The organism is Cupriavidus basilensis (assembly GCF_000876015.1).
GTDB lineage: Bacteria > Pseudomonadota > Gammaproteobacteria > Burkholderiales > Burkholderiaceae > Cupriavidus > Cupriavidus basilensis_B.
This window is the reverse complement of the sequence record NZ_BBQM01000004.1, coordinates 165254-254375: the sequence shown is the minus strand read 5'-3', so window position 1 is coordinate 254375 and position 89122 is coordinate 165254. Positions and strand designations below refer to the sequence as shown.

At 71.0% G+C, this 89122-nt stretch carries 72 protein-coding genes and 1 pseudogene (1 of these 73 only partly in view); 47 read left to right on the top strand and 26 right to left on the bottom strand.

What is annotated here, in order from left to right:
- Nucleotides 1-84: 84 nt before the first annotated feature.
- Nucleotides 85-423: a P-II family nitrogen regulator gene (gene glnK, locus KF708C_RS03360; protein WP_006162803.1), complete on the bottom strand. Its 339-nt coding sequence runs from the start codon at nt 421-423 to the stop codon at nt 85-87.
- A 211-nt stretch (nt 424-634) separates the two neighbouring features.
- Between glnK and KF708C_RS03355 the strand changes: the two genes are divergently transcribed.
- On the top strand, nt 635-1909 hold the full coding sequence (locus KF708C_RS03355) for a GNAT family N-acetyltransferase (RefSeq protein WP_029043932.1): 1275 nt from the start codon (nt 635-637) through the stop codon (nt 1907-1909).
- 50 nt (nt 1910-1959) lie between these two features.
- Here the strand turns inward: KF708C_RS03355 and KF708C_RS03350 are convergent, their stop codons facing one another.
- Both KF708C_RS03350 and ppa read right to left on the bottom strand, forming a co-directional pair.
- Nucleotides 1960-2538: a cytochrome b gene (locus KF708C_RS03350; protein ID WP_059410738.1), complete on the bottom strand. Its 579-nt coding sequence runs from the start codon at nt 2536-2538 to the stop codon at nt 1960-1962.
- Between the two features lie 166 nt (nt 2539-2704).
- Nucleotides 2705-3232, bottom strand: coding sequence for an inorganic diphosphatase (gene ppa, locus KF708C_RS03345; RefSeq protein ID WP_017228479.1), 528 nt, complete (start codon nt 3230-3232; stop codon nt 2705-2707).
- 236 nt (nt 3233-3468) lie between these two features.
- On the opposite strand from ppa, the gene KF708C_RS03340 reads away from it, so the two are divergent.
- From KF708C_RS03340 to KF708C_RS03330, 3 genes are all read left to right on the top strand, one after another.
- Nucleotides 3469-4905 carry an aldehyde dehydrogenase family protein gene (locus KF708C_RS03340; RefSeq protein ID WP_059410737.1) on the top strand — a complete coding sequence of 479 codons (1437 nt, stop codon included), beginning with the start codon at nt 3469-3471 and terminating at the stop codon, nt 4903-4905.
- Nucleotides 4898-5140 carry a hypothetical protein gene (locus tag KF708C_RS03335; protein ID WP_020204546.1) on the top strand — a complete coding sequence of 81 codons (243 nt, stop codon included), beginning with the start codon at nt 4898-4900 and terminating at the stop codon, nt 5138-5140. The genes KF708C_RS03340 and KF708C_RS03335 overlap by 8 nt, the downstream gene beginning before the upstream one ends.
- Before the next feature lie 95 nt (nt 5141-5235).
- Nucleotides 5236-6540: an MFS transporter gene (locus KF708C_RS03330; protein ID WP_020204545.1), complete on the top strand. Its 1305-nt coding sequence runs from the start codon at nt 5236-5238 to the stop codon at nt 6538-6540.
- Nucleotides 6541-6637: 97 nt separating this feature from the next.
- Here KF708C_RS03330 and KF708C_RS03325 read toward each other — a convergent pair whose 3' ends face one another.
- From KF708C_RS03325 to KF708C_RS03300, 6 genes are all read right to left on the bottom strand, one after another.
- Complete coding sequence (locus tag KF708C_RS03325) at nt 6638-12883, bottom strand: hybrid sensor histidine kinase/response regulator (RefSeq protein ID WP_059410736.1); 6246 nt, start codon at nt 12881-12883, stop codon at nt 6638-6640.
- Nucleotides 12884-12954: 71 nt separating this feature from the next.
- On the bottom strand, nt 12955-15120 hold the full coding sequence (locus KF708C_RS03320; RefSeq protein WP_059410735.1) for a methyl-accepting chemotaxis protein: 2166 nt from the start codon (nt 15118-15120) through the stop codon (nt 12955-12957).
- Nucleotides 15121-15268: 148 nt separating this feature from the next.
- Nucleotides 15269-15841, bottom strand: a complete 573-nt coding sequence (locus KF708C_RS03315) for a chemotaxis protein CheW (RefSeq protein ID WP_020204542.1) — start codon at nt 15839-15841, stop codon at nt 15269-15271.
- Nucleotides 15842-15899: 58 nt separating this feature from the next.
- Nucleotides 15900-16268 carry a response regulator gene (locus KF708C_RS03310; RefSeq protein WP_020204541.1) on the bottom strand — a complete coding sequence of 123 codons (369 nt, stop codon included), beginning with the start codon at nt 16266-16268 and terminating at the stop codon, nt 15900-15902.
- A 20-nt stretch (nt 16269-16288) separates the two neighbouring features.
- Nucleotides 16289-16807: a response regulator gene (locus KF708C_RS03305; protein WP_059410734.1), complete on the bottom strand. Its 519-nt coding sequence runs from the start codon at nt 16805-16807 to the stop codon at nt 16289-16291.
- Nucleotides 16808-17219: 412 nt separating this feature from the next.
- Nucleotides 17220-17390: a rubredoxin gene (locus KF708C_RS03300; protein WP_017225880.1), complete on the bottom strand. Its 171-nt coding sequence runs from the start codon at nt 17388-17390 to the stop codon at nt 17220-17222.
- A gap of 214 nt (nt 17391-17604) precedes the next feature.
- On the opposite strand from KF708C_RS03300, the gene hemL reads away from it, so the two are divergent.
- Nucleotides 17605-18897 carry a glutamate-1-semialdehyde 2,1-aminomutase gene (gene hemL, locus KF708C_RS03295; protein WP_059410733.1) on the top strand — a complete coding sequence of 431 codons (1293 nt, stop codon included), beginning with the start codon at nt 17605-17607 and terminating at the stop codon, nt 18895-18897.
- 36 nt (nt 18898-18933) lie between these two features.
- On the opposite strand, the gene dapA is transcribed toward hemL, so the two are convergent.
- Entirely contained in the window at nt 18934-19866 is a 933-nt protein-coding gene (dapA, locus tag KF708C_RS03290; RefSeq protein ID WP_059410732.1) for a 4-hydroxy-tetrahydrodipicolinate synthase, read from the bottom strand.
- Between the two features lie 454 nt (nt 19867-20320).
- On the opposite strand from dapA, the gene KF708C_RS03285 reads away from it, so the two are divergent.
- The 3 genes from KF708C_RS03285 (at nt 20321) to KF708C_RS03275 (ending at nt 22423) form a co-directional block, all read left to right on the top strand.
- On the top strand, nt 20321-20953 hold the full coding sequence (locus KF708C_RS03285; protein WP_059410731.1) for a LemA family protein: 633 nt from the start codon (nt 20321-20323) through the stop codon (nt 20951-20953).
- 72 nt (nt 20954-21025) lie between these two features.
- Entirely contained in the window at nt 21026-21910 is an 885-nt protein-coding gene (locus tag KF708C_RS03280; protein ID WP_059410730.1) for a TPM domain-containing protein, read from the top strand.
- 6 nt (nt 21911-21916) lie between these two features.
- Nucleotides 21917-22423: a TPM domain-containing protein gene (locus KF708C_RS03275; protein ID WP_059410729.1), complete on the top strand. Its 507-nt coding sequence runs from the start codon at nt 21917-21919 to the stop codon at nt 22421-22423.
- Between the two features lie 48 nt (nt 22424-22471).
- Here KF708C_RS03275 and KF708C_RS03270 read toward each other — a convergent pair whose 3' ends face one another.
- On the bottom strand, nt 22472-23788 hold the full coding sequence (locus tag KF708C_RS03270) for an MFS transporter (protein WP_082079415.1): 1317 nt from the start codon (nt 23786-23788) through the stop codon (nt 22472-22474).
- 77 nt (nt 23789-23865) lie between these two features.
- On the opposite strand from KF708C_RS03270, the gene KF708C_RS03265 reads away from it, so the two are divergent.
- Entirely contained in the window at nt 23866-24906 is a 1041-nt protein-coding gene (locus KF708C_RS03265) for a LysR substrate-binding domain-containing protein (RefSeq protein WP_231586368.1), read from the top strand.
- Here the strand turns inward: KF708C_RS03265 and KF708C_RS03260 are convergent.
- Both KF708C_RS03260 and KF708C_RS03255 read right to left on the bottom strand, forming a co-directional pair.
- Nucleotides 24903-26051 carry a M48 family metallopeptidase gene (locus KF708C_RS03260; protein WP_059410728.1) on the bottom strand — a complete coding sequence of 383 codons (1149 nt, stop codon included), beginning with the start codon at nt 26049-26051 and terminating at the stop codon, nt 24903-24905. The two genes, KF708C_RS03265 and KF708C_RS03260, sit on opposite strands and share 4 nt — an antisense overlap.
- 36 nt (nt 26052-26087) lie before the next feature.
- Nucleotides 26088-27161: a YjgN family protein gene (locus tag KF708C_RS03255; protein ID WP_059410727.1), complete on the bottom strand. Its 1074-nt coding sequence runs from the start codon at nt 27159-27161 to the stop codon at nt 26088-26090.
- A 1259-nt stretch (nt 27162-28420) separates the two neighbouring features.
- Between KF708C_RS03255 and KF708C_RS03250 the strand changes: the two genes are divergently transcribed.
- The 14 genes from KF708C_RS03250 to KF708C_RS03185 all read left to right on the top strand — a co-directional run bounded on the left by KF708C_RS03250 (nt 28421) and on the right by KF708C_RS03185 (nt 41604).
- Nucleotides 28421-28606 (top strand): Flp family type IVb pilin, encoded by a 186-nt coding sequence (locus KF708C_RS03250; protein WP_020204530.1) that lies wholly within the window; start codon nt 28421-28423, stop codon nt 28604-28606.
- A 110-nt stretch (nt 28607-28716) separates the two neighbouring features.
- Nucleotides 28717-29244, top strand: a complete 528-nt coding sequence (locus KF708C_RS03245; RefSeq protein WP_059410726.1) for an A24 family peptidase — start codon at nt 28717-28719, stop codon at nt 29242-29244.
- A gap of 148 nt (nt 29245-29392) precedes the next feature.
- Nucleotides 29393-30244: a Flp pilus assembly protein CpaB gene (gene cpaB / locus KF708C_RS03240; protein ID WP_059410725.1), complete on the top strand. Its 852-nt coding sequence runs from the start codon at nt 29393-29395 to the stop codon at nt 30242-30244.
- 68 nt (nt 30245-30312) lie between these two features.
- Nucleotides 30313-32220 carry a type II and III secretion system protein family protein gene (locus tag KF708C_RS03235; protein ID WP_059410724.1) on the top strand — a complete coding sequence of 636 codons (1908 nt, stop codon included), beginning with the start codon at nt 30313-30315 and terminating at the stop codon, nt 32218-32220.
- A 14-nt stretch (nt 32221-32234) separates the two neighbouring features.
- Nucleotides 32235-32555 carry a hypothetical protein gene (locus KF708C_RS03230; RefSeq protein WP_020204526.1) on the top strand — a complete coding sequence of 107 codons (321 nt, stop codon included), beginning with the start codon at nt 32235-32237 and terminating at the stop codon, nt 32553-32555.
- Between the two features lie 87 nt (nt 32556-32642).
- Entirely contained in the window at nt 32643-33854 is a 1212-nt protein-coding gene (locus tag KF708C_RS03225; RefSeq protein WP_059410723.1) for an AAA family ATPase, read from the top strand.
- A gap of 67 nt (nt 33855-33921) precedes the next feature.
- Nucleotides 33922-35277 carry a CpaF family protein gene (locus KF708C_RS03220; protein WP_020204524.1) on the top strand — a complete coding sequence of 452 codons (1356 nt, stop codon included), beginning with the start codon at nt 33922-33924 and terminating at the stop codon, nt 35275-35277.
- Between the two features lie 31 nt (nt 35278-35308).
- Nucleotides 35309-36283 carry a type II secretion system F family protein gene (locus KF708C_RS03215; protein ID WP_020204523.1) on the top strand — a complete coding sequence of 325 codons (975 nt, stop codon included), beginning with the start codon at nt 35309-35311 and terminating at the stop codon, nt 36281-36283.
- Between the two features lie 31 nt (nt 36284-36314).
- Nucleotides 36315-37271 (top strand): type II secretion system F family protein, encoded by a 957-nt coding sequence (locus KF708C_RS03210; RefSeq protein WP_020204522.1) that lies wholly within the window; start codon nt 36315-36317, stop codon nt 37269-37271.
- 69 nt (nt 37272-37340) lie between these two features.
- A complete protein-coding gene (locus tag KF708C_RS03205) occupies nt 37341-37820 on the top strand; it encodes a TadE/TadG family type IV pilus assembly protein (RefSeq protein ID WP_020204521.1) in 480 nt (159 codons plus the stop codon).
- Entirely contained in the window at nt 37820-38458 is a 639-nt protein-coding gene (locus tag KF708C_RS03200) for a TadE family protein (protein ID WP_020204520.1), read from the top strand. Before KF708C_RS03205 ends, KF708C_RS03200 begins: the two co-directional genes overlap by 1 nt.
- Before the next feature lie 34 nt (nt 38459-38492).
- Nucleotides 38493-39956, top strand: coding sequence for a vWA domain-containing protein (locus tag KF708C_RS03195; RefSeq protein ID WP_020204519.1), 1464 nt, complete (start codon nt 38493-38495; stop codon nt 39954-39956).
- A 57-nt stretch (nt 39957-40013) separates the two neighbouring features.
- Nucleotides 40014-40694, top strand: coding sequence for a methyltransferase family protein (locus KF708C_RS03190; RefSeq protein ID WP_059410722.1), 681 nt, complete (start codon nt 40014-40016; stop codon nt 40692-40694).
- Nucleotides 40695-40815: 121 nt separating this feature from the next.
- Nucleotides 40816-41604, top strand: a complete 789-nt coding sequence (locus KF708C_RS03185; RefSeq protein WP_059410721.1) for a metallophosphoesterase — start codon at nt 40816-40818, stop codon at nt 41602-41604.
- 140 nt (nt 41605-41744) lie between these two features.
- Here KF708C_RS03185 and groL read toward each other — a convergent pair whose 3' ends face one another.
- Both groL and groES read right to left on the bottom strand, forming a co-directional pair.
- A complete protein-coding gene (groL, locus tag KF708C_RS03180; protein ID WP_059410720.1) occupies nt 41745-43388 on the bottom strand; it encodes a chaperonin GroEL in 1644 nt (547 codons plus the stop codon).
- A gap of 38 nt (nt 43389-43426) precedes the next feature.
- Complete coding sequence (groES, locus tag KF708C_RS03175; protein WP_017225479.1) at nt 43427-43717, bottom strand: co-chaperone GroES; 291 nt, start codon at nt 43715-43717, stop codon at nt 43427-43429.
- A gap of 337 nt (nt 43718-44054) precedes the next feature.
- Here groES and KF708C_RS03170 point away from each other — a divergent pair, with 337 nt between their 5' ends.
- The 3 genes from KF708C_RS03170 to KF708C_RS03160 all read left to right on the top strand — a co-directional run bounded on the left by KF708C_RS03170 (nt 44055) and on the right by KF708C_RS03160 (nt 47438).
- Nucleotides 44055-45059, top strand: coding sequence for a zinc-dependent alcohol dehydrogenase family protein (locus KF708C_RS03170; RefSeq protein ID WP_059410719.1), 1005 nt, complete (start codon nt 44055-44057; stop codon nt 45057-45059).
- A gap of 682 nt (nt 45060-45741) precedes the next feature.
- Nucleotides 45742-46449: a hypothetical protein gene (locus KF708C_RS03165; RefSeq protein WP_156173715.1), complete on the top strand. Its 708-nt coding sequence runs from the start codon at nt 45742-45744 to the stop codon at nt 46447-46449.
- A 47-nt stretch (nt 46450-46496) separates the two neighbouring features.
- On the top strand, nt 46497-47438 hold the full coding sequence (locus KF708C_RS03160) for a GGDEF domain-containing protein (protein WP_020206764.1): 942 nt from the start codon (nt 46497-46499) through the stop codon (nt 47436-47438).
- Here the strand turns inward: KF708C_RS03160 and KF708C_RS03155 are convergent.
- The 3 genes from KF708C_RS03155 to KF708C_RS03145 form a co-directional block, all read right to left on the bottom strand.
- Nucleotides 47435-48367 carry a LysR family transcriptional regulator gene (locus KF708C_RS03155; protein ID WP_059410717.1) on the bottom strand — a complete coding sequence of 311 codons (933 nt, stop codon included), beginning with the start codon at nt 48365-48367 and terminating at the stop codon, nt 47435-47437. The two genes, KF708C_RS03160 and KF708C_RS03155, sit on opposite strands and share 4 nt — an antisense overlap.
- Before the next feature lie 82 nt (nt 48368-48449).
- The gene (locus KF708C_RS03150; protein WP_059410716.1) at nt 48450-49130 is read right to left on the bottom strand and encodes a 2OG-Fe(II) oxygenase; all 681 of its coding nucleotides are present in this window, start codon (nt 49128-49130) and stop codon (nt 48450-48452) included.
- A gap of 141 nt (nt 49131-49271) precedes the next feature.
- Nucleotides 49272-49556, bottom strand: coding sequence for a winged helix-turn-helix domain-containing protein (locus KF708C_RS03145; RefSeq protein WP_020206761.1), 285 nt, complete (start codon nt 49554-49556; stop codon nt 49272-49274).
- Nucleotides 49557-50176: 620 nt separating this feature from the next.
- Between KF708C_RS03145 and KF708C_RS03140 the strand changes: the two genes are divergently transcribed.
- Genes KF708C_RS03140 through KF708C_RS03130 form a run of 3 tightly spaced genes read left to right on the top strand, consistent with a single transcriptional unit; the run spans nt 50177 to nt 56143 of the window.
- Nucleotides 50177-51682, top strand: coding sequence for an efflux transporter outer membrane subunit (locus KF708C_RS03140; protein WP_059410715.1), 1506 nt, complete (start codon nt 50177-50179; stop codon nt 51680-51682).
- Nucleotides 51683-51716: 34 nt separating this feature from the next.
- Entirely contained in the window at nt 51717-52949 is a 1233-nt protein-coding gene (locus KF708C_RS03135) for an efflux RND transporter periplasmic adaptor subunit (protein WP_059410714.1), read from the top strand.
- On the top strand, nt 52946-56143 hold the full coding sequence (locus tag KF708C_RS03130) for an efflux RND transporter permease subunit (RefSeq protein WP_059410713.1): 3198 nt from the start codon (nt 52946-52948) through the stop codon (nt 56141-56143). Before KF708C_RS03135 ends, KF708C_RS03130 begins: the two co-directional genes overlap by 4 nt.
- A gap of 843 nt (nt 56144-56986) precedes the next feature.
- On the opposite strand, the gene KF708C_RS03125 is transcribed toward KF708C_RS03130, so the two are convergent.
- Nucleotides 56987-57358: a cupredoxin domain-containing protein gene (locus KF708C_RS03125; protein ID WP_059410712.1), complete on the bottom strand. Its 372-nt coding sequence runs from the start codon at nt 57356-57358 to the stop codon at nt 56987-56989.
- A 43-nt stretch (nt 57359-57401) separates the two neighbouring features.
- On the bottom strand, nt 57402-58286 hold the full coding sequence (locus KF708C_RS03120; RefSeq protein WP_059410711.1) for a metallophosphoesterase family protein: 885 nt from the start codon (nt 58284-58286) through the stop codon (nt 57402-57404).
- 191 nt (nt 58287-58477) lie between these two features.
- Here KF708C_RS03120 and KF708C_RS03115 point away from each other — a divergent pair, with 191 nt between their 5' ends.
- The gene (locus KF708C_RS03115) at nt 58478-59131 is read left to right on the top strand and encodes an RNA polymerase sigma factor (protein WP_059410710.1); all 654 of its coding nucleotides are present in this window, start codon (nt 58478-58480) and stop codon (nt 59129-59131) included.
- Complete coding sequence (locus KF708C_RS03110) at nt 59128-59988, top strand: anti-sigma factor family protein (protein ID WP_059410709.1); 861 nt, start codon at nt 59128-59130, stop codon at nt 59986-59988. The genes KF708C_RS03115 and KF708C_RS03110 overlap by 4 nt, the downstream gene beginning before the upstream one ends.
- Before the next feature lie 18 nt (nt 59989-60006).
- Here KF708C_RS03110 and KF708C_RS03105 read toward each other — a convergent pair whose 3' ends face one another.
- A complete protein-coding gene (locus tag KF708C_RS03105; protein ID WP_059410743.1) occupies nt 60007-62280 on the bottom strand; it encodes a xanthine dehydrogenase family protein molybdopterin-binding subunit in 2274 nt (757 codons plus the stop codon).
- A gap of 10 nt (nt 62281-62290) precedes the next feature.
- Nucleotides 62291-62749: a (2Fe-2S)-binding protein gene (locus tag KF708C_RS03100; protein ID WP_020206023.1), complete on the bottom strand. Its 459-nt coding sequence runs from the start codon at nt 62747-62749 to the stop codon at nt 62291-62293.
- Nucleotides 62750-63100: 351 nt separating this feature from the next.
- On the opposite strand from KF708C_RS03100, the gene KF708C_RS03095 reads away from it, so the two are divergent.
- The 9 genes from KF708C_RS03095 to KF708C_RS03055 all read left to right on the top strand — a co-directional run bounded on the left by KF708C_RS03095 (nt 63101) and on the right by KF708C_RS03055 (nt 72172).
- The gene (locus KF708C_RS03095; RefSeq protein ID WP_059410708.1) at nt 63101-65086 is read left to right on the top strand and encodes a TonB-dependent receptor plug domain-containing protein; all 1986 of its coding nucleotides are present in this window, start codon (nt 63101-63103) and stop codon (nt 65084-65086) included.
- Between the two features lie 27 nt (nt 65087-65113).
- Nucleotides 65114-66454, top strand: coding sequence for an HmuY family protein (locus KF708C_RS03090; protein WP_059410707.1), 1341 nt, complete (start codon nt 65114-65116; stop codon nt 66452-66454).
- Between the two features lie 22 nt (nt 66455-66476).
- Nucleotides 66477-67511, top strand: coding sequence for a hemin-degrading factor (locus tag KF708C_RS03085; RefSeq protein ID WP_370552786.1), 1035 nt, complete (start codon nt 66477-66479; stop codon nt 67509-67511).
- Nucleotides 67512-67531: 20 nt separating this feature from the next.
- Entirely contained in the window at nt 67532-68371 is an 840-nt protein-coding gene (locus KF708C_RS03080) for a heme/hemin ABC transporter substrate-binding protein (RefSeq protein ID WP_020206019.1), read from the top strand.
- Complete coding sequence (locus tag KF708C_RS03075; RefSeq protein ID WP_059410705.1) at nt 68371-69360, top strand: FecCD family ABC transporter permease; 990 nt, start codon at nt 68371-68373, stop codon at nt 69358-69360. The genes KF708C_RS03080 and KF708C_RS03075 overlap by 1 nt, the downstream gene beginning before the upstream one ends.
- A 1-nt stretch (nt 69361) precedes the next feature.
- Nucleotides 69362-70147, top strand: a complete 786-nt coding sequence (locus tag KF708C_RS03070; RefSeq protein WP_059410704.1) for a heme ABC transporter ATP-binding protein — start codon at nt 69362-69364, stop codon at nt 70145-70147.
- Nucleotides 70148-70213: 66 nt separating this feature from the next.
- Nucleotides 70214-70804 (top strand): A24 family peptidase, encoded by a 591-nt coding sequence (locus tag KF708C_RS03065; RefSeq protein ID WP_059410703.1) that lies wholly within the window; start codon nt 70214-70216, stop codon nt 70802-70804.
- A 145-nt stretch (nt 70805-70949) separates the two neighbouring features.
- A complete protein-coding gene (locus tag KF708C_RS03060) occupies nt 70950-71375 on the top strand; it encodes a hypothetical protein (protein ID WP_231586367.1) in 426 nt (141 codons plus the stop codon).
- A gap of 206 nt (nt 71376-71581) precedes the next feature.
- The gene (locus tag KF708C_RS03055; RefSeq protein WP_059410701.1) at nt 71582-72172 is read left to right on the top strand and encodes a biliverdin-producing heme oxygenase; all 591 of its coding nucleotides are present in this window, start codon (nt 71582-71584) and stop codon (nt 72170-72172) included.
- 155 nt (nt 72173-72327) lie between these two features.
- Here KF708C_RS03055 and KF708C_RS03050 read toward each other — a convergent pair whose 3' ends face one another.
- Nucleotides 72328-73776 (bottom strand): sensor histidine kinase, encoded by a 1449-nt coding sequence (locus tag KF708C_RS03050; RefSeq protein ID WP_059410700.1) that lies wholly within the window; start codon nt 73774-73776, stop codon nt 72328-72330.
- Nucleotides 73763-74431, bottom strand: coding sequence for a response regulator transcription factor (locus KF708C_RS03045; protein WP_029044243.1), 669 nt, complete (start codon nt 74429-74431; stop codon nt 73763-73765). The genes KF708C_RS03050 and KF708C_RS03045 overlap by 14 nt, the downstream gene beginning before the upstream one ends.
- Before the next feature lie 942 nt (nt 74432-75373).
- Between KF708C_RS03045 and KF708C_RS03040 the strand changes: the two are divergent.
- The 7 genes and pseudogenes from KF708C_RS03040 to KF708C_RS03010 all read left to right on the top strand — a co-directional run bounded on the left by KF708C_RS03040 (nt 75374) and on the right by KF708C_RS03010 (nt 87133).
- Nucleotides 75374-78763 (top strand): annotated as a pseudogene (locus KF708C_RS03040) (diguanylate cyclase).
- A gap of 497 nt (nt 78764-79260) precedes the next feature.
- Entirely contained in the window at nt 79261-80571 is a 1311-nt protein-coding gene (locus tag KF708C_RS03035; RefSeq protein ID WP_020206009.1) for a dicarboxylate/amino acid:cation symporter, read from the top strand.
- A 207-nt stretch (nt 80572-80778) separates the two neighbouring features.
- A complete protein-coding gene (locus KF708C_RS03030; protein WP_059410699.1) occupies nt 80779-82740 on the top strand; it encodes a sensor histidine kinase in 1962 nt (653 codons plus the stop codon).
- Entirely contained in the window at nt 82730-84052 is a 1323-nt protein-coding gene (locus tag KF708C_RS03025) for a sigma-54-dependent transcriptional regulator (protein WP_020205649.1), read from the top strand. The genes KF708C_RS03030 and KF708C_RS03025 overlap by 11 nt, the downstream gene beginning before the upstream one ends.
- A 309-nt stretch (nt 84053-84361) precedes the next feature.
- Nucleotides 84362-84928 carry an acetyltransferase gene (locus tag KF708C_RS03020; RefSeq protein WP_059410698.1) on the top strand — a complete coding sequence of 189 codons (567 nt, stop codon included), beginning with the start codon at nt 84362-84364 and terminating at the stop codon, nt 84926-84928.
- Nucleotides 84909-85964, top strand: coding sequence for a glycosyltransferase family 2 protein (locus KF708C_RS03015; RefSeq protein ID WP_231586366.1), 1056 nt, complete (start codon nt 84909-84911; stop codon nt 85962-85964). Before KF708C_RS03020 ends, KF708C_RS03015 begins: the two co-directional genes overlap by 20 nt.
- A gap of 566 nt (nt 85965-86530) precedes the next feature.
- A complete protein-coding gene (locus tag KF708C_RS03010) occupies nt 86531-87133 on the top strand; it encodes a helix-turn-helix domain-containing protein (RefSeq protein ID WP_020205646.1) in 603 nt (200 codons plus the stop codon).
- 46 nt (nt 87134-87179) lie between these two features.
- Here the strand turns inward: KF708C_RS03010 and KF708C_RS03005 are convergent, their stop codons facing one another.
- Both KF708C_RS03005 and KF708C_RS03000 read right to left on the bottom strand, forming a co-directional pair.
- Nucleotides 87180-88256 carry an ornithine cyclodeaminase gene (locus KF708C_RS03005; protein WP_059410696.1) on the bottom strand — a complete coding sequence of 359 codons (1077 nt, stop codon included), beginning with the start codon at nt 88254-88256 and terminating at the stop codon, nt 87180-87182.
- A gap of 40 nt (nt 88257-88296) precedes the next feature.
- A protein-coding gene (locus KF708C_RS03000) for a dimethylarginine dimethylaminohydrolase family protein (protein WP_059410695.1) crosses the window boundary here: on the bottom strand, nt 88297-89122 show its 3' portion. It continues 74 nt past the right edge of the window; 826 of the gene's 900 nt are visible here — the last part of the coding sequence; its start codon lies beyond the right edge, outside the window; the stop codon is at nt 88297-88299.

The following is an 89122-nucleotide window of genomic DNA, read 5'->3' as shown; positions in this document are numbered from 1 at the left end:
CAGGTCGCTCCGGGGGAGCGAAAGCCTTTGACTTTGAAGCCAAAGCGCAAAAACCAAAAGCCGCCCAACCCAACTCACTCCCTCTCAAACCGCCGCCTCATCCTGCTCCCCGGTCCGAATCCGAATCACCCTCTCGATCTCGGTCACGAAAATCTTCCCGTCGCCGATCTTGCCGGTGTGGGCGGCCTTGACGATGGCGTCCAGCACGGTGTCGAGCTGGTTCTCGGCCACCACCACCTCGATCTTGATCTTGGGCAGGAAATCGACCACGTACTCGGCGCCGCGGTAGAGCTCGGTATGCCCCTTCTGGCGGCCAAAGCCCTTCACCTCTGTCACCGTCAGCCCGGTGACGCCCACATCTGCCAGCGCCTCGCGCACTTCGTCCAGCTTGAACGGTTTGATGATGGCGGTAATCTGCTTCATGTCGGCCCCTTGTCTTCTCATTGGTTGGTGAAAGATTCTAGCCCTGCGGCATGGCGGCGGGATGTGGGTTGCCGCACCGCGGCAAACCCGGTTTCCGCCGGACCCTCGCCGGCGCCTCGCCAGGCAGCGGCCAGCCCGGTCTGCCGCGCTGCAGCACCGCGGCGTTTCCGGTAGACTCGGCCGGCAGCCAACGGTGAGTGAATCAAGCGCAATGCAGTCGGAATCTTGCAAGCCCGGTCCGGACCGTCCCGCCGAAAACGCGCCAGGGGCGGCTTCGGCACAAGACGGACAGAAACCCGGGCGGACGGGGGATTATCGCACGCAGATCGTTTCGGATCTGTCGGAGATCCCGGCGGACCGCTGGGATGCCCTGGTGGACGCCCAGCCCGGCGCCACGCCGTTCCTGCGCCATGCCTTCCTGCACGCCCTGCACGCCAGCGGCAGCGCCTGCGACGACACGGGCTGGAGCCCGCGCTACCTGACCCTGTGGGCGCGCGAGGACGGCGACGACCGCCTCGCCGCGGCCATGCCGCTGTACGCCAAGTCACATTCCTACGGGGAATACGTGTTCGACTGGGCCTGGGCCGACGCCTACGCCCAGCACCACCTGCCCTACTACCCCAAGCTGCTGTGCGCGATCCCGTTCACCCCGGTGCAGGGCGCGCGCCTGCTGGCGCGCGGCGAGGACGAGCGCCGGCTGCTGCTGCGGGCGGCGCTGGCGGTGGCCGGGCAGAGCGGGTTGTCCTCGCTGCACATATTGTTCCCGGACGAGCACGAAGCCGCGCTGATGGACGATGCCGGCCTGCTGATGCGGCATGGCGTGCAGTTCCACTGGACCAACCCCGGCTACGAGAGCTTCGAGGCCTTCCTGGCCACGCTGTCGCAGAAAAAGCGCAAGAACATCCGCGCCGAGCGGCGCCGGGTGGCGGAGGCAGGCATCGGCTTTCGCCAGTTGCGCGGGCCGCAGATCGACGAGGAAGCGTGGCGCTTCTTCCACCGCTGCTACCGCCAGACCTACCGCGAACATCACTCCACGCCCTACCTGAACCTGGACTTCTTCCTGCGCATCGGCGCGGCGATGCCCGAAAACCTGCTGCTGGTGGTGGCCGAGCGCGAAGGCAGGCCGATCGCCGCCTCGCTGGTGGTGTACGACGCCGACCCGGCCCGCAGCACGCTGTTCGGGCGCTACTGGGGCGCGCTGGAACACCATCCCTGCCTGCATTTCGAGACCGCCTACTACCAGCCGCTGGCATTCTGCATCGCCGAGGGCATCCGCACCTTCGAGGGCGGCGCCCAGGGCGAGCACAAGATGGCGCGCGGCTTCCTGCCGGTGGCGACGCGCTCGGCCCACTGGCTGGCGCACCCGGACTTCGCCGACGCGGTGGAGCGCTTCCTGGAGCGCGAGCGTCAGGGCATCGACGCCTACCTCGACGAGCTCAACGACCGCACGCCGTTCGCGCGCACCGCCGGCAACGGCGGCGCCTGACCGGCCGGGACCAGCCGCAGAACCAACCGGAACCGGCCGACTGCCGAAGCCTAGCCGGCCATGCGGCTGCGCCGGCGCCGCCACATGCTGCGCAGGGTATCGTCGCCGAGCATGTAGTGATGGAACAGCGCCGCCAGCGCGTGCAGCCCGATCACCGTATAGAACGCCGTGCCCAGGGTTTCGTGGATGGACTTGAGCGTGTCCTTGAGGGCCGGGTCCGGGGCGACCAGCGCCGGCACTTCCAGGCCCGGCACCGGCAGCGCCAGCAGGTGGCCGGCCGCGTTGACGGTGAGCAGGCCCAGCAGCGGCTGCGCCAGGATGAACAGGTACAGCGCCACGTGCGCGGCGGCGCCGGCCAGCCGCATCCAGCGCGGGCCGGGCTCGGGCGCCGGCGCGCCGCCCAGCAGCCGCCACAGCAGGCGCGGGACGGCCAGCGCCAGCACCAGCATGCCGGCCCATTCGTGCGCCGTCATGGCGGCCATGCGGGCCGCGCCGCCGCGCGCGGTGAACCCCTTGAGCTCGATCGCCGCGTAGGCCACCGCGACCAGCAGGAACACCGCCCAGTGGAAAAACACGGCCGCGCCCGAATAGCGCCGGTCGAACGAATACGCGGGGGAGATCGCGCTCATGGGGATGAGGCTCCTTGTGCTATGTGCCTGGAGCTTAACCCCGCGCGGCGGCGCCGGCATTGGTCTCGGTCAATCCGGCGGCAACAAAAAACCCGCCGCGGCGGGTCGGGGTCCGGCGGCGCGCCCCGCTTCGGGGGGCGCGCCGCCGGCGACAGGCGGGTTCGGCTTACTTCTTGTAGTTCGCCACGCCGTCGGTGATTTCCTTGTGGGCTTCCTCGATGCCGGCCCAGCCTTCGACCTTGACCCACTTGCCGGCTTCGAGCGCCTTGTAGTTCTCGAAGAAGTGCTTGATCTGGTCCAGCAGGTTCTGCGGCACGTCCGACAGGCCCTTCATGAAGGCGGTGGCCGGCGACAGCTTGTCCAGGGGCACGGCCACCAGCTTGGCATCCACGCCGGATTCGTCGGTCATCTTCAGCATGCCCAGCGCGCGGCAGCGCACCACCGCGCCGGCCAGGATCGGGAACGGCGACAGCACCAGCACGTCGACGGGGTCGCCGTCGCCCGACAGGGTCTGGGGAATGAAGCCGTAGTTGGCCGGATAGCGCATGCCGGTGCCGATGAAGCGGTCGACGAAGAGCAGGCCGGTTTCCTTGTCGGCTTCGTACTTCACCGGATCGCTCTGGGCCGAGATCTCGATGATGACGTTGAAATCGTTGGGGATGTCCTTGCCCGGGGAGACGAGGTTGAAGCTCATGCGAGTTCTCCAGATGCCTGTGTTTGTGGATGGCGGGCATTATAGCGGTTCGAAGCTGACCCGGCCCTGACGATTGCCGGCCGGGGACCGCCTTCGGGACCGCATGGCGGCCGGCCCGGGCCGCGTGCCTTGCGGGCCGCGCGCGCTGGGTGATAATGCTGAATTGTCCGAACCACGCATCGACAGGCGCACCGCCAGCCGCGCGGCGGCGGTCGCATCCAGCCGGAGCCCCATCAATGCATGCCCAGCATTTCGTTGCCAACCGCCTGATCGCGCCGGATTCCGGCATGCGCATCAAGGTCTTCGACCCCTCCAGCGGCGAGCCCTTCGCCGAGATCGCGCGCGGCAACGCCGTCGACATCAACGTGGCCGTCCACGCCGCCCGCCAGGCCGCCGAAGGCGCCTGGGGCGCGATGGCGCCGGCCGAGCGCGCGCGCCTGCTCAACCGCGTGGCGCTGGTGCTGATCGAGCACGAGGCCGAGCTCGCCGCGCTGGAAGCGCGCGACACCGGCAAGCCGCTGCGCCAGGCCGCCGCCGACGCGCGCGCGGTGGCGCGCTACTTCGAGTTCTACGCCGGCGCGGCCGACAAGCTGCACGGCCAGACCATTCCCTACCAGCCCGGCTACACCGTGCTGACGGTGCGCGAGCCGCACGGCGTGACCGGCCACATCATCCCGTGGAACTACCCGCTGCAGATCTTCGGGCGCAGCGTGGGCGCGGCGCTGGCCGCCGGCAACGCCTGCGTGGTCAAGCCGGCCGAGGACGCCTGCCTGTCGCTGCTGCGCGTGGCCGAGCTGGCCGCCGGGGCCGGCCTGCCCGAAGGCGCGCTCAACATCGTCACCGGCTATGGCCACGAGGCCGGCGCCGCGCTGGCGCGCCACCCCGGCATCAACCACATCTCGTTTACCGGCTCGCCCCAGACCGGCAGGCAGGTCGCGCAGATGGCGGCCGAGAACCATGTGCCGGTGACGCTGGAGCTGGGCGGCAAGTCGCCCCAGGTCGTGTTTGCCGACGCCGACCTCGACGCGCTGGTGCCGGTCATCGTCAACGGCATCGTGCAGAATGCCGGCCAGACCTGCTCGGCCGGCAGCCGCGTGCTGGTCGAGCGCGCGCTCTACGACACCGTGCTGGACCGCCTGGCCACGGTGTTCGAAGCGCTGCGCGTGGGGCCGTCCGGGCTCGACCTGGAATGCGGCCCGCTGATCAGCCGCAAGCAGCAGCAGCGCGTGTGGGACTTCGTCTCCGACGCGCAGCACGCCGGCATCGTCGCGATGGCGCAGGGCCAGATCGTGGCCGAGGCGCCCGAGGCCGGCTACTACCAGGTGCCGATGCTGTTCCGCGACGTGCCGCCCTCGCACCGGCTGGCGCAGGAAGAGGTGTTCGGCCCGCTGCTGGCCGCCACGCCGTTCGACACCGAGGCCGAGGCCGTCGCGCTGGCCAACGGCACGCCCTACGGGCTGGTGGCCGGCATCTGGACGCGCGACGGCGCGCGCCAGCTGCGCCTCGCGCGCAAGCTGCGCGCGGGCCAGGTCTTCATCAACAACTATGGCGCCGGCGGCGGCGTCGAGCTGCCGTTCGGCGGCACCGGCCAGTCGGGCCACGGCCGCGAGAAGGGCTTCGAGGCCCTGTACGGATTCACCACACTGAAAACCATCGCCATACAACATGGGTAATATCAATTTCCTGTCGGTCGCCTTCGCCATCTTCTTTTTCTGGATGGCGTGGCACGTCAGAAACAAGCGCGCCACCAATCCCTCCGGCATGCCGCGCCTGCAGGTCTTCAAGCGCAAGTGGGGCGAGGCCGTGGGCGACCGCGTGCACTGGTGCCTCTACGTGGCGCTGCCCTTCCTGCTGGCGCTGATGATGACGGCCAACGCGCTGCGCGGGCGCGGCCCGTTCGCCCACTAGGAGAAGACACGGAACAGTTTCCCGGCGCCGCGCCGAGCGGCGCCACATCCAGCGGTATCGTGCAACCAGAGAGAGCAAATCCCAGAGGAGACAGCATGACTACGACCGCAGTACACCCCGGTGCCTCCGGCACCGCCTTCGAGGACGCCACCTACCGCAAGGTGAGCTGGCGCCTCGTGCCCTTCCTGCTGCTGTGCTACGTGGTGGCCTACCTGGACCGCGTCAACGTCGGCTTCGCCAAGCTGCAGATGCTCAGCGACCTCAAGTTCAGCGAGACCATCTACGGGCTGGGCGCGGGCATCTTCTTCATCGGCTACTTCCTGTTCGAGGTGCCGAGCAACGTGATCCTGCACAAGGTGGGCGCGCGCATCTGGATCGCGCGCATCATGATCACCTGGGGCCTGATCTCGGCGGCGATGATGTTCGTCACCACGCCGACCATGTTCTACGTGCTGCGCTTCCTGCTCGGCATCGCCGAGGCCGGCTTCTTCCCCGGCATCATCCTCTACCTGACCTACTGGTACCCGGCGCACCGGCGCGGGCGCACCACCACCTTCTTCATGACCGCCATCGCGCTCTCGGGCGTGATCGGCGGCCCGCTCTCGGGCTGGGTGATGCAGTCCTTCGACGGCCACAACGGCTGGTCCGGCTGGCAGTGGATGTTCCTGATCGAAGGCGTGCCGTCGGTGGTGGTGGGGCTGATCGTGCTGGCCTACCTGGACGACCGCATCGCCCACGCCAAATGGCTCGGCGAGGACGAGAAGGCGCTGCTCCAGCGCAACATCGCCAGCGAGGACATGCACAAGGAAGACGCGCCGGTGAGGCAGGTGCTGACCAGCCCGCGCGTGTGGCTGATGAGCGCGATCTACTTCTCGTTCGTGATGGGCCTGTACGGCGTCAGCTTCTGGCTGCCGACCATCATCAAGCAGACCGGCGTCAAGAGCACGCTCGACATCGGCCTGCTCACCGCCATCCCCTACGGCTGCGCGGTCATCGGCATGATCCTGGTGGCCTACAGCGCCGACCGCAACCGCGAGCGCCGCTGGCACATCGCCATCCCCGCGCTGGTGGGCGCGGCGGGGCTGCTGCTGTCGGTGCACTGGCACGGCAACACCGCGCTGGCGCTGTTCGGGCTCACGCTCGGCACCATCGGCATCCTGACCACGCTGCCGCTGTTCTGGAGCCTGCCCACGGCGTTCCTCGCCGGCACCGGCGCGGCCGCCGGCATCGCGCTGATCAATTCGCTGGGCAACCTGGCCGGCTTCATCAGCCCCTACGCGGTGGGCTGGCTCAAGGACCTGACGCAGAGCACGGATTCGGGCATGTACCTGCTAGCCGCGTGCCTGGTGGCCGGCGCGGCGCTGACCTTGTCGGTGCCGGCGAAGATGGTGAACAAGTAGGCAAGTGGAAAAACCGGGCCGCCGGCGAATGCAGTTTCCGCCGGTGTGCTCCCCTCTCCCGCTCGCGGGAGAGGGCCGGAGCTAGCCCGCCTCCGCCTCAATTCCCCGCATCGTCTCCCAGCATCTGCGCCACCGAGCCCGCGGTGCCCGCGGCGCGTTCGCCCAGCAGATGGTGCAGCGTGGTCAGCAGTTCATCCTCGTTGTACGGCTTGCCCAGATACACGTTGACGCCGATCTCGGCGGCGTAGCGGCGGTGTTTTTCCGCCGTGCGCGAGGTGATCATCACCAGCGGCATGTGGGCGGTGCGGCTGTCGCCGCGCACGTTGCGGGTCAGGTCGAAGCCATCCATGTGCGGCATCTCGATGTCGACCAGCATGGCGTCGGGCATCACGTCCTGCAGTTGCCGCAGCGCGTCCACGCCGTCGCGCGCCAGCACCACCTGGTAGCCGGCGCGGGTCAGCAGGCGGTGCGAGACCTTGCGCACGGTGAGCGAGTCGTCCACCACCATGATGGTCGGCTGCGTGCCCAGGCCAGCCACCGGCGCGGCGCCGCCGTGGCCCAGTTCGGCCACCGCGCCCAGCGCGGGCTGCTGCGCGGCCTGCTCCAGGCCCGGCAGCGGCAGGCGCGGCGGCTCGCCGCGCTCGCGCACGAAGCGCTGCGCCAGCACCACCGGGTTGTAGATCAGCACGATCTCGCCGTCGCCGAGCGTGGTGGCGCCGGCGATGCCTTCGAGGCGCGCCAGGTGGGGGCCGATGTGCTTGACCACCACTTCGCGGTTGCCGATCACTTCGTCCACGTGCACGGCGATGCGTTCGGCGCCGCTGCGCACCACCACCACGGGCGAGTACTTGCGGCCCGCGGCGATGGCCGGCGTTTCCTCCAGCAGCGTGCCGAAGTAGTAGAACGGCACCTCGCCGCCGGCGGCGTCGAGCCGGCCGCGGTTGTAGGCTTCGAGCAGGCCTTGCGAGCGCAGTTGCTGGACCTGGTCGATCATGCCGCTGGGGATGGCGAACTGGCGCCCGCCCAGCGTGACCAGCAGCACCTGCGTGATGGCGGTGGTCAGCGGCAGGTGCACGGTGAAGCGGGTGCCCTGCCCGGCCTGCGTGGCCAGCGCGATGCGCCCGCCCAGCGCCACGGTCTCGGCGCGCACCACGTCCATGCCGACGCCGCGCCCGGCCAGTTCGGACACCGACTCGGCGGTGCTGAAGCCGGGCGCGAAGATCAGCTCGGTCAGGCGCGCCTCGCCGGCGTCGTCGTCGGCCGAGAGCAGCTCGCGCTCGATGGCGCGCGCGTGGATGCGCGCCAGGTCCAGGCCGCCGCCGTCGTCGACGAAATGCAGCACCACCTCGTTGCCTTCCTGTTGCACCTCGAGCGTGAGCGCGCCGGCGGCCGGCTTGCCCGCCGCGCGGCGGACCTCGGCCGGCTCGATGCCGTGCACCACCGCGTTGCGGATCAGGTGCTCGATCGGGCCGGCCATGCGGTCCAGCACCGAGCGGTCGACTTCCACCGTGCCGCCCTTGATGAGCAGCCGCACTTCCTTGCCGGTCTCGCTGGCGGCCTGGCGCGCCACGCGGTAGAGCCGCTCGGCCAGCGCGTCGAACTGCACCATGCGCGCCTGCATCAGGCTGCGCTGCAGGCCGCGCGTGAGGCGGGCCTGCGCGTCGAGGTCGCCGGTGGCGCGGTCGAAGCCGCGCTGCAGGTTCTGCTCGACCGTGGCCACGTCGTTGACCGACTCGGCCATCATGCGGGTCAGTTCCTGGAAGCGCGTGAAGCGGTCGAATTCGAGCGGATCGAAGTCCTGCGAATGCTGGGCGTCGGCGATGCGCGACGCCATCTGCGACTCGGCCTGGATCTCGATCTCGCGCAACTGGCCGCGCAGGCGCGCCACGTTGTCGTTGAGTTCGCCGAGATAGCTGCGCAGCGCGTCGAGCTCGCTTTCCAGCCGCGCGCGCGTGGCGCCGACTTCGCCGGCGTCGGTGATGAGGGTGTCGAGCGTGCGGGCCTGCACGCGCACCAGCGCGCGCAGGCGCTCGCCGGTCTCGGCCGGCACCGGCACGGTGGCGGGCTGCAGCATGCCCACGCCCACCGCGCCCGGCGGCAGCGGCCTCGCTCCGGCCTGCGGCAGCTGCGGCAGGGCCGGCGCTTCGGTCCGCATATCGGACTGCACATCGGACCGCACCTCGGCCGCCACGCCGCTTTCCGGCTCGCCAACCTGCGCGTCGCCGGCATTGATCAGCTCGGGGTCGTCCACCGCCAGCAGGCGGCCGCCCTGCAGCGCCTCGCCATGCGCGAGGATGCGGTCGTACCAGGCATACAGGCGCGCGAACAGCGCGGCGTCGACGCGCCCGCCGCGCACGGCGGCGTCGAGCAGCGTCTCCATCTCGTGCGCGGCCTGGCCCAGCGCCATCGCGCCGGCCATGCGCGCGCTGCCCTTGAGCGTATGCAGGGCGCGCAGGATCAGGCCGGCGTGGCGGGCATCCTGGCCGTCGCCGGCGGTGGCTTCCCAGCCGCGCAGCAGCCGGCCGAGCTCGGGCAGGCTGCCGTGGGCTTCCTCGAGGAAGATCTCGACCAGCGCGGGGTCGAGCGGCGCCTCGCCGTCCGGCGCGATGCTTTCGTTGGCCGCCTCGGCCAGCGGCGCCGTCGCGTGCGCGGAAGCGGGTTCGGGCACGAGCGGGATGGCCGCGGCAAACCCGGCCGCGCCGTCCTGCGCCTCGGCAAACGACGGTGATGATGGCGACGATGGCTTGCCGAACAGCAGCGCGACCGGCGCGCCTTCCGCCTCCGGCGCCATGCCGGCCGATTCCGGCACGGCCAGGCGCGGGCGCACCATGGCGCGCTCGCCCAGCTCGGCCAGGCTGCGGCACAGCGCGTCGTCGGCATCCGGCCAGATGCCGGCGGCGAACTGGTGCAGCATGCCGCGCACGCGCTCGACCGCCTGTTCGAGCAGGCGGAAATCGCCGGGGTGCATGGCCACCGGATGCGTGCCCAGTTGCAGCATCAGGCGCTCGAGCGCCTCGGCGATCGCGCGCACCGGCTCCAGGCCCACGGTGGAGGCGCTGCCCTGCAGCGTATGCGCGACGCGCAGCGCCAGCTCGCTCGGGCACGGGCGCCCTTCGTGGCGCCATTCGGAGACGTCGGTGGCGAACTGGCGCACCAGATCGTCGGCTTCCTGCAGGTAGACGTTGTAGAGCGGCAGGCTGATGCGGACCGGGCCGATCACCTTGAAATGGTCGTTCTGCTCGGCGGGCGTGCTGGCGAAGCGGAACGGGATGACCTTGGCGTCGGCCGCGGCTTCGTCGTCGGCGGTCAGGCCGGTTGCCTGGTCGGCGGGTTGCGCTGCCGGTCCGGTCCCGGTTTCGGTCCCGGTTTCGGTCCCGGTTTCGGTCCCGGTTTCGGTCCCGGTTTCGGTCCCGGCTTCGACCCCATTTCCGGTCCCAAATTCGGACCCCGGAACGAATTCGGCCATGAGTTCGCCCGCGAGTCCGGCGGCCACGCCGCTCTCGCCGCCCGGCTGGCCGTCCGCGTCGAGCAGCGCGAGCCCGTCCTCGAAGGCCGGCGCCGCGAACGCGGCCGGGTCTTCCACCGGCGCGGCGGCGGCGACATCGGCAGCAGCAGCGGCAGCCTCCTCGCCGGCACGCACCGCCTGCGCCGCGGCCAGCAGGCCGGCGGTGTCGTGCGTGGCCAGCGGATCGACCTGCAGCGCCGTCACCCACGCGGCCAGCTCGCCGTGCGCGCGCAGCAGCAGGTCGACCACCGCCTGCGACGGCCCGCGCGCCTCGGCGATCCACAGGTTCATCACCTGTTCGATGGCCCAGGCCGCCTCGCCGTAGCGGTGCAGCCCGACCATGCGGCTCGATCCCTTGAGCGTATGGAAGGCGCGCCGCAGGCGGCTGACGGTATCGGCGTCGCCGAGCGCAGCAAGGCCGGCGCGCAGGTCGCTGGCGACCTCGCCCAGCACTTCGTCGGCCTCGGTGAGGAAGATGTCGAGCAGCTCGGCATCGATGGCGGCGCTGTCCGCGGCAGCCGGCGGCGCCGGCGCGGCGGCGGGCGCGCTCGCCACATTGGCCGGCAGCGCGTCCGCCAGCGCCACCACCAGGCGCTCGGCCGCGCCCTGCGAGCCGGCCAGCCAGGCATTGAGCTGGGTGGTGGCTTCGTCGGCCTGGCGCCGCAGGCCGGCGTCGTCGTCGATGGCCGCCTGCTCGTTGAGCGCCTGCAGCGCGGCGCGCAGCGCCTTGACCTCGGGCGCGTCGGCGGCGGCCGGGTGGCGCACCACCTCGCTGGCGGCCGCGCGCGCGTTGGCGAGCAGGGCCGCGTGGGACACCGCGCCGCCTTCCGCCGCGGCGTGGCCGGCCGCATCGTATTCCGCGCCATCCGGCGCGTCGGCGGCGGCGCGGCGGCCGAACGCGAGCGCGTCGATGAACGCATGCACCGCGCCGAGCTCGCCGGCGATCGCGGCCAGCCAGCCGGCGCGCTCGGCGGCGGCGTCCGGCACAGCATCCGGCGTGGCGCGCGCGCCGGCCAGCAGGCCGAGCGACTGCGCCACGCGCTGCAGCGCCGCGGCCACGGTGAGCGCCTCGGCGCGCAGCGTCTCCGGCAGCGCGCCGGCGTCCTGCAATTGTTCCAGCGTGGCGCCCAGCGCGACGAACGCGCGCTGCGCATCGCGCAGGTGGGCGCCGGATTCGGGGCGGGCCGCGTCGCGGTCGTACGCGTCGAGCCAGGATTCGCCGCTGTCGAGATGGCCGCGCAGCTGCGCCACGGCGGCCTCGCGCAGGCGCTGCGCGCGCGCCTGCTCCACCATCTGCGCCAGCCAGCGCGGCGCGGGCGCCGCGGCGTTGCCCCGCTGGCGCTCGCCCAGGTAGGCGGCCAGTTCGTCGCAGCGCTGCGCGAAACCGGCGGCCGCGGCGTGGCCGGTGTTGCCATGCACGCGCCACGGCAGCGCCAGCGCGCGGCCGAGGAACAGCGCGACGGCGCCGATGCCGATGTCCTCGCCTTCGGCGCCTTCCTGCTGCACGCCCTCCCGCCGCGCACCGCCGGCCAGCACGGCGGGCTGCGCGGCGGCGTCCAGGCAGCGCAGCAAGGCGGGCTGGGCCAGCGGCTGCGCGGCTTCGGCCAGCGCCGCGAGCGCGCCCTGCCAGTCGCCATGCTGCGGGTCGGCGGCGGCGCGCTCGAGCGCGGCGGCGGCCTGCTGCAGGTTGCGCGTGTCGATCGGGTCGAGCCAGCCGTAGTAGCGCACGCGGAAATCGGCGCGCGCCACGCCGTGCGCGGCGTCGATGCGGAACGCCTGCAGGCATTCGCGGATGGCCGAACGCAGCGCCAGCACCGGCTGGCTTTCGGCCTCGCCGGCGGACGCGGCCGCGCCGGCGCCGGTGGTCGTGACCAGCAGGTAGACGGCGTCGTTGAGCAGCGCCTGCGGCACGCGCACCTGGCCTTGCAGGTACTGCCGCAGCAGCAGGTGGGCCCGCGCCGCCAGGCGCTTGGCGAGCAGGTCGGAGGGCAGCAGGCCGTGGGCCAGCGCGCCGAACACCAGCGCCAGCACGTGCCACACGCCGCGGTCGGGGTGGTCGGTGGCGCGGCGCAACTCCTGCTCGCTGGCGCGCACGTCTTCGAGCGCGGACTCCAGCGGCAGGTAGGCCTCGCGCAGCAGGCTCCCGTCGTGGCACGGCACCGGCAGGCGCAGCGCCTTGAGCAGCGCGGCCTCGAAGCGCTGGCGCGCGCGCGTGACCGAGGCGGCCATGCGCATGGGCAGCAGGATGCCGGGCAGCATCTGCAGCTCGTCGACCCACAGGTCGGCCGGATGCACGCGGTCTTCGCCGAGGCGGCCGAGCACGTCGGCATAGGAGCGGAACAGGCGCACCGGGTCTTCGTCGTCGCCGGCCATCAGGTCGTCGACGTACTCGGCCAGCGCCTGCACGCCGAGGCGGAACACGCCCAGCGTCTGCGCGTCGGCCGGCACGGTGCCGGCGTCGATGGCGTCGAGCAGGCGGCGCAGCACCTGGCAGTACGGGTCCACGCCGCGCAGGCCGACGATGTGCACGGCGCCGGCGGCCTGGTGCAGGTGCTGGCCGGCCAGGCGCAGCGAGGTGGTGTCGCGCGCGCCGAGCGCCTCGGGCGCCTGCTGCACCTCATCGACGTAGTGGCCCAGTTCGGCGGCGGCATCGTCGAGCGCCGCGCGCAGGCTCGGCGCCAGCCATGCCAGCATGGAAAGGTCGCGCGACACCGGGCTGCCGGCGGCTTCGGCGGCGTGCGTGGTGCCGGCGGCGCGCTGGGCCGCCGGTGCCGGCACGTCCGGCGCGGCCGGACCGGCGCCGGCGGGCTCGTGCGAGGCGGGGAAATTCAATGACATGACTGCATCCAATGCGTCCAATGCGGTGGCGCCGGTCCGTGGCGCGCGGCGGCCGTGGCTCGCGTAACCCGTCAGGCGATCTTGAATCGCAGCACGGAGTTACGCAGTTCCTCGGTCAGCAGGGTGAGCTGGCGCACCGACAGCGCGGTCTGGCGCGTGCCGGACGAGGTCTGTTCGGTCACCTGCAGGATCCCTTCGATATTGCGCGCCACCGCGGTGGCGAGCCCCGCTTCGTGCGAGGTGGTCTGCGAAATCTGCTCGATCAGCTCGGCGAGCTGGCGCGACACGCGGCCGATCTCCACCAGCGCGGCGCCGGCGTTGTCGGACAGCTTGGCGCCTTCGACCACGCCCTGCGTGCTGCGCTCCATCGCGTGCACCGCGTCCTGCGTGTCGGTCTGGATGGTGCGGATCAGCGCGCCGATCTGCTTGGTCGCCTCGCCCGAGCGTTCGGCCAGGCGCTGCACTTCCTCGGCCACCACCGAGAAGCCGCGCCCGGCCTCGCCGGCCGAGGCGGCCTGGATGGCGGCGTTGAGCGCCAGCACGTTGGTCTGCTCGGTAATGTCGGAAATCAGCTCGACGATCTCGCCGATCTCCTGCGACGACTCGCCCAGGCGCTTGATCCGCTTGGAGGTGTCCTGGATCTGCTCGCGGATGTCGTTCATGCCGGCGATGGCGTTCTGCACCGCGTGCTGGCCCTGCTCGGCGGCGGCCAGCGAGGCGCGCGCCACGTTGGCCGACTCGGCCGCGCCGCGCGACACCTGGGTGATGCGGTCGGCCATCTCCACCACCGACTCGCCGGTCTGGCGGATCTGGCGCGACTGTTCCTCGGAGGCGGCCACCAGCTGGGTCGAGGTGTCCTGCACCTGGCCCGAGGCCTGCGTCACCTCGCCCGCGGTCTGCTGCACCCGGCCGACCAGCTCGCGCAGTTCTTCCACGGTGTAGTTCACCGAGTCGGCGATGGCGCCGGTGATGTCCTCGGTCACGGTGGCCTGCCTGGTCAGGTCGCCGTCGGCGATGTCCTGCAGCTCGTTCATCAACTGCAGAATGGCCTTCTGGGTGGCGTCGTTGTTGCGCTTTTCCTCGAGGCGGCGCGCCTCGGCTTCGTGCTCGCGGGCTTCCGCCTCGCTGGCGCGGGCGCGCGAATCGCGCAGGTAGAGCGCCGCCAGCCCGGCCAGGAACAGCAGCGTCAGCACCGCCGAGACGATGGTCGCGCCCAGCGTCAGCGGACGCACGCGCGCGCCTTCGGCGTAGGCCGACTGCAGTTGCGACAGCTCGCCGCGCAGCGCCTCGTTGTCGTTGAAGATCTGCTGCTGGGCGCGCTTGGCGGCGATCAGGCCGGGCAGGTTCTGCAGGATGGTCTGCGTGGTCTTCTGCACGGCGTCGAAACGCTGCGAGAGCTGCTGCAGGTAGGTGCGCGTCTCGGCGTCGCCGGTGGCCGCCAGGCGCAGCGCCTCGCTGCCGTTGAGCAGGCCGTCCAGCGTCTCGCGGAAGGTGTTGGTGTCCTTGCCCAGCAGGAACGCGGTTTCCGGGTTGACGCCTTCGCCGGCCAGGAACTCGTTGAGGTTCTTGCCCAGGCGCTGCGTCAGCATCACCAGCTGTGCGGAGGCGGCCACCTCGCGCGCGTTGGCGCCGCCCTGCAGCTTGATCGCCGCCACCTGCTCGGCGCTTTCCAGCAGTTCCGGGTTGGAGGCGTTGAAGATCTGCAGCGTCTGGCCGATGGTGGTCAGGGTCGGCTGCTGGGCCAGCACGTCGCCCGCGCTCTTCTCGGTGCGGCGCCACGATTCGATGGCCTTCTCCAGCAGCGGCGCGGCCGCGCCGCCGGTGGCGCGCACGTGCTTTTCATCGCTGCCGTTCTGCAGCGACTGCAAGTCGCCGGCCAGCTCGGCCTTGGACTGGCGCAGCTGCGTGAAGCCCTGCGCATTGCCCAGCAGCGCCACCGGCACCGCCTTGGCCAGGCGCTGGGAGTGCATCAGCATGTCGCCGGCGATCTCGATCTGCGCCGCGCCGTTGTTGGCCTCGCGGTTGTCCGCGTACACCGACGCCAGCAGCGCCACCAGCGACAGCACCACGCCGCCGGTCAGCGCGCGCTGCTGGCCGGCGAACGGGATGCGGGCCAGCCTGTCGGCGATGCGCTCGGCCGGGGTGCTCCTGTCCGCCGGCGCCGCCGCGTTCACCGCCACCTCGGCGGCAGCGGCCACCGGCGCCCGGCGACCCAGGCTGATGTTCTTGAAACCCATAGCACCCTCTGTTCGTTATTCTTCGATTCTTGGTTTCTCTGCGGCGCGTCCGCGGCCAGCGCGGGCCCGACTCCTCCCCACCGCCTGCCGCTTCTTCGTGCCGCTTCTCCGTGCCGCCCGCGATGCGCCTCCGTGCCGCCGGCGCCCCTCAGGCAGCCTGCCGGCCGACCTGCAGGAAGGCCGGCGACGCCAGCAGGCGGTTCACGTCCAGCACCTGCCAGTCGCGCCCGTCGCGGTCGGCGAAGCGCGCGCCCTCCCATTCCGGCGCGTCCTGGGGCTGGCCCGGCGGCGGCATGGACGGCGGCTCCGCCGGCAGGCTCAGCTCGCCGGCATGGCGCAGGCCGATCACGCGCGTGGCCAGGATGCCGCAGGCGCGCTCGACCTGGCGCGACAGCACCACGATCTTGCTGCCCGGCTGCAGCGGGGTGGCACCCTCGCCGCAGAACAGGCCGAAATCGATCACGCCGAGCAGGCTGCCGCGCGCGTTCACCAGCCCCGTGTACCAGCCCTGCGTGAGCGGCACGCGGCTAGGCTGGCGCATCTCCAGCACTTCCCCGGTCTCCTTGAGCGGCAGCAGCCAGTGGCGCTGGCCGACCTGCAGGCCGAGAAAGCTGTCCATCGCCGGCAGGCTGCGCGCCTCGCGCAGGCGGCGGGCCAGCATGGCCTGGTAGTCCTGCAGCCGGGTCTGTCTGGCCCGGAGATCCTGGCGCGGCGCGTTCATGGGCGGATTCCGTCGTGGCAAGGGAGTAGGCGGGTGGGCAGGCGGGCGGCGATCCGGCTCAGTGGGCCAGCGCCGCGATCTTGCCGAGCAGCTCCGCGCCGTCGACCGGCTTGACGATGTAGTCGGCCGCGCCCTGGCGCATGCCCCAGATGCGGTCGGTGTCCAGGCCCTTGCTGGTGCACATGATGACCGGGATGTCCTTGAAGCGGTCGTCGCGCTTGATGGCGCGGGTGGCCTGGTAGCCGTTCTGGCCCGGCATCACCACGTCCATGAGGATCAGGTCGAAGCGCTCGCTTTCGAGCCGGGCGAAGGCCTGGTCGCTGTTGCCGGCCACCGACACCTTGAAGCCCTGCTTGCCGAGCAGGTCGGACATGAACAGGGCTTCGGTCGGGGAGTCGTCGACGATGAGGATCTTGCTGATGGTCATGAGTATTCCTAGATATGCGCTCAGGCCGGTTCGGCGCTGACCACGGCGGCGGCACATGGCACGCAGGCATCGACGGCCTGCAGCAGCGACTCGCGGGTGAACGGCTTGGCGAGATGGTCGCGCGCGCCGACGAGGCGGCCGCGCGAGCGGTCGAACACGCCGTCGCGGGACGACAGCATGATCACCGGAATGGCATGGAAGCGCGGGCTTTTCTTGATCAGGGCGCAGGTCTGGTAGCCGTCCAGGCGCGGCATCAGGATGTCGCAGAAGATCAGGTCCGGGTGCATGTCGCCGACCTTGGCGAGCGCCTCGAAGCCGTCCTCGGCCAGCAGCACCTCGCAGCCGGCCTGCGACAGGAAGATCTCGGCGGTGCGGCGGATGGTGCTGGAGTCGTCGATGACGAGCACCTTGCGGCGCGCGGGCGCGACCGTGCCGCCGGCGGCCGCGCCGGCTTCGGCCACGCCGGTGGCTCCGATGGCTCCGGCACTGACCCGTTCGGCGTTGACCCGAATACTTTCTAGTGGTTGAGCGACCCGCATCCCGTTCCCGCAACCAGCGCGCCCCTCGCGGGACCCGCCGGCATTCACCTGAGAACTTCCGCGCGGCGCAGCGTGGCTGCGCCGGCGGACCCCGAAACAAAACGTCCTGATTCCCGAAAAACACACCGCCGCGGTGGCCCGCGCCCGGCAAACGGCGGCGCGTGGTACCCGCGCCTGCCCAAGTCCGCCCCCAAAGGGGGGATTTTCAAATTTGAAACAGAGTGTGACAACTCGCCGTGGGGCCGTCAATCCGGAATCCGGAACATTCCCCGGCGATCTGTCGCATCGACGCGACGCGGCGGCGCGGGCCGGCTTGTCACGGGCACGTCATGCTGCCCTGCCCGGGATGCCCCGCCGCCGGCGGATGCGACACCCCGGCGCGCGCGGCGGCACGGAGCCGCGCGACGGCGGCTTACAGAGCCACCATCTCGAAATCTTCCTTGCGCGCGCCGCATTCCGGGCACGTCCAGTTGATGGGCACGTCTTCCCACTTGGTGCCGGGGGCAATGCCGTCTTCGGGCGCGCCGGCGGCTTCATCGTAAATCCACCCGCAGATCAGGCACATCCAGGTCTTGTATTCCATAACGGTTCAGTCACTCTCCATTAAAATTCAGGGCCAGATGGTACCGAATCGGCGGCGCCGGCGCCAGCCGGGCAAGCACGATCCGGGCCAAACACGCCGTGTTCGCGCACGTTACCGCGCAAATGCCCTTCATTGGGGATTTTTTGCCGGCATTTCCGCCAGACTTGCCGCCCGATAGAACGCGTTCCTCCTGCTTTTGATCTCACGCAAAGCCATGTCTCGTAACCAGCAGCTTTTCGACCGCGCCCAGCAAACCATCCCGGGCGGCGTCAATTCGCCCGTGCGCGCCTTCCGCTCGGTGGGCGGCACGCCCCGCTTCATCACGCGCGCCGAAGGCGCCTACATGTGGGATGCCGACGGCCAGCGCTACATCGACTACATCGGCTCGTGGGGCCCGATGATCGTCGGCCACGCCCATCCCGAGGTGGTGCGCGCGGTGCGCGAGACCGCCGGCCTGAGCTTCTCGTTCGGCGCGCCGACCGAGGCCGAGATCGAGATGGCCGAGGAAATCTGCAAGCTGGTGCCGTCGATCGAGCAGGTGCGGCTGGTGTCGTCCGGCACCGAGGCCACCATGAGCGCGCTGCGCCTGGCGCGCGGCTTCACCAAGCGCGACCTGATCGTCAAGTTCGAGGGCTGCTACCACGGCCATGCCGACAGCCTGCTGGTCAAGGCCGGCTCGGGCCTGCTGACGTTCGCCGACACCACGCAGAACGCGCCGTCCTCGGCCGGCGTGCCGGCCGACGTGACCAAGCACACGATGGTGCTGGAGTACAACAACGTCGAGCAGCTCGAACAGGCCTTCATCAAGCACGAGGGCGAGATCGCCGCGGTGATCGTCGAGCCGGTGGCCGGCAACATGAACCTGGTGCGCGCCAGCGACGCCTTCCTGCAGGCCATGCGCGCGCTGTGCACCAGGCACGGCGCCGTGCTGATCTTCGACGAGGTGATGACGGGCTTCCGCGTGGCGCTGGGCGGCGCGCAGGCGCACTACGGCATCACCCCGGACATGACCTGCCTGGGCAAGGTGATCGGCGGCGGCATGCCGGCCGCGGCCTTCGGCGGCCGGCGCGACATCATGGCCTGCCTGGCACCGCTGGGCGGCGTCTACCAGGCCGGCACGCTGTCGGGCAACCCGCTCGCGGTGGCGGCCGGGCTGACCACGCTCAAGCTGATCCAGGCGCCCGGCTTCCACGACCGCCTCGCCGCGCAGACCCGCAGGCTCGCCGACGGCCTCGCCGCGGCCGCGCGCGAAGCCGGCGTGCCGTTCGCCGCCGACGCCATCGGCGGCATGTTCGGCCTGTACTTCCGCGAGGGCGTGCCGGGCAGCTTCGCCGAAGTCACCCGGTGCGACACCGCGCGCTTCAACCGCTTCTTCCACGCCATGCTGGACGCCGGCGTCTACCTGGCGCCGTCCGCGTTCGAGGCCGGCTTCGTCTCGGCGCAGCACGACGACGCCATCCTCGCCACCACCATCGAGGCGGCGCGCAAGGCGTTCGCCGCCGGCTGACGCCGCGCCGCCTGCGCGGCCTGCACCACCGCGTGGCTAGCCGCGCGGGGCCGCCTCGCCGAGGCTGGCGCCAGCGCGTGCCAGCGCCGACGCCAGCGCCTCGCCGGCCGGTGTCATCGGCGCGCGCAGCTCGTTGCGCAGCCAGCCCTCGCGCGCCAGCATGGCCTTGAGCGGACCGGGGTTGGGCTGCGCGAACAGCAGCCGGATCATCGGCATCAGCGCGTGGAACAGGCGCCGCGCCTGCTCCAGCCGCTGGTCCGCCACCGCGCGCGCCAGCGCCACGAACGACTCCGAGCGCAGATGGGCCGAGGCGACGATCGCCCCGCTGCCGCCCAGGCACAGCGTGCCCAGCAACTGGTGGTCCTCGCCGGCCAGCAGCGCCAGGCGGCCGTCGGCGATCACCGCCTGGGTGCCGTGATAGTCGCCGCCGCAATCCTTGACGGCATGGATGTTCGGGTGCGCGGCCAGCGCCAGGATGGTGTCGGTCTCCAGCTTCACGCCGGTGCGGTACGGAATGTCGTACAGCACCAGCGGCGCGGCGGCGCCGTCGGCCAGCATGCGGAAATAATCGATCAGCCCGGCCTGCGACGGCCGCACGTAGGCCGGCGCCGACGCCAGCACGCCCGCCAGCGGCCGCGCGGCCAGGCGCCGCACGCGCGCCTGCGCCTGGCGCGCGTTGCTGCCCGCCACGCCCATCATCACCGGCAGCCCGCCGGCGGCCTCGAGCACGGTGTCGAGCACGGCCAGTTGCTCGTCCTCGTCGAGCGCGGCCGCCTCGCCGGTGCTGCCGCACGCCACGAAGCCGGCGATGCCGCTCGCGGCGTAGCGGCGCGCCAGCCGCGCCAGCGCGGCGTGGTCGACCTCGCCGTGGGCGAACGGCGTCACCAGCGGCAGCCAGATGCCGGCGAAGGCCTGCCGCGGCGGCCGTGCCGGTTGTTGTGATTGCTCTGCTTGTTCTGCTTGCTGCATGAAACACTCCTGTACGACCGGTCAGGAAAAAACCGTACAGAAGGGCGCTGGATTGGCGGCTGGGTCTGCCGTGGACAGCGGGAGGATGGAAGCGGCAAAGCCGGCCTCGCCCCTGGTCGCAGGTGCCGTTCCGTCGCTCATCTGACGGAACAGCGCGCCCCGGTCAGACGAGCGGCTGTTTTTTGGCTTTGGCGCGCGCGGGCATCCGCGGCTGCGAGGCAGCTCGGGCGGGTGCGGAAATCGGCGGAAAGGCGCGCATGGCGAAGCGGGGATCGGGAAAACCGGGGATCGAGAATCCGGGCAAGGCCGCGGCGGTGCCGGTGCGGGACCGCGGCCGCCGGGCCGAAGCCGACAATCTACCGGCACCGGCATGCCGGCGTCAACCGGCACGCCGGCGCTTGCCGGCGGCGCCCCCTGCGCTACACTGGTGCTTCCCCGATTTCCGGAGTGTTCGATGCGCGCATCCCTGTCCCCTGCCCTGTCCTCTGTCCCGGCCTCCGCGCGGTCCGTCCTGCGCTGGCTGCTGCTGGCCCTGTGCGCCAGCCTGCTGTCCGCCTGCGGATACAACGACTTCCAGGCCAAGGACGAGGCCGTCAAGGCAGCCTGGGGCGAAGTCATCAACCAGTACCAGCGCCGCGCCGACCTGATCCCCAACCTGGTCAACACCGTCAAGGGCTACGCCACGCACGAGCGCGAGACCCTCGAAGCCGTGACCAAGGCCCGCGCCGCGGCCACCAGCATCCAGGTCTCGCCCGAGACCCTCAACGACCCCGAGGCCTTCAAGCGCTTCCAGCAGGCCCAGGGCGAGCTGAGCGGCGCGCTGTCGCGCCTGCTGGCCGTGTCGGAAAACTATCCGCAGCTCAAGGCCGACGCCTCTTTCCGCGATTTGCAGTCGCAGCTCGAAGGCACCGAGAACCGCATCACGGTGGCGCGCCAGCGCTATATCGCCGCGGTGCGCGACTACAACGTCCTGGCGCGCAGCTTCCCCACCAACCTGACCGCGATGGTGTTCAAGTACCCGGTCAAGCCGTCCTTCTCGGTGGAGAACGAAAAGGCCATCTCGGCGCCGCCGGCGGTGAAGTTCTGATCCGCGCCGCGCACGCAGCAGGCTAGACCCAAGAGGCTGAACCCAAGAGGCTGAACCCAAGAGGCTGAACCCATGCGGCAAGACCTGGCCCGACCCCTCCCCCTGCCGGCCGCGCGCGGCTGGCGCGGCGCGCTGCTGGCGCTGGCGCTGATGCTCGGCGCGCTGCTGGCGTGGCCGGCCGCGGCGGCGGCCGGCGCCGACGGCTTCGTGCCGGTGCCGCCGCTGACCCAGCGCGTGACCGACCTCACCGGCACGCTCAGCGCCAGCCAGCGCGGCGCGCTGGAAAACGTGCTGGCCGAATACGAGCAGCAGCGCGGCAGCCAGATCTTCGTGCTGATGGTGTCCACCACCGAGCCCGAGCCGATCGACGCCTACAGCATCCGCGTGGCCGACGCCTGGCGCGCCGGGCGCAAGGGCATCGACGACGGCGTGATCCTGCTGATCGCCAAGGACAACCCGCCCGGGCTGCGCAAGATGCGGCTCGAGGTGGGCCGCGGCGTGCAGGGCTCGCTCACCGACGCGATGTCCAAGCGCATCCTGCAGGACGTGATGGCGCCGCACTTCCGCCAGAACGACTTCTACGGCGGCCTCGCGGCCGGCGTCTCGGCCATCCAGGCCACCATCGACAAGGAAGGCCTGCCCGGCCCGCAGGCCGGCGGCAAGCCGGCCCAGCGCGATTCGCTGGCCGACTGGCTGCCGGTGCTGTTCCCGCTCGCCATCATCCTGTTCTTCTTCATCTCCGCCGCGCGCCGCCCGCGCGGCCCGCAGATCGTGACCGGCCGGCGCGGCTGGGACGCGGCCGCCGGCGGCCTGGGCGGCACGCTCGGCGGGCTCGGCGGCGGCTGGGGACGCGGCGGCGGAGGCGGCTTCGGCGGCGGTGGCGGCGGAGGGGGTGGCGGATTCGGCGGCGGCGGGGGCGGCGGATTCGACGGAGGCGGCGCCTCCGGCAACTGGTAGCCACGCATGCCCCACTTCAAACGCGCGCTGCGCCACCTCGGCACCCGCCCCGGTGCCGCCAACCGCCACTTCCCCGCCGAGGCCCGGCAGCAGCTGCAGCAGGCGGTCGCCGCCGGCGAGCAGCGCCACCACGGCGAGGTGCGCGTGGTGATCGAATCCAGCCTGCCGGTCGGCCTGGCCTTCGCCGGCATCACGCCGCGCGCGCGGGCGCGCGCCCTGTTTGGCGCGCTCGAGGTCTGGAACACCGAAGGCCACACCGGCGTGCTGCTCTACATCAACCTGGCCGACCACGCCGTCGAGTTGCTGGCCGACCGCGGCATCGACGCCCGCGTCGGCCCCGAGACCTGGCGCGCGCTGTGCAACGAACTGGCCGCCGGGCTGGCGCGCGACCTTTCGGTCAGGCCGGTGCTGGCGGCGGTGGAGCAGATCCACCACCTGCTCGCCACGCACTTCCCCGCCGAGGACGGCAAACCCAAACACAACCAGCTGGACGACCGGCCGGTGGTGCTGTAGCGCCCCCCGGCCGCGCGGCGGCAGGCGCGCCTTCGCCGCGGATCGCGGTCAGGCCGCCCGCGCGCCGCGCTCGCGGCCCAGCGCGTACCAGGCCGCCGCCGCCACCTGCAGCGCCACCAGCCCGCCCCACACCACGAGGTGCGCGCGCGCCGGATAGCGGCCGTCCGCGACCGGCCAGAGATCGAGCACCATGCCCACCCCGACCTGGCAGGCGAAGGTGGCCAGGAACACCGCCAGCGTCAGCGCGGTGGTGGCGCGGCCGATCAGCGCGTCGGGAAAACCGCGCGCCAGCACGGCATAGGCCAGGATGCCGCTCGAGCCGAACACGCCGTAGGCGCTCCACATCAGCACCGGCGGCAGCGGCACGCCCGCGATGATCAGGCACTGGACCACGATGAAGCCGCTCATGCCCAGGCCGGCGAACGCATACAGGCTCAGCCCGGCGCGCTCGAGGTGGCGCGCGGCCCAGCCGGCGCACACGCAGCCGCCCATCATGGCGAAGCCGATCACCGACACCAGCCGCGCGCTCTGCCCCGGCGACTGGCCCGCCACGTCGCGCAGGAAGGCGCCCACCCACAAGGTCTGCACCGACAGGAAGATGCCCTGGTTGAGCAGCGCCAGCGGCACCACGCGCAGGAAGCGCTCGTTGCGCAATACCTGCCAGGTGCCGCGCAGCTGCTCGGTGAGACGCTGCTGGCCGGCGCCGCCGGCTTCGGGCGCGGCGAACCACAGCAGCGCCGCCATGCCCAGCGTCAGCCCGGCCAGCCCGTAGCTGAGCGTGCGCCAGTCCGTCCACGACAGCAGCCACGCCAGCGGCGCGCCCACCACCACCGCGCCGAGGCCGCCAATGGCCATGACCACGCCGTTGAGCAGCGGCATGCGCGACGGCGGGAACCAGATCGACAGCGCCTGGATGGCCGCGCCCAGGCACACCGACACGCCGATGCCGATCAGCAGGCGCCCGGCCGCCAGCGCCGCCATGCCGGGCGCGCTGGCGAACACCAGCGCGCCGGCCACCGCCGCCAGCAGCAGCACGGCCTCGGTGCGGCGCGGGCCGAAGCGGTCGAGCAGCAGGCCCGCCGGAATCTGCGCGCAGGCGAAGCCGAGGAAATAGAAACTGGTCAGCAGGCCGAGATCGGCGGCGCTCAGGCCCATCTCGCGGATCAGGTGCGGCGCGAAGCCCAGGTTGACGCCGCGGTAGACATAGGACACCAGGAAACCGAGCGAGAAGATGCACAGCACGCGCCAGCGCGCGCCGGCGTCGCGCGGCAGGGCCGGCCCGGGCCGGCTGCCGGCGGCGGGCGCGGGCGAGGCGGCAACGGCGGCGGAGGTGGCGGAGGAAGAAGCAGGATTGGCGGAAGTCATGCCGGCATTGTCCCGAGTCGCACAATGCAAGGCCAACGAAAGATACCTGCCGCGATTGTGAGTAGAATTTGACGGCAATGACCTCCCGAACGCCCAAGCCCGCCCCGCCGGCCGCGCCGCCGTCCATCCCGGCCACCGCCGCCACCGTGGCCGATGGCCCCGCTGGCGCGCCGGCGCCCGGCGCCACGCGCCAGCGCGCCGCCCCGCACCTGCCCGCGCTGCAGGCGCTGCGCGCCGTGGAGGCCGCGGCCCGGCACCGCAGCTTCTCGCGCGCGGCGCAGGAGCTGGCGCTGACCCACAGCGCGATCAGCCACCATATCCGCGCGCTGGAGGCCAGCCTCGGCACCAAGCTGTTCCAGCGCGCCGCCCACCTGATGATGCCCACCAGCGTGGGCGCGCGCCTGGCCGAGCGCATCCGCGACGGCCTGGCCGAGCTGCAGGACGGCCTGCGCGAGGCCAGCAACGGCTGCGCGCCGCAGGTGATACGGCTGGAAGTGAGCGTGATGGCGGATCTCGCCAATGCCTGGCTGATCCGCCGCCTGCCCAGCCTGCGCGACGTGCTGCCGGGGCTGGACCTGCACCTGCGGCTGCACGCCGAGATCAGCCCGCCCGACCCCTACGCGGTGGACGTGGGCATCTGGCACCAGCGCGTGGACCTGCCCGGCTTCGCCTGCCACAACCTGATCGAGGACCACGTGGTCGCGGTGGCCAGCCCGGCGCTGCTGGCGCGCTATCCCGGCTTCACGCTGGCGGACCTGCCGCGCCTGCCGATGCTGCGCTTCGCCCTGCGGCCGTGGCGCGACTGGCTGGAAGCGGCCGGCCTGCCGCCCAGCGAGCCCGAGCGCGGACCGATCTTCCAGGACGCCGGCATGCTGCTGCAATCGGCCGTGGCCGGCCAGGGCGCGGCCACGGCGCGCCTGCAGCTGGCGCGCGACTATCTCGCCAGCGGCGAGCTGGTGCAGCTGGGCACCGCGCGCATCCCGTCCAGCCTGCACTACTGGGTCATCTGGCGCGAAGCCAATCCGCGCGAGAAGACCATCCAGCAGTTCCACGCCTGGCTGCAGGCGCAGGTGGCGGCTTCGTCGCTGCCGGACGGCGTGCGGCCCGCGGGGATCTAGCCGCCCTGGTTCCGCGCCGCCGCGCGCAGGGCCTCGATGCGCTCGCGCGTGAGCGGATGGGTGGAGAAGAAATCGTTGTCCCCGGCCTTGTCGCCGTCCTCGGCGGCGCGGCGGCTGCGGCGCTCGCGCTTGGTCTCGCGCCCGCCGGCGCCGGCGGAGGCGTCGCCGCTGGCCGCCGGCGCCGCCGCCTCCTCCTGCCTGTGCGCGGCCTCCAGCGCCTCCAGCACGTCGGCGAAGGCCGACACCGGCAGGCGGTTGTCCCGCATGACCTCGACCGCGTAGGCATCGGCCGCGCGCTCGTGCTCGCGCGAGTAGCGCAGCGTCAGCAGCGTCGCCGGCACGCCCGCCAGCACGCTGGAGTAGTCGCCGAAGAAATACGCCGCCAGCGCGCCCACCGCCGAGGCCTGCAGCACCTGCTGCAATCCGTGGCGCTGCGCCACGTGCCCGGCTTCGTGGGCCAGCACACCGCTCAGGCCCGGGCCGGCGCCGGCCAGCTTCACCAGTTCGTCGGTGACGACGATGGTGCCGCCCGGCAGCGCCAGCGCGTTGGCGCCAAGCTGGCCGCCGCGGCGGAACACGATGCGGTAGTCGTGGCCCGGGTCGGGCGGGCGCCGCAGCGCGGCGAAGTCCGCGCGGACGCGCTCCTGCTGCGCGGCAGGCAGCCGGGATGGCGCCAGCAGCCCGTCGTCGATGCTGGCCAGCGTCGCCTCGCCGAGCCGCGCTTCCAGCGCCGGCGGCACGCGGCGCGCCACCACGCCCGCGCCCCACGGCAGCACCACGACGTAGCCGACCGCCAGCACCGCCGCCAGCCCGAGCACCGACAGCAGCACCAGCCGCCAGCTGTTCTGCGCGCGCGCCACCCAGCCCTCGCGATGGCCGCTGGCGGCCAGCAGCGCGGCCAGCCCGGCGTGGTCGGCGATCTCGCAGAACGCGCCGTCGGCGAACGTCACCAGGCGCGGCGCGCGGCGCACGCGCTCCGACACCCGCAGCGCCGACAGCGGAGCGCGCCGCAGCACCGCGCCGCCGCCGTCGCGCAGCACCGCCTCGCGCCCCTCGACCGACAAGCTGGCCGCGTGCGCGCGCGACGAGCGGCCATCGTAGTAAGTGGCGGCGACCGGGGCCGGAGCCTGGGAGGGATGCGGCATCAGGCGGACGGGATCAAGGCAAGGCTCACGGCGGGCTCACAGCGCGATGTCGATGTCGTACCAGTCCACCGCCGCGTCGCCGAGCGCGCCGACCTGCTGGGTTTCGCCGGCCACGAAGGCATCCAGCGGCGCCGCCGCCAGCATGGTCATGCTCTCGACCCGGTAGCGCGTCGAGCGCACCTTGGCGAACGGCATGAACAGGCCCAGCGTGAACACGGTGACGATCAGGTTGGTGAAGAAGATGAAGAACAGCCGCCCGGCCCTGACCTCGCTGCGAAACGCATGCGGCGCCAGCGTGGTGTGGTTCCACACCAGGTTCTGCAGGCGCGCCATGAAGAACGGCCCGATCGACAGCAGCGCCACGTAGAAACCCGCCACCGCCGCCAGGAAGGCCATCGCCGCGCCGCCCGCGCTGCCGCCGAGGGCATGGCCGAGCACGCCGACGACGACCGCGGCGAGCACGCCCACCGCCACCATCATGCCGAAAGCGCGCAGGTACACGCCGTAGAAGCCGCCCGCGGCGGCATCGATGGCGAACGGCGCCGTGCCGAAGCGCGTGTGGTTGTGCTGGTAGCGCTTGAAGCGCTGGTGCGCCAGCGGCGCCAGCGCATAGAGCGTGAGCACCGCGAGCGCGGGCCACAGCAGGAACACCTTGTAGGCCTCGGCGTCGCCGCCGGTGAAGGCGAAGCGCAGGCCGCGGTAGCTGGAGTTCGCCATGCGAAAGCGCAGCGAGCGCACCAGCAGCAGCGGGAACACCAGCGCCAGCGCGAGGCCCAGCGCCAGCGACAGCAGTATGGAGACGTGGCCGGTGAGCTGGAACACCGCCGCCAGCGCGAACACGATGGCCCGGCCCTTGAGGATGGCCGTGGGGCGGCCGTGATAGTCGAAGCTGGCGTTGTCGAGCCGCGTGTTGCGGTAGAAATACTGCATGGTGCGCACCTTGGCCCAGGGCGAGTAGATGCCCAGCGTGACGATCGTCAGCAGCGCATTGACGATCCAGATGCGGAAGTACTCCGAGCCCGAGCCGACGAACTCGAACCGCAGCGGATGCGGCTGCGCGGCGGGCGCGGCCGAGGCCGGCACCGGGAAATCGTTATTGCTGTCGTGCATTGCTGGCTTCTCCCTTGAATGCCGCAAACGGTACCCGTCTAGGCCCATGCGCCGGCGGAAAATCGGGCGACGATAGCCCACCGCCATCGTGGCGGCGAGCAATGTATCAGGACTGCAACCAAAATCGCCGTCACCGGGCCGATTTGTAAGAAGTTCCTGCCTCATCCAACAGAGCGAGAAAGCGCCGCCCCGGGCGTGCGCCGGCCCACGTTGGCCTACCGCGCGACTACAGCGCGGCTACAGCTTTTGGCGCCGGCCTCATCCGGACGCGCGTTGCCCGCACCGCCGGCGGGCATGCGCGCGGCGCAGCGTGCGCTGGCCCACGCGGCCCGCTCCGGGCCCCGCCGTATCGCGCATGAAACCATTTGCGCGACGGTGCGGCGGCTGCTCCACCACCCGGATGCGCCTGCGCGCTTACCCGACCCCGCCGGGCACGATTTTGCCTGAAAACATGACGAGCGCGCCTTGTCATGCACTTGATCGCACCGCCAGGCGCCGGCCACGCCACTACGCGGCCGGCCCGCGCGATCCGGCCGGGCACGGCAGCACCGCGCCACAGTAACACCAGGGAAACATCCTGTTACAAGAACCGCGTCAAGTTACAAGTAGCCCAAAAACATCACCAATCAAATCAAACACTTAGGTTCACTGGCATGTTCGTCGCTCTTATGCCCGTTACAAAGACCAGAGCGACCGGGAACAAGACAACACGGTACGCCGAGGATGCCAGGGCCAAGCCGGTGCAATCCGGCAGCCCCGGCATCACGACAAAGCATTGAAAACGGGGGGGAAGCGGTTGCCGTGACAGGGCAGCCGTTTCGCGGGGAGGTTTGGCGGCGGGCCGGCGCAATCTTTGTTTCCACGGCCCACGCCGCAGCGGCGACGAGCAACGCGCCGCGGCGGCGATCACAGGCAGTCTTGCAGCACTTTCAGGCGCGGACCGGTTCCTGAGGGAGGTCAGAACCGGTTCGCGGCACCTACCAGCGCAACAAGCCGCAGCAAGCGGCGACCGCGCCGGGTGAGGACCCGCGGCTGGCACCCAGCCACACGGTTCCCTGAAGACTGGTGGAGCCGGGAGGCCCGCCTTGTCGCGTAGCGCCACGGGGAGGCGGCGATGCTTGCATCGCTGCTGCGCCACCGCGCACGCGTCATCGAGGAATCCCCCTGGCTTGGCCACGGCCGGCACCACCGGCCGAATCTTGTGCCCGACTCTCAGCGGGCGCTTTTTCCCCTTGAACCATGACGTAAAGGAGAAGGACATGAACACCATGTTCGAAGGCATCAAGCGTTTTGCGCGTGAAGAAGACGGGGCTGCCGGCGTGGAATATGCGCTGCTGCTGGCGTTCGTGGCGCTGGTCATGATCGTGTCGGGCCCGGCCCTGGCCACCGCGGTCGGCAGCATCTGGTCGAAGATCCAGGCGGCGCTGACGACGGCGGCCGCCTGAGCCTGCCGCCCGCGCGTCCCGGCCGGATCCGAATCCGACCGGGCCGCGCGCCGCCTGCCCGCGAATGCCTCGGTATCACGCCGTCACGCGCTTCATGCAACGAGGATGCCATGAGTACCTTTGACCCTCTTACCAGCGGATACCTGCTCGCCCTGGCCGGACTTGCCGCCGCCAGCGACATGCGCAGCCACCGTATCCCCAACTGGCTGGTCGCGGCCGGACTCCTGCTGGCGCTGGCGCTGCAGATGACCTTGCACGGGCCAGGCCAGGGCGCCCAGGCCTGGCTGACCGGCGCGCTGGCCGGATTCGCGCCCTACCTGGCGCTGTACCTGCTCGGCGCCGTGGGCGCCGGCGATGCCAAGCTGATGGCCGGCATCGGCGCCTTCGCCGGACCGCAGGCGGCGCTGGAGATCGCCATCGCGAGCTTCGCCGTGGGAGGGCTGCTCGCGCTGGCCGTCATGCTGATGCGCAAGCGGGTGAGAAAGACATTGTCCGGGATCGGCACGCGCCTGCTGTGGCTGCCGCTCGGCCTGCGGGCCAATCTGGCCGGCAGGGACAAGCTGACCACGGCGGCCCGCCTGCCCTACGCGGTGGCGATCGCGGGCGGCGTGGTGCTGGTGATGACGGGCGTGCTCTGACGAGCCGGGCGCACGGCCCCGCCACGAAAGACAAAGACAAAACAACAACGACGACGACGATGAACGGAACTGGCGCCAGGGCCAGGGGAGGCACTCGCGCCTCGCCGGCGGCGCCGATGCCTGGATCCACACTGGGGAGGACCATCAAATGAGAAACGTACGCGCAATCGTGATGCTGCTGGTGGCGGCGCTGGCCGGGCTGGCGGCGGTGGTGCTGGCCTCGCGCTGGATGATGCAGCAGAGCTCGGGCAGCGTCACCAAGGTGGTGGTGGCCGGCACCGACATCAACCTCGGCCAGCGGCTCGCGCCCGAGTTCGTCAAGGTCGTGGACTGGCCGCGCGAGAGCCTGCCGCCCGGCGCGCTGACCGACCAGAAGCTGATCGACGGCCGCGTGACCAAGGCCAGCGTGATGCGCGGCGAGCCCATCCTCGAATCCAAGCTCACGCCCGTCGGCACGCGCGGCGGCCTCTCCGCCGTGATCGCCGAGGGCAAGCGCGCCATCACCGTGCGCGTCAACGACGTGGTGGGCGTGGCCGGCTTCGCGCTGCCGGGCAGCTTCGTCGACATCATCGTCAACACGCAGAAAGACCAGGCCAGGAGCGAGGGCGCCACGCAGAACGAGCAGTCGATCTCCAAGATCGTGCTCGAGAAGATCCTGGTGCTGGCCATCGCGCAGGAGGTCAACCGCGACGAGACCAAGCCCAAGGTGGTCAATGCCGTGACGCTGGAAGTCTCGCCGGAAGAAGCCGAGAAGCTCGACCTGGCGCGCAGCGTGGGCACGCTCTCGCTGGTGCTGCGCAACCAGGTCGACCCGCGCCCGGTCGACACCGCCGGCGCCACCAAGCGCAGCTTGCTCAACGAGCCCGTGCTCAAGGCCGCGGTGGCCCCGGCGCCGGTGGCCAAGGTGATACAGGTCGTGCAGCGGCTGACCGAGAAGAAGATCGCCAGCAACTGCGTGGGCGTGATCAGCGGCATGCAGCAAAACCAGGAATGCTTCTAAGGCACGGACGCCGACGACGCCAGATGCCGGCCCCAGCCACTGGGGTCAACAACCGGGGGGAAAATCAAATGGACCGACACCATACCCAGGAGGGCAGCCCGCGCGGCCGCGCGCCGCGCAACGGCCCCTCACGCCTGAACCTGACCGCGCTCGCCGTGCTGTCGATGACCTGCGTCTGGCTGGGCAGCGAGCAGGCCCGGGCCGCTGATGCCGCGGCCGCCGGCACCGCCGGCGCGACGGGGAATGCGGGCGCGGCGGGCGCCGCCCAGGCACAGGCCGCGCAGGCAGCACAAACTGCGCCGCAGGCGATGAAGCTCGCCGCCAACGGTCCGATCCAGCTCACCATCGGCGCGGCCAGCGTACCGCCGCCGCCGAGCGATGCCGGCCTCAGCCGCGGGCCCAATTGCATGGGCGCGGCGCGCGAGCCGCAGCAGATCGCGGTGCCGGTGGGCAAGTCGCGCATGCTGCCGCTGCCCGAGCCGGTGCGCACGCGCACGCTGGGCAATCCCGGCGTGGTGCAGGCCATGCTGGTGTCGCCGCAGACGCTCTACCTGCTCGGCCTGGATGTCGGCACCACCAACATGATCGTGCAAGGCAAGAGCGGCAACTGCACGGTCATCGACGTGACGGTCGGCGCCGACCCCGGCGGCCTGCAGTCGACCCTGCACGACCTGCTGCCCGGCGCGCGCGGCGTGCGCGTGTCCGCCGCCGCCGACAGCCTGGTGCTGACCGGCAACGTGCCGGACTCCACCGTGGCCCAGATGGTGATCGACATCGCCAACGCCTTTGTCGTGCGCCAGACGCGCGGCCCCCTGCAGGCGCCGCCGCAAGGCTTCGGCGCGCCCGGCCAGCCCATGCTGGCCATGAACGGCATGCCGATGGGCGGCATGGGCATGGGCATGGCCGGCACCGGCAACGCCGGCGGACAGCCGCTGCGCAGCCAGCGCATCATCAACATGATGACGGTGGATTCGCCGCAGCAGGTGATGCTCGAAGTGAAGGTGGCCGAGGTGTCCAAGACGCTGATCGACCAGCTCGGCGCCGCGTCCAACCTCAACGGCGCCTTCGGCAGCTGGAGCTTCGGCCTGCTGGCCAACTTCCTCTCGGGCGGCGCGGGCGTGATCACCGGCATCAAGCACAACAACCTGCCGTTCAACTTCCAGGTCGACGCGCAGAAGGGCGACAGCCTGGTCAAGGTGCTGGCCGAGCCCAACCTGATGGCGATCAGCGGGCAGGAGGCGAGCTTCCTGGCCGGCGGCAAGGTCTTCATCCCGGTGCCGCAGGCCTCCAGCGCGGGCGGCACCACCATCACGCTGCAGGAAGAGACCTTCGGCGTCGGCCTGCGCTTCACGCCGACGGTGCTGGCCAACGGCCGCATCAACCTGAAGGTGGCGCCCGAGGTGTCCGAGCTGTCGCCCACCGGCGTCGCGCTCTCGGCGCCCAACCTGAGCGGCAGCACCATCCTGCCGCTGATCACCACACGCCGCGCGTCCACCACGCTGCAGGTGATGGACGGACAGAGCTTCGCCATCGGCGGCCTGATCAAGAGCAACGTCACGGGCAGCCTCAAGGCCCTGCCGGGCGCCGGCGAACTGCCGATCCTCGGCAACCTGTTCCGCAGCACCAACTTCCAGCAGGACAAGAGCGAGCTGCTGTTCGTGGTCACGCCGCGCCTGGTCAAGCCGCTGCCGGCCAACTACCCGATGCCGACCGACTCCTTCGGCAGGCCCACCCCGGGCGAGGTCTTCATCAACGGCAACATGGAAGGCCATCCGGACGTGGTCATGCCGCCGAGAGCGCCCGCCGGCGCGCCGCTGCCGGCGCCGGTCAGCGCGCCGGCCGCGCCGATGGCGCCCGCCCCGGCCGCGCCCACCACCAGCAAGGACCCGATGGCGGGCCCGCGCGACAGCGCCGACGCGGCCGCGCCGGCGCCGACCATCGCCGGCACGGCAACGCCTGCCGATGCCGCGCAATGAACAGGGGAAACATCATGGACATCCGCACACTCGCCGCCCGCTGCGCGCGGCTCGCCCTGGCCGCCGCCGCCGCGGGCGCGGCCGCCGGACTGGCCGGCTGCATGACCACCACGCCGGTGTACGACGCCCACTTCGGCGAAGCCGTGCGCATCGTGCGCGCCATGCAGACGCTCAATCCCGATGCCTCGCTGAACGCGGACCCCGTCACCGGCGTCGACGCGCGCAGCGCCACCTTCGCGATGGACCGCTACAACACGTCGTTCCGCAATCCGCCCGCGGACACGAATGCGTACGCGATCGGCGTCGGCACTTCGTCCGCTTCGTCGGCGCCCTGACCCGATGGCGGCACGCGGTGACATGCGGCGGCCCGCTGCAACGCCGCCGCGGGCCGCCAGGCACAACACAATCTGGGAGAAACAGTGATGGCAAAGCTCATTCTGGTCTCGGCCGACGAGGCGCGGGCCCGGCAGATGTCTTCGATGGCCGGCCAGGCCGCCACGCAAAGGCAGTTGCAGCTGGTCTGCGCCGACCCGGAGAAGGCACTCGGCATGGCCGGGCTGATCCATCCCTCCGACTTCCTGATCCTGCAGGCCGACGACTTCAGCGCCGACGTGCTGGAACGCCTGCGCCAGCGCTTCCCGGAGCCCGGCGACGTGCCCTGCATCCTGGTCACGCCGTCGCCGTCGGCCGAGCTGCTGATGCGCGCCATGCGCATGGGCATCCGCAGCGTGCTGCGCTGGCCGCTGGACCCGCGCGAGTTCAACGGGGAACTGGAGCGGCTCGCGGTCAAGCCGCTCAACGGCAGCCACGCCGAGGCGCGCACCTTCACCTTTGCCTCCTGCAAGGGCGGCAGCGGCACCACCTTCGTCGCCGCCAACTTCGGCTACGCCATCGCCGCCCGGCGCGGCAAGCGCGTGCTGCTGGTGGACCTGGTGCAGCAGTTCGGCGACGGCGCCTTCCTGGTCACGGACAAGGCGCCGCCGGCCACGCTCGCGGACATCTGCCAGCAGGTCGAGCGCCTCGACCTGGCGCTGCTCGATGCCTGCATCACGCATGCGCACCCGAACTTCGACGTGATCGCCGGCGCGGGCGATCCGGTCAAGGCGGGCGACATCAAGTCCGCCCACCTGGAAAACATCCTCGACCTGGTGCGCCCGGCCTACGACGTGATCCTCTTCGACATCGGCCAGGACATCAACCCGTCCTCGATCATGGTGCTGGACCACAGCGACACCATCTACCCGGTGCTGCAGCTGAGCCTGCCCTACCTGCGCGCGGGCCGCGGCCTGATGGAGATCTTCCGCTCGCTGGGCTACCCCGCCGACCGCCTGCACCTGGTGATCAACGAGTTCGAGAAGCACTCGCCGGTGAGCGTGCGCACGCTGGAAGAAACGCTGGGCGGCAAGGTCGCGCACATCCTGCCGTCCGACCTCAAACCGGCCCGCGACGCCAGCAACCAGGGCGTGCCGGTGCTGCAGCTCGCCGAGCGCAGCCCGATCGCGCGCGCGCTGGCGCAGATGGTGGACACGGTGTTCCCGGACACCGCGAAGCAGGAGGACGGCCTGCTGCGCAAGCTGCTCGGCCACGGCAGGGAACGCGCCGGGCAGGCCATGCCGGTGGAGCGGCACGCCTGAACGGATCGCGGCGACGGCCGCCCCGGCAACCCAGATACCGGCGCGCGACGCGCCACGGAGAAACGAGATGTCACTGCGCGAACAACTCTACGAGAAGGCCGGCGAAACGGTGGCCGAGCGCGTCGGCCCCGCCGCCCCCACCGCGAACGCCGCCTACCAGCAGCTCAAGATGGAAATCCACGAAGCCATCATCGAGCGCGTGGAACTGGAAAAACTGCAGCGCCTCGCGCCCGACCAGGTGCGCCGCGAGCTGGCCCTGCTGGTCGAGCGCATCATCGACGAGCGCAACATCCCGATCAACGAGAGCGAGCGCAAGCGCCTGGTGTCGGACGTGCGCGACGAGATGCTCGGCTTCGGCCCGCTCGAGCCGCTGCTGACCGACCCGACCGTCTCCGACATCCTGGTCAACACCTTCAGGCAGGTCTACGTGGAGCGGCGCGGCAAGCTCGAGCTGACCGACGTGACCTTCCGCGACGACGCGCACCTGATGAAGGTCATCGACAAGATGGTGTCGCGCGTGGGCCGGCGCATCGACGAATCGAGCCCGATGGTGGACGCGCGCCTGCCCGACGGCTCGCGCGTCAACGCCATCATCCCGCCCTCGGCGGTGGACGGCCCGCTGCTCTCGATCCGGCGCTTCTCGGTCAATCCGCTGATGGTCAAGGACCTGGTGGAGCTGCAGACGCTCACGCCGCCGATGGCGCAGCTGATCGAGGCGATGGTCAAGGCCAAGCTGAACATCCTGATCTCGGGCGGCACCGGCAGCGGCAAGACCACCATGCTCAACATCCTGTCGGGCTTCATCCCGGCCAGCGAGCGCATCGTCACCATCGAGGACGCGGCCGAACTCCAGATGCGGCAGAACCACGTGCTGCGCCTGGAGACGCGCCCGCCCAACATCGAAGGCCGCGGCGAGATCACCCAGCGCGCGCTGGTGAAGAACGCGCTGCGCATGCGCCCCGACCGCATCATCCTCGGCGAAGTGCGCGGCGCCGAGGCGCTCGACATGCTGCACGCGATGAACACCGGCCACGAAGGCTCGCTCGCCACCATCCACGCCAACACCCCGCGCGACGCGCTGACCCGGCTCGAGAACATGATCAGCATGGCGGGCCTGTCGCTGCCGCCGCGCACCATGCGCCAGCAGATCACCTCGGCCATCACCGTGATGCTGCAGGTCTCGCGCCTGACCGACGGCCGCCGCAAGCTGATGAGCGTGCAGGAGATCACCGGCATGGAGAGCGACGTGGTCAACATGCAGGAGATCTTCACCTTCAAGCGCACCGGCGTGGACGCCGAGGGCCGCGTGAAGGGGCACTTCTGCGCCACCGGCGTGCGGCCGCACTTCTGCGAGCGCCTGCAGGCCTTTGGCGTGAACGTGCCGGAACGGCTGTTCGAGCCCTCGATGCGCTTCGAGGTATGAGCCGCGCGCGCACCGTCCAGGAGATCACGCCATGAACCAGACCTTCGCGGCCTTCGGCCTCTCGCTCTTCATCGCCATCGTGCTGGCGGTGGTGGCCGGCTACCAGTGGTGGCAGAGCAAGCACAGCGCCGGCGCGCGGCGCCTGGGGCGCCGCGTGCGCGCGGCGGTCCAGGCCGGCTGGCAGGAGCAGTCGTCGTCCATCATGAAGGAGCGCGCCCTGAGCAGCTCGGCGTCGTTCGCCAGCCTGCTGCGCCTGCTGCCGCGCATCCACGCGCTCGACCGGCTGCTGATGCAGTCGGGGCTCAACTGGACGGTGTCGACGTTTCTCTGCTTCAACCTGCTGCCCGCGCTGGCGATCTGCGCGTTCGGCATGCTGATGGGCCTTCCCGCCCCGGCGGTGGGCATCGCCGCCCTGTGCTCGACGGCGGCGCCGCTCTGGTTTGTGCTCCGGCGCCGCAGTCGCCGCCTCCAGCTGATCGAGACGCAGCTTCCGGAAGGCGCCGACCTGATCAGCCGCGCGCTGCGCGCCGGGCACTCTTTCTCCAGCGCGCTGGACATGGCCGGCGACGAGCTGCCCGATCCGCTGGGCGCGGAGTTCCGCCTGACCTTCGACGAGCTGAACTTCGGCGCGTCCATGCACGACGCGCTCAACAACATGGCCGCGCGCGCCCCGCTGCCGGACCTGCGCTACCTGGTGATCGCCGTGCTGATCCAGCGCGAGTCCGGCGGCAACCTGGCGGAGATTCTCGGCAACGTCGCCCGCATCATCCGCGAGCGCATGAAGCTGCTGGGGCAGGTGCGGGTGCTCTCGGCCGAAGGGCGCTTCTCCGGAATCATCCTGGCCGTGCTGCCGTTCGCGCTGGCCGGGGCCATGTACCTGCTCAACCCCACGTTCCTGGATCCGCTCGCCAACGATCCCATCGGGCCGTGGATCGTGGGATATGCCGTGCTGCTGATGCTGCTGGGCCTGCTGTGGATGCGCAAGATCGTGCGCATCCACATGTAGCCGCCGCCAGAAGAACCGGGAGAGACACATCATGCCAATCGAGCAAATCCTGATCCTGATCCTCGCCTTCGTGGTGGCGTTCGGCGTGACGCTGGCCGCCATGATGCTGTTCCAGCCCGACATCCTGCGGCGCCGCATCTCGCAGGTGAGCAAGTCGGCCGCGGGCGCGGACAGCGTGCCCTCGGTGCTCCAGGACGACTGGATGCGCAAGCTGGAACGGCTGTCCAGGCCGCTGGCCAGGCTCGCCCTGCCCAAGGAAGGCTGGGAATCCTCCACCATCCGCATCCGTTTCATGAATGCGGGCTGGCGCAGCCCGTCGGCGATCGCGGTCTACTTCGCCGCCAAGACCGTGCTGGCGGTGGCATTCCCGCTGCTGGTGCTGCTGCTCACGCGCGGCGTGGTCAGCGAGGACAACCCGCGCCTGCTGCCGGCGGCGCTGCTGGCCGCCGCCATCGCCGGCTTCTACCTGCCGGACCTGGTCCTGCGCCGGCGCATCCGCGTGCGCAAGCAGGCGATCTTCGAAGCGTTCCCCGACACGCTCGACCTGATCACGGTCTGCGTCGAGGCCGGGCTGGCGCTCGACGCCGCGCTGCTCAAGGTCGTCGAGGAATTCCGCGGCGAGAACAGCGCGCTCGGCGAAGAGCTCGAGCTGCTGGTGCTGGAACTGCGCGCCGGCCTGTCGCGCGAAAAGGCCCTGCGCAACTTCGCGCTGCGCACCGGCGTGGAGGACATCGACATGCTGGTCAGCATGCTGATCCAGGCCGACCGCTTCGGCACCAGCGTGGCCGACTCGCTGCGCGTGCATGCCGACACGCTGCGCACCAAGCGGCGCCAGCGCGCCGAGGAATGCGCGGCCAAGATTGCCGTCAAGCTGCTGTTTCCGCTGACGCTGTTCATCCTGCCGTCGCTGTTCGTGGTGCTGCTCGGCTCGCCGGCCATCCAGTTCTACCGCTCGCTGATCCCGTTCATGATGGGCAACAACCAATAGGCAACCCAGGCCGCGCGGCGACACAGCGGGCGCGCCAGGCGGGCACAACCCAGGACAGGAGGACCTACCATGCAACCTTCGGCCATCTTCGGGCGGCTGCGCCAGCGCGGCGCCAGCGCCGTCGAATTCGCGCTGGTGGCGCCCGTGTTCTTCCTGGTGTTCTTCTCCATCATCGACTTCAGCATGATGATGTTCGCCAACCTCGCCATGCAGAACGCCGTGCGCGAGGGCGCGCGCTTCGCCATCACCGGCCAGAACACCCTCGATCCGGCCAACGCCGCCCAGCAGCGCTACCAGGCCGTGCTGGCCAGGATCCACGACGCCTCGCTGGGCATCTACGACATGTCGAACGCGACTGTGACCACCTGGGTCAACGGCAGCTCGCAGGCCAGCGGCAACACGATGTTCGGCGGCGCGGGCGACCTCGTGGTGATCCAGGTCAACTGCGCCTGGCCGCTGGTCACGCCGATGGTGGCCGCGTTCTTCTCCTCCACGGGCGGCAAGTACACGTTCAGCGTGGCCGCCACCATGCGCAACGAGGCCTTCTGATGAACCGCATCCGCCCCCTTCCGCGCAGGCGCGCCGCGCGCGGCATCGCCAGCATCGAGTTCGCCATCCTGCTGCCGATCTTCATCTTCCTCACGCTGCCGGTGATCGACTTCGCGCGCGCCATCCAGGCCAACCTGATCCTCGTCAACCTGACGCGCGAGGGCGCCAGCCTCGCCTCGCGCAGCGCCTCCTATACGCCGCAGGACATCATGGTCGCGCTGGCGCAGACCACGCCGCCGCTGAAGATGAGCCAGCGCGGCATGATCTACATCACCAAGATCATGGGCGACAACGAGTGCAACAAGAGCGGCTCGAACTGCGCCGTGCGCAACATCGTGCTCGAGCAGTACCGCTGGGCCGGGGGCTGGTCGCTCGGCGGCTCGGCGCCGGACAGCAAGGTGTGGAATTGCGGCGGCGGCACCGGCCAGTGGCAGAACGACGGCAGCTGCGGCGGCATGCCCGCCGGCGGCAGCACGTCGCCCACCGCGAACGCCATGACGGGCCTTCTCACCGACGGCCAGATCGCCTACGTGGTCGAGTCCTACTACAACTTCGACATGCTGTTCAAGGGGCTGACCATCGGATTGCTCAGGATGCCGGACATCGGCCCCAACCTGTATTCGGTCACGTCATTCTGACTGCCGCCGCGAGACCACGACGCAAGGAGCCGCCATGAGAAGCCCCGCAACGACACTGCGAACCGCGCGCGCGCCGGGCACCGGCAGGCAGCGCGGCCAGATCACCCTGATCGCCGCCATGACGATGATCGGCCTGCTCGGCGCGGCCGGGCTCGCGGTCGACGCGGGCATGGCCTACGTGACCAAGGCCAAGCTCAACGCCGCGGTGGACTCCGCCGCGGTCGCGGCGGCCCGCGCCGTCACCAACGGCACCACGCAGTCCGACCAGGCGGCCGCGGCGCGGCAGGCGGCGCAGGATTTCTTCGACGCCAACTTCCCGAGCGGCTACCTGCAGGCCGTGCCGGCGATGGCCACGCCGAGCGTGCTGTTCGACACCCCGACCTCGGGCGCGGTCACCATCAACGTCTCGGCGTCGGCCACCATGCCGCTCACGCTGATGAAGGTGCTCGGCTTCAACAACGTGGCGGTCGCCGCGACGGCCCAGTCGATCCGCCGGGATCTCGACCTGATCTTCGTGATCGACGCGTCTGGTTCGATGTCGCCCGTGTGGAGCACGGTCAAGTCCAACGCCAACAGCTTCCTCGACCAGTTCAGCCCGTCGTCGGACCGCGTCGGACTCGTGCATTTCGCCTCGGGCGGCCTGTCCGACATCCCGATCAGCACCACCACCCGGGGCTTCAACCGCCCCAACATGCAGAACACCATCAGCAATCTGGCCAACGGCGGCAACACCAACTACGCCGAGGCGCTCTACCAGGCGCGCGCGCAGCTCGACAGCATCACCAGCAACCGCTCCAGCCTGCGCGTGGTGGTGTTCTTCTCCGACGGCCAGCCCAACACGCTGTCGGCCAGCTACAAGATGGGCACGGTCACGACCACCGCCGTCACCACCAACTGCAACCGCAACTGCACGACCACCACCACGACCAGCGCGCCGGTGCCCACCAACACGGTATGCGCGGGCGGCATCACGGCCACCTCGCCCGGCAGCAGCCTCAGCGGGTTCTACGTCATCTCGCAGCAGAACACCAGGATGTCCGGCGCCTGCGCCAGCCTCAGCACGACCACCACCACCGGCGACACCAACAACGGCCGCCGCAACGGCACGGTGACGACGACGGTGACGCAGCCGATGGCGATGCCGCAGTGGTACAACGCGCACAACGCCGCCGACCAGCAATACGCGATCTACCCCACCAGCGTGCCGTACACCGTCACGTCGGCCTATTCGGCGCAGAACGTCTACTACGCGGCCACCAACGTGCCCATCGAAATGGCCTCCTACCTGCGCGACAACAACGTCTACATCTTCACGCTCGGGCTGGACGGCAACGGCGGCTTCGACGAGGGCCTGCTCAAGAACATGGCCAACACCACCGACGCGCCGCTCTACAACAAGAACCAGACCTCCGGCGTGTACTGCTACGCCAAGACCATCGACAACCTGAAGCCCTGCTTCTCGAAACTGGCGTCGGAGATCCTGCGGATCTCCAGATAGGCAGCACACAGCGCGCATCGACGCGCACCGAAGCACACACGACACGCCGGAGGCATCATGATCGACAGCAAGTCCATCCCACTCGCACGCGCGCTCGCGCGCGACCCGCTGCCGCCGCTGCTGCGCCTTCGCGACGCGGCACTGGAAGCCTGCCTGCGGGGCAGCACCGCCTTCCTGCTGGGGATGTTCGCCTTCGCGGCGATCAAGCAGTGGATGGCCGACCCGACCCGCGTCACGCTGCTGCTCATGGTGGTGGCGGAGTGCCTGACGCTCGGCCTGTCGCTGGTGGTGCGCGCGCCGGCGCGGCGCGACTGGAATCCCGTTGCCGTGCTGTGCTCGCTTGCCGGCACCTACTATTTCCTCGCCTTCCAGCTCGCGCCCGGCACGCGGGTCGTGCCGGAGGCGATCGGCGCCGGCCTCCAGATCGCCGGGCTGGGGTGGCAGATCTTCGCAAAGGCGTCGCTGCGCTATTCGTTCGGCATACTGCCGGCCAACCGCGGCATCGTCTCGAGGGGAGCCTACCGGTTCGTGCGGCACCCGATCTATCTCGGCTACTTCGTGACCGACATCGGCTTCCTGCTGGCCAATTTCGGCATGCAGAACCTCCTGGTGTTTGCCGGGCAATTCCTGCTCCAGGGCATCCGGATCATCCGCGAGGAGAAGCTCCTGTCCGACGATCCCGCATACCGCAGCTACAAGCGCAACGTGCGCTCCCGCATGATCCCCCGCGTCTTCTGAGCGCGGCGCGTCAAACAGGCCGGCCCGGCATGCGGCCGCGCTTGACCGCGGCCGCCCTTTTCTGAAGAATCCATGCGGATACGCGCGCCCCGCCCCGGCGCGCGCACGGCATGGAGACAGCATGAAGATCCGCATCCTCAGCGACCTGCACCTCGAGCACGACTTCCCCGCAGCCATGCCCGCCTGCCCCGCCGACCTGGTGGTGCTGGCCGGCGACATCGCCAACGGCCGCACCGGCGTGGACTGGGCCGCCGGCGCCTTTGCCCAGCCGGTGGTCTACGTGCCGGGCAACCACGAATACTACGAGAGCTCATTCGACGCGGCCGACGCCGCCATGACCGACGCCGCGCGGGCCTCGGCGAACGTGCATGTGCTCAACGGCGCGGTGGCGTACTTCGACGGCGCCGGCGGCGAGCGGGTGCGCGTGATCGGCACGACCTGGTGGAGCGACTACGCGCTGTTCGGCACCGGCCGGCGCGAGGAGGCGATGCTGGCCTGCGCGGCCCGCATGGTGGACCACCGCCTGATCGAGACCGACGGGGACGACGGCCAGCGGCGGCGCTTCACCACGGCCGACGCGCTGGCGCTGCACGAGTCGGCCAGCGCCTGGCTGGCGGCACAGCTCGCCGCGCCGTTCGGCGGCAAGACCGTGGTGGTGACGCACCACGCGCCCGACCTCGGCAGCCTGGACCCGCGCTATTCGCACGACGTGGTGTCGGCCGGCTTCATCTCGCGCCGCCCGGACCTGGTCGCACAGGCCGACCTGTGGGTCCACGGCCATACGCACACGGGCTTCGACTACCGGCTCGACGGCGCGCGCGTGGTATGCAACCCGCGCGGCTACGTGCGCCGCCAGACCGGCGAGCCGGAGAACCCGGCCTTCGACTGGTGCTTCACGGTGGAGATCTGAGCGTCCGCGCGCGTCCGGGCCAATCCGCGTAAAACACCGCCGCCAAAGACAAAAACCCCCGCCGGCTCGCGCCAGCGGGGGTTTTTGCTACTGCGGGTAATGCGGGTAGAGCAGGCTGCCTGTGCGGCGGGCCGGCAGATTTACATCATGCCGTCCATGCCGCCCATGCCACCCATGCCGCCCGGCATTGCCGGAGCCGACTCGTCCTTCGGCAGTTCTGCCACGGCGCAGTCGGTGGTCAGCATCAGCGAAGCGACCGAAGCGGCGTTCTGCAGCGCGGTGCGCGTCACCTTGGTCGGGTCCAGCACGCCCATTTCCACCAGGTCACCGTACTCGCCGGTGGCGGCGTTGTAGCCGTAGTTGCCCTTGCCTTCGATGACCTTGGCCACCACGACCGAGGCTTCTTCGCCGGCGTTCAGGACGATCTGGCGCAGCGGCTCTTCCATCGCGCGCAGCACGATCTTGATGCCGGCGTTCTGGTCGGCGTTGTCGCCGGTCAGGTTGGCGATGGCAGCGCGGGCGCGCAGCAGGGCCACGCCGCCGCCGGGGACAATGCCTTCTTCCACGGCTGCGCGGGTCGCGTGCAGTGCATCTTCCACGCGGGCCTTCTTTTCCTTCATTTCGACTTCGGTGGCTGCGCCGACCTTGATCACGGCAACACCGCCGGCCAGCTTGGCCACGCGTTCTTGCAGCTTTTCACGGTCGTAGTCCGAGGTCGCTTCTTCGATCTGGGCGCGGATCTGCTTGACGCGCGCTTCGATCGAGGCTGCGTCGCCGGCGCCGTCGATGATGATGGTGTTTTCCTTGCCGATCTCGATGCGCTTGGCTTGACCCAGTTCCTGCAGGGTCGCCTTTTCCAGCGTCAGGCCGATTTCCTCGGCGATCACGGCGCCGCCGGTCAGGATGGCGATGTCTTCCAGCATGGCCTTGCGGCGGTCGCCGAAGCCCGGAGCCTTGACGGCGGCGGTCTTCAGGATGCCACGGATGTTGTTCACCACCAGGGTCGCCAGGGCTTCGCCTTCGACGTCTTCAGCGATGATCAGCAGCGGGCGGCCCGACTTGGCCACTTGTTCCAGCACCGGCAGCAGGTCGCGGATGTTCGAGATCTTCTTGTCGAACAGCAGGACGAACGGGTTGTCGAGGGCGACAACCTGCTTTTCCGGGTTGTTGATGAAGTACGGCGACAGGTAGCCGCGGTCGAACTGCATGCCTTCCACGACTTCCAGCTCGTCGGCCAGCGACTTGCCGTCTTCGACGGTGATCACGCCTTCCTTGCCGACCTTGTCCATCGCTTCCGCGATCAGCTTGCCGATCACTTCGTCGCTGTTGGCGGAGATCGAGCCGACTTGCGCGATTTCCTTGCTGGTGGTGGTGTTCTTGGTCAGCTTCTTCAGCTCTTCGACCGCGTTCAGCACGGCCTTGTCGATGCCGCGCTTCAGGTCCATCGGGTTCATGCCGGCGGCAACGTACTTCATGCCTTCGCGCACGATCGACTGGGCCAGCACGGTCGCGGTGGTGGTGCCGTCACCGGCGTTGTCGCTGGTCTTGGAAGCCACTTCCTTGACCATCTGCGCGCCCATGTTCTGCAGCTTGTCCTTCAGCTCGATTTCCTTGGCCACGGACACGCCGTCCTTGGTCACGGTCGGGCCGCCGAAGCTGCGCTCCAGCACGACGTTGCGGCCCTTCGGGCCCAGCGTCACCTTCACTGCGTTGGCGAGAATGTTCACGCCTTCGACCATCTTGGCGCGGGCGGCGTCGCCGAACACTACGTCTTTAGCTGCCATGTTCTGAATCTCCTAAATCTGTACGGATGGGGGCGTGATTACTTGTTCACCACGGCCATGATGTCTTCTTCGCGCATGACCAGCAGTTCCTGGCCATCCACCTTCACGGCCTGGCCGGCATACTTGCCGAACAGCACGCGGTCACCCACCTTGACGTCGAGCGCGATCGAAGCACCCTTGTCATCCTTCTTGCCGGGGCCCACGGCCAGCACTTCACCTTGATCAGGCTTTTCGGCAGCATTGTCGGGAATCACGATGCCGGAAGCGGTCTTGGTTTCATTGTCCAGACGCTTGACGATCACGCGGTCGTGCAAAGGACGCAGATTCATACGGACTCCTTGGTACAAAAAGTGATTTTACGTTCACAAAACTGGCCGCTTTGGCTAGCTGCCAGCAGAATCGGAAGGCTGAGAGAGCGCTGTTAGCACTCTAACCCAACGAGTGCTAATTATAGGGACGGGGGTTTACGTTTTCAAGTCAGCGACTTGATACGTGTTTACCCTTGGATCGCGCGAATTTGTTGGCCGGCCACGCCGGCGCCGCCACCGAGGGCGCTGCCGCACGCATGCAGATCTGCATGGACGGGATGCCGATAAGTTGATTTATCTTCATCCGGGCATGCCCAAGAATGGGACATCCACCACGACATTGCCAACGGAGTCCCCCATGTCCCAAGCCACCATGCAGGCCCTGATCGCCGAGCGCGCCAACGCGCCGTTCCGGGTTGCCAGCCTGCCCAGGCCGCAGGCCGGCCCCGGCGAGGTGCTGGTCCGCATCCTCGCCAGCGGCGTCAACCCGCTCGACACCAAGATCCGCGCCGGCAGCGCCGCGCATGCGCGCCAGCCGCTGCCGGCCGTGCTCGGCCTCGACCTGGCCGGCGTGGTGGAGGCGGTCGGGCCGGGCGTGACCCGCTTCGCGCCCGGCGACGAGGTCTACGGCATGACCGGCGGCGTGGGCGGCGTGCAGGGCTCGCTGGCGGAGTATGCCGCGGTCGACGCCGACCTGCTCGCGCGCAAGCCGGCCCGGCTCTCGATGCGCGAGGCGGCCGCGCTGCCGCTGGTGTTCATCACCGCGTGGGAGGGGCTGGTGGACCGGGCCGGCGTCCAGCCCGGGCAGACGGTGCTGGTGCACGGCGGCGCCGGCGGCGTGGGGCATGTCGCGGTGCAGATCGCCCGCGCGGCCGGCGCGCGGGTCCATGCCACCGGTTCGGCCGCCAGCCGGGACATCATCGAAGGTTATGGCGCGACCGCGATCGACTTCGCCACCGTCACGGTCGAGCAGTATGTCGGCCAGTACACCGGCGGCGACGGCTTCGACGTGGTCTACGACACGGTCGGCGGCAAGGTGCTGGACGACGCCTTCCTCGCCGCGCGTACCTGCGGCGGCCACGTGGTGAGCTGCCTGGGCTGGGGCACGCACAGCCTGGCGCCGCTGTCGCTGCGCGCCGCGACATACTCGGGCGTCTTCACGCTGCTCCCGCTGCTGACCGGCCGCGGCCGCGCGCGCCACGGCGCGATCCTGCGCGAGGCCGCGCGCCTGGCCGACGCCGGCAAGCTCGCCGTGCGCGTCGACCCGCGGCGCTTCGGCCTGGACGACGCCATCGAGGCGCACCGCGCCATCGAGACCGGCACGGCGCGGGGCAAGCTCGTGGTGGAAATCGCGCGGCGCTAGCGCGCGCCGGCCGCCGCGGAGGTGGCGGGCGGCGCGCGAATCAAAACGGGGAACAAAGGCGGATAACCGGCCCATTTCCCGTGAATCGGAATCGGATCATGGGAATTCCCTGTTTTTGGTTCGCCATTTTCATGGAAAACCCTTTAAGAAAAATTAAGACAAATCTCATCAAATAAACAGGGATTGGACGATGCCGTGCCGGCACCCTGTCAACCGCCTTCGACGCATTCGCCATCCGGACGCGGACATTCCCCCGCGCTTTCGCCGTATTGCCGCCACATTTCCGCCGCATCGCCGCCTCCGCCCGACGACTGCCGCGCAGGCAACGGCCGTCTTCCGGCATCGTCATCGTTTAAGAATAATCCCAATTTCGCGCGCCGTATTTCTCGCGCCGGTCGCCGCCGCGCCACCGATGCCGCATAAAAACAAATCGCTTTACTCTTCGCCACCATCCTCATCTAATTGAGAGCGGCGCGCGGATATTCCGGCGCCGTCACTGTTTACCGGCCTGGATTGCCGGTTCAGCCGCGAATGCCGCCGGCAAATCCCATGCGGAGCCCCACCGCGTGCCGCCCAGTCAAGATCGGAGGAGATTCATGGCACGCCCAGTCCCACCCCCAATGCTTGTCCGCGACGCCAGTGCCGCGCAAGCTGCCGCCAGCCGGCGCGCATGGCCGCGGCCATGACCGAACGCGGCCACGGCGCCCGCGACCGGCGCAGTTCGCGCCGCGCGCCGGCCGTGCTCGGCGCGGCGCGGCACGATGCGCTGCAGGCGCTGGCGAACGCCGGCATCGGCGTGGCCGGCGCCAGGCTCGCCTGCCTGCTGGGCCGCCACGTCACGCTGTCGATCCCGCGCATCGGCGTGGCCGACCCGGAGCGGCTCAAGGAGGAAATCGAGCGGCGGCTCGGCGCCATGCGCGGCATGGTGGCCTTCCGCCAGAGCTTCCGCGCTGACATCGCCGGCGAGAGCCTGGTGTTCTTCGCGCGCGACGGCGCGCGCGAACTTTGCGAGGCGCTCTACGGGCGCCAGGACCTGGCCAGCGAGAGCGGCGAAAGCGGCGAGTGCGGCGAGAGCGGCCAAGGCGGCGGGACCGCGCTGCGCGGCCTGCTGCCCGAAGTGGCGAACGTGCTCGCGGGCGCGTGCGTCTGCGGCCTGCTCGGGCAGCTCGGCCGCGTGCCGGCCTTCTCCGTGCCGCGCGAGACCGACGCGGCGCAGATCGTCGGCGCCATCGCCAGGTCGGGCAATCCGGCCGCGGGCAGCGCGCTGCTGCTCGACCTGCACGTCCGCATCGAGGACCGCCGCTTCCGGGCCTGCCTGGCCGCGCTGCTGGCGCGCAGCGCGTTCGGGCGGCTGTGCGCGGCGCTCGACGCGACCCTCGACAGCCTGTAGCACGGCGGCATCCGCCCGCAGCATCGGCAACGCCCGGAGCCCCCGACATGCCTCTCGAACCGTCCCAGCAGGCGCGCCTGCACGAACTGGCGCTGGCGCGCATGGGCTGCGGCGTGTTCGTGGTGGACCGCGAGCACCGCATCGCGCTGTGGAACCACTTCATGGCGGACCGCAGCGGCGTGAGCGCGGAAGCCGCGCTGGGCCAGCGGCTGCTCGGCCTGTTTCCCGAGCTGCCCGCGGCGTGGCTGCGGCGCACGCTCGAATCGGTGTTCCTGCTGAAGATCAGCGCGTTCACCTCGTGGGAGCACCGGCCCTACCTGTTCCGCTTCCCGCACGACCTGCCGGTCACGTGCGACTTCGAATGGATGCGGCAGGACTGCGAGTTCCTGCCGCTCATGGAAGGCGACGAGGTCATCGCCGTGTGCGTGACCATCCTCGACGCGACCGAGCTCGCCATCGCGCAGCGCGCGCGCGACGAGGCCGTCGACGCGCTGCGCGAGGCGTCGATCCGCGACGCGCTGACCGGGCTCTACAACCGCCGCTATATCGAGGACCGCCTGCAGGAGGAATTCCACCGCTGGCGCAAGTCCGGCCGCGCGCTCTCCGTGCTGATCTTCGACCTGGACCACTTCAAGCGCATCAACGACGACCACGGCCACCCGGGCGGCGACGCGGTGCTCAAGGCGGTGGCGCAGCGGGTCGCCGCCTGCCTGCGCGACCGCGACGTGGTGGCCCGCTACGGCGGCGAGGAATTCGCCGTGCTGTTGCCGAACACGGCGTTTGCCGACGCCATCGCGGTGGCGGAGCGGATCCGCGGCGCCATCCGCGCCGAGACGGTGCGCTACGCCGGCCACGCCATCGCCGTCAGCGCGAGCGTGGGCGTGGCGCAGGCCTGCCACGCGACCGCCAGCGCGGACCAGCTCGTGCACCAGGCCGACGAGGCGCTCTACCGCGCCAAGGCGGCCGGCCGCAACCGGGTGGCCTTCTAGCCGGCGGGAGGGATGGAAGGAGGGGCGGAGGGATGAGCGGAGCGATCGGCGGCAGGATCGGCGCCGGGCGGCGCGCCGCCATCGCCAAGCTGCTCGAACACGGCGTCGAGGAACGCGCGCAGCCGGCCCTGCCGGCGCAGGTCGCGGTGGTAGCCCACCCACACGTCGCGGCCCGGCGGCGGCTCGCCCAGGTCGACCGCCCGCAGGCCGCCGACGCGCTCGGCCAGCAGGCACGGCAGCACCGCCAGCCCGGCGCCGGCCGCGCACAGCCGGGCCTGCGCCTCGCGGCTGTTGCTGCCGAACGCCACCCTGGCCGCGGGCAGCAGCCGGCGCATCCAGGCCACGTCCGGCAGGTCGGCGAAGCCGGTGTCGAGCGTCAGCAGCGCGTGGCCCTCGCCACCGCCCGCGCGCGGCGGCGCCACGCCGGGCGCCGCGTAGAGCGCGTATTCCATGCGCATGAGCTTGCGCTGCACCACGTCGGCCTCGTCGAAGGCGCGGATGCGGAACACCAGGTCGGCCTCGCGCCGCGCCAGGCTGAACAGGCGCGCGTCCGTCACCAGTTCCACCGCCACGCGCGGATGCGCGCGGATGAAGCCGGCGATCACCGGCGTGAGCATGTGCACGCCGAACCAGTCCGACGACGAGACGCGCAGCATGCCGTCGAGCTCCCGCCCGCGCCCGGACAGCTGGCGCGCGAAGGCCAGCGCCTCTTCCTCCATGCGCTCCGCGTGCGCGAACACGGCGGCGCCCTCGGCGGTCAGCACGAAACCGTCGCTGGTGCGCTGGAACAGCGTCTGCCCGAGCGCCTGCTCCAGCGCCCTGAGCCGGCGCCCCATCGTCGGCTGGGTCTGCCCGATCGCGCGCGCGGCGCCGCCCAGGCTGCCGGCCCGCGCGATCGCGAGGAAGATCCTGATGTCGCTCCACTCCATCTGCCTGCACTCCCCGGTCGAATCGAAAAGCCGGACGCCGCGCAACGACGGCGGCGGCAACGGGCGCCTCACGCCCGGCGGGCTAGGCCGCGTCGGTGCGGAACCAGCCGGTGAGCGCCCAGCGCGTGCGCCGGCACGGCAGCACCTCGTGCGGGATCAGGTCGCTGCGGAACACCACCAGCCGCGCCAGGCGCGGCAGCACGCGGTGCGGCGCGGCGCCGGGAGCGCCGGGGGCGCTATCGGGCGCGCTGTCGGACGCGCTATCGGGCGCATTCTCGGCCACGTCGCCGCACGCATCGTCGGGCGGGTAGATCGCCAGCTCGCCGCCGTCGTGCTCGCCCCACTCCGCATTCAGATAGAGCACCAGCGAGATCTGGCGGTCGCGCATCGCGCGGTGCTGGTCGAGGTGCTTCTTGTATGCGGTGCCGGCCGGATAGTGCGAGAAGTGGAATTCCTCGCGCCGCAGGCCGAGGAAGTAGCGGGCGTTGAGCGCCCGGCGGAATCCCTCGGCCCAGGCCTGGAACTCGCGCACGGCCGGGCCGGCCGGGGCGTCGTCGAGCCACAGGATCGCGTCGCCGCGGATGCCCGGCTCGCGCGTCGTGCCCTCGCCCCGGCCCACCCGCGCCGGATGGAACAGCCCGGCCTCCCAGGCCGCGCGGCTCTCGCCGTGCAGGCGGGTCGCCAGCGCGCGGCCGATCAGGTCGTCGGAGACCGCCCAGCCTTGCGCTTCAAGGTCGGCAAACAGGTTTTCCAGCTCGGACATGGACAAGGAGATGCAGGAATGGATGGGATGAGGCGGGCGGCGCAAGGCGGGGCGGCACCGCCGGGGCGAAGCCGCCCGGAGCGGCGCGACCGCGCAGGCGCCACCGCCGGCGGCGATTATACGGCGCGCCGCCGCGCCAGCCTACATGCCGCCGCTGTCGAGATATTCCAGCGCCATGCGCACCGCGCGGCGCGCCTTGAGCGCGTAGACGACCTGGCGGTCGCGGATGATCAGGGCCAGCACGTCGGCCTGCGTCATCTCGCGGAAGTGGTGGCTGGCGCGCGCCAGGTTCAGCCCGGCCACGCTGGCCAGGTCGCTGGCGGGCATGCCCGCGTCGCCCGCCTCCAGCAGCGCGCGGCAGATGGCGGCGCGCGCCGGCACGGTCAGCAGCGCATAGGTGAGTGTGCTTTCTTGATCGGTCTCCATAACCCCGCCTTCCCGCTGGTCGTCCGGATCGTCGCTGCGCGCCGGCCGGCGGCCCGCCCGACACCTACTTTCTACGCGGCGGCCCAGGCAAAAGCAACCTGCCGGCGCGCGCCGCCGCACAATTACACAAGATTACAACAGCCTGGCGCGCGCGCCCGGACGGGCCGCGTCAGGCCGCGCGGCAAGACAATGCGCGTGGCGAATGGTTCCTGCCAGCCGCGCGCAGCGCGGCGCTGCCGCACCGCACAAGCCCCCGCCCGCTGCAAGATGCCGTAACAGGGCCGCGAACCGGCGTCGCGGCCCCGGCGCCCGGTGTCGTGCACGCGGCACATCGCGGCGGCGGCATGCCGCGGGCGGCGCGCAACGCCGTAAACCAATGAAATATTCGGTAATGCGCGGCGCGTTTCACCGCGCCGCGCGCGGCACTATCCTTGCGATAAGCAACTTCGCGGCGCCCCGCGGGCGGCGCGCATCCGTCCATGCCCGACGGCATCCCGGTCCCCCGCCGCCGTGCCGCCGTGTCCCCGGGCGAGACACACCGCGAAGCGTTGCAGGACAGTGCAAAAAACCGGCATCACCCATGAAGGCTCGTCCATGACGCCCGACCGTCTACCCCGCCCATGAAGACAGCGCGCCCGCTTGCGCCGCGCAAGCTCTGCATCGCCCTGGCCTGCGCCTGGCTGGCCGGCTGCGCCGTCGGCCCCGACTACCAGCGCCCGCCGGCCGACGCGCCGGCCGCCTACCGCGAGGCCACGCCGCCCGACCACCAGTGGAAGATCGCCGAGCCGCGGCCGGTGGACCTGGACCACGACTGGTGGAGCGGCTTCGACGATGCCCGCCTGAACCAACTGGTGACGCAGGCCAACGCGGCCAACCAGACCCTGCGCCAGGCCGAGGCGCAATACCGGCAGGCGCGCGCGCTGGCGCAGGCGGCGCGCGCCGGCCTGTTCCCGACGCTCGGCGCCGGCGCCTCGGTGGGCCGCGCGCGCAGCAGCACGCTGGGCATGGCGTCGGTGTCCAACACGCATTCGGCCAGCCTGGACGCCAGCTGGGAAGTCGACCTGTGGGGCCAGGTGCGGCGCACCATCGAAGCCGCGCGGGACAACTCGCAGGCCAGCGCCGCGGATCTGGCCGCGGCCCGGCTGACCATCCAGGGCGAGCTGGTGCAGGACTACGTGCAGCTGCGCGTGACCGACGTGCTCAAGGCGCTGTTCGCGCGCACGCTGACCGCCTACGAGGCATCGCTCAAGCTCACGCAGAGCCAGTTCCGCGCCGGCGTGGCCACCTCGGGCGACGTCGCGCTGGCGCAGGTCACGCTGGAATCGGCGCGCGCGCAGGCGATCGACCTGGACGTGCAGCGCACCCAGCTCGAGCACGCCATCGCCGTGCTGGTCGGGCGCGCGCCGGCCGAGTTCTCGCTGCCGCCGGCCGAGTTCGCCATGCGCCCGCTGGCGGTGCCGCCGGGGCTGCCCTCGGCGCTGCTCGAGCGCCGCCCCGACATCGCCGCGGCCGAGCGCCGCATGGCCGCGGCCAACGCCAACATCGGCGTGGCGCGCGCGGCGTACTTCCCTTCGCTGGTGCTGTCGGCCGTGGGCGGCGGCAGCAGCGGCAGCCTCGCCGACTGGTTCGGCCCGCCCGGGCGCGTGTGGTCGCTCGGCGCGGCGCTGGCCGGCACCATCTTCGACGGCGGCCTGCGCAACGCGCAGAACGACCAGGCCGTGGCCGCCTACGACGGCGCCGCGGCCGCCTACCGCCAGACCGTGCTCGGCGGCATGCAGGAAGTGGAGGACAACCTCTCCGCGCTGCGCGTGCTCGACGACGAAGTGGTGGTGCAGGACCGCGCGGTGGAAGCCGCGCGCACCGCCGAGCGCGTGAGCCTGGCGCAGTACCGCGCCGGCACGACGTCTTACCTGACGGTGGTAACGGCACAGGCCCTTTCGCTGTCCAATGAACGTAGCGCGATCCAGGTGCGCGGCCGCGAGCTGGCCGCCAGCGTGGGGCTGATCAAGGCGATCGGCGGCGGCTGGAGCAGCGATGCGCTGGCCCGGGCCGATGGCACGGGCGCGAGCGGCGGCGACAGTACCGCCGGCGCCACCCCGCCCTCGCCCGCCCCGGCCCACCCCTGATTTGCATCGGCAGACTTACTTTCCAAGGCATTCCATGGCGACTCAGCCCTCCCGCCGCAACCCCTTCCTGATCGGCCTCGCCGTGTTCGCGCTGGCCGTGCTGGCCTGGTTCGCCAGCGGCCCGCTCAAGCACATGCTGGCGCCGCGGCAGGCGGCCGCGCCCGCGCCCGCGGTCGCCGTGTCCAGCGCGCTGGCCAGGCGCGAGGACGTGCCGATCGGCCTGACCGGCGTCGGCACCGTGCAGGCGATGGCCACGGTGACGGTCAAGTCGCGCGTGGACGGCCAGCTCGACCGCGTCGGCTTCGTCGAGGGCCAGGACGTCAAGGCCGGCCAGCTGCTCGCGCAGATCGACCCGCGCACGTTCCAGGCGCAGCTGCAGCAGGCCCAGGCGCAGAAGGCGCGCGACGAGGCGCAGCTCGCCAACGCCCGCGTGGACCTCAAGCGCTTCGAGGGCCTGATCCTCGAAAACGCCACCACGCAGCAGACGCTCGACACCCAGCGCGCGCTGGTGGCGCAGCTCGCCGCCACCGTGAAGAACGACGACGCGCAGGTCAACGCCGCGCGCGTGCAGCTGGACTTCACCACCATCAACGCGCCGCTGTCCGGGCGCGTGGGCGCGCGCCTGGTGGACCCCGGCAACATCATCCACGCGGCCGACGCCAGCGGCATCGTGGTGATCCGCCAGATCGACCCGATCGACGTGGTCTTCACGCTGCCCGACGGCGACTTCCAGCGCATCAACCACGCCATCCAGACCAGCGGCACGCCGCTGGCCGTGGAAGCCATGGAGCGCGAGAGCGGCAAGCCGCTCGGCCGCGGCAGCCTGATCCTGCTCAACAACACCATCGACACCACCTCCGGCACGATCCAGCTCAAGGGCCGCTTCCCCAACCCGACCCACACGCTGTGGCCGGGCCAGTACGTCAACGCGCGGCTGGTGCTGGGCGAGCGCGACCAGGCACTGACCATCCCCGCGCCGGCGGTGCAGCGCGGCCAGGCCGGCACCTACGTCTACGTGGTGCAGGCCGACCACACCGTGGCCTCGCGCCCGGTCGAGGTGACGGAGATCCAGGACACGCGCGCCATCATCGCCCGGGGCCTGGCCCCGGACGAGCGCGTGGTGGTGGACGGCCAGTACAAGCTCAAGCCCGGCGCGCGCGTGACCGAAAGCGCGCCCGCCGGCACCGTGGCCAGCGCGGGCGGCGGACCTGCCGCCGCGCCATCCGCCACCCCGGCCGCGGCCGGCGCCGGGAACGCACGGCCATGAGCATTTCCGCCAACTTCATCAAGCGCCCGATCGGCACCTCGCTGCTGGCGCTGGCGCTGCTGCTGGTCGGCGTGGCGGCCTGGCCGCTGCTGCCGATCGCGCCGCTGCCGCAGGTCGACTTCCCCACCATCCAGGTCTCGGCCTCGCTGCCCGGCGCCAGCCCGGAGACGATGGCGTCGAACGTGGCGCAGCCGCTCGAGCGCCAGTTCTCGCTGATCGCCGGCCTCACGCAGATGACCTCGGCCAGCGCCCAGGGCAACGCGCAGATCACGCTGCAGTTCGACCTGAACCGCAACATCGACGCCGCCGCGGTCGACGTGCAGGCCGCCATCAACGCCGCCAGCGGCCAGTTGCCGAGCAACCTGCCGACGCCGCCGACCTTCCGCAAGATCAACCCTGCGGACTCGCCGATCCTGGTGCTGGCGGTGCAGTCCGACACCCTGCCGCTGACCGAGATCAACGACTACGCCGACAACGTGCTGGCGCAGCAGATCTCGCAGATCTCCGGCGTGGGCCTGGTCAACATCGGCGGCCAGCAGAAGCCCGCTGTGCGCATCCAGGTGGACCCGCAGAAGCTGTCCTCGATGGGCATGAGCCTGGAAGACGTGCGCGGCGTGATCGCCTCGACCACCGTCAACCAGCCGACCGGCGCCACCGACGGGCGCACCAAGGCCTTCAACGTCTACACCAACGACCAGCTCACCAAGGCCGCGCCGTGGAACGACATGGTGCTGGCCTACCGCAACGGCGCGCCGGTGCGCGTGCGCGACGTGGGCGTGGCGGTGGACGCGCCCGAGAACGTCAAGCTGGCCGGCTGGGGCTTCGCGGGCGCGGCCGCGCCCGCGGACAACACCTTCCACAACGGGCGCGCCATCATCCTCGCCATCACCAAGCAGCCCGGCGCCAACGTGATCGAGACGGTGGACCGCATCCGCGCCGCGCTGCCGCGCCTGCAGGCCGCCATCCCGCCCACCATCAGCGTCAACACGCTGGTCGACCGCACCCAGACCATCCGCGCCTCGGTGGCCGACGTCGAGTTCACGCTGGTGCTGACCATCGCGCTGGTGGTGATGATCATCTTCATCTTCCTGCGCAACGTGGCCGCCACCGTGATCCCGAGCGTCACCGTGCCGCTGGCGCTGCTCGGCACCGCGGGCGCGATGTACCTGCTCGGCTACAGCCTGGACAACCTGTCGCTGATGGCGCTCACCATCGCGGTGGGCTTCGTGGTGGACGACGCCATCGTCATGCTGGAGAACATCTACCGCCACGTCGAAGACGGCATGACGCCGATGGAGGCCGCGCTCAAGGGCGCCGGCGAGATCGCCTTCACCATCGTGTCGATCTCGGTCTCGCTGGTGGCGGTGTTCATTCCGCTGCTGCTGATGGGCGGCATCGTCGGGCGGCTGTTCCGCGAGTTCGCCGTGACCGTCACGCTGACCATCGGGGTGTCGGTGATCGTCTCGCTCACGCTCACGCCGATGCTGTGCTCGCGCTACCTGACGCCGCCGCGCGGGCACCAGCACGGGCGCCTCTACCAGTGGTTCGAGCGCGGCTTCGACACCATGCTGGCCGGCTACAAGCGCGGGCTCGACGTGGTGATGCGCCACCAGTTCATCACGCTGTGCGTGTTCATCGGCACGGTGGCCACCACCGTGGCGCTGTTCGTCTACATCCCCAAGGGCTTCTTCCCGCAGCAGGACACCGGCTTCATGTTCGGCTTCGCCGAGTCCGCCCAGGACGCCTCGTTCAAGTCGATGAACGCGCGCATGGTGCAGCTGGCCGACGTGGTGCGCGCCGACCCCGACGTGATGGCGGTCGGCATGACCGGCGGGCAGAACACCATCAACACCGGCAACTTCTTCATCAGCCTGCGGCCCAAGGACCAGGGCCGCACCGCCAGCGCCGACGAGATCATCGCGCGGCTGCGCCCGAAGCTGGCGCAGGTGCAGGGCGCCAACCTGTTCCTGCAGGCCGGCCAGGACATCAACGTGGGCGGGCGGCTGTCGCGCACGCAGTACCAGTACACGCTGGTGGACGCCAACCTCGACGAACTCAACCAGTGGGCGCCGCGCATCCTGGAGCGCCTGCGCGGCCTGCCGGAGCTGACCGACGTCGCCTCCGACCAGCAGAACGCCGCCGCCGCCGCGCGCCTGACCATCGACCGCGCGCGCGCCTCCAGCTTCGGCATCACGCCGGCGCTGATCGACGCCACGCTGTACGACGCCATCGGCCAGCGCCAGGTGGCGCAGTACTTCACGCAGATCAACAGCTACCACGTGATCCTCGAAGCCACGCCGGCGCTGCAGGAAGACCCGACCCTGTTCTCGAAGCTCTACGTCACCTCGCCGCTGACCGGCGAGCAGGTGCCGCTGTCCACCTTCGTCAAGATCGACACCAACAGCACCGCCTACCTGTCGATCAGCCACCAGGGGCAGTTCCCCGCCGTCACCATCTCGTTCAACCTGGCCAGGGGCGCGGCGCTCGGCGACGCGGTCAACGCCATCAACAGCACGCTCGCCGGCATGGGCCGCCCGCAGACGCTGGGCGGCTCGTTCCAGGGCACCGCCCAGGCCTTCGGCGCGTCGCTGGCATCGCAGCCCTACCTGATCGCCGCCGCGCTGATCGCCGTGTACATCGTGCTCGGCCTGCTGTACGAGAGCTACATCCACCCGCTCACCATCCTCTCGACGCTGCCCTCCGCCGGCGTGGGCGCGCTGCTGATCCTGCTCGCCGGCGGCTACGACCTCACCGTGATCGCGCTGATCGGCATCATCCTGCTGATCGGCATCGTCAAGAAGAACGGCATCATGATGGTCGACTTCGCGCTCACGGCCGAGCGCGAGCACGGCATGACGCCCGAGCAGGCCATCTACCAGGCCTGCCTGCTGCGCTTCCGCCCGATCATGATGACCACCATGTGCGCGCTGCTGTCCGGGCTGCCGCTGATGCTGGGGCATGGCGCCGGGTCCGAGCTGCGCAGGCCGCTCGGCTACGCGATGGTCGGCGGGCTGGTGTTGTCGCAGGCGCTGACGCTGTTCACCACGCCGGTGGTCTATCTGTATCTGGACCGGGCGCATTATTGGTATGTGAAGCGCAAGGAGCGCCGGGCGCGGCGCAGGGCGGGGTTGGCTCCGCATGACGAACCTGGGGCGCCCGTTTCGCGTGTGTTGGCGGGTGGGGAGGGGGATTGAGGGGGTTTTGATTTGGCTTCGAAGGTAAAGGCTTTAACGTTAAAGGCTTAGCTTCAAAGTCAAAGGCTTAAGATCAAAGGCTTAAAGTCAAAATCTTAAAGTCAAAGTCAAAGGCTTTCGCGCCCCCGGCGCGACCTACTTTCTTTTTTCCGAAAAGAAAGTAGGCAAAGAAAGCGGACTGCCTGGCCGGCAGGGGCAGAAACGTTGGGGTTTCTGGTATTTCTGGTTTCGTCGTGGGGTCTGAGGTTCTGCTGGCATCCTGCCGTTACCGGCGCGAACCACCGCGACTTTGCTGGCGGTGTTGGTTTCGTGGTCAGACCTATGATGGCGAGTGCACTGCTTGTTCGGCTATCTGCCGTTACCGGTTTGGGCGGCCACGACATAGCATCCTCGTGGTTTCGTGGTGGGCGCGGTGGCCCCAGCGCGGGTGTGCGGGGTTGCTGGAACCGGGATTGCTGGGCCACTGCGCCCACCACGAAACCAGCACCGTCCCTATGCCGTGGGCATCCGCCCCGGTCGCGGCAGCAGCCTGAAGGGCCTGGGCCAACGCCATCATGCAGCGTCACCACGAATCCAATTTCGCTTGCGACGCCGCAGGCAAGCAAACCGGTAGCGTCAGCAGCCTCATCGAAGCCAACGCCCGCACCACGAAACCACCACGCAAGTAAAGTCTGAGCGCCCAGCCCCCCTGCAAGGGGTCTGCTTTCTTTGGTTACTTTCTTTTCAGACAAAAGAAAGTGACTGGCAGCCCCGCGCAGCGGGGATGTCATATGGCCGTTGGATTCAAGCACCAAAACCGCCCGAGCCTAAAGACCCACAAACACACAAGCCCCAAAAAAACCCTCACATAACCTCAATCACCCCATTCATAGTCTCATGCCCCGACCCACAAAAAATATCGCATAAAAACCCAAACGTCCCCGCCCTGGCGGGCGTGGCCGCCAGCCTCACCACCTGCCCCGGCGGCAGATCGGCCCGAATCCCCAGATCCGGCACGCTGAACCCCATCACCACATCCTGCGCGGTCAGCTCGAACACCACCGGCTCGCCCACGCGCAGTGAGATACGGTCGGGCGTGAAGATGAACTTGCGCGCATGCACCTTGATCACGCGCGGCGCGGCGGCGGTGCTGTGCAACAGCGGCGTGCCCGCCGCCAGCGCCAGCAGGCAGCGCAGCGCGCGCCGGCGGCCGGGTTTCGTTTCTGTCTTCGTCATGGCGGGACTCCTCGCGTCCGTGCGTTGCCGTGGCTGATGCCGTTCAGCCGGCCACCGGCTTTTCGTCGATGCCGAACTCGCCGCCGGGCCGGCCGGCCTGCACTTCGCGCCAGCCGAGGCCCTGGTAGGGCCGGGCCGGGTCCCACGGCACCGGCTGGCGCTGGGGCTGGGAGCCGGCGGCGGGCAGCGGGAACATCAGCGAGCGCGCCGCGTGGTGGGCGATGTGGCCGGTCATGTGGTGGTGCTCCTGGTGGATGTGGCCGTAGAACACCGTGACGTTGGCGTAGGGCATCAGGCGCTCGATCACCTGCGCGCCGTCGCGCGTGGCCCAGTCCCATTGCGGGTAGAGGTCGAACAGCGGGCGGTGGGTGAACACCACGATGCGCGCGTCGCGCGGCTGGCGCGCGAGGTCGTCGGCGAGCCAGCCGAGCTGGGCCTCGCCGACGCGGCCGGCGGGGTCGGAGACGTTGTCGAGCACGATGAAGTGCATGCCTTTGTGGTCGAACACGTAGTGCGTGGGGCCGAACAGTTCCTGGTAGGCGGCGCCCTGGTCGAGGCTGGCGTCGTGCTCGCCCGGCATCAGGTGCACCACCGGCACCTTGAGCCCGGCGACGATGGCCTGGAACTCGCGCATGCGGCGGCGGCGCTCGGCGGCGTCGTCGGTGGTGTGGGTGAGGTCGCCGGTGAACATCAGGAAGTCGGGCGGCTGCGGCAGCGCGTTGACGGCGGCCACGGCCTTGGGCAGCGTGCCGCGCGCGTCGGGGTTGGGCGGGCCCTGGAAGCCCCAGTGCGCGTCCGACAGTTGCACGAAGTAGAACGCCTCGTCGCGCCCGGCGGCCCAGCCGGGCAGGGCCTGCGCGAATACCGCGCCGCCGGCGCAGGCGGCCAGGCCGAGAAAGTCGCGCCGCTTCCATGATCGTTGCTGCATTCCGGCACCTCCGTGACAGATGTGATGTGGGGATGCCTGTCATACCGATGCCGCGCCGCGTTTATTCCGGCCGCGCGGTGGATTTATTTTTCGCGCGCGGGCCGGAAAGCGGGAATAAACTCGACGCGTCTCCGGTATACGGGATCGCGCGCACGGGCCTTGCCGTGCGCGCGCCCAGCCAAAGGAGTGACGTGGACGCTGCCGACCGGCGCCGCCGATTCGACGAACTCGTGCTGCCGCATCTCGATGCCGCCTACAACCTGGCGCGCTGGCTCTCCGGCAGCGCCACGGAGGCCGACGACGTGGTGCAGGAGGCCTGCCTGCGCGCGCTGTGCTTCTTCGACAGCTTCCGCGGCGACCAGCCGCGCGCGTGGCTGCTGGCGATCGTGCGCAATACCTGGTTTACCGCGTGGCGCAAGCGCCGGCAGCCGGGCGAAGGCGCCAGCGCCGGCTACGACGACGCGCATTTCGACGGCGCCGCGCTGCCCGGCTGGCAGGACGGCCACGGCGACAGCCCCGAGCAATGGCTGCTGCGCGCCGAGGACGTGCGCCTGCTGCACGTGGCGCTGGCGCGCCTGCCGCTGGCGTTCCGCGAGGTGCTGGTGCTGCGCGAGCTGGAGGACCTGCCCTACCGCGACATCGCCGCCATTGCCGAGATTCCGCTGGGCACCGTGATGTCGCGCCTGGCGCGCGCGCGCAAACTGCTGGCGGCGGCGGTGCTGGCGCAGCGCGCGCAGGAAATGCAGGGCGCGCGCGCGGCGGGCGGCGCGGCGCCGGCCACCACGACAGGCAGGAGCGCGGCGGCGCCGCTTCCCGCCGCTTCCCGCCGGGGAGACGGGCCATGAACTGCGATGAGATCGGCATGCTGCTGCAAGCCTGCGCGGACGGCGAATCCGGCGCGGGCGACACGCTGCGCGTGGAGCGCCACCTGGCGCAATGCCCCGAGTGCCGCGCGCGGCTGGCGCGGCTGCGCGAGATGCGCGCCGCGCTGCGCGCGCACGCGCCGTACCACCGCGCCAGTCCGGCGCTGCGCGTGCGGGTGCTGGCCGCGCTCGACGCGGCCCCGGCGGACGGCGCCGCCGCGGCGCGGCCGCGCGGCACGCCGGGCGCCGCCGGCTGGTGGCGCTGGTGGCAACCGCTGCGCCGCCATTTCGCCTGGGGCCCGGCCGCCAATGCCGCGATGGCCGCGGTGACGGTGGCCGCGCTCGGCATCGGCATGGCGCAGTACGCGCTGCGCGACGCCGCCGAACCGACGGTGGCGCGCGAGGTGGTCAGCAGCCACGTGCGCGCGCTGCTGTCCGGCCACGCCATCGACGTGGCTTCGTCGGACCGCCATACCGTCAAGCCGTGGTTCAACGGCCGGCTCGATTACGCGCCGCCGGTGCGCAACCTCGCCGCGCAGGGCTTCCCGCTGGCCGGCGGGCGGCTCGACTACGTGCATGGCCGCGCGGTGGCGGTGCTGGTGTACCGCGACAGCCAGCATCCCATCGATATGTTCGTGCTGCCGCTGGCCGACGAAAAAAAGGCGGCCGGGGCCGATCCCGCCGCCCTGCCGCCCGCCATCGAATCGCACCAGGGCTACCAGCTGGCCCGCTGGGAAGCGGACGGCATGCGCTATGCCGCCGTCACCGATGCTTCCGCCGACGACCTGCTGCGCTTCACCCAGGCCTGGCGCGCGGCCGCGGACGGCCGCGCGCGCTGACCGGGCCGCGCGCGCCGCTCAGGCCAGCACGAACGGCAACTGCCGCTGGCGCTTGCCGGTGAGCGTAAACAGCGCGTTGGCCACCGCCGGGGCGATCGGCGGCACACCCGGCTCGCCCAGGCCGGTGGGCGGGTCTTCGGAGGGCACGAAGAACACGTCCACCGGCGGCGCGTCGGGCATGCGCACGGGCGGATAGTCGGGGAAATTGCTGTTCTTCACCACGCCGTTCTCGATCTCGATGGCGAAGCCCGGCCGCAGCGCGGCCAGCCCGAAGATGCACGCGCCCTGGACCTGCGCCTCGGCGGACATCGGGTTGACCACGCGGTTGGCATGCACGCCGGCCGTGACGCGGTGCACGCGCGGCTCGTTCTTCACCAGCGACACCTCCGCCACGTAGGCCACCACGGTGCCGAACGACTCGTGCACGGCCACGCCCCAGGCCTGGCCCTTGGGCAGGCGCCGCTTGCCGTAGCCGGATTTCTGCACCGCCAGCTGCAGCGCCGCGCGGTGGCGCGCGTGCTTGGCCTCGTCGAGGCGCGCGAGCCGGAACGCCACCGGGTCCTGGCGCGCGCCCGCCGCGATCTCGTCGATCAGGGTCTCCTTGACGAAGGCGGTGTGCGTGTTGCCCACCGAGCGCCACCACAGCACCGGCACGTCCACCTGCGGGTGGTGCGCGCTCAGGCGCAGCGGAAAGCCGTAGTCGTTCTCGGCGATGCCCTCGACCATCGTGCCGTCGACGCCGCCCTTGACCGCGAAGGCCTCGAACGGCGTGCCGGTGAGGATCGACTGCCCGACGATGGTGTGGTCCCACGCCACCACCTGCCCGCGGGCATCGGTGCCGATGCGGGCGTGATGCAGGTGCAGCGGACGGTAGTAGCCGCCGCGGATGTCGTCCTCGCGGCTCCACATCACCTTGAGCGGCTCGGCATGGCCATTCCGGATCCAGGCCTGCAGCACGTTGGCCGCCTCGACCACGTAGTCGGAGGTGGGCACCGCGCGCCGGCCGAAGCCGCCGCCCGCCATCATGGTGCTGAGCGTGACCTGCTCGGGCTTGAGCCCCAGCGTGCGCGCGATGGCGGCCTGGTCCACGGTCTGGAACTGCGAGCCGACCCAGACCTTGACCGAGCGCACCGTCTTGCCCGACAGCTCGGCCTGCATGGTGCAGTTCAGCGGCTCCATCGGCGCGTGGGCGAGATAGGGAAACTCGTAATAGGCGTCGATGGTGCGCGCCGCGCCCGCGAGCGCGCCGACGTCGCCCGCCACCGCCACCGCGCCGGGCTGCGCGGCGAGCTTGCGGTAGTCGGCGAACAGGTCCTTGGACGTGACCTTCGAGCCGGCGTCTTCCCACACGATCTCGAGCGCGTCGCGCCCCTGCCTGGCGGGCCAGTAGCCGTCGGCCACCACCGCCACGCCGGTGCCGCCGCGGTCCACCGGCACCAGCATGACGTCGGCCACGCCCTTGATCGCGCGCGCCTTGTCGGCGTTGAACGATTTCACCTTGCCGCCGAAGCGCGGCGGGCGCGCCACCAGCGCCACCTTCATGCCTTCGAGGCGGGTGTCGATGCCGAACGCGGTGGTGGATTCCAGCTTGCCGCGCGCGTCCAGGCGCGGCGTGGGCTTGCCGATGATCCTGAACTGCGCGGGATCCTTCAGCGCCACCTGCTGCGGCACCGGCAGCGCCATCGCCGCCTGCGCCAGCTCGCCGTAGGTGGCGCGGTGGCTGCCGGAAGTCACCACGCCGAGCGCCACCTGGCAGCTGGCGGGCTCGACCTGCCACTGCCTGGCCGCCGCGGCCACCAGCATGGCGCGGGCGCGCGCGCCGAGCTCGCGGTATTGCTGGAAGGAATGGTTGAGCGCGGAGGAGCCGCCCGTCATCTGCATGCCGAAGGCGGGGTCCTTGTAGGCGTCGCCGGCGGGCGCCAACGTGGCGCGCACGTTGCGCCAGTCCACGTCGAGCTCCTCGGCCAGCGCCATCGGCAGCGCGGTGTGCACGCCCTGGCCGAATTCGAGGCGGTTCACCGCCACCGTGACCGTGTTGTCCGGCGCGATCAGCACGAAGGCCTGCGGCGCGGAGGGCGGCGCCTTGGGCGCGCCGCCTTCCTGCGCCTGCGCGGCGGACAGCGGCAGCACGCCGAGCGCCAGGCCGCCGCCGGCAAAGCCGGCGAGCTTGAGGAAACTGCGGCGGCCGAGCGTGGCCGGGGATTCGACGGCGGCGGCGGCGTCCACGGTGCCGGCGACTGCGTCCGTGCGCCAGCCGTTGCCGACCAGCGCTTCGAGATTCTGGATTCGCATGATGGTCTCCCTATGCCAGCGCGCGCGCCGCATCCTTGATGGCGGCGCGGATGCGCTGGTAGGTGCCGCAGCGGCACACGTTGCCCGCCATCGCCTGGTCGATGTCGGCGTCGGTCGGGTGCTTCTTGTTGCGCAGCAGCCCTGTCGCGCTCATGACCTGGCCGTTCTGGCAGTAGCCGCACTGGGCCACGTCATGCTTGATCCAGGCGTCGAGCACCGCGCGCCCGACCTTGTCGCCGGCCACGCCTTCGATGGTGGTGATGCGCACGCCCTGCGCCGCCGAAACCGGCGTGACGCAACTGCGCGTGGGCTGGCCGTTTACGTGCACCGTGCACGCGCCGCACGAGGCGATGCCGCAGCCGAACTTGGTGCCGGTCATGCCGAGGCTGTCCCGCAGCGCCCACAGCAGCGGCGTGGAGGGGTCGACGTCGACCTGCAATGGCTTGCCATTGATGTCTAGGGTGGTCATTGGGGGGAACTCCTTGGGTCTGTTTGCCCTGGTCCGCGCAAGGCGCGGCCGGCCGGCGGCACCGTCCACCGCCCGGTGGGCGCGCGCCGCAAAGCCCCCTGAGGATAGTGCAAAAGCCGCGCACGTGCCGTACGCCGCACCGGAGCGGCGCCGCCGGGCCGGCATGCGTGCCAGCCGCCGCCGCGCGGCCGGGCACGCACCTTCTTTTGCAGGGCCATGCCGGCCTGCGCCGGGGAAACAGCGCTGGTGAAACTGCATTAAGCAATCTTAACGGAAGATGCAGACGAGAATCATTATCATTCGGCATCCCTTTGTATCTACCGGATCTGTCGCGGCCGGTTCCGCCCCCCCATGCGTCTGAAATACCTTGCCGTCGTCGCCAGCACCCTACTTTCCGCTACGCCGCACGCGCGGGCGCAACAGGCCGCGCCGGGAGACCCGCTGCCGACGGTGGTCGTCACCGGCACCCGCAGCGAGAAGACGCTGGACGAGACGCCGATCCGCACCGAGGTGGTGGACCACCAGGAAATCGAGCGCACCCATGCGCGCACGCTCAAGGACGCGCTGGAGAACGTGCCCGGCCTGCAGCTGCGCGAGATCCACGGCAAGTCGGGTTATGAAGTCACGCTGCAGGGCATGACCAGCGACCAGGTGCTGATCCTGATCGACGGCCTGCCCATCACGGCCAGCACCGGCTCGACGGTCGACGTCTCGCAATACCTGCTCACCGAGGTCGACCACGTCGAAGTGGTCAAGGGCGCCAGCTCGGCCCAGTACGGCAGCTCGGCGATGGGCGGCGTCATCAACGTGATCACGCGGCCGGTCGCCAAGGGCCTCTCGGGCGCGGTCACCGCCGATACCGGCACCTACGGCGGCCAGAACGCCGACGGTTCGCCGGGCGTGCTGCATGGCAATGTCCGGGTCGAGGGCGGCACCGAGCAGTTCCGGGCGCGCATCAGCGCGGACGCGCTGGACAACAAGGGCTACGCCGTCGACGCGGACGACTGGACGCGCCACGGCGACAAGGTCCGCCGCGGGCAATACGCGGGCCGGCTCGAATGGCTCCCCACCGCGACGGGCAAGTTCTGGCTCGACGCCAGCGCCTACCGCGAGACGGACGAGCAGCGCTACCAGTACTACGCGCCGCCGAACTACGTGCCGCAGCGCAAGACCGAGGACATCGACCGCAACCGCTACACCTATGGCGGGCAATGGGGATTCGCCAACGGCGTGCGCGCCCGGCTGGCCGGCGTGCACGAGACCTACGACAGCACCTCCCGCGAATACTCGAACGGCTTCCAGACCGCCACGCGCGATTCCTCGCAGCAGACCGACCATGTCTCCGCCCAGTTCGACATGCCGGCGTGGTACCGCCAGCTCTGGCAGTTCGGCGGCGACTTCCACCGCGAGACGCTGAACCAGAACGTCAACGGGGCGTCGGAGCTGACCGGCGCCGGCAGCGCCGAGCGCCACGCGGGCGAGCTCTACGTGCAGAACGACATCCTGTTCAACGACACCTGGGAAATGATCGTCGGGCTGCGCGGCCAGCACGATTCCGACTTCGGCAGCCACTTCGCGCCCAAGGTGGGCCTGCGCGCCAACCTGCTCTCCAGCGACACCTGGAAAGGCGTGCTGCGCGCCAACTATGGCCAGGGCTACCGCGTGCCCAACCTCAAGGAACGCCACTACCTGTTCGACCACAGCTCGCTGGGCTACATGGTGCTGGGCAACCCGGACCTGAAGCCGGAGTCGTCGAACAGCTTCCAGTTCGGCGGCCAGCTCACCTGGCGCGAGCGCGTGACGCTCGATGCCAACCTGTTCTACAACCGCGTCACGGACCTGATCCAGACCGACATGACCAACTTCTCGATGGTCAACGGCATCGCGGTCTATACGTACCGGAACGTGGCGCGCGCCCGGACGCAGGGCGCCGAGACGTCGCTGCGCTGGCGTGCCACGAACCAGCTCAACCTGACGGCGGCCTACACCTTCACCGACACCGAAGACCTCAACACCGGCACCGAGCTGACCCGCCGGCCCCGCCACATGGGCCGCGCGGGCATCGACTGGCGCGTCTTTCCGTCCACCGAGCTGTCGACCCGCGCGCGCTTCCAGAGCAGCGAGCTGACCGACTCCGCCGCCGCCGCGCGCTCGCCGGGCTGGGCCACGCTCGACCTCGTGCTGAACCAGAAGATCGGCCGCAGCGTCACCGCATTCGCCGGCGTCAACAACCTCTTCAATCGTCAACGCGATTTCGCGAATGCCAGTGACTTCGGGCCTGTGGCGGGGCGCTTTATCTACCTGGGCGCGCGGTTCAACGTCGACGTCGCCCGCTAACAAGAAATCAATGGGGAAACACGCATCATGATGAATGACACTCTCTCACTGCGCCGCCGGCTGCCCGGCGCGCTCGGCACGATCACGCTCGCCCTGGCGCTGGCCGCCTGCGGCGGCGGCGGCGACGACGGCGGCACCACCACCGGCGGCACCGGCGGCACGGGGGGCAACGGCACCACGGGCGGCGGCACCACCACCCCGCCCGCCGCGACCACGGCATTCACGCAGTCGGCCGAATGGACCTTCGCGCTGCCGGCGGCCAGCGCGTCGCTCTGCTACGACTTCAACACCAAGGCGGAGACGGCCTGCACCGGCACCGCGTGGGACCTGAAGGTCAAGACCGACACGGGCGGGCGCACCGCCACGCTGTGGACGAACAGCGGCACCACCGGCACCGGCAACGGCGGCGCCTTCGGCAGCCCCTTCGACCACACCTGGACCGCGCTGACGGCGTGGAAGAACGCGACCATCGACCCGGTCAACGGCGCCCTGCCCGCCGCGGTGTTCCTGAAGGATTCGGCCAGCGGCGTGTTCGCGGGCAGCAACGACATCGGTTCGGCCGTGTTCGAGTACGGCGTGACCGGCGCGGCCACCGACCACTCGCTGTATCCCACCTTCCGCACGTTCCTGATCACCACCAACAGCGCGCTGCCCGATACCACCGGCACCGTGGCGGCGCCCGTGTTCGCGCTGCAGATCACCGGCTACTACGGCGGCCCGGGCGGCACCACCTCCGGATATCCGAGCTTCCGCTTCGTCGACCGCAGCGCCCCGGGCACCGTGTACACGGCGACGGTCAACGCCTCGGCCGACTGGGTCTACTACGATCTGGTCAACCGCGTGGAAACCACGGCCACGGGTCCGTGGCACATCGCGTTCAACCGCTACAACGTCAAGCTCAACGGCGGCGAATCGGGCACCGGCACGGTGGCCGGCTTCCTGGGCAAGACGCCCGCCGGGTTCTATGACGCGTCGAACAAGCCCGTGGCATCGGCGTTCACCAACGTCAACAGCGTGACCACCACGCTGGCCGACCTGACCGCCGCCGACATGAGCCTGCCCACCGCGGCCAGCCAGTGGAAGAAGGATGCGACGGCATCGCTGCTCAATCCCACCTACACCGGCGCCTACCCGAACCCGCTGAACTACGGCTGGTACTCGTACTTCCCGACCGCCGCGGCGGCCGCGGCGAACGGCCTGCCGGCGGTGGCCCACCTGATCAGCGCCAATCCGGACGCCGGCGGCCTGATCCGCGGCGGCGAGGGTGCCACGTATGCGCGCTTCCACCTGACGAAGATCGCCTACGCCGACCCGAACTCGAACAGCAGCCAGCAGACCTGGACGATCAACTTCGACGTCCAGCCCTGAACCCTCCCGGACCCGCATGGAAATGGAACGACAAAGCATTGACGCGCTGCGCCGGCGGCACCAGGAACTGGCCGCGGCCCAACCGAAACTACGCATCCGGGACCGCGCGCGGCATCTCGGGGTGAGCGAGGCCGAACTCGTCGCCGCGGGCTGCGGCGTGCAGACGCGGCAGCTCGGGGGCACGGCGCAGCAGTTGTTCCGCGACCTCGGCATGCTCGGGCCGGTGATGGCCTTGTCGCGCAACGACCATGCGGTCCACGAGCGGCACGGCCAGTACCAGGGCATCGAAGCCGAGGGGCCCGTGGGCATCGTGCTCGGGCCCGACATCGACCTGCGCATGTTCTTCGGCGCCTGGCGCTACTTCTACGCGGTGACGGAGAACGGCCGCGACAGCGTGCAGTTCTTCGACAAGGCCGGCGAGGCGGTGCACAAGGTCTACCGGACCGATGCCACCGACGCCGCGGCGTGGCAGGCGTACGTCGACCGGCACGCCGTGGACGCGGTGGCGCCGGTGGTGGTCGAGGCCATCGCCGCCGTTGCCGAGGCCGACCTGCCCGCCGACGCCGGGGCCATGCGCGAGCACTGGCGCGGCCTCAAGGACACGCACGATTTCTTCGCCATGCTGCGGCAGTTCGGCGTGTCGCGCCTCGGCGCGCTGCGCAGCGCGGGCAGCGACCTGGCGCAGCAGGTGGACGACGCGGCCATCGAGACCATGCTCGGGCGCGCCGCCGGGTCGGGCCTGCCGATCATGTGCTTCGTCGCCAACCGGGGCATCGTGCAGATCCACACGGGGCCGGTGCACAAGCTGGTGCGTACCGGTACGTGGTTCAACGTGCTCGACGACAAGTTCAATCTGCACCTGAACACCGGTGCCGTGGCGTCGAGCTGGGTCGTCAACAAGCCCACGGTGGACGGCTGGGTGACGTCCCTGGAACTGTTCGGCGCCAATGGCGAGCTGATCGCGCAGTTCTTCGGCGAGCGCAAGCCCGGCAAGCCGGAGCTGGGCGCGTGGCGGGCACTGCTCCAGTCGCTCTGCCCGGCCGCGCTGGCCGCCTGACGCGCATGCCGGAGTCAACGATGAAACTGCTGCGTTCCGCGCTGCTGCCGCTGCTGTGCGCGGCGGGCATGGCCCAGGCCGCGCCGCCCGCCCGCGTGGTCGGGCTGGGCGGCGCCGTCACCGAAATCATCTACGCGCTGGACGCGGACCGCGCGCTCGTCGGCGCGGACGCGTCGAGCATCTACCCCGCCGCGGCGTCGAAGCTGCCGAAGGTGGGCTACTACCGCACGGTCTCGGTGGAAGGGCTCGCCAGCCTGAAGCCGGACCTCGTGCTGGCTTCCGACCAGACCGGCCCGCCCCAGGCGCTGGAGCAGATCCGCAAGCTCGGCAGCAAGGTCGTGATACTGCCGTCCGCGCCCACGATCGAGGCGCTGGACCAGCGCATCCTCGGCGCGGCCGCGGCGCTGGAAATCCCCGGGCGCGGACAGGCCCTGGTCGAGCGGCTGCACGCCGAACTGCGCGACATCCGCCCCGTCGGCCAGCCGGTGCGCGTGCTGATCGTCAGCAGCCATACCGGCAAGATGCAGGCGGTGGGCAGCGACACCGCCGGCGATGCGATGCTCAGGCTCGCGGGCGCCACCAACGTGCTGGCCGAGCAGACCGGGTTCAAGCCGTTCTCGGCCGAGGCCGCGGCCGCGCTGAAGCCGGACGTGATCGTGACGACCACGATGTCGGTGGGCGCCAGCGGCAGCGCCGACGCCTTCCTGGCCCAGCCGGGCCTCAACGCGACTCCGGCGGCCAGGAACCGGCGCATCGTCGTCATGGACGACCTGCTGCTGCTCGGCTTCGGCCCGCGCCTGCCGGAAGCGCTGCGGCTGCTGCAGGCGGGGCTGACCGCCCGGCAGCCGGCGGCCCGCTGATGCGCGTCCACCGGCCGGGCGTGTTCGCCGCCCTGTGCGTCATGCTGGTATTCACCGCGCTCTGGGCGGCGGCCAGCGGCGCATTGTCGATCCCGCGCGGGCGGCTGCTGCCGCTGCTGTGGTCGTCCGCCGCGAGCGGCGACGATGCCATGTGGCGCAACGTGCTGATCGAGGTGAGGCTGCCGCGCATCGTGCTGGCGGTCACGGTCGGCGCCGCGCTGGCCTTGTCGGGGGCGGTCATGCAGGCACTGTTCCGCAATCCGCTGGCCGAGCCGGGCCTGATCGGGATTTCGCTGGGCGGCGCGGCGGGCGCCGTGGCGGCCATCGTGCTGGGCGCCGAGGGCCTGGCCGGCGTCGCGCCCGCGGCGTTCCTGGGCAGCCTTGCCGCCACCGCGCTCGCCTACCGCCTGGGCTCGCGGCGCGCGGGCATGGCCAATCTCCTGCTGGCGGGCATCGCGATCAACGCGATCTGCGCCGCCGTCGTCGGCTTCTTCACGTACCAGGCCAGCGACGTGCAACTGCGCAACCTCACGTTCTGGAACATGGGCAGCCTCGCCGGCGCGACATGGCCCATGCTCGCGTGGCTCGTGCCGCTGGTCGGCGTGCTGTGCGCGCTGCTGCTGCGCGACTGGCGCGCCATGAACGCCCTGCTGCTGGGCGAGCGGGAGGCGCAGCACCTGGGCTTCGACCTCAAGCGGCTGCGCCGCCGGCTGATCGTGCTGACGGCGCTGCTGGTGGGGCCCATCGTCGCCGTCACCGGCACGATTTCGTTCATCGGCCTCGTGGTTCCGCACCTGGTGCGCATGCCGCTGGGCGCCGATCACCGCTGGCTGCTGCCGAACACGCTGGCCGGCGGCGCCATCGCCATGACGCTGGCCGACTGGCTTTCCCGCACGGTGGTGATTCCGGCGGAACTGCCGATCGGCATCGTGACGAGTCTCGTGGGCGGGCCGTTCCTGCTCTGGATGCTGACGCGAAAGGGGACATGACGTGCTGGTTGCGCGCAAACTCAGTTGCCACCGCGGCCGGCGCCTGGTGCTGTCCGACATAGACCTGAGCCTGCCCGCGGGCGAAGTGCTCGGCGTGCTCGGCGCGAACGGCGCCGGCAAGAGCACGCTGCTCGGCACGCTGGCCGGCGAGATCGCCGCGCCCGCCGCAGCGGTCACGCTGAACGGCCGCGGCCTGGCGGACTGGTCCGTGCGGGAGCTCGCCCGCACCCGCGCCGTGCTGCCGCAGTCGCCGGGCCTGAGCTTCGACCTCGACGTCACCGAGGTGGTGGCGATGGGCGGCTATCCGTTTCCCGAACTCGATCCCCGCGCCATCCGCGCGCTGATCCGCCGCGCGCTCGGCCTGGCCGACGCGGCGCACCTGGCCGCGCGCGACTATCAAAGCCTCTCCGGCGGCGAACAGCAGCGCGTCCAGTTCGCCCGCACGCTGGTGCAGGTGCTGGCCTGCCGCCCGCCGGACGGCTACCGCGCCTTGCTGCTCGACGAGCCGATCTCCAGCCTCGACCCGCGCCACCAGTTGCTGATGCTCGACAGCATCAGGACGCTGAGCCGCACCGATGGCCTGGCGGCGCTGCTCGTGCTCCACGACGTCAACCTCGCCGCGCGCTGGTGCGACCGGCTCCTGCTGCTGGCCGACGGCCGGGCCGTCGCGTATGGCGAGCCCGCCGCGGTGCTCACCGAAAGCCATCTCGCCAGCGTCTACGGCATCGCCGCCAGGGTAATGGCGTCCCCGGTGCACGAAGGCGTGCCGTTCGTCGTCTTCGGCTGACCAGCGGCGGAACCAGGACGATTCGCCGTCAGCCGACGCGTTCCCGCCATGTTCAGGAGCCCCCGCATGCCCGCCCGCTTCCCCCATCTGCTGCAAGACGCCATCGCGCTGGTGCCGCCTTCGCTGTCGTTGGCCGCGCTGGTGCTGCCGCCCGCGCTGCTCTGGACGGTGCTGTCGGACCTGCTGTACCGCCGCATCGCCAACCGGCTGGTGCTGGCGCTGCTGGCCGCGTGGACGGTCCACACCGCGTGGATGGTTTTCCAGGACGCGCGGGCGGTGGCCTGGCCGGAGCTCGGGCGCAGCGCGATGGCCGCCGCGATCGTGCTGGTGGTGGGCTACGGACTGTTCGCCATGCGCTGGGTCGGCGCGGGCGACGTGAAGCTGGTGGCGGTGCTCTGCCTCTGGCTGGAGGGCAACGTGTCGACGTTCCTGCTGGTCATGTCGCTGGCCGGCGGCGTGCTGGCACTGGGCATGCCGGTCCTGCGCATGGCCGAGCGGTGCGCCGCGTGGTGCAACGCGTGGTGCGCCAGACAGCCGGGCTCGTGGCTGCGCCGGCCGCCGCCCGCCCCGGCGGCGCTGCACGCCCATGCGCTGCCCGGCATTCCGTACAGCATCGCGATTGCCGCCGGCGCGGCATTCGTGCTGTTCCTCGGCTGACGCCATGCACGGGTGCCTTCCGACATGGCGCGCCGCCGCCCGCCGCCCCGCGGCAAGGCGTAGCCGTTTCGCACGCCGGCATGGTGGCCGTGGCGCGCTGACCGTCGAGGCCGCGTTCGCGCTGCCCGTCATCATTGCCGGCGCGATGATGTTCACGGAACTCGGGAACATCGGGCTCGCCATCGTCATGGGCGGCACGGCGCTGGAGCGCGCCATCGGGCAGTTCCGCACCGACCCCGCCGGATCGCTGGAGGCGCGGCAGATGGAGCAGCGCGTGCGCGTGCGCATGGCGGCCGCCGGGCATGGCTATCTGCGCGACGGCGACATCGCCACCGTGGCCGTCGAGAGCTTCACCTCGCTCGACACCATCGGCGGCGGCAATGCGGCGCACGGCGCCATCGCCGCCGGCCGGGCCGTGCCGGTCTGGCGCATCACGGTGGAGATCCGCAAGGACTTCATCACGCCGCTGCCGCGCCTGCTGGGCACGAACGGCACCGCGTTCCGCTACCAGTACCAGCAGTTGCTGGGCCACCTGCCCGGGCAGGCGGGCGACGCGCCGGGCGCGCGGTGAACCGGGCGCGCGACGAGCGCATCCGGCGCGCGCGCGGACTGCGACGCGCGAACTATATGAAGCAAGATTAACGTGTCTTGCGCGGCGCGATCACGTAAAAAGAAGCCTTGCACATGCGTGCCGCCGCGCGCCGCCGCGCCGCGATCGCGCCCGCCATCTGCTATCCGCCATCCGCTATCGCCGTTCAATTCCCGGAACCCTCCCCGATGACCACCTCCACCGAAGTCCGCCCCTCGCTGTCTTCCCGGCTCAAGCATGAGACGGCCGCCCAGCACGAGCGCATGCACACGCTGATGGAAGCCGCCGATCCGTTTGCCAGCCGCGACGGCTATGCCCGTTTCGTTGCCGCGCAGTATCTGTTCCAGCGCGATGTCGAGCACCTGTTCGAGGACGCCGCCGTGCGCGCCGCGGTGCCGGATCTCGACGGCCGCGGCCGCGCCGCCGCGTCGCAGGCCGATCTCGCGGACCTGGAGCGCGAGCTGCCGCAAGCCGACCTCGCCAGCGCCGGCGTTGCCATGCCCGAGGCGCTGGGCTGGCTCTACGTCTCCGAAGGCTCGACGCTCGGCGCGGCGTTCCTGTTCAAGGCCGCGCAGGAGAAGCTGGGCCTGTCCGCCGAATTCGGCGCGCGCAACCTCGCCGCCTATCCGCAGGGCCGCGCCGCGGCGTGGCGCAATTTCGTCGCCGCGCTGGACAGCGATGCGCTGGACGCGCGCACGCACGACGCCGTCATCGCGGGCGCCAACGCGGCCTACGACCGCTTTGCGCGCCTGCTTGCGCGCACGTTCGAGACCGCCTGACCCATGCGCGGCAGCCATGTCACGGCGGTGTCGGTCGACGACCGCCGCCGGGTGATCGCCGCCGCGCGGGGCCTGCCGGATGTGGTGGCGTCCCGAGACGCCGGCGCGGCCCCGGCGCGCCGCCTAGCGCGCCATGCCGCCGGCCGCGGCGCGCGTCACGTCCTGAGCGCGCTCTTGAGACCCGTGCGGTCGTTCCAGTGGCGGCGGTCGAGCAGCAGCACGGCCAGCAGCCCGGTCGGGCGGTTTTCCTCCAGCGAGAGCTGCGCGCCGTGGAGCCTGGCGATGGCATTGACCAGCGCCAGGCCAAGTCCGCTGCCCGATTGTGACGATTGCGACGATTGCGACGTGCCGCCCGAGGTGCCGCCCAGGCGGCGGAAGCGCTCCACCGCCTGGCCGCGCAGCGCGGCGGGAATGCCGGGACCGTTGTCCGCCACGCCCAGCGCGATGCCGTCGCCGCGGCGGTGCGCCAGCAGCACCAGCGTCTCGCCGCCGGGCGCGTACTTGATCGCGTTTTCCAGCAGGTTCGACAGCGCCTGGAACAGCAGCGCGCGGTCGCCGTAGAGCTCGCGCCCCGGCTCCGCCTCGATGCGCAGCGCCATGCCCGAGATCGCCACCAGCGGCGCGTAGTATTCGGCCAGGTCATCGAGCAGCGTGCGCACCTCGAACCATTCGAACGCGTGCTCGCAGCGGCCCGCGTCCACCTCGCCGATGCGCAGCACCGCGCGCACCATGCGCTGGATGCGCTCGCCGTCCTCGAGCGCGCCCAGCACGTCCTCGCGCATGGGGTCATCCACCTTCTCGGCCAGGTTGGCCAGCCGGTTGTAGATGCGCGTGAGCGGCGTGCGCAGTTCGTGCGCCAGATGGCTGCTGACGCTCTTGACCTCTTCCATGAGCCGGTTCACGCGGTCGAGCACGTGGTTGATGTCCTGCCCGAGCAGGTCGAATTCGTCGCCGTCGGGCCCGCACGGCACCGTCGCGTCGCGCTCCCCGGTCACGTAGCGGCGCAGCGCGCTGCGGATCCGGTCCACCCGGCGCATGCTTTGCACGCTGGTATAGAGCCCGATGGCCAGGCTCGACAGCAGCACCGCGAACAGTCCGGCGCCGGCCACCAGCGGAATCACGCGCAGCCGCTCGCGCATCGGCAGGATGTCGTACCCGCTGAAGAACACGCCGCCGTCCGCCAGCGGCACCTGCACGCCGAACAGCTGCGCGAGCTGGGCGCTGGCGTCGCCCACGGTGACGTTGCGCCACTGCAGCGCGCACGGCGGCTCGCACTGCAGCGCGGCCCTCACCTTCGGGTCGCCGAACAGCAGCGCGCCCGAGGGCGACAGCACGAACGACTTGTTGCCTTCGCGCTCGCGGGTGTCCTCGTGCGCGAGCGCGAACGCCAGCCCCTTGGCTTCGGCGAAATGATGGCTGCGCTCCTGGGCGCGGAGGTCGGCCAGGACCATGTCGCGCACGTGGCTGTGCAGCAGCGCGTCGATCTGGTGGGCGCTCAGCAGTACCGTGCCGACCGCCACCAGCAGGAACAGGAACGCGACCAGCGAGGCGTGGCGGAAAGTGCGGGTCTCGAGCAGGTGGGCAACGCGCTCAGCCCAGGACATAACCGACTGCGCGCACCGTGCGCAGCAGCGAGCGCGGGAAATTCCGGTCGATCTTGCTGCGCAGCTTCGAGACATGGACGTCGATCAGGTTCGTCTGCGGATCGAACTGGTATCCCCAGACCTTTTCCAGCAGCATGGCGCGCGTGACCGTGCGGCCGGCGTTGGTGGCCAGCACCTGCAGCAGCGCGAATTCCTTCTCGGTCAGGTCGATGGCCTGGCCGCTGCGCGACACGCGCCGCTCGCGCCAGTCGATGCACAGGTCCTCCAGCCGGGTGATCCAGTCCGCGTCGCCCGGCAGGGCGCGCCACTTGGCCAGGCCTTCGAGGCGCAGCAGCAGCTCGGTGAAGTCGAACGGTTTTCCGAGGTAGTCGCCGGCGCCGGCGCGCAGCCCTTCGACGCGGTCGCTGGGCTGGTCCACCGCGGAGAGCACCATGACGGGCGGGTGGGGATGATCGGCCAGCGCGCGCAGCACGCCGATGCCGTCGATGCCGGGCAGCATCCGGTCCAGCAGCACGGCGTCGAATGCCTCGGATCCGATCAGCTCGAGCGCCTGTTCGCCGGTGTCGGTCACGCGGCAGTCATGTCCTTTCTGTTGCAGCCTGGCGCTTAGCCACTGGCTGACCCGCTGATCGTCCTCAACAATCAGAACACGCATGACAGTTCCCCCTTCCCAATGCGCGCTTGCCGCGCCAACTGACCCTTCCATCCGGCGGCTCGGATGTCTTATGTACCAGCCACGTGACAATTCTACATGAGACGCATTCGCATTTGTGTGCAAACCACGACAAAACCTAGGGTTAACGTGAGGTTGTCTGGCCCCAATGCGCCGGCCGCGCGTCGCACACGTGGCGCACACCCCGGGCATCGCCGGCGCGAAGCGGCCCGCGGCTCCCTGCGCCGCCGTCCCTGTCGGCATTATTCAGGAATCGGGCAGCGGCAAGCATTAACTTTGCTTAACGCCGCGCCATCGCGCCATCGCGCCGCGCGCGCGGCAGCGCCGTCGGCGCGGACGCGGCGGACGCGGCGGACGCGGACCGGCCCGGCTGGCCGGGGCTTGCCGCGCGAGCGCCTGCAGGCCGAAGGCGGCGGCGCCGAATGCGATGGCGCTCCGGACCGGGACGCACTCCACGACCCGCTCCACGACCCGTTGCGCGGCGGCCTCCGTCCGCTCATGTCATCGCTGCGATGCCGGCCCGCGTCTTCGCGACGTCCGTCGGGGTACCCCACATCGGCGGGGAAATACCTGAAACGGCCGCGGGAGGCGGACGGCGGCGCAGCCGCGGGCGAGCGCGGCGCGGACGCGCCGCGGCCGTCTCCGAGCGCTCTCCGGGCGCCCCCGAATCCGCCGCCGGCCGTGCGCCGGCGCGGCCCGCAGCGCCGCCGGGGATGCCGGGAGCCGGCCGGCAAGCGAGGGGGCCATACAGGAAATCGGCGCGGCATGCCAGTCCGAACAGCGCCGGCAGAGTCATTTTTCTCGGCTCGTGCTGCCGCCATATGGACGCTATATTGATCGATTAGGCTGGGCCACGCGTGCAACCTGCGTCAGCCCGGCGGCCATCGCCATTGCAAGTTCTCCTATCCAGATCGCAGACGCGACATGACGCCACAACCGGAAGTCCGTTCCTTGCCCACTCCTTCGCCGCGCTGGCAGCGCGCGGCGCTGGCCGCCCTCGGCTTCTTCCTGCTGGCCGTGGCCGGCATCGCCGCGTCGCGCTTTCCGGGCAACGTGGCCATGCTGTGGCTGGCCAATGCGTTCGGCCTCGGCGTGCTGCTGCACCGGCCCCGCCGCGACGCGCCGGTGCTGCTGGGCGGCATGCTGGCCGCGGGCGTGGCGGCCAACGCGGCGATGGGCGACCACCCCGCCATCGCGCTGGCGCTGGCGCTGGGCAACGTGGCCGAGATGGCCTTCTCCGGCTGGCTGGTGCGCGCCATGACCGCCGGCGCCACGCTGACCCGCCCCGGGCCGCTGGCGCGCTTCGGCCTGACGCTGGGCGCGGCCAGCACGCTGGGGCCGGCGGTGGGCGCCACCATCGGCGCGGCCACCGTCGCCACCGCCTACCGCGGCGATTTCGGCGCGGTCTGGTGGACCTGGTGGACGGCCGACGCGATGGGCGTGGTGATGCTGCTGCCGCTGATGGTGTCGATCACGCGCGAGCGCGCCGCCGAGACCTTCGGGCGCGCCGGCCGGCGCCGTTTCGCGGCGCTGCTGCTGCTGTGCCTGGTAGTGGGCGCGGGCGCGCTGCACAAGAGCAACGAGCCGTTCGTGGTGATGGCGCTGCCGCTGGTGCTGGCGGCGCTGCTGACCAACCCGTTCGCCACCGCGCTGCTCACGCTGCTGTCGATCTGCGCCACCACCGCGGCGACGCTGGCCGCGAGCGCCTTCGGCCGCGGCGCGGGCGAGCCCTTCGTGCTGCAGCCGATACAACTGTCGACCGCGCTCATCATGCTGTTCCCGGTCTGCATCGCCTTCCTGCTGGAGCAGAACCGGCGCGACCGCAGCGAGCTGCGCGGCAGCGAGCGGCGCTTCCGCCAGGCGATGGAGCATTCGGCCATCGGCATGGCGCTGGTGGGCCTGGACGGCCGCTGGCTGCAGGTCAACCGCGCCATCTGCGAGCTGTTCGGCTACGAGGCCAGCGAGCTGTTCGAGCTGCCGTTCCCGCTCATCACGCACCCCGACGACCTGGGCCCGGACCTGCACCAGGTCGAGCGCCTGCTGGCCGGCGAGATCGACGCGTACCGCATCGAAAAGCGCTTCCGCCACAAGGACGGCAGCTACCGCTGGGCCCTGCTGGCGGTCTCGCTGGTGCGCGACGAGGACAGCGGCGCGCCGCTGCATTTCATCTCGCAGGTGGAAAGCATCGAGGAGCGCAAGACCGCGCAGCAGAAGCTCGAGGCGCTGACGCGCCGCACCCAGCTCGCGGTGGAAGCGGGCGGCGTGGGGATCTGGGAATGGGACATCGCCAGCGGCGCGATCGCCTGGGACGCGCGCATGCACGCGCTGCACGGCACCGACCCGGCCGCCGGCGCCCCCGACTTCCAGCGCTGGACCGGCATGGTGCATCCCGACGACATCGAGCGCGCGCGCGCCGAGATGCGCGCCGCGGTGCGCGGCGTGCGCGCCTTCGACACCCAATACCGCATCCAGCACGCGCGCGGCGAGGTGCGCCACATCCGCGCGCTGGCGATGGTGCTGCGCCGCGACGACGGCACCGCGCTGAGCATGATCGGCACCAACTGGGACATCACCGAGCAGCACCGCCTGACCGAGGCGCTGTTCGAGGAGAAGGAGCGCCTGCACATCACGCTGAGCTCGATCGGCGACGCGGTGATCTGCACCGACGCGGCGATGGCCGTGACCTTCATGAACCCGATCGCCGAGCAGCTCACCGGCTGGAGCATCCAGGCCGCCGCCGGCCAGCCGCTGGAGACCGTGTTCCGCATCGTCGACGAGCACAGCAACGAGCCCATCGCCAGCCCAGTGGCGCAGTGCCTGCGCACGCTGCGCCCGGTCTACCTGCAGGACGGCGCGGTGCTGCAGAGCCTGACCGGCGACCGCCACGACGTGCAGGACTCGGCCGCGCCGGTGCGCACCGCCGCGGGCGAGGTGATCGGCGCGGTGCTGGTGTTCCAGGACATCACCAGCGCGCGCGCGCTGCAGCGCGAGCTGGCGCACTCGGCCTCGCACGACGCGCTGACCGGCCTGCCCAACCGCATCTGGTTCGAGAAGCGCCTGCGCGAGGCCTGCGACGCGGCGCGCCTGCAGCAGCAGCACCATGCGCTGTGCTTCATCGACCTGGACCGCTTCAAGATCGTCAACGACACCGCCGGCCACGCCGCCGGCGACGTGCTGCTGCGCGAGCTCGGCCACGTGATCCGCCACCACGTGCGCCCCGACGACCTGCTGGCGCGCCTGGGCGGCGACGAATTCGCGCTGCTGCTCAAGGACTGCTCGGTGGACCAGGCCGAGCGGGTCTGCCAGAAGATCATCGACGCCATCCGCGGCCAGCGCTTCCCGTGGGAGGGGCGCGTCTACGACGTCGGCGCCAGCATCGGCATCACCGCCATCGACAGCGAGACGCCGCCGGTGGGCGAGCTGATGAGCCGCGCCGACGTGGCCTGCTACGCCGCCAAGGCCGCCGGGCGCAGCCGCGTCTCGGTGTACCGCCGCGACGAGAGCGACGCGCAGCGCCACCACCAGGAGCTGCAGGTGGCCGCCGGCATCCACTCGGCGCTCGACGCCAACCGCTTCCGCCTGTTCGCGCAGGAGATCCGCGCGCTGCAGCCGGGCTAGGCCGACCTCCCCGAGCTCCACATCGAGATCCTGGTGCGCATGGTGGACGAGCAGGGCAAGCTCATCATGCCCGGCGCCTTCATCCCGGCCGCCGAGCGCTACGACCTGATGGGCCACGTCGACCGCTGGGTGATCCACCACGTGCTGCGCGAATTCGGCGCGCGCCTGGCGGCGGTGCCGGGGCTCTCGGTGGCCGTCAACCTGTCGGCCAATTCGCTGGGCGAGCCGTTCCTGCTGCCCTTCCTGCATGCCGAGCTGCACGAATCGGTGCTGCCGGCCAGCCGCATCCGGCTGGAGATCACCGAGACCGCGCTGATCAACAACATGGCCGCGGCCAGCCGCCTGGTGGCCGAGATGCGCAGCGCCGGCTGCACCGTGGCGCTGGACGACTTCGGCGCGGGCCTGTCGTCGTTCGCGTACCTCAAGCAGTTCCCGGTGGACTACCTCAAGATCGACGGCAGCTTCATCCGCCACCTGGTCGCCAGCGCGGTCGACCGCGAGATCGTCAGCTCGATCAACGACATCGGGCACCGGCTGGGCATCCTCACGGTGGCCGAATCGGTGGAGGACGAGCAGACCCTGCACACCCTGCGCGCGATCGGCGTGGACTACGCGCAGGGGTATGTGATCGGGCGGCCGATGCCGCTCGAGGACTTCCTGGAACGCTGCCGCACGGTGCCGGCCGACAACGCCTGACGCGCGCGGCCGCGCGGCCGCGCGCCCGCGTTCCTCCGGCCACCCCTTCCTTTCCCCCTCCCGGCCATGCGCGCCGGGCGCCACGCTGCGCCCGGCCGCCCTCCGCGCCGTCCGCGCATCCGGAAATCCGAACGCCGATCACCCACGCTTGCACGGAAATCCGAACCGTGCGCCGGAAGCACTTCGAATTCCCCTTGTTTTTCAGTGACTTAGGCGAGGCCGGCGGGGCCGCCGGCATGGCACGCCTCGTGCGATGTATGCGCCCGCCCGGACGACGATCCGGGCCGGCGGCGCGGCGCCCCCCGGTGCCGCGCCGCGCCCACACAACAACGGAGGAAACAATGACCGCGCCCGCCTTGCCATCCCCGCCTCGCTGACGTCCCCCGGCCCAGGCCGCGCGACGCCGCCCCCGGGGTCGACGCGCCGGGCCCGAAGCCTGCCAGTCCCCGCATAAAACAACCGCCCGGCGAGCCGCCGGGCGCACGGCCCGACTTCTGATGAAACTGAACCGACTGCCCACCCTGATTTTCATTGCGATGCTGCTCGGCGTGCTAGCCGGCGCGGCAGCCAACCACCTCGCGCCGGACCCCGCCGCCGCCAAGTCCATCGCCGGCTACCTGTCCATCCTCACCGACGTGTTCCTGCGCATGATCAAGATGATCATCGGGCCGCTGGTGTTCGCCACGCTGGTCAGCGGCATCGCCGGCATGGGCGACGGCCGCGCCGTGGGCCGCATCGGCCTGAAGGCGATGGCGTGGTTCCTCGCCGCCTCGATCACCTCGCTGCTGCTGGGGCTGGTCATGGCCAACCTGCTGGCGCCGGGCCAGGGCATGAACCTGGCGCTGCCGCCGGCGGACGCCGCCTCCAACCTGAAGACCGGCGCGCTGAGCCTGGGCGACTTCGTCACCCACATGTTCCCGAGGAGCTTCGTCGAGGCGATGGCCACCAACGAGATCCTGCAGATCGTGGTGTTCTCGCTGTTCTTCGGCTTCGCGCTGGGCACCGTCAAGGACGGCGCGGGCAAGCCCCTGCTGGCCGCCATCGACGGCCTCGGCCACGTCATGCTCAAGGTCACCAACTACGTGATGGCGTTCGCGCCGGTGGGCGTGTTCGGCGCCATCGCCGCGGTCATCACCGCCGAGGGTCTGGGCGTGCTGGTGGTCTACGCCAAGCTGCTCGGCAGCGTCTACCTGTCGCTGGCGCTGCTGTGGGCGGCGCTGATCGCCGGGGGCTACTTCTTCCTGGGCCGCGACGTGTTCCGCCTGCTCGGGATGGTGCGCGCGCCGCTGATGATCGGCTTCGCCACGGCCAGCAGCGAATCGGCCTACCCCAAGGTGATCGAGCAGCTCGGCCGCTTCGGCGTCAAGGAGCGCATCACCGGCTTCGTGCTGCCGCTGGGCTACTCGTTCAACCTCGACGGCTCGATCATGTACAGCTCGTTCGCCGCGCTGTTCGTGGCGCAGGTGTACGGCATCCACCTCTCGCTCGCGCAGCAGGTCACCATGCTGCTGGTGCTGCTGGTCACCAGCAAGGGCATCGCCGGCGTGCCGCGCGCGGCGCTGGTGGTGGTGGCCGCCGTGCTGCCGATGTTCGGCCTGCCCGAGGCGGGCATCCTGCTGGTGCTGGGCATCGACCACGTGCTCGACATGGGCCGCACCGTCACCAATGTGCTTGGCAACGCCATTGCCACCGCCGTCGTCGCCAAAAGCGAAGGCGCCATCGGCGCGCCGGTGCCCGAGGAAGCGGACGACCCCGCTGCCGACGGCAACCGCGGCCTGACACCCGTTCAGGTCCTGGCCGGCAAGTAACACCGCCAGCGCGCCAGGGCCCGGCCGCCGATCAGGCGGCCGGGCCCTTTTTGTTTTGCGGCCGGCGCCGCGCGTTGTGGTAAAAGACGGGGTTGCTGCGGGCGGCGCCGTTGCGGTGCCATGCCGGCGGCACATTTGGCCCGACCACACGCCACCCCTGCCATCCATCGCCATCCGCAGCACACGCAAGCCTTCCCCGCCCGCTCCATGACCGGCCCGTTCCGTTCGCACGCCACCCCGCCCGCCAGCCCGCGCGACACCGCGCAGGACGCCTGCGCCAGCTACGGCCGCGCCGGCCGCCTGCGCCGCTGGGTGCCGCCGCTCGCCATGCTGGCGCTGGCGATGCTGGTCGGGCTGGCCGGCGCGCTGGGCTACCGCTACAGCTACGACGCCGCGCTGGCGCGCCAGGGCGAGCGCGGCCAGGTGCAGCTGCGCCTGTACAGCCAGGCGCTGTCGAGCGAGCTGGCCCGCTACGACTACGTGCCCAGCCTGCTGTCGCTCGAAGACAAGATCGCCGCGCTGCTGGCCAACCCGGACGACCCGGCCCGGGTCGAGGCGGCCAACCAGTACCTGGCCGCGCTCAACGCGCGCGCCGGCACGCGCGCGGTGTTCGTGCTCGACGCGCGCGGCCGCGTGCGCGCGGCCAGCAACTACCAGCGCCCCGACAGCTACATGGGCGAGGACCTCAGCTTCCGCCCGTATTTCGGCGACGCCGCCGACGGCCAGCTCGGCCGCTTCTACGGCGTCGGCACCACGCGCAGCGAGCCCGGCTACTACCTGTCCGCGCCGCTCGGCGACCGCCACAAGCCGCGCGGCGTGGCGGTGGTCAAGGTCGGCCTGGAGCCGCTCGAGAACCGCTGGCAGGGCGCCGACGCGCAGATGCTGCTGACCGACGAGAACGGCGTGGTGATCCTGGCCTCGGACCCGTCGCTCAAGCTCGCCGCGCTCAGGCCGCTGTCGGCCGAGCAGCGCGTCCGCCTGCAGCGCAGCCTCCAGTACAACCGCGCCCCGCTGCCGCAGCTCGAACTGGCGCCGGTGCGCAAGCTGTCCGACAGCGACGCGCTGGTGCGCCTGCGGCGCGGCCCGCCGATGCTGGCGCAGAACGCGGAACTGGTCGGCACCGACTGGCAGCTCACGCTGCTCACCAACACCTCCCAGGCGCGCCTGGCCGCGCTCAACACCGCCGCGCTGGCGGGCGTGCTGACCGCCTTCGTGCTGCTGCTGGCGGCGGCCTGGAACGTGCGCCGGCGCATCGCCGGCGAGCGGCTGGCCGCGCGCGCCGCGCTCGAGGCCGCCAACAGCGAGCTGGAACGCAAGGTGGCCGAGCGCACCGCCGACCTGTCGGCCGCCAACCAGCAGCTGCAGGCCGAGGTGGCCGAGCGCATCCGCGCCGAGGCCACCCTGCGCCAGGCCCAGGACGGCCTGCTGCAGGCCGGCAAGCTGGCCGCCGTGGGGCAGATGTCCACCGGCATCGCCCACGAGCTCAACCAGCCGCTGGCGGCGCTGCGCACGCTCTCCGGCAACACGCAGAAATTCCTTGCGCGCGGCGACAATGCCACCGCGCAGGCCAACCTCGCCACCATCATCGGCCTGGTCGAGCGCATGGGCCGCATCACCGGCGCGCTCCGGTCGTTCGCGCGCAAGCCCGGCCAGGGCGGGCGCACCGCGCGGCTGGACGAGGCGCTCGACAACGCGCTGTTCCTGCTCGACACGCGCCTGCAGGCCATGCGCCCGGAACTGCGCCGCCAGCTCGAGCCCGGCCTGGTGCTGGCCTGCGACCCCAACCGCCTGGAGCAGGTGCTGGTCAACCTGATCGGCAACGCGCTCGACGCGATGGCCGCCACCGCCGCGCCGGTGCTGGAGATCCGCGCCCACCTGGCCGGCGACAAGCTGCGCCTGACCATCCGCGACAACGGCCCGGGCCTGTCCCAGGAAGCCTTCGCGCGCCTGTTCGAGCCGTTCTTCACCACCAAGCCGGCCGGCCAGGGGCTGGGGCTGGGCCTGACGCTGTCGGCCGGCATCCTGGACGAGTTCGGCGGCAGCCTCGACGCCAGCAACCATCCCGACGGCGGCGCCTGCTTCACGCTGGTGCTGCCACTGGCGCGGCCCGGGGCCGGACCGGGCTGCCCGGGTGGCCAGCCAGGCAAGGAAACCGCACATGACGACTAGCCCGCTCACCGTACTGATCGTCGAGGACGACCCGGACGTGCGCCTGGGCTGCGAGCAGGCGCTGCGGCTCGAAGGCATCGCCACGCGCGCGGCCGGCAGCGCCGAGGCGGCCCTGCGCGAAGCCGGCGCGGGCTTCGCCGGCGTGGTGGTCAGCGACATCCGCCTGCCCGGCATGGACGGCATGGCGCTGCTGCGCGCGCTCCGCGCGCGCGACGCCACGCTGCCGGTGGTGATGGTGACTGGCCACGGCGACGTCAGCCTGGCGGTGCAGGCCATGAAGGACGGCGCCTACGACTTCCTCGAGAAACCGTTCTCGCCCGAGCAGTTGGTGGAGGTGGCGCGGCGCGCGCTGGAGCAGCGCCGCCTGGTGCTGGAGGTGGCCGACCTGCGCCGCAGGCTGGCCGGGCGCGACACGCTCGAGGCGCGCCTGACCGGCCATTCGCCGGCCATCGAGCGGCTGCGCCGCCTGATCGCCGACCTGGCCGACACCGCCGCCAACGTGCTGATCCACGGCGAGACCGGCACCGGCAAGGAGCTGGTGGCGCGCTGCCTGCACGAAGCCAGCGCGCGCCACGCGCGGCATTTCGTGCCGATCAACTGCGGCGGGCTGCCCGAGCAGCTGTTCGAAAGCGAGATCTTCGGCCACGAGGCCGGTTCCTTCACCGGCGCGGCGCGGCGGCGCATCGGCAAGATCGAGCACGCCGAGGGCGGCACGCTGTTCCTCGACGAGATCGAGAGCATGCCGATGCCGATGCAGATCAAGCTGCTGCGCGTGCTGCAGGAGCGCGTGGTGGAGCGGCTCGGCTCCAACACCCCGGTGCCGGTCAACACGCGCGTGGTGGCGGCCACCAAGTCCGACCTCAAGGCGCTGTCGGAGGCCGGCCAGTTCCGCGCCGACCTCTATTACCGGCTCAACGTGGTCACGCTGGAACTGCCGCCGCTGCGCGAGCGCCGCGAGGACGTGCCGCCGCTGTTCGAGCATTTCGTGGCGCAGGCCGCGCTGCGCTTCGAGCGCGAGGCGCTGCCGGCGAGCCGCGCCGAGATGGCCGCGCTGATGGCCTACCAATGGCCCGGCAACGTGCGCGAGCTGCGCAACCTCGCCGAGCGCCACGTGCTCGGGCTCGGCTGCAACCCGGGCCAGGGCACCGCCGCGCCGGCCGCGCTGCCGCTGGCGCAGGCCGTCGAGCAGTTCGAGCGCGCGCTGGTGGCCGACGCCATGCGCCGCCACGACGGCAACCTGAGCCGCGCCAGCGAGGCGCTCGGCATCGCCAAGACCACCTTGTTCGACAAGGTGAAGAAGTACCGGCTCTGAGCCGCGCGGCGGCGCGCCCGCCGACTGCCGCGCCGCCGCCCGCCCTTCCCCCTCCCCTTCGTCCTTCCCCTTCGTCCGCCCCTTCCGTCCTTCCCCCGCTGCGCCGCGGGCCGGCCCGCGCCGCGCCGCCGCGCGCGCTGTGTGAGGTGCCGCACCGAAGCGCGCCGGCCGGCGCGCCACCATGAGCTCACCCCTTCCCGCGCGCCCCGCGTCCTCCCGGCGCCAGGCGCGGCCGGTGCGGGACCAAGCCCGGCCGCCGGCCGGGGCGCGCGCGCGTGCCGCGGCCGCCAACCATCGAGCGCAACGACGATGATTCTGCAAGGCAACGACCCGACCACCGGCGCCTCGTTCACGCTGGGCAACCGGCTCCAGCGCCAGCTCTGGCAGTGCGTCTGGCTGTGCCTGTTCCGGCCCAGCCCGCGCCCGCTGCACGCGTGGCGCGCGACGCTGCTGCGGCTGTTCGGCGCGCGCCTCGGGCCGCATGTGCACATCTACCCGGACGTGAAAATCTGGGCGCCGTGGCAATTGAGCGTGGGCGGCCACAGCGGCGTGGCCGACGGCGTCACGCTCTACAACATGGCGCCGATCGAGATCGGCGCCCACTGCGTGGTCTCGCAGGGCGCGCACCTGTGCACCGGCAGCCACGACTACAACAGCGCCAATTTCCAGTTGGTGGCGCATCCCATCGTGCTGGCATCGCACGTGTGGATCTGCGCCGAGGCCTTCGTCTCGCCGGGCGTGTCCCTGGCCGAAGGCGCGGTGGTCGCGCCGCGCGCCGTGGTGACGCGGAGCCTGCGCGCGCCCTGGACCGTCTACGCCGGCGTCCCGGCCCGGCCCATCAGCACGAGGACAAGACATGGCACAGCCCCAGCCTAGTCCGGCCAGCGCGGCCGGCCAGATGCAGCCGCGGCACGCCGCGCCCGGCGTCTCGGTGCTGATCCTCACGCGCAACGAGGAGCAGGACCTGCCGGGCTGCCTGCAGAGCGTGGCGTGGTCCGACGACATCCACGTCTACGACTCCATGAGCACCGATGCCACCGTGCAGATCGCCCGGCGCTTCGGCGCCCACGTCACGCAGCGGCCGTTCGACAACTGGGCCAGCCACCAGAACTGGGGCCTGCGCCATATCCGCTTCCGCCATCCCTGGGTGTTCTACATCGACGCCGACGAGCGCATGACGCCCGCGCTGGTCGAGCAGGTGTGCGCCGCCGCGCGCGGCGCGCGCGACGAGGTGGCCTACCGCGTGCGGCGGCGCGACTTCTTCCTTGGCACCTGGCTGCGCCACGTGCAGGCCGCGCCGTTCTACCTGCGCCTGTTCCGGCCCGAGCGCATGCGCTACGAACGGCTGGTCAATCCCACCTCGATCCCCGACGGCCCGGTCGGCGAACTGTCCGGCTATCTCGACCACTTTCCCTTCAGCAAGGGCCTGAGCCACTGGATCGCGCGCCACAACGGCTACAGCAGCCTGGAGGCGCAGCAGACCATCGACAACCGGCGCGGCAAGGCGGACTTCAGCCTGCGCGAGGCGCTGTTCGCGCGCGACTTCCACCGCCGGCGCGCGCACCAGAAGGAGCTGTTCTTCCGCCTGCCGCTGCGCCCGCTGGCCAAGTTCCTGCTGCTCTACCTGGGCAAGCGCGGCTTCCTCGACGGCCGCGCCGGGCTGACCTACGCGATCCTGCAATCGATCTACGAATACTTCATCGTCATCAAGACGCGCGAACTCAGGGCGCAGGCCACGGCCGCCGCCGCCGCCGCGGACGGCGACCCGGCCGCGCCGGACCTGGTGCCGTGCAGCGAGCCCGCGCTGGCCGCCGACCTCGCCAGGCTGCCCGCCGCCGCGCCCGCTGCGATGCCCGCTGCGATGCCGGCCGCGCTGCCCGTGCTCGAGACCGCCGGCTCCGGGCCGGCCTAGCGCCGGCGCCGCCCCCTCATGCCCGCCGCCGGCCACGCCGGCGCGCGCGGACGCAAGCCATCTGCCGCGCGGCGCGCGCGGGCGGGCGTCCCGCGCGCGCCGCCGGCTGCCCTTCGCGCACCGCGACGGGGCATCCTGGGTGCAGGGTAGACCCCGCTTCAGATGTCTGCATTGTTTGCGATAAATTCCGCTGGCCGCGTGTCTGCCAGAACGCGACAATATGCGTTTAAAGACAGAAGTGGGAGCGTTCGAGGCGTTTTCGAAATATTTGCCACCCCCCGGTGGCAGCGTATGTTCGATAACGCATATGATTGGAAACCGGCATTCTTCCCTTGGAAGAAGAAGGCACCTGTGACGCAAGATCACGTCCTTGCATGGCTGCGGAGCACCTCCGCTTCCGGCGCCCGGGTTATCGGGCAGGTCATGCAAGAGGCTCAGGGTGCCGGCACGCCATGCGTCGTTGCGCTTTTTTTACGCGCGGCCGGAATCCAAACCAGCGCGGGAGGCACGCGCTGTCACTGCCAGTCGCACCGCAGTGCGGAGTTTTCTTGTTAACGGGTGAACGGATGAAACTGGATTCAGAACTGGCTGAAAAGCCTTACTACAGCACGCGTACCGCCGCCAAGCTGCTCAATGTCTCGTTGGGCACTGTACAGAAGATGGTGGAGCGCGGCGAACTCGGTGCCTGGAAGACCAACGGGGGCCACCGCCGCATTCACAAGGAGACCGTGCACCGGCTGCTGGCCACGCGCGTCGGCCAGGACCTGCCGTCGGTGCACGAGCTCGATCTCGTGGTGTTCCACCCCAACCACCAGGAAGCCCAGCGCATCCACGCGCAACTGGGCAAGTGGGGCCTGCCGCTGAAGAGCGTGGTGGTGGAGGACGTGGTGGACACGATCATCACGTCGGTCAGCTCGCACCCGCGCGTGGTGCTCTACTACGTGGAAGAACTGAGCGACGCCGAGTCGGCCACCATCGAGAAGCTGCAGAACTTCTTCGCGCGCCAGAACGTCATCTTCGCCGTGATCACCAACCGCCAGGCCTACGACGGCGTGGCCGACGCCCTGCAGCACTGGGGCATCATGGTCTTCCTGAAGACGCCGTCGCTCGAAGAGGTCAAGGGCTTCCTGCGCGCGCAGCTGATGATGACGCGCGGCGCGGCCGGCTGAGCCCCGCGGGCATCCGCCGGCACGGGCGGCCGATGCCGATGCCGGCTCACGCCGGCTCCGCCTCCGCCGCGCGCGCGGGCAGCGGCGCGGCCGCCGCCATCATCCAGCCGTAGAGATCGCGCGGGTCGGGCGGCGTGGCCACCAGCTCCACGTGGCTGCCGCGGTGCCGCGCGTGGGCCGCGGCATGAAGCCAGCGCAGCGCGGCGTAGTCCTCCAGCGCGAACCCGACCGAATCGAACACCGTCACCTCGTGCGCGCCGCCGCGCCCCGGCACGCGCCCGGCCAGCACTTCCCACAGCTCCGTGACCGGCCAGTCGGCCGGCAACTGCTGGATCTCGCCCTCGATGCGCGTCTGCGGCGCGTATTCCACCACGATGCGCGCCGCGCGCAGGATGTCCGCGTGCAGCTCGGTCTTGCCCGGGCAGTCGCCGCCCACCGCGTTGATGTGCACGCCCGGCGCCACCATCTCCGGCGTCAGGATGGTGGCGCGCGTCTTGTCCGCGGTCACGGTGCTGACGATGTCGGCGCCGTCCACCGCGGCGCGCGCCGATGCCGCCGCCACCACCCTCAGGCCCGGTATCCCGTCGAGGTTGCGCGCCAGCCGCGCGGTCGCGGCCGGGTCGATGTCGAACGCGCGGATCTCGCGGATGCCGAGCATGGCGTGGAAGGCCAGCGCCTGGAACTCGGCCTGCGCGCCGTTGCCGATCAGCGCCATGCCCCTGGCGCCGGGCCGCGCCATCGCGTGCGCGGCCAGCGCCGAGGTGGCCGCGGTGCGCAGCGCGGTGGCCAGCGTCAGGTCGGCCAGCAGCAGCGGAAAGCCGCTCGCCACCTCGGCCAGCACGCCGAAGGCCATCACCGTGGGCATGGCCGCCAGCGCGTTGCGCGGATGGCCGTTGACGTACTTGAACGCATACTGCACGCCGTCGCTGGCCGGCATCAGCTCGATCACGCCGCCCGGCGAATGCGAGGCCAGCCGCGCCGATTTCTCGAATGCGTCCCAGCGCAGGAAATCCTGGCGGATGTGATGGGCCATCTGCGCGATGGCGCTGGCGACGCCGGTCTCGCGCACCAGCGCGGCCACGTCGCCGGCATCCAGGAAGCGGGTCAAGGCGATCTCTCTCATGATGTTCCCCCGTTGAATGGCGTGCGCGCCCGGCCGGCGCTCACGCGGCGGCCGGCGCCGCGCGCGTGCCGCCGGTGGCCTGCGCCGCCGCGCTGGCGCGGTCCAGCCGCAGCGTCATGCAGTACGCGCCGCCGCCCGACAGCATGAACGGCGACAGGTCGACCTCGCGCAGGTGGTAGCCGCGCTGGCCCAGCTCGGCGCGCAGGTGCGGCGTGGTGCGCGTCATCACGATCTGGTCGTGCAGATTGACGGCGTTGACGCTGAAGTGGCGCAGGTCGTCCTCGCTGGCCTCGATGCGCTGGCTGGCCGGCACGCGCCCGCGCAGCGTGCGCAGCGCCTGCGGCGTGAAGGCCGGCGGGTAGTACAGGATCTCGCCGCCCGACAGCGGGCAGAAGCACACGTCGAGGTGATAGCTCTGCTCGGTGGCCAGCTCCAGCGCCACCACCTCGCGGCCGAAGCGCTGCGCCATCACGTCGGCCGCGGCGCGCGTCGAGCGCGGGCCGAAGCCGGCCCAGAAATGGCCGCGCACCGCGTCCCAGATGCAGTCGCCCGCGCCCTCCTGGAAACAGCCTTCGGGCAGCACGCTCACCGCGTCGATCAGGCCGCGCTCGCGCAGGCCCTCGAAGATGCGCGCGAACGGCGCTTCCTCGCCGGCGCGCTCGGGATGGCGGAAGCGCGCCAGCACCGCGTGGCCGTCCAGCACCACCGCCGCGTTGGCCGGGAACACCATGTCGGGCAGGCCCGCCGTGCCGGGCGCGGTCTCCACCGCGAAGCCCGACGCGCGCAGCGCGGCGTGGAGCGCCTCGAACGAGCGCACCGCGTGCTGGTGCATGCCGCGCGGATCGCGCGCCCAGAGGCCCGGGTCC

What these genes read in the sequence shown, in the direction of transcription:
- glnK (WP_006162803.1), bottom strand. Translation starts at nt 423, where the DNA reads ATGAAGCAGATTACCGCCATCATCAAACCGTTCAAGCTGGACGAAGTG.
- KF708C_RS03355 (WP_029043932.1), top strand. Translation starts at nt 635, where the DNA reads ATGCAGTCGGAATCTTGCAAGCCCGGTCCGGACCGTCCCGCCGAAAAC.
- KF708C_RS03350 (WP_059410738.1), bottom strand. Translation starts at nt 2,538, where the DNA reads ATGAGCGCGATCTCCCCCGCGTATTCGTTCGACCGGCGCTATTCGGGC.
- ppa (WP_017228479.1), bottom strand. Translation starts at nt 3,232, where the DNA reads ATGAGCTTCAACCTCGTCTCCCCGGGCAAGGACATCCCCAACGATTTC.
- KF708C_RS03340 (WP_059410737.1), top strand. Translation starts at nt 3,469, where the DNA reads ATGCATGCCCAGCATTTCGTTGCCAACCGCCTGATCGCGCCGGATTCC.
- KF708C_RS03335 (WP_020204546.1), top strand. Translation starts at nt 4,898, where the DNA reads ATGGGTAATATCAATTTCCTGTCGGTCGCCTTCGCCATCTTCTTTTTC.
- KF708C_RS03330 (WP_020204545.1), top strand. Translation starts at nt 5,236, where the DNA reads ATGACTACGACCGCAGTACACCCCGGTGCCTCCGGCACCGCCTTCGAG.
- KF708C_RS03325 (WP_059410736.1), bottom strand. Translation starts at nt 12,883, where the DNA reads ATGTCATTGAATTTCCCCGCCTCGCACGAGCCCGCCGGCGCCGGTCCG.
- KF708C_RS03320 (WP_059410735.1), bottom strand. Translation starts at nt 15,120, where the DNA reads ATGGGTTTCAAGAACATCAGCCTGGGTCGCCGGGCGCCGGTGGCCGCT.
- KF708C_RS03315 (WP_020204542.1), bottom strand. Translation starts at nt 15,841, where the DNA reads ATGAACGCGCCGCGCCAGGATCTCCGGGCCAGACAGACCCGGCTGCAG.
- KF708C_RS03310 (WP_020204541.1), bottom strand. Translation starts at nt 16,268, where the DNA reads ATGACCATCAGCAAGATCCTCATCGTCGACGACTCCCCGACCGAAGCC.
- KF708C_RS03305 (WP_059410734.1), bottom strand. Translation starts at nt 16,807, where the DNA reads ATGCGGGTCGCTCAACCACTAGAAAGTATTCGGGTCAACGCCGAACGG.
- KF708C_RS03300 (WP_017225880.1), bottom strand. Translation starts at nt 17,390, where the DNA reads ATGGAATACAAGACCTGGATGTGCCTGATCTGCGGGTGGATTTACGAT.
- hemL (WP_059410733.1), top strand. Translation starts at nt 17,605, where the DNA reads ATGTCTCGTAACCAGCAGCTTTTCGACCGCGCCCAGCAAACCATCCCG.
- dapA (WP_059410732.1), bottom strand. Translation starts at nt 19,866, where the DNA reads ATGCAGCAAGCAGAACAAGCAGAGCAATCACAACAACCGGCACGGCCG.
- KF708C_RS03285 (WP_059410731.1), top strand. Translation starts at nt 20,321, where the DNA reads ATGCGCGCATCCCTGTCCCCTGCCCTGTCCTCTGTCCCGGCCTCCGCG.
- KF708C_RS03280 (WP_059410730.1), top strand. Translation starts at nt 21,026, where the DNA reads ATGCGGCAAGACCTGGCCCGACCCCTCCCCCTGCCGGCCGCGCGCGGC.
- KF708C_RS03275 (WP_059410729.1), top strand. Translation starts at nt 21,917, where the DNA reads ATGCCCCACTTCAAACGCGCGCTGCGCCACCTCGGCACCCGCCCCGGT.
- KF708C_RS03270 (WP_082079415.1), bottom strand. Translation starts at nt 23,788, where the DNA reads ATGACTTCCGCCAATCCTGCTTCTTCCTCCGCCACCTCCGCCGCCGTT.
- KF708C_RS03265 (WP_231586368.1), top strand. Translation starts at nt 23,866, where the DNA reads ATGACCTCCCGAACGCCCAAGCCCGCCCCGCCGGCCGCGCCGCCGTCC.
- KF708C_RS03260 (WP_059410728.1), bottom strand. Translation starts at nt 26,051, where the DNA reads ATGCCGCATCCCTCCCAGGCTCCGGCCCCGGTCGCCGCCACTTACTAC.
- KF708C_RS03255 (WP_059410727.1), bottom strand. Translation starts at nt 27,161, where the DNA reads ATGCACGACAGCAATAACGATTTCCCGGTGCCGGCCTCGGCCGCGCCC.
- KF708C_RS03250 (WP_020204530.1), top strand. Translation starts at nt 28,421, where the DNA reads ATGAACACCATGTTCGAAGGCATCAAGCGTTTTGCGCGTGAAGAAGAC.
- KF708C_RS03245 (WP_059410726.1), top strand. Translation starts at nt 28,717, where the DNA reads ATGAGTACCTTTGACCCTCTTACCAGCGGATACCTGCTCGCCCTGGCC.
- cpaB (WP_059410725.1), top strand. Translation starts at nt 29,393, where the DNA reads ATGAGAAACGTACGCGCAATCGTGATGCTGCTGGTGGCGGCGCTGGCC.
- KF708C_RS03235 (WP_059410724.1), top strand. Translation starts at nt 30,313, where the DNA reads ATGGACCGACACCATACCCAGGAGGGCAGCCCGCGCGGCCGCGCGCCG.
- KF708C_RS03230 (WP_020204526.1), top strand. Translation starts at nt 32,235, where the DNA reads ATGGACATCCGCACACTCGCCGCCCGCTGCGCGCGGCTCGCCCTGGCC.
- KF708C_RS03225 (WP_059410723.1), top strand. Translation starts at nt 32,643, where the DNA reads ATGGCAAAGCTCATTCTGGTCTCGGCCGACGAGGCGCGGGCCCGGCAG.
- KF708C_RS03220 (WP_020204524.1), top strand. Translation starts at nt 33,922, where the DNA reads ATGTCACTGCGCGAACAACTCTACGAGAAGGCCGGCGAAACGGTGGCC.
- KF708C_RS03215 (WP_020204523.1), top strand. Translation starts at nt 35,309, where the DNA reads ATGAACCAGACCTTCGCGGCCTTCGGCCTCTCGCTCTTCATCGCCATC.
- KF708C_RS03210 (WP_020204522.1), top strand. Translation starts at nt 36,315, where the DNA reads ATGCCAATCGAGCAAATCCTGATCCTGATCCTCGCCTTCGTGGTGGCG.
- KF708C_RS03205 (WP_020204521.1), top strand. Translation starts at nt 37,341, where the DNA reads ATGCAACCTTCGGCCATCTTCGGGCGGCTGCGCCAGCGCGGCGCCAGC.
- KF708C_RS03200 (WP_020204520.1), top strand. Translation starts at nt 37,820, where the DNA reads ATGAACCGCATCCGCCCCCTTCCGCGCAGGCGCGCCGCGCGCGGCATC.
- KF708C_RS03195 (WP_020204519.1), top strand. Translation starts at nt 38,493, where the DNA reads ATGAGAAGCCCCGCAACGACACTGCGAACCGCGCGCGCGCCGGGCACC.
- KF708C_RS03190 (WP_059410722.1), top strand. Translation starts at nt 40,014, where the DNA reads ATGATCGACAGCAAGTCCATCCCACTCGCACGCGCGCTCGCGCGCGAC.
- KF708C_RS03185 (WP_059410721.1), top strand. Translation starts at nt 40,816, where the DNA reads ATGAAGATCCGCATCCTCAGCGACCTGCACCTCGAGCACGACTTCCCC.
- groL (WP_059410720.1), bottom strand. Translation starts at nt 43,388, where the DNA reads ATGGCAGCTAAAGACGTAGTGTTCGGCGACGCCGCCCGCGCCAAGATG.
- groES (WP_017225479.1), bottom strand. Translation starts at nt 43,717, where the DNA reads ATGAATCTGCGTCCTTTGCACGACCGCGTGATCGTCAAGCGTCTGGAC.
- KF708C_RS03170 (WP_059410719.1), top strand. Translation starts at nt 44,055, where the DNA reads ATGTCCCAAGCCACCATGCAGGCCCTGATCGCCGAGCGCGCCAACGCG.
- KF708C_RS03165 (WP_156173715.1), top strand. Translation starts at nt 45,742, where the DNA reads ATGACCGAACGCGGCCACGGCGCCCGCGACCGGCGCAGTTCGCGCCGC.
- KF708C_RS03160 (WP_020206764.1), top strand. Translation starts at nt 46,497, where the DNA reads ATGCCTCTCGAACCGTCCCAGCAGGCGCGCCTGCACGAACTGGCGCTG.
- KF708C_RS03155 (WP_059410717.1), bottom strand. Translation starts at nt 48,367, where the DNA reads ATGGAGTGGAGCGACATCAGGATCTTCCTCGCGATCGCGCGGGCCGGC.
- KF708C_RS03150 (WP_059410716.1), bottom strand. Translation starts at nt 49,130, where the DNA reads ATGTCCGAGCTGGAAAACCTGTTTGCCGACCTTGAAGCGCAAGGCTGG.
- KF708C_RS03145 (WP_020206761.1), bottom strand. Translation starts at nt 49,556, where the DNA reads ATGGAGACCGATCAAGAAAGCACACTCACCTATGCGCTGCTGACCGTG.
- KF708C_RS03140 (WP_059410715.1), top strand. Translation starts at nt 50,177, where the DNA reads ATGAAGACAGCGCGCCCGCTTGCGCCGCGCAAGCTCTGCATCGCCCTG.
- KF708C_RS03135 (WP_059410714.1), top strand. Translation starts at nt 51,717, where the DNA reads ATGGCGACTCAGCCCTCCCGCCGCAACCCCTTCCTGATCGGCCTCGCC.
- KF708C_RS03130 (WP_059410713.1), top strand. Translation starts at nt 52,946, where the DNA reads ATGAGCATTTCCGCCAACTTCATCAAGCGCCCGATCGGCACCTCGCTG.
- KF708C_RS03125 (WP_059410712.1), bottom strand. Translation starts at nt 57,358, where the DNA reads ATGACGAAGACAGAAACGAAACCCGGCCGCCGGCGCGCGCTGCGCTGC.
- KF708C_RS03120 (WP_059410711.1), bottom strand. Translation starts at nt 58,286, where the DNA reads ATGCAGCAACGATCATGGAAGCGGCGCGACTTTCTCGGCCTGGCCGCC.
- KF708C_RS03110 (WP_059410709.1), top strand. Translation starts at nt 59,128, where the DNA reads ATGAACTGCGATGAGATCGGCATGCTGCTGCAAGCCTGCGCGGACGGC.
- KF708C_RS03105 (WP_059410743.1), bottom strand. Translation starts at nt 62,280, where the DNA reads ATGCGAATCCAGAATCTCGAAGCGCTGGTCGGCAACGGCTGGCGCACG.
- KF708C_RS03100 (WP_020206023.1), bottom strand. Translation starts at nt 62,749, where the DNA reads ATGACCACCCTAGACATCAATGGCAAGCCATTGCAGGTCGACGTCGAC.
- KF708C_RS03095 (WP_059410708.1), top strand. Translation starts at nt 63,101, where the DNA reads ATGCGTCTGAAATACCTTGCCGTCGTCGCCAGCACCCTACTTTCCGCT.
- KF708C_RS03090 (WP_059410707.1), top strand. Translation starts at nt 65,114, where the DNA reads ATGATGAATGACACTCTCTCACTGCGCCGCCGGCTGCCCGGCGCGCTC.
- KF708C_RS03085 (WP_370552786.1), top strand. Translation starts at nt 66,477, where the DNA reads ATGGAACGACAAAGCATTGACGCGCTGCGCCGGCGGCACCAGGAACTG.
- KF708C_RS03080 (WP_020206019.1), top strand. Translation starts at nt 67,532, where the DNA reads ATGAAACTGCTGCGTTCCGCGCTGCTGCCGCTGCTGTGCGCGGCGGGC.
- KF708C_RS03075 (WP_059410705.1), top strand. Translation starts at nt 68,371, where the DNA reads ATGCGCGTCCACCGGCCGGGCGTGTTCGCCGCCCTGTGCGTCATGCTG.
- KF708C_RS03065 (WP_059410703.1), top strand. Translation starts at nt 70,214, where the DNA reads ATGCCCGCCCGCTTCCCCCATCTGCTGCAAGACGCCATCGCGCTGGTG.
- KF708C_RS03060 (WP_231586367.1), top strand. Translation starts at nt 70,950, where the DNA reads ATGATGTTCACGGAACTCGGGAACATCGGGCTCGCCATCGTCATGGGC.
- KF708C_RS03055 (WP_059410701.1), top strand. Translation starts at nt 71,582, where the DNA reads ATGACCACCTCCACCGAAGTCCGCCCCTCGCTGTCTTCCCGGCTCAAG.
- KF708C_RS03050 (WP_059410700.1), bottom strand. Translation starts at nt 73,776, where the DNA reads ATGTCCTGGGCTGAGCGCGTTGCCCACCTGCTCGAGACCCGCACTTTC.
- KF708C_RS03045 (WP_029044243.1), bottom strand. Translation starts at nt 74,431, where the DNA reads ATGCGTGTTCTGATTGTTGAGGACGATCAGCGGGTCAGCCAGTGGCTA.
- KF708C_RS03035 (WP_020206009.1), top strand. Translation starts at nt 79,261, where the DNA reads ATGAAACTGAACCGACTGCCCACCCTGATTTTCATTGCGATGCTGCTC.
- KF708C_RS03030 (WP_059410699.1), top strand. Translation starts at nt 80,779, where the DNA reads ATGACCGGCCCGTTCCGTTCGCACGCCACCCCGCCCGCCAGCCCGCGC.
- KF708C_RS03025 (WP_020205649.1), top strand. Translation starts at nt 82,730, where the DNA reads ATGACGACTAGCCCGCTCACCGTACTGATCGTCGAGGACGACCCGGAC.
- KF708C_RS03020 (WP_059410698.1), top strand. Translation starts at nt 84,362, where the DNA reads ATGATTCTGCAAGGCAACGACCCGACCACCGGCGCCTCGTTCACGCTG.
- KF708C_RS03015 (WP_231586366.1), top strand. Translation starts at nt 84,909, where the DNA reads ATGGCACAGCCCCAGCCTAGTCCGGCCAGCGCGGCCGGCCAGATGCAG.
- KF708C_RS03010 (WP_020205646.1), top strand. Translation starts at nt 86,531, where the DNA reads ATGAAACTGGATTCAGAACTGGCTGAAAAGCCTTACTACAGCACGCGT.
- KF708C_RS03005 (WP_059410696.1), bottom strand. Translation starts at nt 88,256, where the DNA reads ATGAGAGAGATCGCCTTGACCCGCTTCCTGGATGCCGGCGACGTGGCC.